This window comes from Companilactobacillus jidongensis (genome assembly GCF_003946575.1).
GTDB lineage: Bacteria > Bacillota > Bacilli > Lactobacillales > Lactobacillaceae > Companilactobacillus > Companilactobacillus jidongensis.
The window spans coordinates 1-81,158 of sequence record NZ_RHOP01000011.1 but is presented as its reverse complement, the minus strand read 5'-3'; the positions used below and the strand labels follow the sequence as shown (position 1 = coordinate 81,158).

The following is an 81,158-nucleotide window of genomic DNA, read 5'->3' as shown; positions in this document are numbered from 1 at the left end:
TGTGCATAAAAATAGGCATCCTCAACGAGGATGCCCAAGGCTCAAAATCATTCATCAATACTATTTGACAAAGAACCACAAAAATGTATGCTATCTTACCTTGGGTTCCCTAATATTAAACTATAGCTTTCCGTTCAGAAATTGTGCTTCACCGTTGCCAAAGCTCCAATCCGCCTTGGTATTAGTAGTAATATTGATCATGACATCAGATGGCGAAATGCCCACCCCTTCATGCAATGCTTTGACCAAACTGGCATAGAAATGTTCCTTATCGATTTGTTTGCGTGGGCTTGATGTTAAACTGAAAAGTAAAATTTTATCTGTTCTTTCCAATCCCAAGCCAACATCCCAAAAAATCATTTCTTCAGGTTCATGCTGTGTAACTACTTGATAACGATCACGCGGTAATAAATGTAATTCATCGGTAGCAACCTTGTATGAAATATCCAAAATATCCTTGATCTCTTTTTTGTCACGACCTTTGATCATATCAATTCTCATTAATGGCATATTATTTTTCTCCTCAACTCTTTTAATTTTTCCAACAACTTCGAGCCCAAACTTGTTCAGCGTTAATTTATGATTCTTTATTATGTGTATCAAAAAATTTAATCACTATTAGGTGATCAAATTTTTATTTTGTCCAAGGAAATTTTAGACTAATCTTTTTGTTAAAATCATATTGCTGCTTCAACTTATTCATTCGTTCAATCTGTCGTTGTTCATAACCTTCACAGACGAAGCTATATTCATCGGTATCAGGAACCACTTCTGGTAGTTCTATTCCTTGCTCTACAACCACAAATGATGAAAAACAAGTTAAGCCTAAGAAACGTTCACCGGTCTTCAGATGCTCACCAATTATTTTGGTAAAAACTTCAATTGAACGTGTACCAACACCAGACACATAAGATTCTGTACACATAGAATCCTGTAATCTAAATGGTAAAATAAAATTCACTTGATCAACTGACGCCGTGACCGTTTCTATCCTTGCCACACGAGAAGCTGGAATGGACGAATTGTCATCGATCGTGGCCAAAATTTTGCCACCAAAAACTGTATCGTGCTCATTCAGATCTGACGAAAATACACGATGATTACTTACAGATAAAGTCTGGGAAACATTAATAGTCTTCATATATATATAATTTCCTTTTTATAATATTCGTTAATATTATTATACTAGAAAAAATTCTTAATTAATTGTGCGATTACCTTAGCATGTGTTTCCAATGCAAAGTGACCACTGTCAATCAGATCAACTTCAACATTTTCATCATCTTGCTTAAAAGCTTCAGCACCTGGATAAATGAAAGATGGATCATTTTTACCCCAGACTGCTAATAGCTTAGGTTGATTATCACGTAAATATTTTTGAAAATTCGGATAGTCTTTAATATTGTTTTGATAATCAAATATCAAATCCAATTGTCTCTGGTCATAACCTTCACCGTGAGTATACGCAATATCAAGCATATATCCATCTGGAGATACTGAATTAGGACGTGTACCAAACTTGTATTGTCCAATGATTGTTTTTGGTTCAAATGCCGTTCTATATGAATTGCGCTTTTCTTCAGTTGGATCATCCCAAAAGTCCTGACGAGTAGCCCATTTTGAACCTAAGCCTTCTTGATAAACATTACCATTTTGACTAACAATACCTTCAATCCATTCTGGATGTCTGACAGCAATCTTGAATCCAATTGGAGCACCGTAATCAAAAACATACATGTAAAACTTATCTACTGAAAGTGACTTCAAAAAATCTTCCATGATTTCACTCAGGTGATCAAAAGTGTATTCAAATTTTTGATGATCAGGCGATTCTGATTGACCAAATCCAGGATAATCAGGAGCAATTAAATGAAACCTATCCTCAAGCTCTGGTATTAGATCACGAAACATGTGACTGGCTGACGGAAATCCATGAAACAAAATCATTGTTGGCTTAGTAACGTCGCCTGCTTCACGATAAAAAATATTTAATCCATTTATATTTATTGTTTTGTATTTTACCATTTCATTTTTCTCCTAGTTTATTATTATTCTCTGTAAGTAAGTTAGTCATCTTAGATTTATCATCACCCAACAATTCATCTGTGACATGTCCGAACTCGTCCAAACATTGATTAGCAATAACCAAAAATTCACGTCCAGATTTGGTCAATTCAACTTGAGTTGATCTCCCATATGGTATCAAGCTTACCAATTTTTTATTTTCTAATATTTTAACCATTCGTGAAACCGATGAACGATCATATCCTAACTCTCGAGTTATCTCCATAATTGATGAAGGATTATGATCTTCAACATTCATCATGATATATGAATAAGACGGATTCATTTTGGTCGGTGCAAATATTTTGTCAGCAATTTTTTCAATTGAGCGCATATATCTAGCTGCCGTGAAATAAGCACAAGTTCTATAAAAATGATGTTCCATTTAATCACTCCTTCATCTATCGTGCATATACACTATAAGCTTAAAAATTTTATTTTTCAAGACAAAATAAAAAAACTACGTTTCCGTAGTCTTCAAAAGTATTTAAAGTGTATCTTCAAATACCCAAGTTAAAGTTGTGTTATAGGTTCCTGCCTTCATAACGGCATCGTCCAAATACAAAAGTAATCCGTCTTTCTTTCCCCAACCGATCGAATCAAATGACTCACCAGCTTGAGTTTCCTTCAAAAAGGTTTTATTGTTCAAAATACTGACATAACTGTCATTATCGTAATACCTAATACTAGAGGATAACTGGTCACCATTCTCATTTTCAAATTGGCGCTCTTGTTTTACATAAGCTTTCTTTCCTTTTTTATCACGGCGCCTGTCATTAACCTCGACAACATTACCATTAGGAAGATTATGCTTGTCTTCTCGATATTGTAAGCTTTGTGTATTAAAAGAATTTACTGCTCCGTAATGCAAGTCTTGAATTGAAACAATAAATCCATCCAATGTGTAATTGATCTGTTCCGTAATTCCTTTTGACATGTAAACTTCATCATCATTGGAATTTCCATAAATATACGGTGTATACGTTAATGACTCAGTACCTGTTACACCAGCTACGGTTGTACTAACTTCAACCGAATGTACTCTAACATCGACCCCATCAAAATCCAAACCGCTAATAACCAAATCATCAGTATTATCTTCTGAATTGGGAACAATTGAATATTTACTAGAATCTATAACAGCATCATCTAATTTTACACTATTGATTTTCGTTGATTTGTGCATCGGAATGACATAATACCCATCTTTCAATACACCACGGTCACTATTCTCAGTTATGACTGAATGATAAGTAATCACATCATCATTACTAACATCATTTAAGTTATGTTCATCGTCATCATTACCAGAATAAGAATCATTGGTTACGGTGTTTTCAACGGTAATATCTGGCTTATTAATGACCGTCAAATTAGCTTGATTAGTCGTCATTGTCTTTGTTTGAAGATTCAAAGTTCCATATTTAAAGGTGATTTTTGCTTGATATTTCGTACCATCGTCATCCATTGTTGTGGCTGGAGTTGTATAGGAAATATAGTCTTTGTAATTAGAAGTAGTACTTTTGGCAACTGACGTTGATTTACCCTTTTTATCGTATTTAAACCATTCGATCGTTATTTTACCTTTGTTAGTTGATTCATCATCACCAACTGTGTCACCGTACATCGTATAAGTTGCAGTCTCACCAATGTTGACCGTCTGGTCATCTAATCCTCCACCAACTCTGACACTAGTTTGAGCACTGATTTTACTTCCGTTAGGATTTTGCATCGTTCCAGTTATAGTAACAGTTCCAATAGCACCTTTTTTAGCAATCAACTGTGTCGTTTTTCCGCCATTTTCCTTGTCATCTGAGAAATCTGCAATTTCTGGCTTATCAACTGTATATGTCATTTGACCGTTAGCATCGCTAGGAATCGGATGAGCATGAACATAAGTATCATTGTTAGCCAAATCATTATCACCAAGGTTATATAGATAATCATCATCTGTTGTTATAGTCAACTCAGTAGCATTAACTGGTTCCTTCGCATGAACTGCTGTGACTTGCGAATAAATATGTGTTTTCGCTAGCCAACCAGTCAAATAGTTCCAGTACTGTGTATCAAGCTGGTACCAAGTCGTTCCGATTTCCTTGGGTGTAACTGGGAAATTCATGCGATAGCCACCTTCAGATTCCGGAACTGCTGACCAAGTCTCACCAGCATCAGTTGTCTTGTACCATCTATAATGCGGACTGTCGAGAAGTCCCGTTAGGACTGACCAGACTGATCTACCAGCACTCGTTCGAATGATAACAGTCTGCCCAACTTGCGTATAATAATCACTTTCAGGCTGAAGTGAATAACCATTAGTCAGCCAAATACCTAATATCTTAACAACATCACGATTGGGTTTTTCCATCGGTTTAACTATAATTTCTTCATCGTCAGCACGTACTTCACTGACGTTATTGTTTTTGACCACAAAAAGCAGCCCAGTAAAAATCAAAATAAGGCAGGACAATCTAAGCAGCATCTTCTTAATTGGATGTTGTTTCATGATAAGTTCTCCTTTATTAAACTATAAATCTTTTCGTAAATATTATCTCAAATAATCATATCCAAAAAATGTCATTAGAGGATATATATATTTATATAAAATGATATTAATAATCTAACATAAAAAAAAGACTATCGTACTCACATTCATGCGATACTGAATAATCTTTTTTAGTTATGTACAATTCGTCTCGAACCACTACACATTCGATTCCGATATACTGATTTTCAGATAAATTTTTATTTGAGTAATGGCTTCGATATAATATCTAACAGGGAGGAAATTATGCATATTTCTATTACTACAAAAGGATTACTCAAGTTTCTAGGATTGATTTTATTTTATGCCACTCTTTCAGCTATCATGGCAATAACCTTGAATTCCAAAGGTATCGTCTGGGGCGGTGATGATGCCCCCTTTCACATTGGTAGATTGATCAGTCTTAATTATTCGTTTCAACATGGAAATTTCATCCCTAGTATTTCCAATTCCAATTTTAGACAAATAGGCTATGGTATCAATCTGTTCTATCCGTGGATTACAATTGCACCAATAGCTCTCTTATTCTCACTTTTTAGTAATCCCATAACCGCTTTTTATACTGGCATCGGGATCTACTTTTTCATCTCATTCCTCATTAGTCACCTCGTAATGACTAAATTTTCCAAATCATTTTGGAATGCAATTATTTTTTCGTTATTTTATAACTTATCAAACTATCTATTGATAGAGGTTTTGCCACGGACTGATATAGCAGAATTCATTGCGACAATTCTTTTACCGATATGTTTCCTGGGATTGTATGAGATTTTCTTCCGTGATTTCCATAAATGGAATCTCTTGGCCATCGGGATGTCAGGGCTGTTACTAACTCATTTATTATCCACAGTTATTGTTTCATTTTTCTTTATAATTATTTTGTTACTATACATTATCAAATCCAACAATTATTGGAATCGAATCAAGGCACTATTCAAAGCAATTTTGGCAACAATTTGTGCCGGTGCTATATTTCTGATTCCATTTTTGAACGAAATAACTTATCAACCATATGAACAACCTTCGCCATATACCCTTAAAGGCAAAGTCCTTGAAAAAATGATTAATGCTAGTTTTGCAAATAGCAGTATCCAAAGTGCCAGTGGCAATACTTATAATATTGGTGTCTTTCTGTTAGTAGCTTTGATTCTTGGCTTGATATTCTTTTATAAGTTCACGCCACTTTATAAAAGTATCTATGTTTTAGCATTTTTATCATTCTTCATGACAACAGATATATTTCCATGGGATTTGTTCCAAAATACTCCAATTCGTGTGATTCAATTTCCTTTTAGATTTTTGATGGTTGCAACCTTGTTAACCGCAGTTATTGCTGCCAAATTACTTATAATGTTGATTGAAAGTTTTCATATGTCCAAACTACAATTACCTATCACAATTTTATTAGCAATAATTCTTTGTGGATTTTGGATCTCATCCGCACAGACTGCTCAGCAACAAAAGATGATTTCTAAAAAAACTCAGATAATTACTAGTAAACAAATAAAAAAGCACAGTGTCTATGAAGATTACTATGAACAATATTCCCCGGCTGCTGCTGGTAAATTCATTAAATCAACTATTTGGCACATTGGTAAAATAAATAACCAAAAAATCACCTTCAACCCACAAGCCAAAGGTGAATCCACTGTCTTTAAATTGGGAGAAATGTCTAAGAATACCGTAATCGAATTACCGATCATCCGTTACAAAAATACTGAACTGACTATTAATGGCAAGCGTGCAAAGATTTCTACAAGTAAAAATGGAACAGTCAAAACCAAATTGAACAAAAAAATAAAGCACCCTAACTTTAAAGTGACTTATAAGACAACTAATTTAGCAATTTTTAGTGCCGCCTTATCGCTAGTCACTTGGATATCATTATTATTAGGACTTAACAACAAGAACAGGTATGACTGGGAAAATATGAAGAAATCACTAAAAAATATCGTAAATAATGATTCTGCGGTATAATTAAAACCTATTAAATATGGGGGATTATTATGCAAGCAAATTTGGTTAATAAAAACACTAACGAAGTTAAAAACGTTAAAGTCGGCTTCTCATGGACAGAATTTTTCTTCGGGTTTTGGCCCGCAGTGTTCCGTGGCGATTGGAAATGGCTTTTGATCATGCTATTGGTTGATGTTGGTCTAGGAGTATTCACTTGGGGTGGTGGATCATTGCTATTCAACTTCATCTTTGCCTTTTTCTATAACAAGTTTTACGTGAAGGATTTGATTGAAAAGGGATTCGAACCTTCTGACGAGGGTGACTACCATACATTAGTTGCTCAAGGTTACATTCAACCAAACATGCGCTTCGGTACGGCCTATAATAATAGTCAAAATACTGCTAATGTTACAACTGACGCATCTCTTGAAGAATTGGATAAACTAAAAAAGCTTCTTGACGATGGAACCATTACTCAAGAAGAATTTGATGCAAAGAAAAAACAATTGTTGGGTTTGTAAAATTTTGATATAAAAAGCGTGAATTCCTATATAAAGGAAATTCACGCTTTTTAGTTACCTATTAGTGATCCCTCCCGGAATCGAACCGGGGACCTACTGCTTAGGAGGCAGTTGCTCTATCCAACTGGGCCAAGGGACCATATGACACTATTAATAATAGTGCCACCAAACTATTTATATTTCAAGCAAATTTAAATTAATGCTCGGCCTTTGGTGCTCGACGCTTACCTTTGTTCTTTTGATCACGTAAACGTTTCTTTTGTTTTGGCTTCGGTTGTGTCTTTTGAGCTTGACGTTTTTCTTTTTGATAAGTTTCTTTATCTGAATAAGTACCATCACGATTCAAGAAGACTTTTTTAACCTCAACATCAGTGAACTCTTGTAAGTTACGGAAGTCATGGCTGTTACCAAACGTTAGAACATCTCCCGCTTTGCCCATTCTACCAGTACGGCCACCACGGTGAACATATTCACTGTCATCACGCGGAATCATATAATTAACGACCGTCGTAATATTATCAATATCCATTCCACGAGCAGCAACATCAGTCGTCAACATTAAGTTAACTTTTTTAGTAGAGAATGAATGCAAGGCTGATTTACGTTGTTGTGAAGACATCTTACTATCCAAAGCAACGTAATTAGTTTTGTTGTAACGAAGATCACTAATAACCTTATGTAATGAACGGGAATTGTTGAAGAAAATAATTCCCTTAAACTTTTTATTGTGCGCTAATTCTCTGATCAAAGCATTCTTAGTTCCATCTGAGGCCGCATTGATAAAGTAATGCTTGATTCCGGCAGTATAAGAACTATCATCACGTTGGTCGATCATCAAGAAGTCTTGACCAAACCACTTGTGCATTTCTTTGAAGATCTCATTACCAGTGGCTGAGAAGAATGTCATTTGAACATCCCCTGGCATTTGGTCAATAGTCTCACGAACAGATTCAAGTTTAGATTCATTCAACATTTCATCCGCTTCATCAACGATAACTGTTTGAATCTTACCAAGTTTAACTTTTCGTGCTTCAGTTAATTCCTTGAGACGTCCTAGTGTTGCAACCAAAACTTCGGGTTTCTCTCTTAACTTCTTCAATTGTCGTTGTGGATTAGCTCCACCAGTTACAGCTTGAACATTGCATCCAATTGCCTGGGCTAATGGTTGAATTACTGTTCTAACTTGAATCGCTAATTCTTGTGATGGTTCCAAGATCAATATTTGTAATCCATCACCCGGCACTAATGTTTCAAGCATTGGCATTGTAAATGCCAATGTTTTACCTGAGCCAGTTGGTGCCATTGCAATCAATCCTTTGCCCTCTTTAAATGGCAAATAGACTGATTCTTGAATCTTAGTCAGTTTTTCGAATTGATTCTCTTTGAAATAATCTTGATATAATTTAGGTATGTCCACTTTATTTTTCCTTATCCGCTTCAAATACAAGTCCAGCGCTGGTTCTGGCTTGCTCTAGCACACGATTAACTCTTCGTGCATAACTGCTCAACTTATCATAAGTCGCAGTGTCATTCTCGTTCATTATTCTAGCAAACTCAACTGCTTCTGAATCCATTGGATTATCACTCTTAGTTGTTGGTATTACTGACATTTTCTTATCAGCATCCGCTTCTGAAATTTTAGTGATATCACCAGCACTATCCATTAACAAAGTCTTCTTGCCGAAGTATATTTCTGAAGGCATATATGAATTCTTAGTCTTGCCGACAATAATATTAACATCGAACTTGTCATATTTAAGAGTCAAACTACCTGATCCATCAATTCCTGTGCTAAGTATTTCTGGTTCATAGTCAACCTTATTAGGTGTTCCAAATAAGACAATTGAATCATAGACTGCATAAACTCCAAGGTCATACAAGGCACCACCTGAAAACTTAGGATTAAAAATATTAGGATTCTTACCTGCCAAGAAGCTATCCATTTTACTTGAATACTTCATGTACGACAAAGTAGCACCAGTTAATTGTTCACGGTTGGCATCAACGTATGATTGAATCTTCTTAAAGATAGGTTCATGTATCTGACGAGCAGCTTCAAAGAAGTATACGCCCTTTTCATGTGCTAAGGTATCTAAAATTGTATATTCGCGAATGATTGAAGCGCTTGGCTTCTCAACAATTACATTTTTACCATTCTCAATTGCCTGACGAGCTTGTGCAAAATGTAGAGCATTTGGTGACGCAATATAAACAGTATCAAAATCGTCACTTGCAAAAAACTTATCCAAATCTGTACTGATTTTTACAGATGAGTTGTCCAACTCCTTACTCAAGCCATCAATAAATGTTTGAGCTTTCTCTTCAGTTCTTGAATAAACTCGAGCCAACTTAAATGACTTGGTTTCATCAGCTGCCTCAATAAATTGTTGCGTGATCCAACTTGTTCCGATTATTGCTAAATTTCTCATAAAATCACCTCATTATTAATTTTACTTATATGAAGAACTAATTGCCACTAAAAACATTACAGTCTCTACTTATATGGTGTATTATGTTATTTTACACTTTCACTTAGGAGTTGAGAATAATGGAAAAACAAACAGATAAGTTCAGTTTAAAACGAGATCTGGGATTCTTCTCCGCGCTCTCTACTGTTATGGGACTAGTAATCGGTGGCGGAGTGTTCTTCAAAATCTCCAGTGTAACCGCCGCTACTGGATCACCTAGTTTAACAATTTTTGTTTGGATACTGGCTGGATTCATTACGATCAACGCGGGCCTAACTATTGCTGAATTGGCCGCAGCACTACCGGTAGCTGGTGGTATCTACAAGTATATCGAATATATTTATGGAAAAGTACCTGCCTTCTTGCTAGCTTGGGCACAATCAGTTATCTACTATCCTGCTGGTATTTCAGCATTATCGATCATCTTTGCGACTCAAGTGATCAATCTCTGTAATCTACAAGCAAGTTGGCAAATCCCCATTGCAATTGCATTAGCTGTCTTCCTATTTGCAGTTAATCTACTCGGCGCTAAAGTTGGTGGTTCGATTCAATCGATTGCTTTGATCGCCAAACTTATTCCAATCGTATTAATAGTCATAGTTGGACTGTTCACCAAGTCGAATAATAACATCTCGTTACTACCGATTACGTCCGGTGCCCATCCTGATTTTTGGTCATCTATGGGTGGTGGCCTACTCGCCACTATGTTTGCCTTTGATGGTTGGATGAATGTTGGAAACTTAGCTGGAGAAATGAAAAAGCCTGAAAAAGACCTTTCACGTTCGATTATTTTAGGATTATTCCTGATAACCTTGATCTATGTTTCAATTAGTTTCGTCTTTATCAAAGAACTACCATTTCACCTAATTCCTGGTAATCAAAATGCTGCTTCAGAGGCCGCCATCAGGATATTTGGTGATATTGGTGGAAAAATTGTTACGATTGGTATCCTTATTTCAGTCTTTGGTGCAGTCAATGGATACACTATGACCGGAGCGCGTGTTAGCTATGTCTTAGGCGTCGATGATGAAATTATCTTCAGCAAATTCTTTGCCAAACTAACCAAAAAAAGTCGTGTACCGATAAATGCCGGTATCGTACAAACACTAATCGCTATCATAATGATATTTATGGGAAGCTTCGATTTCTTGACTGACATGTTAGTTTTTGTCATGTGGATTTTCTCAATGATGATGTTCGTAGGAGTATTCATCTTACGGCGTAGTGAGCCTGATCTCGAACGACCATATAAGATTAATTTTTATCCAATCCCACCGATTATTGCTATGCTGGGAGGCGGATATATTATTATCTCAACTTTACTAAGGCAACCTACTCTAGCCTTCACAGGTATTATAATAACCCTATTAGGTTTACCGCTATATTACATACATCAATTTAACAAAAAAAAGAAGTCGCTATTATAGCAGCTTCTTTTTTTTAACGTTATAATCTAAATGATTTTATAAACTCCTAAATGTCGCAGGTATTGATTATGGATAATCTATTTAAAAATAAGTTTGAACAAAAGTTAGCTCAAATAACTTTGAAATTACAAAAATTATTATTATATCGAATAATCCAACGAACTGTCATGATGATTTTCCCCTTCGTATTATTCGGTAGTTTTGTCAAAATAATTCAAATCACTATTTTGGGTAAGGATAGTTTCTTAACTGATATAATCCCTAAGCTCAATAACGATTTATTCTTTAATCACATTAATGATATTGCGACAGCATTGTACAGTTTAACTCTTGGCTGGGTAGCAGTTATGGCAACCTTTGGTGCAGCAAAATATACTGCCAAACATTTTAATCGTGACGACCAACTAGCTGGTCTTACAAGTATCAGTTCACTTTTGATAATCTCTTTTACTTATTCAAAAGTTCAACCATTATCATTTCATGGTGAAGTTTTAGGAGTTCGTGGACTACTATTCGCTATCTTGCTAGGAATATTTATCGGATGGATCTTCAAAGTCACCAGTCATTCGGCACCAGATCATCTAGCTAAACACTTGTCCAGTAACGTCTTGGAAAGAAGTTTTATTTCATTAAGACCAATATCGATAGTTTTAATATTGTCGGTCATCTTCAGTTTTTTGGTTAATATTACTTACTATTCAGATTTACCTAATAGCATCGTTTATTCTCTGGCAACTAATTACCATAGTAGCAATCCCTTCATTCAATTATTAAGCACTATTGGATTTTCACTTTATACAATAATCGCATCATTCTTTGGTTGGTCAGGTGTTTATTCACCTATTGAAATTGAAAAAGCTGATCCAACTGTTCTAGAAAATCTAAACTATGCGCTGACACATCATACAGCCTGGGGAGCTCCTAATCTCTTTACCAGCAATACCTTGTATCATGCATTCGCAACCTTAGGTGGAACCGGATCAGTTTTGGCATTGATTATTGCAATTTTCTTAGTTTCCAAAGATCCTGACTTCCAGACTGTCGCTCGTTGGACGATGATTCCCAGTATCTTTAATCTTGGCAATAGTGTCATGTCAGGAATCCCTGTACTATTTAATGTCATCTTTATAATTCCGTTCATACTAGCACCATTAGCATGCATGATAATAGCCGCTATTGCTCTTCAGCTGCATTTAATGCCACCGAGTGTATATCCGATACCAATTGGGACTCCCGGCCTCCTGTCTTCGTTCATTGGGACCAATGGTAGCTGGCAAGCTTTGCTTTTCTCATTGATTAGTCTAATTGTTTCGGTTTATATTTACATTCCTTTCGTACGTATTGCTGAAAAACTAAAAACTATCGATAATCTTGCTCTTGACGAAGGAGGTCTGTCTGATGAAGAGAACCTTCAAAAATAGGCAGCAAAAACCTTTTAAGTATCTAATAATTTTAACGATCATCTTAATTATTCTAGGGATACCGTCTTATATATGGACTAAAAAGAACGTATCGACCTTAGCCGGACGTTACAACTCTCCCATGTCTCCGATTATAATGATTCCCGGAAGCAGTGCTTCAGCTGATCGATTCGACGATCTCGTTAAAACAATTAATAAGCAGTATGGAGAGCATCACAGCCTTTTGAAGCTAACTGTTAACACTGATGGCAAAATCACCTATAAGGGCACTATACGTGCCAATGATGACCGTCCATTCATCGTGGTCGGATTTATCAATAACAAAGATGGTTATGACAATATCAAGAAACAAGCCGGATGGTTCAATACCGCTTTTGACCAATTAAAATCACGATATCGATTTAGTAGTTTTGATGCCTTTGGACATTCAAATGGTGGATTGATCTGGACGTATTTCCTTGAACATTACTTCGATAATTCATCGATCAACATTGATTCAATGCTTACTGTTGGAACTCCTTACAACTTCGAAGAGAAGAATAGTTCTAATAGAACCCAGATGTTAAACGACTTTATTAAGCTCAAGGACAAATTGCCAAGTGACTTGACATATTACTCAATTGCTGGCACACAGCTCTATACTGATGATGGAATAGTCCCTATTGGAAGTGTCGATGCTGGTAAGTACATCTACGAAGGTAACGTCAAACGTTATACGCTTATAACTCTTACAGGCAGTAAGGCTCAACATTCAGATATGATTGCTAACAATCAATTTATTTCCATTTTCCATCAATATATCATCGGTAACAGACTAAGTAATCCTGGTGGTGGCACAAATAAAAAGAGCACCGAACCGATAAAATAATTCAATCATTACATCAAAAATCGCTATTTTTTAAAATATATAGCGATTTTTTTATTTTATTTAAATTACCACAACTTGTTTTTACATCTACGCTTCAATACAATTATCTTATTCCATACAGGAGGTGCCGGTATGCTACCAATCTATTTATTGGAAGATGATGATGTCCAGCGCAAAAATTATTCAAAGTTTATCAATAATAGCATCATGATAAATGATGCCAATATGGAGCTCAAACTGGCTACTGCAAAAACTGAAGCTCTCTTCGACTCTTGTGTTGCACCCGAAAAGGCTATTTTCTTCTTAGATATGGAAATAGATAATAATAATATTGCCGGATTGGAAGCAGCTGAACGAATCAAAAAAGAGGTTCCATTAGCACAAATTATTTTTATCACGACTCATGATGAGCTGTCATTAGTGACATTAGAACGACGAATCGCTCCAATGGATTATATTCTTAAGAGCAAGGGTAACGATTCAATCAAAAAAAGTATCAACAACGATATTGCACTGGCTCAAAATTATTTTGATAGATTTGCCCGTCACTCTCAAAATATCTTTAATTATCGAATTGGTAGCCGATTCTTCAATATCTTAATGGATGATGTAATAATGATATTCACCGAAAAAATAGCTCCAGGACAAGTAACATTAATATCTAAGCATCAGCGTAGTTCCTTCTCAGGGTCACTTAATTCAATTGAGAATATCTATCCAGATCTGTTTAGATGTGATCGAAGTTACTTAGTTAACTTGGATAATGCAAAATCATATGATGGCAAAGAACGAATTTTAACTTTCACTGATGGATCGACTTGCAAAGTTTCTTTTCGCAAAGGACGAGAGTTATTAGGTATACTAGAGGATAGAGATAACTAAAAAGCAGGACCCGTTAAATCCGAGTCCTGCTTTAATATTTCCAATTAGGTTCTCAATCGACCTATGCTTCAGATTGACTCTGTTCATATTCTTTTTCTTCTCTGCCTACTAGTTTATCAAGACTTACGTCATAGACATCCGCGAACTTAATCATTGTATATATATCAGGTGTTCTAGTATTATGTTCATACTTCGAAATCGTTGTGATATCTACGTGAAGTAAGTTTGAAACTTCACGCTCCGAAAGATTACGTTCCTTACGAAGAATCCTCAAGTTGTCTCCCAATTGAAGGTTTTCACCGAAATGAATATTTTTATCCATGATAAAATACCTCAATTCTTATTACTCTAATTTTGCCACGCAATAGTAACATTATTTCATAATTAAATTTTTTCGACAAAAAAAATTATAAACGTAAAAAAAGAGCATATAAACGTAAAAAGATATCAAGTAATTACTAATATCTTGTTTTAATTGTAAAATATCCCTACAATTATTTAGTCAACATTGCTTACAAAAACATAAGCAAGAAAGGAAAAATGTCTTTGGCACATTTCTAATGATATATATACAAACTAATTTAAGTCCTTTAGGTAACATTTTTATACTATTTGCCACACTACAGCTAGTGCATTTTTTTATGCACGATTTTAGATATTATTACTGGATCAACGATTTAATACTCTCAACAATTTTTGGTATCCTCGGACTATATACTAATAATTCATTCATTCTATTTTTTGTTCTGGCACTATTGGCCATTCATGTTTTTCGAAACCATCCACATACGATCAACTATAATAATGGAATTTCTATAACTTTAGCAGCTAATATTCAATTGACATTATTCAGTTTAAGCACCTACTTAGCCAGTTTTATAATTTATTTTCAAACTGGCATTTGGAACACAGAAAATTTAAAACTACACCAGAATACCTTTGCTTCAGTGACTATATTGATAAATGCCATTCTACTTCTTATCGTCATCGCAGTAGTTAACAAATACGAGCGTCAAATTAAACACGTTAGATATAACATCGTGCGATACCAATTAGGTAAAAAGATTTTTATAATGTTATTTACCCTACTTCTGGCATTCATGGTTATTTTAGTAATTAGTGACATCGAAAATATCAACCCATTAATTCAAATGGGAATCCTTCTGACATTTACAGTCATAACTATTTCCACATATTGGCAAACTATTGTCTTCATTCAATCATTCACCATGCGTAAAGAAGCTAGTGAAGAAACTGAACGCATCAAAGAATTAGATGATTATCTGATCAGTTTTCAGCAACAAAATGAAGATTTAAGAAAGTTCAAACATGACTTTCAAAATATTATTCTGTCATTAGGACAAGTCGTTGACGATCAAAGTTCAGATGAAATCAAACGATACTACCATGAACTTATGAGCCAACAAAATAGTTTTCAAAACGTTCAAACTCACAGTTTACTTGAACTACAAACCATCAGAAGTAAGCCAATTCAAAGTTTGTTGACTCAAAAATACTTCATGGCAAAATCTAAAGGTATCAAGTTAAACTTTGAATTATCTAGTGATGATTATGAAATAAAAAAGAATGACCTTTCGATCATTCGAATTATTGGTATTTTGTTAGATAATGCAATTGAATATGTTCAAGGTACCGAAAATAAAGTTATCACCTGTGCCTTTCTCAAATCATCAGAAACGCTGGAAATAACTATCGCTAACCCTATTCAAAGTGATGTCGATATTAATAAAATATTTCAAAGTGGCTATTCAACTAAACATGAACATCACGGATATGGTTTAGCAAATATCAAAAACATCACCGACTCATCAGATACTCTATTCACTGACACTCAAATAGTCAAAAACAATCTAATGATGACATTGATCATTCTTCAAAAATAAAGGAATTCAAGTTCCTTTATTTTTTTGTTTTTTAGTGAAGCGCTTACATAAAATGGTAAGTTAAAAGGCATCCATAAGTATATAAATAGCCCCCACAAACATTGATCCACCAACAAGGCCAAACCAAGATGCTAGCCAGTCAAATATAACTATTTTTTTGGATACGCTATCATTAGGTACAGTAAAGTATCCAATAGAAGCGAATAATTGCCAAAATGCAATAACTAACATTCCGATTGCTACAACAGTACGTCCCAAAATAATCCCCCTCAGAATTAGTTCTTAACTATATTTTGAAGTAAAAAAATAGTGAGGTCAAGGCCTTTTAGCCTTAATCTCACTATTGATCATTTTCTAGTTAATTTTGTTACGGATTCTATATGATTTGTCATTGGGAACATATCAACCGGTGTTGCATCACCAATTTCGTAAGTATCACTCAATAATTTCAAATCTCTTGCTAAAGTGGCAGGATTACAACTGATATAGACAATACTCTTAGGCTTGATGTTATTGATTGATTCGATCAATGAATTATCCAATCCCTTACGAGGAGGATCAACCATCAACACATCAACCTTTTTATTATCTTTTGCCCATTGGTTCAAGACTGTTTCAGTCTTACCAACGATGAAATCAGCATTTTCAATTCCATTGATTTCAGCATTTTGTTTAGCATCATTCACAGCATCAGCGACCATTTCAATGCCAGTAACGTGCTTAGCTTTGTCAGCTAATGACAAACCAATTGTACCAATACCTGAATAAGCATCGACAACTGTTTCTTTACCAGTTAGCTCAGCCTTATCAACTGCTAACTTGTACAAACGTTGTGTTTGTGTGGGATTAACTTGGTAGAAAGAACGTGGTGAAATTCTATATGTGTGTCCAAGAAGCTCATCATCAATATAAGGACTACCGGCTAACAACATCATGTCTCGACCCAAAATTACGTTAGTAGTTTTAGAATTGATGTTTAAGTACAATGACTTAACTTCTGTGTTAGTCATAATATCTGCAGCAATTTCCTTGTAATGTGAAATATCACGAACACGTGACACCAAGACAACCATCATTTGACCAGTGTAGTATGCACGGCGAACCATGATTGTACGAATTTGTCCCTTGTTCTGAGATTCTTCGAAACCACGGACGTTGTAATTACGCAAAATATCACGAACACGTTTGATCTCAGCGTCGATCTTAGGATCTTGAATCAAATAGTCTTCCATTGGAACAAGATCATGTGAATGTCTGCGATAAAATCCTGACGTCAATTTACCATCGATTTGGCGAACTGGTACTTGTGCTTTATTACGATAGTGGAATGGATCTTCCATTCCAAGTGTTTCGTTGACATCAATATCCAATCTAGCTTTTTGGAAGTCGATTTGAAGTTGCTTTTGTTTGAACTTCAATTGTTCTGAATACTTCAAATGGCTCAATGGAGCAATTCCTGTTCTAACATAGACATTATCAATGTCTTCAACGCGATCGGGTGACTTCTTGATGATGTCCAAAGCCTTAGCGAATCCATAACTCTTACCTACTTTTAGGATAACAGCATTGACCACTTCACCAGGTAGGGCATTGTCAACGAATAATGTGAAATCATCAACTTTGGCTACACCTTTGCCTTCGTATGATAGATCCTGGATCGTTAATTCTAATTTGTCATTCTTTTTTATGTTTGGTTTTTCCATATTTCATCCTTTGCATAGAAAAAGGGTAGCTGGTACTAATGTCTCAGCTTCCCTTTTATTCATAGTTCTATATTCTAATCTAATTTCTTCTCTTCTTCAATGATCTTTTCTCCGGCATCTTTTTCATCCATCGATGAAGTGTCGATTGCCTTAAGTGGAATTGAGTCAACATTAGCATAAATATTCAAATGTGCATGCATGTTAGTAAACTCCATCGGAGCATCCCCACCATACTCGCCATCAAGATTGACCATGATACGGTTGGTATCATTTGCCTTAACAGATAGCTTCTTAGTCTTGGTGTAAATAATCTTAGGATTATACACATGACGACCGCCATTCAATACCAATGCAATCAAATGAACTAAGTCACGAAGATTTGTTTCTTTGACAATAATCAGTGAAAATGTTCCGTCGCCGATAACTGAGTTAGGGGCAATCTGTTCCATGCCACCAATTGAATTAGTCAATCCAATTAAGAACATCGTGGCTTTGCCATCGAAGACACCATCGTCATATTCGATGTGCATATCAATAGGATTGATTCGAGGTAACATTTCTGCACCCTTAACCAAGTACGCTAGATAACCGAGAATTGATTTATAAGCTGAAGGAACTTCATAGGTCAACTCAGTCATCGAGCCACCACCAGCAATGTTGATGAAATAATTATCGCCAGCTTTTCCAATATCAACTGGTAATTTTTGCTTCTTCAAAATAACTTTGGCTGCTTCAACAACGTCATCACGAGGTATCTTCAACGCACGAGCATAATCATTGGTCGTTCCAGCAGGAATAATGGCTAATTCCGGACGTTTGTCCAAACCAGCAATACCATTAACTACTTCGTTGATTGTTCCATCACCACCGGCGGCAATGATTAGATCAAATCCTTCTTTGGCGACACGATTAGCTTCATCTTGAGCTGAATTCTTAGTTGGAGTCGTACGAAAGGCGCTGGCTTCATAGCCGGCTTCTTCAAGTATATTTAAAATATCCCCTACATTATTTCTCAGTGTCTCGTGGCCTGAGGTAGGATTGTAAATCAACCTTGCTCGCATATACTTCTCCTCACTAACGACTATTAAGCTCAGCCATTAGGATCTTATTAACAACCTTAGGGTTAGCTTGTCCGTGTGTTTGTTTCATAATTTGTCCAACTAAGAAACCAACGGCACGATCCTTACCATTCTTGAAGTCATCGATTGATTGTTGGTTATTATCCAAAATATCCATGATCATTGGCTTCAATACAGCTGGATCTGATTCTTGAACAAGTCCCTTTTCTTTGACCCATCCTTCTGGCTCTGTTCCATTACTGATTGTTTCTTGGAAGACCTTTTTGGCGATCTTAGAAGAAATAGTTCCGTCAGAAATCAACTTAATCATCGTTGATAAATGTTCTGGTGTCAACTTAGTATCTAATAAGCCAACCTTCTTTTCATTTAAGAACGCATTAACTTCACCCATCAACCAGTTAGAAATAAGTTTTGGATTTGCACCAAAACGAACAGCTTCATCGAAGAAATCTGACATTTCCTTAGTATCAGTTAAAACACCAGCATCGTATTCAGGAATACCTAATTCATTAATATAACGTGCACGACGCTCGTCAGCTGGTTCTGGCAATTGTGACTTGATCTCTTCGATCCATTCTGGCTTGATTTCAAAGTCAGGAAGATCTGGTTCTGGGAAATAACGATAATCATCTGCACCAGATTTAACACGCATCAATGCAGTTTCACCTGTTTTCTCATCAAAACGTCTTGTTTCTTGTTCGATCTTACCGCCATTCTTTAGGACAGCAGCCTGACGCTTTTCTTCATATGCCAAACCAAGTTTGACATAGTTAAATGAGTTAAGGTTCTTTAGTTCGACTTTAGTACCATAAGTATCTGATCCGGCTGGTGTGATAGAGATATTAGTATCAACACGCATTGAACCTTCTTCCATCTTAACGTCAGATGCTCCGGTAAATTGAACGATTTGACGTAGCTTTTCAAGGTATTGGTAAGCTTCTTCAGGAGAATGCATATCAGCCTTTGAAACGATTTCGATAAGTGGTGTACCTTGACGGTTCAAATCGACGTATGAATAACCATTGTTACCGTGGGTATTCTTACCAGCATCTTCTTCGACATGAAGTTCAGCAATACCGATTTTCTTCTTCTTGCCATCAACTTCAATTTCAATATAACCATCATGACCAAGTGGTTTTTCACTTTGTGTTAATTGATAGGCCTTAGGATTATCTGGATAGAAATAGTTTTTACGATCAAAGTGTGTATGATTTTCTATTTTGGCATTCAATGCAAGAGCAACCATAACACCTAAACGATATCCTTCTTTATTAACAGTTGGTAATGTTCCTGGAAAACCAAAATCAATAACATTGGTATTAATATTTGATTCAGCACCATAAGCAACTGGTGAAGGACTAAACATTTTTGATTTAGTCTTTAATTCAACGTGGACTTCTAGACCAATAGTTGTTTCAAAGTTCATTAGTCTTCCCCCTTTAATGCAGTTGGTATTTGTTCGTAAAATTTATTTTGTTCTTGTAATGCATAAGCAGCATTAAAGATTGCTTGTTCGTTAAACGGTTTAGCAATAATCTGTAACCCAACTGGCATACCATCAGCCAATCCTGTTGGAACAGAAGCAGCTGGAAGTCCAGCTAAGTTAGCAGGAATAGTTAGAATATCATTCATGTACATTGCTAGAGGGTCATCGATCTTATCACCGATCTTGAAAGCAGTACTTGTTGTTGAAGGTCCCATGATCAAATCGTGATCTTCTAGAACTTTGCCCATTTCTTCAATGAACAATGTTCTTACTTGAGCGGCCTTCTTGAAGTATGCATCGTAGGCACCAGCAGACAAGGCAAATGTACCTAACATGATACGACGTTTGATTTCGTCACCAAAACCTTCTGATCTTGAGTTAACGAATAGGTCTTTGATGTTCTTAACATCCTTAGCACGGAATCCATAACGAACACCATCGTATCTTTGCAAGTTAGATGAGGCTTCACTAGATGCAAGTACGTAGTAAACTTCAACCGCATGCTTCAAAGCTGGGAGACTTACTTCATCAACAGTTGCGCCCATTTCTTTGTATGTATCGATAGCAGCATTGATTTGTTTGATGATCTCAGGGTTAGTACCTTCATGCCAGAATTCCTTAGGAACTGCAATTCTTACACCTGTCATATCTTTGTTCAAATTAGCACGATAGTCAGGAACTTCCTTCTCGGAACTAGTACTGTCATGTTCATCATGTCCGGCAATAATCGAAAGAACAGTGGCTGAATCTTCAACACGTTTTGACATAACACCGACTTGGTCAAGACTTGATGCAAAGGCGATAACACCCCAACGAGATACACGACCATAAGTTGGTTTGATACCAAAAATACCATTGAAAGCAGCTGGTTGACGAATTGAACCACCTGTATCTGTACCCAATGCAGCAACTACTTCGCCAGAAGCAACGGCAGCTGCAGAACCACCTGAAGAACCACCGGGAACTTTTTCGAAGTCCCAAGGATTGTGTGTATCACCAAAGAATGATGTTTCAGTTGATGAACCCATAGCGAATTCATCCATGTTTGTCTTACCAATATTGATAGCACCGGCAGCTTCAAGCTTCTCTAGAACAGTTGCACTATAAACAGGCATGAAGTTATAAAGAATCTTACTTGCGGCTGTTGTCTTGATACCATTACTTACAATATTATCTTTGATAGCAATAGGAATACCAGATAGTGGACCATTGATACCTGCTTGGTCAACTTTTTCAGCGTCTTTAACCGCATTATCATTGACGGTGATAAAAGCAGAAATATCTTTTTCTTTATCTTTCATATCGTTCAATGTTTGATCAGTTAGTTCTTTTGAAGTTATTTCTTTAGCAGCTAACTTCTTGTGCAATGAATCGATACTTTCGTTTAAGTAATTCACTATTCGTCGTCCTCCTTGTCAACAATTGTTGGAACCTTGATCAAGTTATCTTCAGATTCAGGAACATTTTCAAACATTTGCTCTCTAGTTTGAGTGCGAATACCTTTATCTTCACGGAAAGTAGTATTTGTATCTCCCATATTGTATGTAGGTTCAACACCATCAGTATTAACACTAGCCAAATTACTTTCCATATCAACGATTCTACCTAGTTGACTTACAAAGTCATCGACTTCATCATTTTTTAATTTTAGGTTTGCTAATTCAGCAACATGTAAAATTTCATCTTTTGAAATCATTAAATTTCTCCTTTAAACTATCTTTTAATCTGCGTTATAAACATGTGACAAGAACTTACCATCAGTACGTGTAACAACTGATTGCTGACTATCAACAGTTTGAATATTAATATCCAAATTTGCATCAGATGGTAGATACTTCGAGGCGCTTTGTTGAACAAATTGTGTAAAACTTGTAATTTGAGCCAAACCATCAAACTGAGTATTAACTGTAATATCCATTGACTTCAAACTTGTACCATCATAGTGAGCTTCTGCTGTTACACCGGATATATTAGGGAAATAACCTTGAATATTATCCTTAAAGTTAGCAAAGGCATCCGAGTCGCCACTATTAATTGCTGTTTCATTATTAACTGTTGGTAGAACTTGATTCTTGTAATTCAATGTCTTCCAACTACCAACATCTGCACTTTTACTTACTGAGTATTGGAAGTAAGTACCACCAACCAATGTATCTTCAGGAGCAACTGAATATAGACCAACAACAATAGGAATATTTCCAACATTGCTCATTTTGCGAAGTCGTTTAACAACTTCTTTGGCAACACGCTCACCTTCGGACTTTTGTTCCTCTTGGCTGATTGTAGTGCTGTATGTCGCACCATACTGCTTCTTTTGATAATAATCGATTTTGTTCATTGCAATACCGATTGAAATACCAGCTAATTTATATTTACCATTTTGCTTTTGAAGATAATCTTCTTCAAGCATTTGTTGGAAATACATTGGTGCTCTCTTAGTTGGACTTGTGGACCCATTAGATGCTGGATTCAAACCAGTCGAGTTTTTACTCGACTTACGTCCAAGCCAATTAGTAACAGTTGATGACGATAAGACTTGACCTTCTTGGAAAACATATGAATTCGTTGAGAATTGATTCTTAGACAAATTCAATAAGCCACTTTCAAAACTACGGCTATTGAACTGATTACTATTATCAGCTGCCGTAATTCCTGAGATTGAACTTGTTTTATATTTTCCATTGCTCATCAAAACATCATAAGAACTAGAATCAGATGAACTAGCCGTTTGAACTGTACTCTTACTGCTGTCACTACTACCTGATGACAAACTTGAATCTTGTAAATTACCACAGGCAGTCAAAAGAAGTGAGCACATCAATACCAGTGCTGTAGCTTTTACGAATTTTTTCAAAACTTTTTCTCCTACTCCTCCGCATCATCCAGATAATCGGATAATGTTGCTTCATCAATAATCTGCGTTCCTAATTGCTGAGCTTTGGTCAACTTGCTACCAGCTTTTTCACCAGCAATCAAGATATCAGTTTTCTTAGTAACTGACCCCGTGACCTTAGCGCCATAATTCTCTAGCATTTCTGCTAATTCCGAACGCTTATAATTCGTTAATGTTCCGGTTATAACCACTATTTTATCAGTAAAATGCGAATTTGTTTCATTGGAATTAGAACTACCAACAAAATTCATATTAACATTAGCAGATTTCAACTCATTAATTAGATTCTGAACATCTTCATTAGCAAAATACATAATTATACTATCGGCGATAATATCACCCATAGTATTAACTTCGAGTATTTCATCCTTAGTTGCCATCATCAAATTATCAAGATCACCAAAGCTCTCAGCTAAAATTCTTCCAGCCTTAGCGCCAACATGACGAATTCCAAGTCCGAATATTAAACGTTCAACGGAATTATTCTTAGAATTGTTAATTGCTGTTAACAAATTATTAATTGATTTCTCTTTAAATCCATCAAGTGTTGCCAAGTTTTCAGCTGTTAGCTTATACAAATCGGCAACATCTTTGATCAAGTTCTTAGTATACAACTGTTCGATAATTTTTGGACCTAAACCATCGATATTCATCGCATTTCTTGACGCAAAATGTGTCAGTTGTTCCTTAACTTGAGCTGGACACTTAGGATTGATACAGCGCAATGCCACTTCATCTTCTAAATGAATCAGTTCTGAGTCACAATAAGGGCAGTGTGTTGGTATCTCTGCTGGAACAGAATCTTCTGGACGTTTGCTCAAGACAACTTGAGAAACCTCAGGAATAATATCTCCTGCCTTGTGCAGCAAAACTGTATCACCAACCCGAATATCTTTTTGTTTGATCATATCTTCATTGTGCAAAGTTGCGCGGGCAACTGTAGTACCTGCAAGTTGAACTGGATCCATGACTGCTGTCGGCGTCAAGACACCAGTCCGACCAATTGTCCAAGTTATTTCACGAACAATCGACTCCGCTTGTTCTGGTGGGAACTTATAAGCAATTTCCCAGCGTGGAACTTTGACTGTATTACCTAATGAACGCTGAGTTGCCAAGTCGTTGACTTTCAAAACAACCCCGTCAATTCCGTAATCTAAGTCATCACGCACTTTTCCATAACGTTCGATATATTCCTTAACACCGCTTAATCCCTTAGTCACTTCAGCTGATGGATTAACATTGAAGCCCAATTCTTCAAGTGTCTGTAATGCTTCACTTTGAGTAGTAACATTCAAATCATCAAAGGTTACGATCGTATACATAAACGTATCTAGTTTTCTAGAAGCCGTAACTTTAGGATTCAATTGACGAAGACTTCCGGCAGCTGCATTTCTAGGATTTGCAAATACTTGTAATCCTTCTTTCTCACGTTCTTCATTCAAGCGTAAGAATTCCTTCTTAGACATAAAGCATTCACCACGAACTTCAAAACTCAACGGACGACTTAACTTCTGGGGAATAGTATGGATTGTTTTCAAGTTTTCAGTAACATTTTCACCAATTGTTCCATTACCACGAGTTGATCCTTGGACTAACACACCGTTTTCATAAACCAATGATATAGCTAACCCATCGATTTTTAATTCGACATTATAATCAACCTCTTCACCGACATTTTTTTCGATTCGGTCATTGTATTCAGCTAATTCTTCCTCAGAGAATACATCCCCCATTGAAAGCATTGGAATATCATGAGTTACCTTGTTGAAATCTGGCAAAGTAACATCACCAACTAATTGTGAAGGAGAATCTGGTGTTACTAAATTGGGAAATTGTCCTTCTAATTCCAACAAACGATTGTATTGTTGGTCATAGACATTATCCTCAACCTCCGGGGCATCCTTAGTATAATAAGCTTCACGATATCCATTTAGCTTTGTTCGTAACACGGCTAATTCTTCATTAGCCTGTTCTTTAGTGATCTCTGCCATATTTTTTCACCTCTTAAATTATTAGGCTTTTTTTATAGGAGCAAATTCGGCTAATAAACGTTTGATTCCTTCATTATTAAAAGCAACATCAAGTTCAGCATTCTTACCAGAGCCATTTACTTTAACGACTGTACCTTGACCCCACTTCTTATGCTCAACCTTATCGCCAATATTCCAACTGATATTTTCAGCACCTTGAGCACCATTGGCTTTTTGAGCCTCATCGACTTTGTAGCTAGAATGAAAGGCTGATTGACGACGACGCTTAACAAATGGTGACTCTTCCGAAACCTTGTTTGTCTTCGAAGTGGTAACTCCACCGGCATTCTTGTTGACCCAATTAATATGTTCATCACCAATTTCTTCAACAAAGCGAGAAACCTGATTACTTTGTAAACGTCCATATAACATACGGCTATATGCATTAGTTAAATAAAGCTTCTTTTCGGCACGAGTGATACCAACGTATGCTAGACGACGTTCTTCTTCTAGTTCTTCTTGCTTCATCAGTGCTCGTCCAAGTGGGAAGATACCTTCTTCCATACCAACTAAGAAGACCACTGGGAACTCTAGTCCCTTGGCAGCATGCAATGTCATCAAAGTAACTTCTTGCTGATTTTCTTCCAGTTCATCTTGATCACTGACTAGAGACAATTCCGTTAAGAATGCTTCAAGTCTAGATTCATCTAATTCTGGATCTGGTTCATAAGCTGAATCAAATTGTGTTGTAACAGTTAAAAGTTCCTCAATATTTTCAATTCGTGACTGTGATTCAAGATTATTCTGAGTTCTTAATTCTTCCACATAACCTGATTTATCAAGCAAGTGGTCCATCAAATCAGTCATCGAAATAGTTTTTGCTTCATTTGATAGGTCATCGATAACTTTAGCAAATTCTGCAAAGGTTTTTCTTGGTTTGGCGGCTAAAGATGACAACTCAATATTTTGAGCTGCCTCTAGTAGTGACCAACTGTGTTCATCTGCATATGCTTGTAATTTTTCGATTGTTCCTGGTCCAATACCACGCTTAGGACTGTTAATAATTCGTTGAAAACTCATTGAATCATCTGGGTTCGCAACTAACCTTAGATAAGCCATGATATCTTTAATTTCCTTACGATCATAGAACTTATGTCCACCAATTATCTTATAAGGAATATTTGCTTGAAGAAGCTTCTCTTCAAATGTACGTGACTGAGCATTAGTACGATACAGAATAGCAAAATCACCATAGTTATAATTCTTCAATACTAAATCTCTGATTTGAGAAATAACATACAATGCTTCATCTGACTCGTTTTGGCCACGATAAAAATTAATATCATCACCACTAGCATTATCAGTCCAGAGTTTCTTAGGTTTTCTTTCAGTATTATTATTGATAACCTCATTCGCAGCATCCAAAATCGTCTTGGTTGAACGATAGTTTTGTTCCAATTTAATAGTTGTTGCTTCAGGATAATCTTTTTCAAAATTCATGATATTTTTTATGTTAGCGCCACGCCAGCCATAGATACTCTGATCGGCATCACCAACAACACAAACATTACGATACTTCGCACCCAATTGTTGAACCAATTTATATTGAGCCTCATTAGTATCCTGATATTCATCCACATGAATATATTGGAATTTTTGTTGATAATATTCCAATACATCTGGACATTGTTCAAATAATATATTTGTTTGCATAATCAAGTCATCAAAATCCATGGCTTGATTTTTTTCCATTTCTTTCATGTAAGCATCGTAACAATTAGCTACGATTTGTTCGAATGGAGATTTAGTATTCTGAGCAAACACTTCCGGAGTTTGTAAATCATTTTTAGCATTACTGATTGCTCCCAAAATAGCACGTGGATCATATTGTTTAGGATCCAAATTCATTCTTTTAAGAATTTGCTTCATCAAAGTACGTTGCTCTGAGGGATCAGAAATTGTAAACGATCTGGACTTACCCATTTTGTCGATGTCACGTCTTAAGATGCGAACACAGAGTGAATGGAAAGTCGAAACCCAAACGTCTTCAGCTGCTTCATCGAGCAGTTTTCCAATTCTTTCTTTCATTTCTTTGGCAGCCTTATTAGTAAAAGTGATAGCGAGGACATGCCAAGGCATGACATTTTTATCTTCAATCAAATAAGCGACTCGATGAGTCAGTACTCGAGTCTTACCACTTCCGGCACCAGCCATGATCAACAAAGGACCTTCGGTAGTTCGGACAGCCTCTTGTTGCTCTGTATTTAAACCTTTTAACATTGCTTCTTCCAATTTCTAACTCCTTCAAATCCTTAATATATCAACATTTAACAAAAAACATCTATTTTACATTGTAGCAAATTTTTAATGACAATAATACTATTAGGGCGCGTTGAGGTGCTGGTAACTCCTGAGCATTATCTAGGATTCTAGGGGTACAACGTACTGGTACATTTACAATTCGTAGCCAGCAAAAAAAGACATCTGCCTAAGCAAATATCTTTCAACAATATTTATTCTAATCCAACACGTTTAAAAATTTCATCAACGTGTTTCAAGTGCCAATGATAATCAAAAGCATCATCAATATCAGCCTTTGATAACTTATCAGTCACACGACTATCAGCTTCCAATAATGTACGGAAGTCTTTCTTTTCATCCCAAACTTCAGCAGTCTTAGGTTGAACAATGTCATATGCTTGCTCACGGCTAAGGCCAGATTCAACCAACTTCAGCATGACACGTTGTGAATAGATCAATCCGTGTGTTAAGTTCATATCTTCCATCATCTTGTCTGGAAATACTGTTAAATCCTTAGTGATTTTTGTAAAACGAGTCAAAATATAATCCAATAGTTCTGTTGTATCGGGAATAATGATACGTTCGGCTGAACTATGCGAGATATCACGTTCATGCCACAGAGGAACGTCCTCCAGAGCTGTAAATGCGTGACCTCTGATGACACGTGCAAGTCCTGTAACGTTCTCTGAACCGATAGGATTACGCTTGTGAGGCATTGCAGAAGAACCCTTTTGTCCTGCAGCAAAGTATTCCTCGGCTTCACGGACTTCAGTTCTCTGTAGATGTCTTACTTCGAGCGCAAAACGTTCAATCGATGTAGCAATCAATGCCATCGTTTGAATGTATTCGGCATGAAGATCACGTGGAAGAACTTGTGTTGAAATTTCTTGAGCACGAATGCCAAGTTTTTTACATACTAATTCTTCAACCTGTGGCGGTACGTTAGCAAAACTACCCACAGCCCCACTGATCTTACCAGCTTCAACACCCTTAGCCGCGTGATCAAAGCGCTCAATATCACGTTTGATTTCTGAATACCAGTTAGCCAATACCAACCCAAAAGTTGTTGGCTCAGCATGAACACCATGCGTACGGCCGATCATAACTGTATCTTTGTATTTCAAAGCTTTTTCTTTTACTACTTCTAAAAATGTATCTAAATCTTCACGAATAATGTCATTTGCTTGTTTCATTAAGTATCCATAAGCTGTATCAACAACATCAGTTGAAGTGAGTCCGAAATGAACCCACTTTCTTTCTGGTCCTAAATAACGTGAAACATCACGTGTGAAAGCAACAACATCATGTTTAGTTTCTTTTTCGATTTCTCTAATTTCATCAACATTGAACTTAGCATTTTCAGCAATCAACTTTGCATCTTCGGCAGGAACTTCACCTAATTCACTCCATGCTTCAGTTGCAGCAATTTCGACTTCTAGCCATGCTTGAAATCTATTTTGGTCTGTCCAAATGGGGCTCATCTTTTTAGTTACATATCTGTCAATCATAAGTTATTCTACTCTCCAAATATTAGTTGATAGGATATCTTCCTTTAGTTCATCAGCATCGTCTGAAACAATCGAGATATATCCAACATCCCGATTAGCTTCATTCTTAGCTTTAAATCCTGTGTAATAATTGAATTTCCATTGTGCCTTTTCTTGCAATAGATCCAAACTCTGAGGTAAATTACCTTCAACAATTTTTAAAGTTGCTGCATTCACCATTGGATATATTTCAGGAATTGGCCAATCACAAATAGCTCTAATGTGCAGTTCAAATTGTGATACTCCAGTAGCTTCTTGATAAACATTTGCTGAATAATTGATACCTGGAAAAATTCTCTTCACATATAGAACATCTGCTTGTGACACCAAGAATCCAATTCCAAAAATGCCCACATAATCTAATTTGTCAGCAATTTTTAAAGCTACCCTCTGCATCTCCGCTTCAACATCTGGATTGTTCTTCTTAAACAAATAAGAACTCATCAAATGTGAACCATCATAAATCTCTCTGATCATAGGGAAAGTATGAACCTTACCGTCTTTACTTTTGCTTACCATAATGGAATATTCTGCCTTGGTATCGATCCAAGCCTCCAAGATATAAGTTCCATCTTCCAATAAGCTAGTAACTTGGTCAACGTCATTGTAGTTATACAACACGTGACGTCTAAGAGCAGTCTGATTCTTTTGAATCGGCTTCATAATACAAGGGAAGCCGATCTCCTCTATCGCCTTTTTAATATCGTCAGTCGTTACGATTGAAAAAAACGGTGGCACATTAATATTCAGATCATTTAGCAACGTACGCTCAATGTACCTGTCTTGTACTATGGACAATAATCCTGAACCTTGGGCAACATTGAATTCTGCTTCAAGTTGCGCCAAAAGACTACTACTGAAATTTTCATCCATATACAAAAGAAGGTCACTTCTATGGCCCAATTCACTTAGATTTTCGATGTTTTCTAATTCACCAACTAAATAATTGTCGGCTGCTTGTGTAGCAATGTCATCTTCTTCGGTCGTCAAAAGCATCGTTCTAAATCCCATTCGCTTAGCTTCCAATTCGAACAAATAAGTTTCACTGCCGCCACCAATTATTCCCAGGGTTTTACCAGGCGCAATAAAAGTCATAAATCCACCTTCCTAATTAGTCATTTTCAGGTTCAAAAACAACTTGTCCATTCTCGAAGGCCTTGATGCGTGCCAACGAATAAATCGGAGTTCCTGCTTTATCAATCATTTGTCTTCCCTTTTGGAATGACTTTTCAATAACGATTCCGATACCTGCCAACGTTGCGCCAGCATCTTCTATAATGGTATTCAAACCGTTGACAGCTTGACCATTTGCTAAGAAATCATCGATGATCAAAACAGTATCATCGCTTGATAAGTACTTCTTAGCAATACTGATATGGTTAGTTGTCTTCTTAGTAAAAGAATAAACCTCAGATGTATATAGATCATCGCTCAAAGTAACTGATCTGTGTTTTCTAGCAAATACCACCGGTACACCAAACTTCAAACCAGTCATTACTGCTGGGGCAATTCCTGAAGATTCGACAGTCAAAATCTTATTGATCCCTGCATCTTTAAAACGGTTATAAAATTCCTCACCCATTTTTTCCATCAACATTGGATCAACTTGATGGTTTAGAAAACTATCTACTTTCAGTACATCTTTGCCCAAGACACGACCATCTTTTTTTATTCTTTCTTCTAGTTCTTTCACTACGTTATCCCCCATTTATAGAATAATTAGAGTCTATCATATTTTGATTTTTACTTGATACCCTCATCATACTTTTTTAGATTATATTTTTGTATAATCCGAATAATTTTACTTGTATATCCGGGATCAGTCGCATAACCATCTGTTTGAAGTGCCACAGCGGCGTCAATATAATCCTTTGATTGTATAACCTGTTTGTATTGTTCGGAATTCCAGGTTGTACCATTAACTAGTAACTCGGCATGATCCTTCATTGATTCTTTAAAGTTAGAATAGACTCTAAATCGACCATTAATTGTTACCCATTGACCATTTGTATACTCTTTTGTTTGTAATAATTTGGTGTTATCTGGATTATCACCCTTAACACCATAATAATTATTATAATCCTTTGCCAGCGTACTATTGCCCCAATCACTTTCCAATATGGCCTGTGCAATCGTAATACTTGGTAAAACACCATATTCCTTGCCTAAAGTAACGGCGTAAGGAGCCAATTTGCTAACAAAAGTGTTACGTTCTTGTTGAACCTCTACCGTCCTTGTCTCTGCTCGATATTCTGTATAACGGCGATATCCAAAGAATCCGACAAAAATAATTGCAAAGACTATTACTAAAGTGATCACAGATATATTACTATTATTTTTTCTGCGTCGAGAAGTCCGACGACTGGTATATCTCTTCTTTTGCGGCAATTGTTTAATATCCTTTTTTGTCATTAATCTCTATTATAGCCGATATAACGCAAAAAAATATGACAATAACATAACAAAGTAGGCTTAACATGATTATTGATCTTTCAAACCTCGATAATAAAATAACCAACATAACAAGGCCATTATCTCCAAGAAACCTGTAAAAACAAAAATACTTCGATAACTACTAACATTAGCGATTCCGGCAGCCATCATTGGACCAATTACGCTACCAAGTGATTGAGCAGATTGATTATAACTAAATACTCGACCAAATATTGACTGTGGAACCATCTGAACCGTCAAAATCTGTATCGCAGGTAACAGAGCAGCATCAGCAATTCCCAATACAAATCTTAAAGAAGCAAATTGCCAGACATTTTGAATCAAACTTGTCAAAAATAACGTTACTATTGCTAGACTCAAAAACACCATCAAATTCTTCTTAGCACCAAATTCATCGATCATTCTACCAGCCAATCCGGACATCATAATCGTCGCAAATCCCGGTGCTGCAGAAACAAATCCGGTAATCAAGTTTAAGTGTTCTGTATTTGGAAGTAGTTGTTTAACAAACAAACTTACCATCGGCGTAATGGCGTTGGTAGTAGCTTGAATTGCTAGTAATGAAACGAACAATGCTACGAAGAATCCTGTACCAATTTGTTTCATTGCCGGAATCAATGGTTGAAGCTTTTCTTTTGTAATAGGAACAAAATTTTCTTTGACTCCTAATAATGTCGTTATAAAAACCGTTGCCATCAAAATACTTGTAATAAAAAAGGCTCCTCGGTATCCAACAAAAGTGGCTAACATAACACCCAGCAACGGACCCATCAATGTTCCGGTTATACTTCCAGTTACTAACTTGCTCATCACTCGTCCCCTCATATCTACCGGTGCTTCGACAGACATAAGAGCATTAGCGTTATTGATATATCCTGAGAACGCCCCCTGCAAGACTCTAAAAAATAGTAAGAACCATACATTAGGTGACATCCCCACGAGAAATATCGTAATGGTCATGACACCAGAAGCTCTTAGACACATTAGCTTTCTTCCCTTTTGATCAGCCAATCGTCCCCACAATGGTGAAACAATAGCTTTGGACAAATATGTTAGTGAAAAAGCAAGCGCACCTAATGTATTTAATTCGGAACTTGAAAAATTTCCCAATGTATTAATATAGAGAACAATAAATGGTAATGTCATTGCATTGCCTAATTCAGTTACCATGCTGCCAAACCATAAAATCCGAAAATTCTTCTGCCACTTCAATTCTGAGTTACCCAGCAATAAAAACACTCCTTACATTTAAACCTTGATTATATTCTTCGAATGTAAAGTTTATGTTTAGTTATTGTAAATTCTGTGTAAAAAAGGACACTAAAAAAGCCAACTCTTTTGAGTTGGCTTTTGACTTTAAATGTTATTATGCTTTAACAACGTTTGAAGCTTGAGGTCCACGATCGCTATCTTCGATATCGAATGTTACGGCTTGACCTTCTTCAAGTGTCTTATAACCGTCACCTTGGATGGCTGAGAAATGTACGAATACATCACTACCATCTTGACGAGTAATAAAACCATAACCCTTTTCTGCATTAAACCATTTCACTGTTCCATGTTCCATCAGACTGTTCCTCCTGATAACTAATATTTGTGCATTATCTCGTGGTACTTTATGGAAGAAAGTCTTTATTATATAAAACCATTCGAACCATTAACCATTCAAAAATACAACTCTTATACTAACATGTATCCGTCATCATTTCAAACCGTTCAGAAAAATCTGTTTAAATAAATTACTATATTTTTTTACAAATTTACTTGTATTTTATGAGGTATAGAATTTTGTGCTCCCTGTTCTTGAACTGTTATCGAAGATGCTTTACTAGCAATGATCATGGTACTTTCCAAGTTGGACAAATCACTCTTCAGATTAGCGGCCAAATAACCAATAAACGTATCTCCAGCAGCAGTAGTGTCAACGGTTTTTACCTTGAACGCCTTGACAAATCCATTTTCATGTGACGCGCATGAATAGAACGAACCTTTCGATCCCACAGTGATCAAGACCGTTCGTACACCAAGTTCATGCATCTTGGCAGCAGCACGTTGCATTGACTCTTCATCAACCACCTTTATACCAGTTATTGCTTCTGCCTCTGTTTCATTTGGAGCAATAATATCCGTTAATTTCAATAATTCATTAGGTATCTCAAATTTTGCCGGAGCTGGATTCAGAATAGTTATCACGCCATTTGCTTTGGCAATTTTGAACATCTCAATAGTTGCTGAAATAGGCGTCTCAAAATCAGAAATAACACAATCTGCTGCCTTGATTGTCTTCTCTGCTTTACGGACATCTTCAATCGTAATAGTCTGATTAGCACCACCATAAATCAAAATACTATTTTGACCATTATCATCCAAGAGTATATAAGCTTTACCAGTTCCTGCTTTTTCGTTCATCGTCACGTGCTGAATATCTAAATTGTCTTTTTTGAAAGTATTTAGCATAAAATCGGCTGCGTGATCTTGCCCAATTTTAGCAATGAATGAAGTTTCTGCTCCAGCTCTAACAGCAGCAATTGCTTGATTAGCTCCCTTGCCACCTCCAGCTGTTGAGCGGTCATGCATTGCCATTGTTTCACCTGGTAACGGTAAGCGAGTAATATTCAAAATAGTATCAATATTGATGGATCCCAATACAACAATTTTCTTCATGGTATTTTCACCCTTCTGTGTAATAATCAGTAATAATATTTTAGTATACTAAAAATAATCATTGCCTGAAACGCTATTTGAGATTATTCTTATTACTAATAAATTCCAAAGGACAACCCATGAGAAGAACAGCAAAACTCAGCTTTTACGTTATTATATTTTTAATATTCGCAATGATAGGATATTGGATGCCCATGGTCGGTGATGATCTTAACTGGTGGAGTAATTGGGGCAAACAATATTTTCAAAGTGGTACCTTCACTTATTACGATGGACGTTATTTAGGCGACCTACTGATTATTTCGATGATGAAATTCAAATTTATTGCCTTTTTAGCCTATGGAACTTTTCCAACACTAATTGTTTTCTTAATACAAAAAATCCGTGAGGAAATTTCCCCTACTAAAACTTTAGGCCTTGTTTCAGCAGGAATTTCAGCTTTCTTCCTACTGATGGCTCCAAAGCTTATTTTTAAGCAAATTTGGGGTTGGCACTCTGGTTTCGCTAATTACGTACCTTCAGTAGTTTTCCCACTGTTCCTGCTGTACTTAGTCATTAAGAACCTGGACAACCAAAAAATTCATTATTACCGCACATCAACCATGTTAATATTTTTTGCAGCATTTTTCGCACAGTTTTTCGCTGAACATATTACTTTATTAAACTGCTTCAATATTGTTTTAGTTTGGTTATTATTCCGAAAACGATTCGGTAATTCATTCAACAAAGTTATCTATTCAATTATGGGCGGTAATTTTCTCGGAGCTATTTTGATGTTTATCAACGGTGCTTACATCAAAATTTTAGCTGGCACTGATGCTTATCGTCACGTCAACGGATCACATCAAGATACATTATTTAATTATTTCCAGAATTACTATTCTTTAAAAGTAATTTTAACAATTGTAGCAATTTTATTCATTGCGGCAATTGTCACAATTGTGATTTCAATTAAATTGCAAAATAAAAAACAGGCAATAACAAATATTTCATTAATTCTATCCGGTATTGTTGCAATTATTCCATTTATAATTATTTCACCATTTGGTTCACGTTGTATTTTTGCCAGTTTCACATTTGGAGTAACGTTGGTAGCAATCAATCTTGATATTGTTCTTGAAAAATATCATAAATTTGTATTACCGATCGTAACTTTAGCGCTCATCGGCGCTGGAATTCGTGATGATTATATGGCAAAAGACTACGGAGAAACATTAGAAATAGCAATCGACTATGCTGCATTTCAAACTAACGCAAATAGTTCTGTTTACTATATTCCGTCGTACAAAAATACCGATTACATCTGGTCTTCAGATACTCACAATGATGCAATGTTTAAAAGCTACTATATCGAAAACAAAAACATCCCAATTGTTGCAATCAGTTATGCCGATTGGAGAGATGCCCTTAATACCGTTAACAAAAAGAGTTACCAAGCCCCATACTTTAGAATGGAAGCCTTCGACAAGCAAATAAAAGAAAAGGTCAAATTAATTAACGCTAAGGTTTCTAACTAAGTTATTATCTTATCTATTGGTACAATATCATGGCACATAGGCGATAAATTTTATACTTTTCAGGCATATAAGTTGTGTTATACTTTTGTCGTAGCAAGTTGCTACCCCAATCAAGCAGCTTGCTGTATTCCGTATTTAGATATCTGCCTCTAGCAAAAAGGACCAATTCCACCGCCGGAATTGGTCCTTTTTTTGCATTCTAACTATCTATATCAAATACATAATCAGAAGAATAGAATGGAACTCGATAAGCACGATAAGCATATGCCTTAGATGACGCGTTTTTCATAGTTACATTGAATACTTGTTTACCTTCAGAATCTACTTCAATGATATTACTCTCTTTACCATTTGCTTTGAATCCAAAGTCGATCAAAGTATTACCATTAGATTCACGTTCAGCAAAACCAATGATACTTGTGAAATTCGTTTTACCAAGACTCTTACCATATGCCCACGTTTGATTTATGGTCATGTTTTTTGTATTGATATTATACTCAACTGCTTGAGAATACTTACCTGAAGTTTTCTTATTACCGTTGGTAACATCAATATTATTATCGTATAGAATTATATCTTCACTATCACCATCGTGCTTTAACAAATACAGACCATGTTGACCACCTGTAATAGTTGTTCCTAGGGTCGGTGTCAAAATCTTATCACGATATTTTTTGGGCCAAGTTACTTTTTTCTTCCCACTATAAATCCAAATAATTTTATTCGTCTTATAATCCAATTTCATAATCATATCTTGATTACGTCCAGAAATCATAATACTATTATCGGACTTATCATAATCTACAGCATTTTGATGGAACCAATCGACTTTATCATCTGATCCTGCCTTGTAACTCTTGTACATAGAACTAGGCAAGATTTTCTTCAAGTCGATAACTTTTACTACTTTACCAGTCTTATGAGAAATTTGAACCATGACATCTTCTTTGTATTTAGATCCGTCACTTACGGTTGCCAAAATATCATGGTTAGGTAATTCTAATAGATCGTGATGAATCACAGTTGTTTCATCCTTAGCATTACCTGAATCATTTGACTTGGTTTTTGAATCAAAGCTGTATTCCTTATATACTCTGCCTAATACATCTGTCTCTATCAAATCATTATAAACCTGTAAATCCTCATTCCTCTTAGTCAATACCAACATATGACCATTAGAAATCTGTTCAATCGTGTGTTGAGAATACTCAGTCAAATACCATCTAACGTTTCCATCGGCATCGATGGCAAATGGTTCCTTAGTCGTTCTATTAATAATAGTTAACTTATTATCACCAATATCCATTTTTGCCTTATCGGTATTTTTAACTGTGATAGTTGCATTCTTAATATACTTAGGAAGTGCACCTGTTTTAATCTTAACCGTTTTTGTTTCTGTTGTTCCATCTTTATAGGTCACATTGATCGTCACAGCGTTCGTCTTGTTAGCATACAATCCTACTATCGGAATCTGATGAGTTGTGGAATAACCGCCGTTTACTTTATTCGTGATACTTGTGCTATCACTTTCTCCCACAACAGTGTAGGACACTTCAGCCTCTTGATCTGTTTGAAAAACAACTAACGCTGTCAATGGTGACGTCTTATAAGGATTAACCTTTATATATGGATCATCCAATGTATTGGACTTTTTCTCGACCTCCTTTTGATATTGCTTCGTTAAAGCTGACTGAGATTTCTGTCGTGTTTTAACCAACTTAGAACCAATATTTTCTTTTATCTGTGCGGTACTTAATACTTTTCCGTCATTACTACTGGAACTAGTTTTTGAACACGCCACTGCTATTAAAGAAAAAAATACTAGAACAGCAGCTGCGAAAGCTAGTTTCTTCCTCAATTGCCATACTCCCTCTCATTGAAATATAGGACTTTCCCGTTCCTCTTCAAGGATAATATATGAACTTAATTAAGTACTGACAATCATTTATGAGTTTTCTAAGAAATTCTTATATTCAGCTCTTAATCCAGTAATTTCAATTTTGATTCACATTTGGAAAAACTCTCTTACAAAATGTGAATCAAATTAGCGACCAATTGATAGTATTATATAAATTGTATTAAAGATAGATACCTCGTATAGATAAACACACAAATTAAAAAATTGCAGAAAGTTCTACTGGCATAGAGCTAAAGCGAAAGAACTAAAAAGAATCTTCACAGCTGGCACTGAGAAGATTCAAACACACACAATATAAAAGTCTTAATTAGTTAATAGATGAAGTAAATGATTGTTGAATTACATCAACCATTGAAACATACATATCTGGTGCCACACGTACAAATGGGATACCTGCATGAGTATAAATAGCAGTATCTGAATACCATTTGCTACCTGCTGCTAACTTGATTTTACTATTTTCCTGGAAATTATGATTGTAGACGGAGACCTCGTGATCTTCGGCTACTTTTATTGTTTCTGGGCGTTTTTTGTATAGAAAACTATCTTGAGAACTTACGTAATCATTGGCTGCTACTTGATAATAATCTTTACCATCAATAGTTCTGATATTACTTACTGACCATGTACTGTTGTTAGGCAATGTTGAATCTGTGGCATCCCCTGAAGCATTGTACAAATTAGCTGAATCTGAGTCGACTTGAACCTTGTAACTTGAACTAACACTTTGTGCTTGAGCGGTAGTTGCTGGCACAACAGCTGCTCCAGTACTCAATAAGGCCATAGCTAATAAAGCAATCGCATTTTTTTTCATAATATTTTCCTCGTATAAATAGATTTTTGTTTTTTAGATAAAAATATACACAAATTAAAGTACACAAAAAGTCCTACTGGCATAGAACTAAAATCACAACACACACAACAACTTGATCGAATTGGCAGTTCGTCCAATATTATTGCTAACCTTATATTACAAAATTTAGTAAACAATATCAATACATATGGTCTATTTATTGTTATAATTATTTTGATATTTTGCGTTAAAAACAAAAAGGAACATAAAATCGAGTTATCTAGCTCGGTTTTATGTTCCTTTTTGTTCATTGCATGTTTAAACCATTTTATCTAATAATTTTGTATCATTAGTAAACTTAGCAAAGTAATAAGCTGCATCCCTTAATTCACGGTATTCCTGGCTCTTACTCTCATCATTTTCGATTGATTCTGAAGCATAGTAATTTAGTGAGTCCACAAAATAGGTCGTATGTTTTCCCTTTGCTAACTCAATTCCCTTAATACAATATTCCCATGCTTTATCAAAAATTTTTAACTCAATGTAAGCTCCTGCTAGTGATTTGCAGATATAGATCAATTCAATTTCATTTGCATTCGCAATTTGAAGATTTTCTTTGGTAGCACTTTCTATCATTTCAAAATAATATTGTGCACGATCCTTATGTCCTTGTTTCATATAATTCATACCCTTATATAAATAAGTTAATAGAGTATAAATATCATAAACATCTGACTTAGTTAATTGGAGTACTTTATCCAATGTGAACAACGAATTATCATAATCTGCGTTGTTATATTCAAGTGCACCTTTGATCAAGTTCACTTGTTTTAAATCAACGTCACTTAATTTACTATGCAACATAGACAATTTTTCAGAAATATCGTCTGTATTATCTAGTAAGAGATCCTTCTCCAATGCATCAAGAATACTTTCCTCTTCTGACGTAGAATTACTTGAAAAGTCACTGAATACATCATTTAAGCTCAATTCTAGCTTCAAACATAACTTAGTAAGAATATTTACTGTTGGAGAAATATTGTGTTTTTCAATCTTACTTATCGTATTTTGAGTACAAACATCTGCTGCTAATTCTGTCTGAGTTAGATGCATACTTCTTCTCTTGTCATAAATAACTGATCCTAGAAACATTCTTCTCACTCCTATTATTGAGATGATATTACTATTAATAATACCACACAGGATATTAAATAGTCCTTTTATGCTTATCAAGTTTTTTACTACCTATATTATGTTAATATTCAAGTACATGAAATGATTTACAACGGGGGTAATTTTAGATTTTATTAATCATAATTTTAGATTTTTTTTACAACCCATTTACATATAAATAAGCAGAGAATATCATATAATGATTTATTTAAACACAACATCGTATCAAATAATGGATTTTATAAATAATATGCTTTTTTTCTTATTAGTATTCATTATAATCCCACAAATAAGATTAAAGTCAAATGTGATACTGGCCATTGTGGCTAGTATCACATTTAGCTTTATTGACATATATCATGATGGTATGGGGATTCCCTTGCTTATCATTTCTTATTTTTTATTATTTCGACATTATAAGCCCAATTGGACTAATCGAATTCTTTGGTTACTAATCGGGCTGTTTACCAATGCTTTTTCGCAAAGCCTTGCTTGGATAATTTCCGTAAATTTATTCAATTATCACAATCAATTCATTGAGTCATTAGCTTGCAACATAATTCTTAATTACGTATTTGCACTATTTATTACATACATGGGCATTTATCTGGTTCGCAGACTTAGCCAATACATCAATTTTAACGATCCAATCATCATTACTATCATTACTTCATCAATGCTTATTCTATTAGTTGGCTTCACAGCCTTTACAACGATATCTCGAATATTAAACGTTCAATTAGAGTATATGCGAACTAATATTGTTTTAACTGTAATCATATTTATTTTCATTTTTCTCGGAACTTTGTACTATATTGCTGGATACATCAAACAGCAACAAGCCATCCGAGAATTAGAAAAGATTAAAGAGAGTAACCTCTACATTAAAGAACTCGAAGATAATTATGATGAGATGCGAAAATTTAAACATGATTACAAGAATCTGCTTTTGTCACTGTCTGTTTTGTTAGAGAACGATGACGACAAATACGCTGGAGAAAAGGTCAAAGATCTACTAAAGGACTCAAGCATGGATATAAACGACGTTCCTAAGTTGAATAACCCCAATCTATTTAAAATACAAGATGAATTGGTTCGAGGCATCATTATCAGTAAAATGATAACGGCAAAAAATCTGGGAATCAAAGTAACTACTGAAGTCGATCCTAATATAAGAATTGCTCGCAGCTATTCTGTTTCTATCACGAGAATATTAGGAATTCTATTCGACAATGCCATTGAAGCTTGTCGTAAAGGTGCCGAACCTACTCTAAATTTTGCTCTGATAGATGACAAATATGCAACTGAATTTATTGTTAATAACAATACTGCCCCCAATACAAAAGTTGACATAAATAAAATTTTTACAAACGGTTTTTCCACCAAAGAAAATCACAATGGTATTGGCCTGGCCAATGTGCAAGAACTAGTAAATAAAAAGCCAAATTTCTTTTTAAATACCAAGTTTGAAAATGATGAATTTACCGTCATTTTAACGATTGAAAAGGAGAATTAGATTTTGTTAAACGTTGCTATATGTGAAGATAACCTTGAATTGATCGATGTGTACAGATTGATTTTTAAAAATTACATGAAAGATCACCCTGAACACGATATGCGGATTGTTATCTCCACCGGAAATCCCACCGAATTCGAAAACTATATTAAATATCGTAGTGATAACAATGATATGTTTTATTTAATAGACATTGAGTTTGCAGATTCACAAACAAAAGGTATTGATCTAGCCGAAGAAATTCGTAAGAATGATGCTACAGCAAAAATTGTTTTTATTACTACCCATGAAGAGTTAGCTTATTTAACGTTTAAAAGAAAAATTGAACCTCTTGACTATATTCGCAAAGAAGACGGGATCAAATCCATGAACGAATCACTATATAAAGATTTGGATCTGACCTTTCAAAGGCTTCATGAATTAAAATCTCAGCGTAAAAAAATGTTCCATTACAGTTTAGGCTCTAGAGATTATACAATCGACGTCTCAAATATTAATTATCTTGAAACTTCATCTAGTTCTCACAAAGTATTCCTTCACAGTCTTACTGAAATAACTGAATTTCGTGGCAATTTAAACTCGATTGAAGAAGAGTTCACTAATTTATATCGTGCCCATAAGAGTATCCTAGTAAACTTAGACAATATACACTCGATAGACTCTCTTAACAAAATGATTTACTTTAACGATGGCTCAAGCTGTGAGGTATCTAGAAGAAAATTACCAGGTCTCAAACGAAAAATGGCACAGTAGAAAACTACTGTGTCTTTTTTGTCGCTAGAATACTTGTGTGAAACTCTCCGAAGTTACTTCATAAAATGGCACATATTCATCTGAAGCAACTCTGGCAAATGGCATACCTGATGAAGTATAAATAACCGTATCTGAATACCAATATGTATTGGACTTAAGAGCCACTTCGGAGCTCTCTACAAAATTGTGATTATAAACCGGTACTTGTCCACTTGCATCAGAAACACCAATTACTTCAGGGCGTTTTTGATACAAAAAACTTTGTTGTGAACTTAAGTATTCGTCAGAACCTACACGATATAATTGTGTATTGTTTGATTCACTAATAATATGACCGATTTTCCAAGTACTCTTGTATGGTAAAGTCTCATGTAAATTACTACCAGTTGAACTATATAACTCTCCGGGATCAGCACTGATTTCTGCATAATACCCAGCACTAGTGACCGATTCTGCTTTAACGCTACTGTAATTCATTGTAGAAAATCCAAGGAGAAGCAAAGATACTATCACTGCGATAATAGTTTTCTTTTTCATTTTTCTGTCTTCCTTTATCTTAGATTACAGCCGAGTTTATTCGAATTAATATCAAAATACAAAAGATTTGCATACAAAAAATTAAATTTTAGTTTTAAAATTATAATTATTGTACATTTTGTAGACTATTTTTGAACATAAATCAACTTATTATTGAGTTTTTAAAGAACCAATTTTAGTGGTCAAAGTAAATAATTTTACTTTTTAGAGAACAAAAAAATAGAAATGCAATTAAGCATTTCTATTTTTGATATTTATGCGGGTAAGAAGATTCGAACTTCCACGGAGATAATTCTCCACAAGATCCTTAGTCTTGCGCGTCTGCCAATTCCGCCATACCCGCATTGCTGACGTACAAGTAATATTCTACATTTCATTAAATTCAATTACAAGTAGTTGTTTAATAAATATTACTCAGACACTATATTTTTTATAAATTTTAGTTTGCCATGACATTTGCCACAGACATATCTTCTAGTATTTATCTTACGAACCCTTTGATAAATGGTATGGCAATTGTTACATTCATAGACATGCAATATCTTATGCTGATTAGAATTATTCATTGCTGGAGCAAATCTTAAACCACCTACTTGTGCCAGTAACACTTTGAATTCACGATTCTTATGTTGTGAAGGCATTCCTGAATTGTATAAATGATAGTGGCATAATTCATGTTTGATTACACCTATCAATGTGTCTATTCCATACGCTTGATAAATTTTGGGATTAATATCAATATGCCGATCCTTCAGATGAAATCTTCCACCGGTCGTTCGTAAACGATTATTAAAGAAGGCTTGATGAACAAAAGGTTTCCCAAAATTTTCTTGGGAAACCTTTTTGATCAGAATTGTTAATTCTTCATCAGTCATTAGATTTGTGTCATCTTCTGAATATACTTAGAGAACTTATCCATATTTTCATCTTGGATCTGTTCTGCTTCATTGAACTTTTTACGATCAATTGTTTGATCTTCATTAATACTATCTGTCATTTCTTGACAAGCTTCAACGTATTTTTTAAATGAACTTACTAATGACATGTGTGTTCCCATGAATCTTGCAGGTGCTTTAGCCTTTTCAAATTTACTTAAAATATCAGCGTATGCATCTGTTCCATGTTTGAAATCATGCATGATTTTTGTGTATTCAACAGCATCAATTTTTTCTACTTGGTCACGGTCTAGTGCATTACGCAGCTTGTCAAATTCAGGATTCAATTTATCTTGTTCATCTTGAATGGTTTGAACAGAGTTATTGATCAAATTACCATAAAGCATGGCTTTCTTTTGTGTTTGATTCATAATTATTTTTCCTCTTCTTTTAAAGTCTTTTCGGTATAAACATCACGTTCAATGGTAAATCTTGGACGATGCTTTACTTCGTTGAATATTTTACCAACATATTCCCCAATGACACTGATACAGATCAGTTGAACGCCACCTAGTGCCCAAATCGATATCATCATTGATGACCATCCGGATACAACATGTCCATTTATCTTCTGTATCAATGTATAGATCAACAAAAAAATACTGATCAAAACAATGCAGAATCCTAATCCCATAATCATTTTTATTGGCACGATTGAGAACGATGTAATTCCATCCAAAGCAAACCTGATCATCTTCCGCAATGGGTACTTTGATTCACCGGCAAAACGTTCTTTTCTAGCATAATACACTTTGTCAGATTTGAAACCAACTAATGGCACGATTCCACGTAAAAACAAATTAGTCTCTTTGTAACTCAGTAACACCTCACAAGCACGTTTACTCATTAAGCGGAAATCTGCGGAGTCAGGCACTAACTTAACACCTAACCATCCCATAAACTTGTAAAACATCTCAGCCGTATTACGTTTAAAAGCACTATCGGTATCACGATTGTTACGAACACCATAGACAACTTCTGAACCGGCGATGAATGAATCGACCATCTTTGGAATAGCATTCACATCATCTTGTAAATCAGAATCAATTGTAACAACTGCATCCGAATCCTTTGAAGCAGCTGTAACACCAGCCAATAACGCTCCTTGATGGCCAAAATTACGGCTCAATTTGACACCACTAACAATCTCATTTTCTTTGGAAAACTCATCAATTAAATTCCAAGTATGATCCTTACTACCATCATCCACAAAAACAATTTTACTGTTCGAAGAAATCTTCTCTGACTTGATCAAGTTAGTAACTATTCTGGTTAATTCTTTGGTCGTCTCATGGAGTACCTCTTCTTCATTGTAACAAGGCACAACAATACTCAATTTAAACATTGTGCGTTTGATTCCCCCTCCATCTTTGACTTATCAACTTCACAACTGTGTATAATCCAACACTACCCAAGATAGCAATTACCGGTATAAATTCAAGTCGATATCTTCCTTGTACTTCGATAAATAATTGCACGACAGCATAAGCCATTAATGTTAGTAATAATAAATAAATATTATTACTAAATTTTATTTTAAATAATTGTAATGAACCAATCCATGAGAAGATTATTAAAATAACAGTTCCCATGTATGCCATCTTCCTCATCAACCCCGTAGCCTTAGCAGAATGTATTTTATCAAATCCAGTGAAATCTGTCGCCGTTGAATTCTGTGCCCACAGGGTGCTATTCTTACTCCACAACAAGCTTATCCACTTGTGGTTACTATTTAAATAATTAATATTCTCATGAATTACACTATACTCTTTTTTGCTCATAGTATCCCTAGTGTCCTTCAAGTTAAAACGGTCAACCATCGCCTGGTCATACACGCCTCGAGAATTGTAGTCCAAACCGATTACAAACTTCCATTCTGAATCTCGGTTAGATAATCCATATTCATTCAGACCTGATGACTTGATAGCCATACTAGCACCACTGAAGATGACAAAATAAATCGCTAAAGTGAATAGTAGTTTCCAAACGCCATCTATATGAAACTTATTATTATTCAGTAAGAAATAAACAATAGCGAATACTACAATACCTGCAATAACAACTGGTCCAATTGGACGAATAATACTACCAAATCCCAGAGTTAGCCCCGCTAATCCAAATGACCAGTACTTATTCAACATAATCAAATAGAACGTTACTAAGAACAACAACATACCAAGATATTGATTATTAGTTTGACTATTCAAAGCAAACCAATCCAAGTCGATCATCAACAGTAAGACTGACAAACGTGCCATTTTAACATTGTTGAATATTTTAACAACTAGTTGATACATTACTAATAAGATCAACGCTTGATACAAAACGTTTAATAATTGAATAGCAATAATATGATGACCAAATATTTTCACAACTGCCATAACATAGACTAAGAAACCTGTCTGATATGCCCATTTAGCAAAATAATCATTATCCATGTGGTAAATAGATTTACCATTCAAGGCTCCAGGAGTATTACTCCAAAAAGCACTAAAATCACTAACTTGAGTTTGCGGTACTAATTTGATCCAGATGATTGCCACAATTGCGAAGACAGAAATCAAACTGAATAAGATCAATCGATTCTTGATTGGATCAGCGTCCGAGATTCGAATCAGCACTAATGCTGCTAATAGAACTAATATAATTGCACAAATAAGAACCAGTATGTTCAATACTGGTTCATAAGTTAATTCACTCTTACCAAAATAAATTGCCATCTGTACAAAAACTACAGACGTGAATATCGCAACACAAACTAAAACAATCTTACTGATAACACTTTGAAATTTGTTAAGCATAGTTCCCTCTCGTTCCTCTAACTACAATTACATTGCAGTTTCGTCGGTGTGGATATGTGTTGCCACGTATTCACCCAACTTTTTGATACATCCCTCAATATTCTCCATACTTGAAGCATAACTGAAGCGGATATAGCCTTCCCCACCAATTCCGAAGTAACTACCAGGTAGAATAGCTAAATGTTCCTGTTCCAAAATATCGAAACATAATTTGACATCATCCTGTTCGAGTCCTTCAGGAATCTTACCAAATAGATAGAAGGCGCCATCTGGATTAGGACACTCAAAGCCTAATTTGGTTAATCCAGAGGCAAGGACATCACGTCTTTGACAATACTCTTCACGCATCTTAATTGGATCATCCAATCCGTTCTTATAAGCCTCTAGTGCGGCGGCCTGTGTAATCGAAGTGATCGACGTTGTAGCTAATTCATGAATCTTATTTATCTGCGAAATAATTTCAGCTGGTCCACAAACCACTCCGAACCTCCAGCCAGTCATAGCGTGAGATTTTGACAATCCATTCAGTAATAACGTTTGTTCAGGTAAGAACTTGGCGAATGCCTCATGTTTAAAATTATAAGTCAATTCACTATAAATTTCGTCACTTAATACAAAGACATCGTATTTTCTTAATACATCTGCTAATCCAGCTAATTCATTGTGAGTATAACTTACCCCGGTTGGATTACTTGGATAATTAAATAAGAAAATTTTTATCTTTGGATGTGTTCGCATGATCTCATCCAAGACGTCTGGCGTAACCTTGAATCCCGTCTTAGAAGTATCAATATAAACTGGTGTTGCCTGGTTAAAATTAGCATCCGGTCCATAAATCGTAAATGATGGTGATGGAATCAATACTTCATCACCAGGTTGCAGAATAGCATTGAAAGCAGAAAACACGCCTTCAGTAACACCTGTAGTCGCAATGATTTCAGACTCTGGATCATAATTCAGATCATATTTAACATGTAAGTAACTTGAAACAGCGTTCAATAACTCATGATCGCCTTCAGGGACGGTGTAATGAGTTTTATTATCTTCAATTGCTTTGATTGCAGCTAATTTAATGTGATCCGGCGTATTAAAACTTGGTTCACCGATAGTCATGTTGATAACACCCGGTATAGCCTTGGCACGGGCATTAAACTTAAAGATATCTTGTTGCTTGATTGCTACAACTTCTGGTTTCATTAAGGATAAAATATTTTTCTTCATGTTTAAACACCTCTTTGTGCACATTTTATCATATCTTGTCTAATTACAAAAATAGACATTCAAAAAAATGAATGTCCAAATATGAAATCCGTTATGTTTGACTATTTGTCAAAAACAGTGTACGGAGTTCTACGCTTATGCGCAGTTTTTTTGTACCAGTTTTCGATAATCTCAGCACTCTTTTCAGGAATATCTTTTCCCTCAAGATAGTTATCAATCTCTGTATAAGATACACCAAGAGCTTTTTCATCTGGAAGGCTTGGACGATCTTCCTCAAGGTCAGCCGTTGGTGTCTTCTCATAAAGGTTCTTTGGAGCATTTAACCTTTCTAGCATAGCACGGCCTTGGCGTTTGTCCAGTCTGAACAATGGTGTAACATCGGCCGCACCGTCACCGAACTTGGTGTAGAAACCAGTGATATTCTCAGCCGCATGATCAGTCCCAACAACAACACCTTTGTTGTCACCAGCAATCGCGTATTGAGCAATCATACGGGTACGAGCCTTGATGTTACCTTTGTTGAAATCAGTTATATTGAATCCATTGGCTTCAACTGCGCTGACCATAGCATCCACACTATCCTTAATATTAACACGTGAGACAACGTCAGCATCCATCCATTCAATGGCTTGCATAGCATCTGATTCATCAGCTTGTTCACCATAAGGAAGACGGACAGCAATGAACTTGTAATCTGAATCACCAGTTTCAGAACGTAATTCAGTCATTGCCATTTGTGATAATTTACCAGCTAAGGTAGAATCTTGTCCACCAGAAATCCCTAATACGAGTGTTTTTAAAAAATCATGATTTAATAAGTAATTCTTCAAGAAATCAACTGAACGACGAATTTCTGTTTCGACGTCTATTTCTGGCTTTGTACCTTCATATTTAATGATTTCTTTTTGGAGTGGTCTCATTTGTTAGTCACCTATTCTAATGTTATTTACATCGTTACGAATCTTTTCGATATATTTCATCTTATGACTGTAAAGTTTCGATGACAAGTCAACTGGATAGATTTGTGGATTCAAGATACGCTTGTACTCATCCCACAAGGAATCAAGATTCTTAGCACAGTAAGCTCTAATATCTTGAACGCTTGGACTTTGATATACTTGCTTACCATCTTCAAATACATCGTGTAACAGTGGTTCAGCTTGGAAATCTTCTACTGTTTTATTAATGTAAGTATATTGTGGATGGAACATATATAGTGATGAATGCTTGCGTGGATCTTCATTCCAAAGTGTAACGTAGTCACCTTCAGATTTATTATTCTTTTGGTTATTAGTTATTCTCCACACTTGTTTTTTACCAGGGGTAGAAATCTTAACTGCATTACTTGATAACTTCAGAGTATCCATCATGTTCCCGCGGTTATCTTCAATACTTACTAACTTGTATACTGCGCCAAGAGCTGGTTGATCGAAGGCTGTGATGTTCTTAGTACCGATACCCCAGACATCGATTTTGGCATCTTGCATCTTCAAGTTAAGAATAGTCTTCTCATCCAAATCATTTGATGCATAGATTTTGGCATCAGTGAAGCCAGCTTCATCCAACTGTTCACGAACACGCTTCGAGATATAAGCCATATCACCAGAATCAATTCTGACACCTTGGAAGTTGATCTTGTCACCCATTTCCTTGGCAACCTTGATAGCACTAGGAACACCGCTCTTAAGAGTGTCATATGTATCAACTAAAAAGACACAATTCTTGTGTGTTTCAGCATATGCCTTAAAAGCCTCATATTCGTTACGATACGTCTGAACTAATGCATGGGCATGTGTACCTGAAATAGGAATGCCGAACAGCTTGCCGGCTAATACATTGCTTGTAGCGTCAAATCCACCAATATAAGAAGCCCGACTACCCCAAATTGCAGCGTCAACTTCTTGCGCGCGACGTGAACCGAACTCTAGAACAGGGTCATCGCCACAGACCGTCTTGATCCTAGCAGCTTTAGTTGCTACTAAAGTTTGATAATTAATAATATTTAATATAGCGGTTTCGATCAATTGGCATTGCGCTAATGGACCTTCCACTTGAAAAATTGGTTCCTCATTGAAGACCAAGTCTCCTTCTTTGGCCGAACGGATTGTACAGTTAAAAGTCATATCCTTTAGCCAGCGCAAGAAGTCCTCATCGAATTCTCCGTATTCACGTAGGTATTCAATATCTGAATCTGAAAACTTAAGATTGTTTAGATAATCAATTACATGTTCCAAACCAGCAAAAATGGCATATCCATTATCGAAAGGCAGATTTCTAAAATAACATTCAAAAACCGCCTGACGATTGTGAAGCCCCTTCTTCCAGTATGTATACATCATATTCAATTCATAGTAATCAGTATGTAGAGTTAAACCTTCGTCTTGGTATTGGGTCATCATGTCTCCTTGATTTTTTATGTTAACAAAATTTACAGTATTTATTTTAACATGAATACTTAAAGTAAATTGTACCCTTTGTCGACTAATTCGGCTAATTTTTCAATTGAGTAATTCTCGCGACTCTCTTGATACAGTGCCAACCCCTTCTTATTCAAAGTATCACTTCTCCAGTCATTATACGCATCCTCTAAAGCCGCAATAAGCTCATCTTCGTTCTCTGATTCAACTAACCAGCCAGTATTATTATTGATGATCTTGTCAGTCGCACCAACATTTGTCGCAACTACGGGACGTCCATAATAAGCCGATTCTAAGTAAACCGTCGGCAAGCTTTCGGACTTAGATGTCAATATAGAGATATCGCAGTCTTCATAATAGTCGCCGGTGTTCTCCTTGAAACCAACAAATTCAACTTTCTCATCAATCCCCAGTTCTTTGACCATCTTTTGTAATTCTGACATCAAAGGACCATCACCAACCAGTGTCAAACGATAACTGAATTTAACCTTGCTCAAGGCATTCAATAATAGCTTGTGATTCTTAACCTCAACCAACCGAGCTACTTCCAAAATATTAAACGTATTATGCCTGATAGGAAGTGGATTAGACTTCGAAAAATCAATAGCATTGAAAACTTCAAATAACTTATCATCTGGAATTTTTAACTTCTCAAAGTAAGACTTCAAACTTGGATTCATGTAAAAAAGAAAATCCGCCTGCTTCAATGCATGAAGATTAAGCTTGAGCATCACCTTACCCTTTAATCCCGAAAAATCAATTCTTGGATCCGAATGAACAGTGATTGCCCACTTAGCATTGATTTTCTTATGGATCAACAAAACGATATAGTTGGCTCGAGGACCGTGGGTGTGAACAATGTCAATATTATTATTATCAATATATGCAATCAATGGCTTCAATATTGATAAATCAAAACGTTGCTTCTGAGGCATTACGGCAACTTGTAAGTTGTTTTCACGTGCCATCTTGGCAACCGGACCATCTTCAAAAGTTAGCAAACTAGACTCAGTATGAGTTAGTTTTTGTCCCTTCATCAAGTTAACAATATAAGTTCTTGCTCCGCCGTCTTCGTTACCAGCATTAATATGTAAAACCCGCATAGCACACCTCTCAAATTAATCTTTCTCGTGTATAATAATACAGTAAAGGAGAACGGTATGCACAAGAATAGAGTAAATATTTTGGGTACAGAATTTGACAATTATACTGAGAAACAATTTCATAAGTATTTGAGTGATGACATGGACGGTAGATCTAATCGCTTCATCGTTACACCTAATCCGGAAATTGTTCTTTCGGCCCGTGAGAATCGAGAATTTTCGAATATAATCAACAGTGCCGATTATGTTATTCCTGACGGTATAGGAATTATCAAAGGCGCTAAAACATTGGGCACTCCAATGCACGAACGTATTACTGGTTTTGATACTTTGATGTTTTTAATAAAAACTGCTAACAGAAAACAACTCAAAGTTTATCTTCTTGGTGCTAAACCAGAAGTTATTGAAGCTAGTGCTAAGCGTATCGAACGTGACTTCCCGCAAATTGACTTAGTTGGTTATCACGATGGATATTTCAAAAACGATCAAGAAATAGTTGATGACATTGTTGCTAAAAAACCAAATGTTATTTTAGTTGCACTTGGATCACCCAAGCAAGAATTCTTCATCGACAAGTATCGTTATCAAAATGACGCTATTTGGATCGGTGTCGGTGGTAGCTTCGATGTATTCTCTGGAACTAAGAAGCGCGCACCTAAAATATTCCAAAAGTTAAGTTTGGAATGGTTATATCGTCTACTGAAAGAACCAACTAGATTCGGACGTATGCTAGCTATTCCTAAATATATGAGATTAATAAAAGCAGAAAAAAAGAACTCGGAAAAATAATTTCCAAGTTCTTTTTATTTTTATTCATTTACACCGATCGTATAAGGATCATCATTCGTTCTTAAAAATATTCTTGCATTGAACATTGCATATGCCAATATCGAAACAAAGTAAATACTTACTGACGGTGCTTCAATTACATGTCCTGTCAGAAGTGCCATACCAAATCCTAATGCAACACTAGCAACCAATAAGGACCATTTGAATGACCACATGTACTTGAACTTCCTAAAGAACGCTCCTATCAAGTAGATCAAGCAATATATCAATGGCGCCATATAGACGATCGTACCTAAATATCCGAATTGGAAGAAGATATCAATGTAATCCATCTCAACCAACTTAGCATTCTTAACTTTCTTGAAGTTTGTTGCATAACCCATTCCAAAAATCTTTTGGGCAGGTGTTGCTTTCGAGAAATTGTGTGACGCATTTTCAAAGTAAACTGTACGGCCACTTAATAAATATGAAACAGTCTTATTAGTCTTAACATATTTCTCTTGGTCTTTAGTCAGACCTTTTTTGGTTTTAGCTTTCTTCTTCTTATACTTGATCATCTCACTGTGCAATTCTGCGGTCCTGGAGACCGCCATTGCTGGGTAAGCTAAGAAGATACCACCAAGCGTTATAACCAATATACCAGCTAAGAAAGCCATCAGCTTCTTATTAGCACCGTGTCTAAAGAATTGTATTACTGTAGACAAGATACCCATGCAAATTCCGAAGATCACAGCAATTAGTGAACCCTTAGTCCCGATTAACAAGGCGGAATATACTGCCAAGATAATTGTTATCCAATAATATACTCGTCTCCAAGTGCCAATTTTTTCTAGTGCATACCAAATCATAATTGGAAATGCGATTGAAACAATGGCACTCAATTCGTTAGCGGCATAGAACCAGCCACTCTCACCTAGTTTGTAGTATGAATACGAACTAAATGAACTACCAGTAAAGTGTGCAACTATCATAATGACACTGACAATATTGATCGCATAAAAAATTGCTTTGGGGAAGAATCTATTAATGATTCTATCTTCAGCTAATTCTTCAAATGCATAGAAATATCCCAATAACATTACAGGATAGTACAGACTCTTTGCTAGCGTTGTTAATTCTAGCGATGGAACAAAAAGTGTTTTTGCCTTAAAGTTAACGACTAAACTGATTGCCGACATTAATGCCAATATGACAAAGTAGCCGATTATCATGAAGCCTTTTTTATTATCACGATTTAATATTAAGTAGATCAGTAGATAAAGGACCGTTACAGCCATGACAATCATACGAATGAAAACACCAAATGTAACATTCATGTTCATTCGCATCATCAAACCCGTAATTGAATCCAATATCGGTTGAAATACGATATATAGCATCAAGAAGATACTATATTTTTTTACAAAGCTCTGCATAAGTGACTCCCAGCTAAATATTTTAAAACGGCTTGTTACTATATTACCTTAAATTACGTTGAAAAAAAATATTTGATCTTATCTTTCTAGATAAAATTCAAAACGATCTCCAGCGTATTGTGAACGAACATATTCAAACGGACGTCCGTCGTCTAGCGTTGTTACTTGACGTAAGCGTAGGATTGCTGAACCACGCTTTACTTTCAATAGTGTAGCAATTTTTTCTGAAGATAGCATAGCTGATACAGTCTGTGTAGCATTGCCTAAGCGCAAGCCGGCTTTATTCTCTAAGGCTTTGTACAATGAAGACGTTATGTCTTCCTTATCCAAATCGCTAACTATAGTAGTAGGAATTGTTGTCACTTCGAAACAAATCGGTTGATCATCAGCGTAACGAATTCTCTCCATTCGTAAAACTTGATCACCTTCAGCGAGCTTAAGTTTTTCCATTTCACTCATTGAAGGATCAGCGATGTGATATGAAACAGTCTTACTAGAAGGCCTCTTACCTTGTCCTTCAGTAATCTCGGTAAAACTAGTTGTACCGGACATTTTTTCTTGGACTTTACTGCTGGATACATAAGTACCTGAACCAACCTGTCGCTGTAAGATTCCTTCATCTACCAAAGTTTGAATTGCTTGTCTGAGAGTCATGCGGCTTACATCAAAGTCTTCAGCCAATTTGCGCTCTGAAGGTATTCTCTCCCCCACTGCCCATTTGCCTGATTCAATTTCTTTTTTGATTCGATTATGTATTTGAATGTAAACTGGAACTCTCATGTTTGAAATTCTCCTTTTGAGCCGTTAAGTGCTTTTATGCACTAATAGAATGATTATACCGTAGTTCTACTAAATAATAAAAAAAAGGACCGATAAAATCGGCCCTTTTTTGTAGGTATTGGGTTAGCTGGATTCGAACCAGCGCATGACAGGATCAAAACCTGTTGCCTTACCGCTTGGCTATAACCCAATTAATGGAGGGGAGTGGATTCGAACCACCGAACCCGAAGGAGCGGATTTACAGTCCGCCGCGTTTAGCCAGACTTCGCTACCCCTCCATGTCTTTGTCATTACTCGACTTAATAATATTACCGAAAATATTTAGACATTTCAAGTCTTTTTAAAACTTTTTTTAGATATTAATAATTAGTAGTGATATTCTCCTACGGACGGCAGGGATTCCACCTGCTGTGGGGTCACAGTACGGGCTTCCGACTCGACTTGAAGCCGCGAAGTTCACACGTCTACAAGTTCGACCCATGGCCTAAGCTGACAAAAAACGTCAGCTAACGCCATTTTCACAGCTAGTTACATTCCTGCCCTCCTCCGGATAAATTTGATTGTTATACCACAAACCAACGAACCGAACTCATAATAATATCAATTATAGATATACACTCAGGTTCTCATAATCTATATAAAAAAAGAACAGACCATGACGGTCTGTTCCTAAATTAAAATTCTAGTTAACACCTTGCATCAATGGCTTGATCTTAGGCACAAGTAATGCCAAGGCAACACCAACAACAAGAGTTACAACACCTGTAACACCAAAGAACATCATTTCATTACTTGGGTTACCGGGTTCGAATAATTTAACAAGTTGCGCATTGGCAGCTTGTCCAGCTGAATCGGCTAAGAACCACATACTCATCATTTGTGATGAGAAGGCCTTAGGAGCCAATTTAGTTGTGGCTGACAAACCAACTGGTGAAATCAACATTTCACCAATTTCAATGATTCCCCAACTTAGAACTAGCCATAGTGGACTAACTTTACCATTTGAACTTAGACCTACCAAAGGAATCATAAGAACAAAGTATGAAATGGCAGTTGCCACTAGACCCATCCAGAACTTAGAAGGTGAAGATGGTTGTCTCTTACCTAACTTAAGCCATAACCATGCAAATATTGGTGAATAAATGATGATAAAGAATGGGTTAAGCATCTGGAATTGTGGAGCTGAGATACTGAAACTAGAGAAGTGCAATTGTGTTTGTTCCGCAGCAAATAATGCTAGAACAACTGATCCTTGTTCCTCAATTGCCCAGAAAATAGCGGCAGCAATGAACAATGGAATATAAGCAACAACACGTGAACGTTCCACTTTGGTAACTTTTTTACTTGTAAGCATCATTACAAAATAACCTACAGGCAATGCAATACCAAGAACACTAAGAATAATAATGAAGTTATCAACTGTTAATGCACTGGCAAAGGCCATGATAGCAACAATAACGATCAAAGCGATAATACCATAAGTAACACGTTTGTAGAATTTCTTCAATTCTGGACCTGAGATTGGATCTGGAGCTTTCAAACTTGTATCTGGAAGATGTTTGCCATCCCACCAGTAAACAATAAGTCCGATAAACATACCAATAGCAGCTAATGAGAATCCAGCGTGGAAACTGAAGTTATGCCACATTGAGTTAACAGCTTGAGGCGCAATAAGTGAACCCAAGTTGATACCCATAACATAAATACTGAAACCAGAATCACGACGAGGATCGTCGTCTGTATACAATCCACCAACCATTTCAGAAACATTTGGCTTCAATAGACCAGTACCGATAGTGATCAATCCGATCGAAAGGAATAATCCAGCTTCCCCCAATGGGAATGACAAGGCGATATGACCAAGCATGATCAAGACACCACCCCAGAAAACAGTCTTTCTGGCTCCTAGGATTCTATCACTGATGTATCCACCGATAACACTAGACATATAAACCAGTGAACCGTAGATAGACATAACTGATGCGGCCGTGACTTGGTTCATTCCAAGTCCACCCTTATCTATTGCATAGTACATATAGAAAAGTAAGATGGCACGCATACCATAATAACTGAATCTTTCCCAGAATTCAGTTAAGAACAAAGTTCGCAGACCGACGGGTTGTCCGAAGAAACCTCGGTCTTTCTTCTTTTCATCCATTAAAAAATCTCTCCTCACATTACACAACGATAGGTTTATATTAAACTCTCAGAACACTTCTGTCAAAAGTTTTTTAATATTTAGTTCAAAAATGTTGTTATATCAACAAATAAAAATAAGAGCCCTTTAATGTGAACTCTTATTTATGGAAGTATAACTATGATTATTTTATTTAAAAAACAAGTTCTAAACAGCACTACCTACTTACGATGTTTGAATGCCATCGTAGCTGCAACAGCTTCACGCCATCCGTCATAGAGATCTTTACGAACAGTTTCGTCCATCTTTGGTTCATAAATTGTGCCAGTTTGATGGTTCTTTTTAATATCTTCCAAATCCTTCCAATAACCGCTTCCTAATCCTGCTAAGAACGCGGCACCTAAAGAAGTTGTTTCCAATTCAGAAGATACTTGCAATGGAATACCTAAAAGATCTGATTGAAATTGCATCAAATAATCATTAGCCGTCGCGGCACCATCGACCTTTAAAACTTCAATCGGAATTTCCGAATCAGAGCTCATCGTATCAATGATATCTTTAGTTTGATACGCAATAGCTTGAAGAGTAGCTTTAATGAAATCATCATCAGTTGTTCCACGAGTGATACCGAAGACTGTACCATGAGCCTTGTCATCCCAATATGGAGCACCCAATCCAGAAAAGGCCGGCACAACATAAACCTCGTTATGATTAATGGATCTTTTAGCGGCCGCATTAGTATCTGGAGTATGTTTGACGATCCTCATCCCATCGCGTAACCACTGTAACGCAGCTCCGGCAACAAAAATACTACCTTCCAAAGCATAAGTGATCTCACCATTGAGTCCATAAGCAATTGTCGTCAATAGATTATTATCAGACAATGCCGGTTTATTGCCAGTATTCATCACAGCGAAGGCCCCTGTACCATAAGTATTCTTAACCATCCCTGGTTCAAAAGCCATTTGTCCAAATAACGACGCTTGCTGTGATCCTGTCATCCCTGTAATAGGAACTTCAGAACCATAGAAGTGATAATTCTTGGTTACACCGAACAACTCAGAATTAGATTTAACATCAGGCAACATTGCTCTAGGAATATTAAACAATTCTAGTAATTCATCATCCCATTTGAGGTCGTTGATATTGTAAAGCATCGTCCGACTGGCGTTAGCATAATCTGTCAAGAAACTCTCACCGTCAGTCAATTGCCATAACAACCACGTGTTGATCGTACCAAACAACAACTCACCCTTTTCAGCACGTCCTTGTGCGCCATCAACGTGATCCAGAATCCAACGAATTTTTGTGGCTGAGAAATATGGGCTAACAATTAATCCCGTTTTCTTGTGAATCTCTTCTTCATAACCATTTTTGATCAAATCATTAGCGAGGTCTGAAGTTTGTCGACTTTGCCAGACAATAGCATTATGAATTGGCAATCCTGTTTTTTTGTCCCAAATCACAGTCGTTTCACGTTGACTAGCAATACCGATTGAATCGATTTGATCTGGTTTGATACCTGATTCGATCAAAGTAGTCGCAATTGTCGTCTGTACAGCATTCCAAATCTCTGTAGCATTATGTTCAACCCAACCAGGATTTGGCAATATTTGACGAATTGGATGACGAGAAGATGCAACCTTTCTACCACTATGATCAAAGATAATTGCTCTAGCAGTAGTTGTACCTTCATCGATTGCAAGTATATATTCTTTTTTAACCATTTTTATCCTCACAGCATCTAATAACACCAAAAAGGTTTAATCACTTACATAATTAAACCTTTCGTAATTATTAATTTATTAATTATCTCTATTTAATAGCTTTATGCTTAAACTGTCTAGTGGCACTAACTGCTTGTTGCCAACCTTCATACAAATAATCTGAGCGTTTCTTGTCCATTTCTGGTTTAAAAGTAGCCCCAGTAGCATAATCTTTTTTGATTTCATCTAAGCCTTTCCAGTAGCCAACAGCTAATCCAGCAAGGAATGCAGCTCCAAGAGCTGTGGTTTCCAAATCCTTAGCGCGTTGAACTGGTGTTTGTAAAATATCAGCTTGGAATTGCATTAAAAATTTGTTATTAGCAGCTCCACCATCGACCTTTAATGTCGGAATATCAATGCCGGTATCCTTTTTCATCGTATCAATAACATCACGTGACTGATATGCAAGTGATTGTAACGTTGCCTTAATGAAGTCTTCTCTAGTTGTGCCTCGTGTTAATCCGAAGACCGCACCACGAGCATCTGAATCCCAGTAAGGAGCTCCCAAGCCAGTAAAGGCAGGAACTACATAGACTTCATCATCATCGTGAGAACTAATAGCAGCTTCTTCTGATTCCGGAGCTGAATCAACTAACTTCATCGCATCACGTAGCCATTGAATGGCTGATCCAGCAACGAAGATACTACCTTCAAGTGCATAATAAACTTTGCCATTGATTCCATAACCAATCGTCGTCAACAAATTATTATCTGATAACTGTGGTGTCTCGCCAGTGTTCATCACAACGAAGGCACCAGTTCCATATGTATTCTTAACCATTCCTGGTTCGAAGGCCATTTGACCGAACAAGGCAGCTTGTTGGTCACCCGCCATACCAGATATTGGAACCTCTGATCCGTAGAAATGATAATCCTTAGTCTTACCGTAAACTTCTGAATTAGGACGCACTTCTGGAAGCATTACTTCAGGAATATTTAGAGCCTTTAAAATCTCCTGATCCCACTTCAGTTCATGAATATTGAATAGCATTGTACGACTTGCATTTGAGTAATCCGTAACGTGAGTGGCACCACCTGTCAGCTTCCATAGCAACCAACTGTCAATTGTTCCAAATAATAATTCACCTTTTTCAGCACGCTCTTGAGCACCTTCCACATGATCTAGAATCCAGCGGATCTTTGTTGCTGAAAAGTATGAATCAATCAATAATCCCGTCTTTTCGTGGATCATATCATCATAGCCGTCTTCTTTGAGCTTATTAGCAATATCTGTTGTCTGACGACTTTGCCAAACAATGGCGTTATAAATTGGTAATCCAGTTTTCTTATCCCAAATCACAGTCGTTTCACGTTGGTTGGTGATACCGATACCTTTGATTTGGTTTGGTTTGATTCCAGATTCAATAAAAACATTAGCAATCGTTGATTGAACAGCATTCCAAATTTCATTGGCATCATGCTCTACCCAACCCGGTTCAGGGAAATGCTGTGTAAACTCACGCTGAGCATCTGCGACCTTACTTCCTTGTTTATCAAAAATAATCGCACGTGTACTCGTAGTCCCTTCATCAATTGCCATAATGTATTCATTTGACATTTCTGCACCTCATCTCTTTATGTAAGCGTTTCATAGTAAAATCTTATAACATTTAGCTAAATATTGAAAATCAAAAGACTTATTTTATAATATTTAGCTATTTCATAAATATTTTACTATATTTTTTATTCAAATACTTATTAAATCGCAAGTAAATTGCAAAAATCAGCATTGACATAACTGAAATAATCCAGCCTAACTTCAAACCAGGAACTTGATATTTTAATTCTACCTTATGGTAGCCCTTATCTAAGTCTATCGCCATCAAATCATCAACAACTTTATGAATCTTAACTTTTTTCCCATTATCATAAGCACTCCAACCATTGTCATATGGAACACTCAACAATAGTGGTGAACTTTGTTTAACATTAATAGTTCCTTTAACGACATCGTGATTAAGATTTGAACTGACCTTCAATGAGTTATTCTTGAACTTATCAATCGTAGATTCGTATTCATCATAATCTAGTGAACGGAAGTAACTTGGATTTATTTCTAGCGGTTTGCTAGTCAATATTTTAACTTCAATAGATTCATTTTTCTTAAAATTACCGAGATCCATAACGGCTGCCTTTTGAACTTGAACTTGTGGAGTATTGAGACGTCGGCCATTAACATAGATTCTTGATGCATGATAATTGAATGGTGATACATAGAAGTATAACGGTCCAGTTGTTTCAGTTTTCAACTGATAAGTGTACATTGTTCGCTTTTTTACGTCATTTTGTGACATTGTCATAATAGATGCATTCTTTAAATATTGAGTTTTTGTACCATTCAATGATTGCCAAAGACGATTCTGATTGTCCAAAGCACGCTTTGAAATCATTTGGAAATCATAGACGTCTTTGTTAACAAGAAAGCCTAAAGTCGGTGCATCGTAATGCTCGTTAACAATATATTTATTATCCAATTGACTGATATTGTAATGAACTCCAAATAATGTATTAGTAATATTAGTTCCACCAAAGTAACTTATTCTTCTTACGTTGTAACTAAAATAGCCTAGATTGTTCATCATCGTCATTGTATCTTGATTTAGTGTTGAACTATAAAGACTCATTCCATTAATGTTAAACAGAACTGGATCGTTGTAATTATTGTATTGTTCAGGAAAGGCCTTGTTTAACCCTGACTTAGAAACAATAATCCGATGACCTGGAGCACTATTTTTTTTAACTTCCTTCAAAATATTATTCTCACGCTTATATTGGCGACTGTATACTTTTTGATTACCCAAATATGCAGTATCAAGTACAGAATTGAAATTTGCAAAAGATTCAAAAGAAATCATCAATAAAATAAGAATTCCAAAGTATTTATTTTTATTAAATAAGATTATTAATATTCCTGATACAATTATGCAAATCAAACTGAGCCAGAAATAATAACCATTGTAGGCATTATCAGGTGTTTCGTAATGCATTCTTTCAATGAGCTTAGGAATCAGCCATTCTGTCGTATAACCAATGCAAATCAATATTCCAGCCGTACAAGTGGCCTTAATAATTGCGACCTTATCCTTGAATACCCCTGCAGAGAATGCCTTGTGAGCAACAAAAATACAGACAAATGAAAAAATAAAACTATTTCTAAATGGAAATCCTGCCGGATTTTGGAACATGTGCCAGATAGTATTGAAAGTAGTCACAAACATACTTGCCAATAAAATCCCAATCAAGAACAGTGAATGGCTCTTGTCAGACTTTGATACACGGTTACTGAAAAAGTAACTAAGCAATAATATCAAAACAGTTGAAGTCATAAAGACTGACGGGCCATGATGCAGACGTTGAATAAATGTATTACCGCCAATCCCTAATTGTGTAAAAGCTTCCAGACCAAATCTCGCAGAAGGCAAATAGTTAAAACCATTAAACGAAGTCTTCGCAGTCTTCAGCATTCCTGCTAATGTAGGAACTAATACCACCGCCGAACTCAATCCTGCCAAAATTGATGTCGCCAAATAATTGGCGATAGTGACAAAACGAGTACGTTGACTCATTAAATTGTTTTCTAATGACAAGTAGATAAAGAAACAAACAGAGAAAATACAGAGCATATAGCCAAGATAGTAATTGAATATAATCGAAAATAATATCGAAAAATAATATAGAACATATTTATTCTGTTGAATAACACGCATGACACCAACTGCTACAATGGGCAACATGATCAATGCATCCAGCCACATCAAATCATAAAAATACGATGCTACGAAGCCACAAAAACTATAAGCTATCGTAAAGATATAGTTTGAAGGACGTGATTGCTTAAAATATTGTGTCAAAAAATATGCCATCGACACTCCCATGGCCGATATCTTTAGCATAATAATGACATCAGCTGCTACTGGTACCGCCTGAGCCTTGAATAATACTAATAACAGATTGAACGGTGATAGTAAATAATAGCTAATGATCGGAAAGAAATTATCACCCAGCGACTGACTGAATAAATACAAGTGCAAGTTTCCATTGACCAGTTGTCGACGTAACTCAGTCAAAAAAGCAATATACTGTGTTCCCAAGTCACTAGTTAAAAAATTATTATTTCCCAATGGAACTAAGCCATTTGACCAAAATATTAACGAAATAATAACTAAATTGATTCCAAAAGCACCTAAATAATATACGATACGATTCTTTTTCATTTTAAACTCCCCTGAAATCTTACCTAATTACTAGTATACAGTTAAATTGATTACATCAAAAAAGGCTTGCTTATGCAAGCCTTTAATTGTATATTCTGTCATATTTGAATACCTCTTTAATAGTTTTTAATTTGATCGTTTTTGTTTTTTTATTTTAGTTAAATAGTTTCTTTGCATTGTGGTTCTTAACCATCTTACCGCAAACAGTAGCGATTACTGATACACCGGCGATAGCTAGAAATGGATGTTTCTTCATGTGGTTCACCTCGTTTTAGATAAAACTATGTATCATCTCTTCGATGACCATGTACATATAGTACCGAGATAATATGAATTTAATCAGCTTAAAATTAGAAAAAAGTATGAAAAAAAGAATGTGAGACTATCTCACATTCTTCATATTTGTATGACTTCAGAAAATTAAGTTCTTAGATAACCATTCTCTTGATCAACCGCCATTTGACCAGCCAAATTCAAATAATCAAACGGATTGTTAAAATTAGGCGAGAATAACATATCCAAAAATGCTAATTGATCGATCGTTGCACCATTTTGAATCAAAGCCGATACTGTATTGGCTGATTGTGACACATCATGTTTACTCATCAATTGAGCACCCAGAATCTTACGATTATTGCGATCATAAATCAATACAACTGTAACTGAATGAGCATTTGGCATAAATTCAGGACGATACGGTCCCTTATAAACTACACTTGCAACATTCAACAAAGCTAGCTTTGCATCTTCAAGTGTCAAACCCGTACATGCGACGGTTTGATCAAATACTTGGATACCTGTTGTTGACTGCGTTCCAATCGATCTCACATGACGTTCAAAGACATTGATACCTGCCAACATTCCCTGTCTAACAGCATGTGATGCTAAAGGTGAATATGTATTGGATCCAGTTGGATTGTAATGAACAATTGCCGCATCCCCCGCTGCCAAAATATCAGGATCAGATGTCTGCATATAAGCATCCGTAATAATAGCACCGTTTTCTTCCATCTCAACTTTACCTTGCAACAAGTCAGTCTGCGGGATGATGCCAGCACTGATAACCGCCATATCAACTCGATAACTATCATTATTAGTTGTGGTAACTAACAAACCACCATCAGCATCTGCAAAAGAAGTAACTTGGTCATTAGTTATCACGTGAACGCCGTGATACGTCAATTCTTTTTCAACTGATTTGGAAATAACAGGTTCAACATATTTGTTCAACAAATAAGCTGCCTGTTGAATAAGCCAGACCTCGTGGCCAGACTTGGCATATCCTTCAGCGAGTTCGACTCCGACATATCCACCGCCAATAACAGCAATTTTTGGTTTATCCTCAGTATTATCACATAGGTCACGTGCTTGGTCATAAGTTTTGCACAATAAGACTTTGGGGTTCTCAATGCCACTGATAGTTGGGATTGCCGTTGACGAGCCAGTCGCCATTATCAACTTATCGTATGTCGATTTCTCCATCTTTTTGGTTTTCAAATCCTGAACTAGCAAAGAATGATCATGAGTATCAACTCGAATAACATCATGATTCATTTCCATATCAACACCTTGTTCAGCAAAATCCTTGGGCTCAGCATAAAGTGCGTCTGAAAGTGTCTTGACCGTACCCTCTATATGAAGATATGTTGCACAAGACAAATACGAAATACTATCCTGACGTTCATAAACCGTGATTTCGGTTTCAGGATAATATTTTAAAATTTGCTTAATTGCTGCAATGCCAGCATGAGTACAACCAATGACGACCACTTTCATAACATACACCCTTTCTTTTTGTCAACTGTTGTCATAGTATAGTATAATGCACTTTAAATTTTTGTGTAGTCCACTTTAGGAGGATTCGTTATTGCAACCATTTTATCGTTATTTTGTTCAACCCCAAATTGATACCAAAACAAACTCAGTCATCGGTTACGAACTGTTAATGAAGGAACTTACATCAGAAGGATGGAGCTTGCCTGAATCATTTTCAGCTATCGATCCACAAGTAACAGCCGACTTACTGATTCAAACAACCAAAGTTTTATCACTAAAAGTCCGCCGTTTATCTGTTAATATCAGTCGCGAGCAGCTGATGACAACATCAATCGCTAAGGCTATCATTCAAAGTCAGCAACAATTATATCCAACTAAGTTGGTCGTTGAATTAACGGAAGATGACAGTCCACAATGCTATTCTTTCGAAGAAATACTGACTCAACTTAAAGGATTTTTGGATAATGGAATCCAAATTTCACTTGATGATGTTGGTACAGGTGTTAATCACTTCAATAATATTAAACAACTATTGCCGTTTGCTTCAGAGCTAAAATTTGCTCTACAAAACTTTACCGACCAATTTGTTGATCCTCTTATTCAAAGCAAACTCCATTTTTGGCATGCTATGAGCAAAGAATATGGGTTAAGATTAGTCCTAGAAGGCATCGAAGACAAGGCCGACAGTCAACTTAGCGAAAAATTAGGTATCCATATCAAGCAAGGCTATTACTACAGCAAACCTTTACTTCTTAAATTACCTGAAGATTATATGCAAGCTTAAACAAAGACAAATTAAAGAGCCACGATAATTTTTACGTTATCGTGGCTCTATTTATATCCAAATTATTCTGATACTTTACTGTTAGCTTTTTCCACAGCGGCAATTGCCAATGCACTTACATAGTTGACTGGCTTGTCGAAGTTTGGTTGGAAGAAGAAGTCAACCATTGATAATTCATCGATAGTTACTTTTTTCTGGATAGCTAATGAAAGAAGGTTAGCTGATTGAGAAACATCATACTTACTTGTCAATGCTCCACCAAGAATTTCACGTGTCTCAGGGTCCCATACTAAGTTCATCAATACTGGAGTTGTTGATAACATAAATTCAGGACGATAATTGTCTTCAAGTGAAACTGACTCAACATTCTTGCCTAAGATTTCAGCGTGTCCAGCAGTCAAACCACTAGCTGCATATGTTCTGCCGAATAGCTCTACAGCTGATGATGATTGTGTACCAATATATGGAGCAGTATCCTTTTCAATATTAGCACCAACTAGAATACCTTGACGAACAGCGTTTGTTGCCAAAGGAATATATTGGTTGTCATTTGTTGGATTGTAATAAACTGATGCAGCATCCCCAGCTGAGAAGACATCTGGTTTGCTTGTGTGCATATATTTATCTACGATCAAAGCACCATTTGGCAGTGTTTCGAATTCATCCTTGAACATGTCAGTATTAGGACGGAAACCAACACTCATAACAGCAATGTCAGCCTTGTATTCATTCTTGTCAGTTTTAACAATAACACCGTCGGCAGTTTCTTCGAATGAAACAACTTTTTCGTTCAATCCAAGTGTTACGCCATTATCAAGGTAGTCTTGTTCAGCAATCTTTGACATATTCTTATCAAAGTTCTTGGCTAGAACATCTGGCAAAGCATCGATCAGCGTTGTCTTCTTGCCTAGGGTTGAATATCCCTCAGCTAATTCAGCCCCGATATAACCTGCACCAATAACGATTGCGCTATTGATATCCTTAGCATTTTCTTTCAATTCTGTAGCGTTAGTCCAGTTTTTACATAGAAATACTTTGTCTGAATCAATTCCAGGAATATTGGGAACAATTGGAGCTGAACCTGTTGTGATAACAAGTTTGTCGTAATCTTGTTCTGAAATATTGCCAGTTTCCAAATCTTTAACTGTTAATTTTTTATTATCAAAGTCAATATTAGTTACATCATGTTTCATCTGCATGTTTGCACCTAACTTGGCCAAGTCGTCGGGACTTGAGTAGAACATCTTATTAGGATCTGAAACACGGTCACTTACCCATAGAGCAATTCCGCATGATAAAAATGATAAATTATCATTGCGTTCATAGACTGTAACTTCCCAGTCTGGATGTGCCTTCAAAATATTCATTGCTGAAAATGTACCTGCGTGTGTACAACCAATAATACTAACCTTCATAGTATCTACCATCCTTCTATTGTGACAATTTAAACTATTACTATAGACAGAACGTCAATCTGACGTAAGCGTTTACCCAAGAATTATAAAAAAATATGCCTAAATTAATAAAGCACATAAATCCATCTATAGCAACGGTTTCCTTCCTTCTTATTAATCAAATTTATGTTTTTGATTACAAAACAAGAAGTACTTTTATTATCATACAAAAATATTAGTTTGTGATGTTAAAAACAAATAAAATTTTTTGTCTAAATTGAATAGAAATGTTTAAACAGATGTTGTATACTTTGAATTGTGAAAGGGATCAGATATGGTTGCCAATGCAATTCCTTCCTTTTATTAAATAAACAAATGCGTTACGGTACACATCCTCATATCGTAACAAGTTCTATTGACTCAACGTAAATACAAATTGCCCCCCTCAATCAATTTATATTTATCGAGTTAAGTTTCATCAGTTTCCATTTTCCCATTCCGATGATCACTGATTGAATGTTTTCGTTAATTAATAAAATCCCTCTCTATTTTTGACAAATTTGGAAACCTCACAAATCATATCTGACCACTTACACTACTGGTAACCCGTTGCACAGTGTGTGCAACATAAATGAGCCCGTCCCCCCAAGAGGCGAGCTTATTTTTTTTACTCTTTTTTGTGGATTCCGTCTCCGGATAATTCATATCGAATAATATTATTCATCAATATAGAGTTTAATTAAAATAATAATCAAAAACATGCATCCTCATTCTTGAGTAACCAACACCAATGACATACCATGAAGTAGTATGAACAATTAGGAGGTCAATAAAATGTATTCTGCATCAGATAATCGTTATAATAACAATTCTGTGCGCCACGCTGGCGAAACTGGCTTAATGTTACCACCAATTTCATTAGGATTATGGCGCCATTTCGGTAGTGCCGACCCATTGAGTGAACGTCGAGATGTTATTCTACATGCTTTTGATAAGGGACTCTTTCACTTCGACGTCGCCAATCATTATGGTGACGGGCAAACTGGCTTTGGTACTTCTGAAGAACTTCTAGGTCAAATCTTGAAAAATGACTTGAAAGCATATCGTGATGAATTAGTTATTTCAACTAAAGTTGGCTATGAGATCCACGATGGTCCCTACGGTATCGGAACTTCTCGCAAGTCACTGATTCAAGGTATCAATGATTCACTTCAAAGATTGAATCTGGATTATGTTGATATTTATTATGCCCACCGTTATGATGACAAGACACCTATTGAAGAAACAGTTCGTGCGTTAGACGATATTGTTCGCTCTGGTAAAGCTCTTTACGTTGGTGTTTCCAATTATGAAGTACCTGAAATGAAACAAGCTATTGCTCTATTCAAAAAACTTGGTATTCCATTCGTACTCGATCAAATGAGCATGAACTTATTGAACGACCACGTTGAAACTAGTGGACTGTCACAGTTGCTTAAAGATAATGGTGCTGGAGTTATTGCCTACGGTCCATTGTGTGAAGGCTTATTATCTGACCGCTATCTTAATGGAATTACAGATGAATTCAAGATTCATCATACTAATAATGGATTATTGGACAATGGTTCAGATGCCTTGGTAGCTAAATTAAATATGTTAAACGATGTTGCCAAAAATCGTCACCAGACCCTTAGTCAAATGTCACTTGCTTGGTTGTTGAGAGATCCTGTCGTTGCCAGTGTTATTATTGGTACGACTAACAACGATCACTTGGACGAGAACCTACAGGCTTTGGATAATCTTGATTTCTCCAATGACGAGATTGAACAGATCAATAAATTAATTAAATAGAATGTTAAATGAAGAGCGCTGACTTTTGGCGTTCTTTTTTCGTCTCCGGACAAAGGCAACGCGTCGCTGTGAGGCACGACCCCAGCCAAAGTGCGGTCTGGGGTCTCAATTTTTAGCTTTGCAATAAACCGCAAATCTAAAAATCGTCCTGTGCTGACACATTGCCTTTTTCCCCCCGACTTATTTCTAATAGGATAAATATACATTACTATACAAAAATATAATGGTGACAAATCAGCCGGAAGTGGAAAAATATTTTCCAGCCGTGAAAGTGGCGGCACGCCACAGGACGAGCTTGGAGATTTGCGGTTTGTGCAAAGCTTCAACTCGAGGTTCGAGACCTTGGCTCGAACCGGTCCAACGGTAGGAATAATATTTTCCCACTGGAGGCGGAATCAAAAACAAGCTACAAAAAAAAGAGCACTGATCAAAATCAGTACTCCATTCATTCTGCCATCTGCAGGATTTGAACCTGTGACCGCCGGTTTACGATACCGATGCTCTACCAACTGAGCTAAGATGGCATAAAACACGCCTATAAAAAAATACATCTAATTCAAATGAACTAGATGTATTACAAGCGCACCTAGGTTTTCCTAAGTATATAACTCCGGATGTCAGACTCGAACTGACGACACCCTGATTAACAGTCAGATGCTCTACCAACTGAGCTAATCCGGAATAATTCAATAGTCGCTTTTCAACAACTATTAAATTTTATCAATCTACTAATAAAACGTCAATATCTATTTGGCATTTTCCTTAGTAATTTTTGTTACTCCGCCCATGTATGGTACCAAAACATCAGGAATTGTAACTGAACCATCTTCATTTTGATAATTTTCAAGAATTGAAGCCACACATCTACCAACAGCCAAGCCTGAACCATTAAGTGTGTGAGCTAGTTGAGTCTTACCATTTTCGTCACGGTAGCGAATTTGGGCACGACGTGCTTGGAAGTCGAGACAGTTAGAACAACTTGAGATTTCACGGTACTTACCTTGTCCTGGCAACCATGTTTCAAGATCATAAGTCTTAGTTGAACTGAAGCTGGCATCCCCACTTGATAGCACAATAACATGATAAGGAATATTCAACTTCTTCAAGATGTTTTCAGCATCAGCTGTCATCTTTTCCAATTCAGCAAATGATTGTTCTGGTCTAGCAATCTTAACCATTTCAACTTTGTTAAATTGGTGCATACGGATCAAGCCACGAGTATCACGTCCAGCACTACCTGCTTCTGAACGGAAACTTGGTGATAGAGCTGTAACTTTCTTAGGAAGCTCGGCGCCATCAAGAATCTTACCAGCAAAGTAGTTAGTCAATGGAACTTCAGCTGTAGGGATCAATGTCAATGGATTTTCGTCAACCATGACAGTATAAACATCTTCAGTAAACTTAGGGAATTGAGATGTACCAAACATTGCTTGATTGTTAACCAAGTAAGGTGTGATCATTTCTGTATAGCCTTCTTGTTGATGTTGATCCAACATAAAGTTGTAAACAGCACGTTCAAGTCTTGCACCCATACCAATGTAGTATACGAAACGACTACCAGAAACCTTAGCAGCTTGGTCGAAATCTAAGATGCCAAGTGCTTCACCGATTTCCCAGTGATGCTTTGGTGTGAAGTTGTATTCAGGAATATCGCCCCACTTACGAACTTCTTTGTTGTAGCTTTCATCAGGTCCAACAGGAACTGAGTCATCAGGAATATTAGGTAGACGAACCAAGATATAATTCATCTTATCTTCTGTATCTTCAAGTTTTGTATCGATTTCTTTAATATCACTACCAACTTGTTTCATGTCAGCAATTTCTTGATCGGCATTTTCCTTGTTACGCTTCTTAGTAGCGATACCTTGAGAAACTTTGTTTCTCTTTTCTTTCAAAGTCTCAGTTTGAACTAAGAATTCACGGCGATCTTTATCAAGGTCCAACAAATGGTCGATTTCTTCAGCAGTAACACCACGTGAAGCTAATTTGTTCTTTGTCCATTCTGGATCTTTTCTGATCATCTTAATGTCTAGCATTGATCTTCCTCCTGTTATTAACCAATAAAAAAAGTAGTCAATTATCCCATAAAGGGACGAATTGACTACTTTCGCGGTACCACCCAGTTTCAATGTATCTCAAATACATTGCACTCACAGACTTTATCGGATCAATCCGAACGGCATTACCCGTTAGCCAGTGTACTGGAATAAGAATCTCAGCAATTCACACCAACCATTGCTTCTCTGATAGATTCTAAATAGGTACCCTATTAGCTTTGTTATTTACCTATATAATAATTTAAAACTAACAAAAATTCAAATTAATAATGATAGTGTCTCTTAGTATGCTCAACATCGATATCGTCAAGCTTCAAGAACTTCGTGTGATGACGCAACTTGTAGTAGATCCAGCAGACGAACAAGACAATCAGTCCACTATAACTAATCAAGAGACGCATGACGTTGAAATCAACTAATGAACGAATATCCTGACCAATTATGATAATTATTCCCAGAATGATAGCAAGGATCGGACCAAATGGGAACCACTTAGCCTTGTATTTCAGATCATCCAAACTGTACCCTTTATTGATGTAGGCTTTTCTGAAACGATAATGTGAAAATGCAATACCGATCCAAGCGATAAATCCAGTCAATCCACTAGCTGCGACTAGTAATTCATAGAATGAATCACCATACAAACTAGTGAATAAGGCAGCACCACCGACTAAGGCAGTAAGTAATAGTGAGAACACTGGAACACCACGGCCATTAGTTCTCTCGAAGGCCTTAGGTGCCATGTCATTTTTACTCATGGACCAGAGCATACGACTGGCCGCATACAAGCCGGAGTTAGCGGCGGAAATAACTGATGTCAAAATAACGGCATTCATAATTCCAGCAGCTAGTGGTATACCAACTTGCTTGAAGACAATAGTAAAGGGACTGATAGCAATATCGCCAGCCTCTGAACCTAGAAGATTAGGACTTGTGTAGGGAATGATTGCTCCAATAACTGCAATCGACAAAATATAGAATAATAAAATTCTCCAGAAAACTTGTTTGATAGCCTTGGGAATACTCTTCTCAGGCGTAGCCGATTCACCAGCAGTAATACCGATCAACTCAGTACCCTGGAACGAGAATCCAGCAACAACGAACACACTCAGTACCGCTGGAACCCCGCCAACGAAAGGTGCCTTCTTATATGTGTAATTGCTCAAACCAAGCGCATGACCGTCACCGCCTAGAATACCCATGATCGTCAAAGCACCAACGATCAAGAAGACGATAACTGCAGTAACCTTAATTGATGATAACCAATACTCCGTCTCACCAAATGAACCAACTGAAACTAAATTAATAATTAATAGAATAATCATAAAAGTCAAACTGATCTTCCATGATGACCAACTTGGGAACCAATACTTAACAACGATCGAGATGGTTGAAAGATCGACGGCCAACGTAATTGCCCAGTTAAACCAATAATTCCACCCTAAGGCGAATCCAAAGGCCGGGTCAATAAACTTAGTAGCATATGTAGCAAACGACCCTGAGACCGGCATATATGTAGCCATCTCTCCTAAACTTGTCATTAAAAAGTAAACCATGATACCAATAGCAACGTACGCTATCAAAGCTCCTCCGGGACCGGCAGTTGAAATTGAAGAACCACTAGCAACAAAGAGTCCAGTACCGATTGACCCACCAAGAGCAATCATGGACAGATGTCTAGTTTTCAACGACCGATTCACATCAGTATTTTCCATTTTTTTCGTTTCCCCTATCTTGGATTTTACAAAAAAATCCTTATTACCAGAAGAAACTACTGACAATAAGGATTTGATTTTCATCCAAATGATCAATAGCCCAACGCACCTATGTGCGACAGTCCGTTATTTATTAAACAACGACCCAACCAAATTACCAATAGGGGTAAAATAATTTCGGCATTGTCACCTTTTACACTAAATCGCTGTACCCTATCGTACTCAAAAGTGCTAATTATTGACAATGCGCCTCTATCTGATTACAAAATATTATAAATAAATGTTACCATAGTAGCAAGTAGTGTCACGAATTAATTAAATTTTTTTTAATATGCCAGATTCGGGGGAATTGAACATGTTGGAGCAAGTGTTCCTAGTCAAACAAGATGTTGAGAAATATCGAATGCTCACGGTAATCAAATCATTACCGCCACAAGAGCTCAATCTTAGTAATATCAGTAATCGGATGCAATTTACATACCAAAAGACTTATAATATCTTCCAAGCTCTATTAGAGGACATTCTGGAAGTTGCACCTGATATGGATCCAAAAGTCACTAAAATCGAATCGATCGACTTCACAAAAATCGCAATAGATACTTACAGATTATATTTAGTACAAAACTCCATCGTCTTCCAAGCCTTCAATTATGGACTGACTAACGCAAATCCGTCATTCGAAGCCTTCAGTAATGAACATTTTACTAGTAAGTCGACACTTAACAGAAGAATGTCTGCTTTCAGAACATTTTTGAAAAACTTCGGTTTGAAGATTTCAAACTCAACACTTGAAATCAAAGGTGACGAAAAAAGTATTCGATGGATGGCATACTTTGTTTACTGGTATATATATCATGGACAAGATTGGCCCTTTGCACTGATTAAGCAAGACGATATAGACGACATTATCGACCGCTCTGGCAAAACGTTCAGTAACCCTATAACTTATATTCAACTAGAATATTTCCTCGCCATATCGCGTATTAGACTGACTAAACGTAATTATATCAACAACATGGATACATATAACGATGTTTTCGGTAACCAAAAACTTGGTGAAGACGTTCTTCGCCGCGAAGATTACACAATTGTTCCCATAAACGCACTTGATAATGAAAACAAATTATTAAATTTATTTCACAAGATGGTCTTCCAACCTAGCGCCGAGATCTACGCACAACCAATGAACTTTGATGTCAGAATCAATTCCAAATTTTATGCGTTGGTTTATCACTTTATAGATTTCTTAAAAGAACATTATCGTGATGATATGACCGTTTACCATAATCAAAAAGTCTTAAAAGATATCATGACCTACGTATCACGTGATATTATCTTCTATTACATCATGGCAAATGATGGCGTCGTTAAAGGTAGTTATTATGATAAGAATCCTGAAGATACCAAATCACTGTCATCCCTCTATCAAAACGTTCATGAATTCTTCACTAACGTTAACGACAAAGAATATCACGGTGTTAAAAACGCTGCTGAAGCTATCGCACATGACTTGTATCAGATACTTCCTAGCTATATCAATACAATTCAAAAAGAAGATTATATTCATGTCAAAGTATTAGTCGATCCTGGTAACGCCGCCGAAGAAGTTGTCTTGAGAAATGTCAGGACACTGGAATTCGTTCACGTGGTACCGAGTGATCAATATGAAGATGTCGATGTCTTGATCTCAACTCTAGATATTTTACCTAGAGATTACGAATTAGAGATGTACCCCAAGAATATGGAAGTCATTCCTTGGAATATAACCAACACACGTACCGATTATATTTGGTTGTTAGTTCGTTTGAACCAGGTATATGTTGATAAATTGAAGCTGCGTGATGCTGACAAAAAGAAAGCCAAAAAAAAGAGTTGAATTTAAAAATTCAACTCTTTTTTTGTCTCTAAAACTCTTTAACATTTGATACGTCGACAGCTCTGACCCATTCGTTAGTAGCTACACGATGCATCGTTAGACCATTGATTACAGCAGTCTTATCAGACTTCCAACTGCTATTGGCAGCTAGTTGTCTGTTGGTTACAGCATTGCCGCGTTCATCATAAACAGTCGTATTAGAATCATTAGTTTGAACAACTGCACTGATAGGCGTGTACTCAAAAGCATCATTTGCACTAACAAATTCATTGCTGGCAACACGATAATACTTAATTCCATTCATGTAAGTATAGACATCTGTTATCCAGTTACTGTTTGGACGAAGTTGTCTGCCTACTTCCTTTTGGTGTGCATTAAGTAAAGTCTTGCTTGAATCGTTGTATGTTTCAATATACTCGTTATCTGGAGTATAAACATAGACATCATCCATCTTGACCCATTCACCTGAAGCTACCCGGTAGTACGAAATACCATTTCTACTTAACTTCTTGTCAGCATACCAACCAGTATTTGGCTTTAATGCTCTATTAGTAACTTGGTTACCATTGGCATCATATAACTTTGCGGCAGGTTGATCAGCGAAAGTTGCGACATCGATATCTACATCTGTGATCGATTCAGTTGGTGTAGTGGTTGATGAGCCACCACCATTACTTGTTGACTTCTTAGTGTAAGTTACGTAGCCGGCTCCGCCTTCATCTGGATCATTAACTGTGATTCCATCTGCAGTTACTGTAGCTGCTACCTGTTTCTTATCTGCCGTATAACCGGTTATTGTTGGAACATCTATTTTCTTTGTTTCTCCAACAGTTCCGGTAACATCTTTAACCACTTGGTCTCCTTGGTTAGATTTGATTGTTACATCTGCTTTGACTGTAGCTGGTGCATCCTTCGTGTAAGTGACATAACCAGTTTTATCTGGATCGTTAACTGTAATTGTTCCATTCGAATTAATTGTAACTTCGACCTGATTCTTGTCTGCCGTGTAACCAGCTATTGTCGGAACATCTATTTTCTTTGTTTCTCCAACAGTTCCGGTAACATCTTTAGCCACTTGGTCTCCCTGGTTAGATTTGATTGTTACGTCTGCTGTGACTGTAGCTAGTGCATTCTTCGTGTAATTAACAATTCCAGTTGTAGTCATATTACCTTGACTGTCAATCGAAATTGGAATTGTATTATCAGTTGTGGAATAACCATCTTGTGATGTATACGCTGAAATATCATAGTCAGATATTGTAGAACCATAACTTCCTGTGACATTTGGAATCGTGATTTCTCCATTTGGAGTTCCATCATCATAAGTAGTTTTTACGGTTAAGTTATTTTTAGCTTGTAATCTTGTGTAGTTGATTATGTTAGCTGTTGAAATATGACCGTCTGCATCAACGGAGAAAGTTACAGATTTCGTGTCAGTTGTGTAGTTGGAAGGTATTGGATAACTAGAAATATCTACAGGATTATTAGTTGATCCATATACACCTGATACTTCTGGTATTTCCAAAAATCCATTAAGTGAACTATTGTCATTGTAAACAGTTGGGATCTTCAATGTACCAGTTGCCACTTGCGGATTTTCTTTATACAGAATGGAATCAGATGTAGTGAAATCATTTGCTCCGTTTACCATACCTGATATTGAAGCCGTGTAATTACCATCTGCATCAGCAACTAACTTTTCAGTACCATTCTTATAAGGTGTGTAACCTGCCACTGCAGGCACTGTAATAACTTTATCAAACGTATTACCGGATACTCCGGTTATGCTAGCTGTAATATTGCCGGTATCCGCCTTGTCACTGTACGATGTTGGTACTGTCAGAGTCCCATTTACTGTACGGACGTATGTTTCAGCTACTGCTGGCATCGCGGAATATATTGCTTCGATGCCAGTAGCTGACATCTTTTGTCCGTTAGGATTGTTTTCTGTTCCGGTTCCAACTGCCTGCCAACTTCCCGTCGGAACAGATGAGGCATCACTCAAACCCGTATTTTCACCCAATTTAATTTTATATAAATTAGTACCGTAAAACATACTATTCGTGTTAGTCGTATTACCAGCAAGTGAATGAGTATCGAAGCTGGACAAATCTAGACTTTTTAATGATATATCACTATTAAACATATACGCTACATTAGTGACCTTGCTTGTATTAAATTTAGATACATCTATACTCTTAAGTTCGGGTAAATTATAAAACATAGATATCATATTTGTGACATTAGAAGTATTAAATTTATCAGGGTCAATTATTATTTCTTCCATACTCATAGAATGAACATTACCTGGATCAGGTCCTGAAAACATACCAGACATAGTTGTGACATTTTTCGTATTAAATGACGATAAATCCAATTTCTTCAAGGCATATGTAACAATAAACATACTTCCCATATCTGTAACTTTACTAGTATCGAATGATGATAAGTTAACATTTTCCAAAGAAGACATACCACCAAACATGTAGTTCATATCTGTAACATTACTTGTATCCCAATTTGACAAATCCAATGATTTTAAATTCAAAGTGTTTTGAAACATTCCAGACATACTTGTAACTTTACTTGTATCTAAATTATTTAATCCATCAATTGACGTTACGCCCTTTAAACCACTGAACAAGGAACTTGAATTGGCATTTGCTACTGCACCATCATCAATTTGAACTGAAGTTATGTCAGCAAAATGTGGACTCGTTTTCCAGTGTGGATCACTTGCTGATCCTAATTCACCGGCACCTATATGTAGCACACCACCATTGTCGATATACCAACTGGAATCGCCAAACTTACCACCATCATCAAGGTTATCCGTAGCGGTTGTTGTTTCTGGAACAGGCACAGCCTGACTCGCCATTCGAGCGCTGACTGGAGCTGGAGTATCAACAGCTGGACTAGCTTCTGCTACATCCTTGTTGGTGCTTGCAGGGACAGACGTTAGTCCATTATTTTCAGTACCACTCTGAACATCAGGTGCTTCTGTAGAAGTATAATCAATAGTCTCATCAGTAGTGATAGTACCATCAGCATTTACATTTGCGACTATCATACTTTTATCAGCTTTATAACCTGCTTTAGCAGGCACAGTAATTGTTACAGTCTGTCCTACTGTACCAGTAACATTAGTTACTGTCACATCTCCTAAGTTAGAAGATACCGTTACATTGGCTGTAACAGATTTAGCTTCATTCCTTGTACTATCAGAATTATTAGTTGCAGTTTGATCCGCATTAGCTGTATCTGATGTTCCTACAACATCGGCATGCACATCTAATCCAGTAACTGCACCCCCTAATAACATTCCAGCAAATGATAGTGTTGATACTACGACCCATTTTTTGCCAGCTTTAACTAATTTCTTCTTAACGACCGCATTTGGGTCGTGTTTTAATTGCATAAATCTCATAAAAAGTCTCCCTCCAGTTTATGAAAAAAGCACATCATAAATATATTTATTACACGCTTTCATTATGACAGATTTAAACATTTTTTAAAGCAATAATTTAACATTTGAATACATATATAATCAAAAAAAATAAACCTCTCGGTTTATTTTTTATTATTTACGACTTCTAGTTTTTTTACCATGTGATCCGGTCTTCTTATTACGTTGTGAATAGTACAAGAACATCCATAAAGCTACTAGAATCAAAGCAATAATTCCTACAATGATTATTATCCATTGATTGCTCTTCCTACCTGTCTTCGCCTCAGCTTGTTCAGCTATATAGTCAACATCACTCTTACTTACAGAAATAGTTCTGGTAAAGGTTTTCTCGTATCCAGCCTTACTTTTAACGGTTATCACGGCCTTATACTTACCCGCACTCAAATCCTTGACAGGAATAAAATAGCTAAACTTAGAATTCGGAGCTATTTGTAAATTCTTAGCACTGTAATTCGTATTATCACTATTGTGAGAAATTTTAGCCTTTAACGTAACTTCATTGATATTAATTGGTGCAGTATTGTCCAAAGTATATGCAATGCCAGAATTCCCAGCTACTGACTTAGGATTGGCATTAGTCAGATGCATATCAGGAACTACCCCATCATCTTTGGATCGAAGTACTACTCCTTTAACATATCTAACTTGATTTTTAATATTAATATTTTTAGATTTAGTAGGACTAACATTAGCAGTTGTTGTTACACCGCCCAAGATAATCCCCGTATATTCTGTTGAAGGTGATTTAACTTTGAAACTCACTGTCTTAGCTTGACCAACTTTTAAATTAACAGTAGTTTTACGTTTGCCATCAACTAATGATGTTAATGACGGATTCTGATTTTTGTACAATTTAACATTGTACTTATCATATCCAATAACACCAGAATCGGCAGTATAAGCATCATTAACCTCAGCTTGGACTTTGATAGATTTACTACCAGTGTTGATTATCATAACCTTCAAATCTTGTTCCTTATTAGGTTCCACTTTCAAATCAAAATATGATTCATTCTGATCAATCTGATTATCTGGAAGAACTGCTTGAACTGAGTATGATTTATCCGCAGCAGCATTTACCTTGGTAGTTGGATATACAAGGCTTACAAAAAATAACAATATAGCAAATATAAATATACTTTTTCTTTTCATATTAACTCCTATTCTGATGCCAAATTCCCCAAAAGATTAATACGATTAGAGATACCAAAACCAATACAATCAGGATATACGTAATCGTCTTATCGTAAACTAAGTTCTTACAACGTGAATTGATGTCATTTGCTTGCTTCTCAGTTATAGTATAGGTTTTTTTAAAGTTCCAAACAGCCTTACCACTTCGTGCAACACCTTCAACCTTATATTTGCCAGGGGCAATAGGCGTTTGATTTTGATTGAAATCAATTGGTATTTTTGAATTAGGTGCAACCTTTGGATATGTGAGGTCTGCGGTCATTTTCTTTGGTCCTAAATCAAAACGATCTAACCAGCTTTCACGCTTAACAGTTGCGTGAACTATAACTTTTTTCATCATACCCGGTTGATTGTTTTGAAGGTTAACATAGACATGCGGTTGATCGTTTTCAACTGCTAATGACAAACTGTGTAAACTCAATATGCCACCAACGGCTTTATTATCTTCAGTTATCCAGACAGGCACACTTGAACGTCCTTGTGCAACACGATTAATATCATATATATTAAAACCACCCATTATAAGTCCTTTGAGTTTTTTATCAGGAATTTTTACTTTAAAAGTAAGGTCCTTAGTCTGATTTGGTCTTAAAGTTATCGTTTGAGATTTGGTCATATCTGCAAAGGCATACTGAAGACCATAATCACCCGTCTTGATATTCTCAGTATAAGCAATTTTACCGTCAGAAGATGTAGTAGCATTAGTTGGTACTACTTTAAGTTTTAATTTTCTAATACCAAAGTTGCTAATTGATATCTTAAGTTTTCTTTCTCCACCCTTTTTACTAACAATTTGAAATCTATCAGTAATATTTGAATCACCAATCAAAGGGGTAACTGTTACACCATTAATATCTGCGTAAATAGTTTTTGGTGTCATAAATAAAAATAACACACAAAAACTAACAACAGACAATAAATAAATCATTCTTTTCTTCATGTTTTCTTACCCCATAAACCTAGATATGTGTACATATCAATAATACTAAAAAAGCTGTTCCAAGTCTTGGAACAGCTCAATTTAATTTTTTATTTATTAATATTAACGACGACGTCTTCTAGGTTGATTGTTTGATCCACCATTATTACCGTTGTTCTTATTATTCTTTTTACCTAGATAAATACCTAGTCCTAGAATAATGGCTAAAGCTAGAATGGCTAACAGAATATACAGCCACATATAATTTGGTTTTATTCCCGCCAATTTATTGTACTTAGCAGCATCCGAATTAGTAATAGTAAAATCCTTATTAATGACCCAACTCTTTAAGCCACCGGCTGTTTTGTAGGTCAATTTCAAATGATAATCACCTGCTTGAAGCGACTTCTTACCCCAAGAAATGGAATAATTGTAGTTTGATGTTGGTGCGATTTGTTGATTACCTACTGAAGACTTGATTTTGAAACTTTTGTCACCTTTTTTCGTGACTATTGCTTCTGAGTTTAGAGCACCATCATAAGAATTTGTTGAATTATGGACATTAGCAAGAACTCCAGGTTTTTGTCCATCGGTGGATGTCACAGTATTAGGCTTAACAGTTCTAACAGAATATTTAGATTCAACCTTATCCTTACCTGACTGGCGTGTTTGAATAGGGATTGAGTAACTAAACTTATTCTTTAATAGCGTACCATTTGATGATACGGTTCCCTTAGCCTTTTCCTTATATGGGCTAACATTAAAACCACCCATCAAATAACCATCAAAACTCTTCTTTGGAATTGTCATTGTAGCAGTTATTGTGGCTTGAGATTTACCAGGAATTGATATTGTTCCCTTGTTAGGAGAAATCATATTTCTAGTTTGGAATTTTAAAGATGGATCAGTAACTTTAGTTTTATTGTAACCCAATGCTCCGCTATCGGTTGTATAGGCAGTATTAGCATTGTATAAGAATGTTCGTTTACTACTCTCCTGATTTATAATAGCTAATTTAAGTTCAACTTTTTGTCCAGGATCACCTGTAACAACGTAACTCTCATTATCCAAATTAACATTGTCATTAGAATCACCAATGACTTTTAACGCATATCCACCATTAACAGCAGCACTTACACTTATACTTCTAAATCCAAATGTGGTTAATCCCAGAACAAATATTAACGCAAGAACAAATTTCTTGACTATTTTTTTCATTGTAAAACCCTCCGTGGTTCTAACTAAATACAAACAACTATATTATAAAGTAAAAACCACTACAGTTGTAGTGGTTTTATACTAAATTATAAATATATGAATCTAACATAAGTTTAACTATTATGCTGCTGGTGTTGCAGGTGTTGAATTCAATGTCCAAGTAATAGTTCCTTTATATGCATTAACTCCATCAGTAGCAGTTGTAGTTGATGGCAAATGTAATGTAGCGGCATCTAATCCTTTGAATTCAGCATTAATTGTACCTAGATTATATGTACTTGCTGCAAGACTAACGACTGTAGCGTCAGTTCCTTGATCCAATGTTGTTGCAATTGTTGACAATGGACTTGTTGGATCTTGTGGTTTTGCATTTGAAATAGGATCACCCTTTGAGTCCTCTAATTGTTGTGAAGCTAAGTCAATTGACCAAGGTCCAGCTGCTGCCTTACCACTTCCATCAATAAAGTTACCTAAATTAGCACTAACTTGGAATCCCTTTGCTGACTTACGTGAATCAATGACTGATAGTAATCCTGAATCATTACCATCCTTTGCGGCACCACTAGTTGAACCACCGGTAAGATTTGCTACAGTTTCACCTGCTGCAACTGTACCAAAACCGAAGTTAGGAACAGCCTTAAGTACTAATGCACCGTCAACAACGTTAACGTTAACATTTGAATTTGCTGTTGCTGTACCTTCAGCATCATTTGTACCAGCAATTGCTACATAACTTGTATCAGTTAAATCTCCTGTAGTTTGACCTGCTGTTAAATCTTTTTGATTGAATGAACCTGTAGCAGCAAATGCTGTTGTTGCTGGTGCAACTAGTCCTAAGATCATTCCTGCTGAAGCTAAGCTACCTACTAATACGTTTTTTGATAATTTCATGTTTATATCCTCCCTGATATAGAAACCCAACCTATTCATGAATAAAAAATCACAATATTTTTGGTGGATTTTTACCAAAGATATTGTGATTTTCTTGTTT

The 81,158-nt window shown here is 36.2% G+C and carries 65 protein-coding genes, 6 tRNA genes and 1 riboswitch; of the genes, 14 read left to right on the top strand and 57 right to left on the bottom strand.

The genetic code is table 11. The features are described 5' to 3' along the window. Positions 1 to 120: 120 nt before the first annotated feature. The 5 genes from EKM68_RS08275 to EKM68_RS08255 form a co-directional block, all read right to left on the bottom strand. Positions 121 to 510, bottom strand: coding sequence for a tautomerase family protein (locus tag EKM68_RS08275; protein WP_125589697.1), 390 nt, complete (start codon positions 508 to 510; stop codon positions 121 to 123). A gap of 124 nt (positions 511 to 634) precedes the next feature. Continuing rightward, the gene (locus EKM68_RS08270; RefSeq protein ID WP_125589694.1) at positions 635 to 1,141 is read right to left on the bottom strand and encodes an acyl-CoA thioesterase; all 507 of its coding nucleotides are present in this window, start codon (positions 1,139 to 1,141) and stop codon (positions 635 to 637) included. Between the two features lie 44 nt (positions 1,142 to 1,185). Beyond that, positions 1,186 to 2,025 carry an alpha/beta fold hydrolase gene (locus EKM68_RS08265; RefSeq protein WP_125589692.1) on the bottom strand — a complete coding sequence of 280 codons (840 nt, stop codon included), beginning with the start codon at positions 2,023 to 2,025 and terminating at the stop codon, positions 1,186 to 1,188. A gap of 1 nt (position 2,026) precedes the next feature. Beyond that, on the bottom strand, positions 2,027 to 2,449 hold the full coding sequence (locus EKM68_RS08260) for a MarR family winged helix-turn-helix transcriptional regulator (protein ID WP_125589690.1): 423 nt from the start codon (positions 2,447 to 2,449) through the stop codon (positions 2,027 to 2,029). Positions 2,450 to 2,551: 102 nt separating this feature from the next. Beyond that, positions 2,552 to 4,567: a hypothetical protein gene (locus EKM68_RS08255; protein WP_125589688.1), complete on the bottom strand. Its 2,016-nt coding sequence runs from the start codon at positions 4,565 to 4,567 to the stop codon at positions 2,552 to 2,554. Positions 4,568 to 4,852: 285 nt separating this feature from the next. Here EKM68_RS08255 and EKM68_RS08250 point away from each other — a divergent pair, with 285 nt between their 5' ends. After that, the gene (locus tag EKM68_RS08250) at positions 4,853 to 6,583 is read left to right on the top strand and encodes a hypothetical protein (RefSeq protein ID WP_125589686.1); all 1,731 of its coding nucleotides are present in this window, start codon (positions 4,853 to 4,855) and stop codon (positions 6,581 to 6,583) included. A 29-nt stretch (positions 6,584 to 6,612) separates the two neighbouring features. Further along, entirely contained in the window at positions 6,613 to 7,083 is a 471-nt protein-coding gene (locus EKM68_RS13855) for an SHOCT domain-containing protein (RefSeq protein ID WP_125589683.1), read from the top strand. 65 nt (positions 7,084 to 7,148) lie between these two features. On the opposite strand, the gene EKM68_RS08240 is transcribed toward EKM68_RS13855, so the two are convergent. From EKM68_RS08240 to EKM68_RS08230, 3 genes are all read right to left on the bottom strand, one after another. After that, positions 7,149 to 7,222, bottom strand: a tRNA-Arg gene (locus EKM68_RS08240). A gap of 57 nt (positions 7,223 to 7,279) precedes the next feature. Then, complete coding sequence (locus tag EKM68_RS08235) at positions 7,280 to 8,500, bottom strand: DEAD/DEAH box helicase (protein WP_125589680.1); 1,221 nt, start codon at positions 8,498 to 8,500, stop codon at positions 7,280 to 7,282. Position 8,501: 1 nt separating this feature from the next. Continuing rightward, positions 8,502 to 9,512, bottom strand: coding sequence for a Gfo/Idh/MocA family protein (locus EKM68_RS08230; protein WP_125589677.1), 1,011 nt, complete (start codon positions 9,510 to 9,512; stop codon positions 8,502 to 8,504). 119 nt (positions 9,513 to 9,631) lie between these two features. Between EKM68_RS08230 and EKM68_RS08225 the strand changes: the two genes are divergently transcribed. The 4 genes from EKM68_RS08225 to EKM68_RS08210 all read left to right on the top strand — a co-directional run bounded on the left by EKM68_RS08225 (position 9,632) and on the right by EKM68_RS08210 (position 14,149). Then, positions 9,632 to 10,978, top strand: a complete 1,347-nt coding sequence (locus EKM68_RS08225; RefSeq protein WP_125589675.1) for an APC family permease — start codon at positions 9,632 to 9,634, stop codon at positions 10,976 to 10,978. A 68-nt stretch (positions 10,979 to 11,046) separates the two neighbouring features. Next, on the top strand, positions 11,047 to 12,399 hold the full coding sequence (locus EKM68_RS08220) for a PTS transporter subunit EIIC (protein WP_125589673.1): 1,353 nt from the start codon (positions 11,047 to 11,049) through the stop codon (positions 12,397 to 12,399). After that, on the top strand, positions 12,377 to 13,267 hold the full coding sequence (locus EKM68_RS08215; RefSeq protein WP_125589670.1) for an alpha/beta hydrolase: 891 nt from the start codon (positions 12,377 to 12,379) through the stop codon (positions 13,265 to 13,267). Before EKM68_RS08220 ends, EKM68_RS08215 begins: the two co-directional genes overlap by 23 nt. Before the next feature lie 132 nt (positions 13,268 to 13,399). Then, positions 13,400 to 14,149: a response regulator transcription factor gene (locus tag EKM68_RS08210; protein WP_125589668.1), complete on the top strand. Its 750-nt coding sequence runs from the start codon at positions 13,400 to 13,402 to the stop codon at positions 14,147 to 14,149. A gap of 61 nt (positions 14,150 to 14,210) precedes the next feature. Here EKM68_RS08210 and EKM68_RS08205 read toward each other — a convergent pair whose 3' ends face one another. Beyond that, positions 14,211 to 14,471, bottom strand: a complete 261-nt coding sequence (locus tag EKM68_RS08205; protein WP_125589664.1) for a helix-turn-helix domain-containing protein — start codon at positions 14,469 to 14,471, stop codon at positions 14,211 to 14,213. 319 nt (positions 14,472 to 14,790) lie between these two features. Here EKM68_RS08205 and EKM68_RS08200 point away from each other — a divergent pair, with 319 nt between their 5' ends. Continuing rightward, complete coding sequence (locus EKM68_RS08200; RefSeq protein ID WP_164509394.1) at positions 14,791 to 16,053, top strand: sensor histidine kinase; 1,263 nt, start codon at positions 14,791 to 14,793, stop codon at positions 16,051 to 16,053. Positions 16,054 to 16,113: 60 nt separating this feature from the next. Here the strand turns inward: EKM68_RS08200 and EKM68_RS08195 are convergent, their stop codons facing one another. From EKM68_RS08195 to rbsK, 16 genes are all read right to left on the bottom strand, one after another. After that, a complete protein-coding gene (locus EKM68_RS08195) occupies positions 16,114 to 16,311 on the bottom strand; it encodes a hypothetical protein (RefSeq protein ID WP_125589659.1) in 198 nt (65 codons plus the stop codon). A gap of 89 nt (positions 16,312 to 16,400) precedes the next feature. Next, positions 16,401 to 17,756, bottom strand: coding sequence for a 23S rRNA (uracil(1939)-C(5))-methyltransferase RlmD (gene rlmD / locus EKM68_RS08190; protein ID WP_125589656.1), 1,356 nt, complete (start codon positions 17,754 to 17,756; stop codon positions 16,401 to 16,403). Between the two features lie 74 nt (positions 17,757 to 17,830). Beyond that, a complete protein-coding gene (locus tag EKM68_RS08185) occupies positions 17,831 to 18,817 on the bottom strand; it encodes a diacylglycerol kinase (RefSeq protein ID WP_125589654.1) in 987 nt (328 codons plus the stop codon). Between the two features lie 13 nt (positions 18,818 to 18,830). Then, complete coding sequence (gene gatB / locus EKM68_RS08180) at positions 18,831 to 20,261, bottom strand: Asp-tRNA(Asn)/Glu-tRNA(Gln) amidotransferase subunit GatB (RefSeq protein WP_125589652.1); 1,431 nt, start codon at positions 20,259 to 20,261, stop codon at positions 18,831 to 18,833. Then, a complete protein-coding gene (gene gatA / locus EKM68_RS08175; protein WP_125589649.1) occupies positions 20,261 to 21,718 on the bottom strand; it encodes an Asp-tRNA(Asn)/Glu-tRNA(Gln) amidotransferase subunit GatA in 1,458 nt (485 codons plus the stop codon). The genes gatB and gatA overlap by 1 nt, the downstream gene beginning before the upstream one ends. Beyond that, complete coding sequence (gatC, locus tag EKM68_RS08170; RefSeq protein WP_125589647.1) at positions 21,718 to 22,017, bottom strand: Asp-tRNA(Asn)/Glu-tRNA(Gln) amidotransferase subunit GatC; 300 nt, start codon at positions 22,015 to 22,017, stop codon at positions 21,718 to 21,720. The genes gatA and gatC overlap by 1 nt, the downstream gene beginning before the upstream one ends. Positions 22,018 to 22,041: 24 nt before the next feature. Beyond that, positions 22,042 to 23,175 carry a CamS family sex pheromone protein gene (locus EKM68_RS08165; protein WP_125589644.1) on the bottom strand — a complete coding sequence of 378 codons (1,134 nt, stop codon included), beginning with the start codon at positions 23,173 to 23,175 and terminating at the stop codon, positions 22,042 to 22,044. Positions 23,176 to 23,186: 11 nt separating this feature from the next. Beyond that, positions 23,187 to 25,205 (bottom strand): NAD-dependent DNA ligase LigA, encoded by a 2,019-nt coding sequence (gene ligA / locus EKM68_RS08160; RefSeq protein WP_125589637.1) that lies wholly within the window; start codon positions 25,203 to 25,205, stop codon positions 23,187 to 23,189. Between the two features lie 21 nt (positions 25,206 to 25,226). Further along, on the bottom strand, positions 25,227 to 27,464 hold the full coding sequence (pcrA, locus tag EKM68_RS08155; protein ID WP_125589708.1) for a DNA helicase PcrA: 2,238 nt from the start codon (positions 27,462 to 27,464) through the stop codon (positions 25,227 to 25,229). A gap of 233 nt (positions 27,465 to 27,697) precedes the next feature. Then, positions 27,698 to 28,993, bottom strand: a complete 1,296-nt coding sequence (gene purB, locus EKM68_RS08150) for an adenylosuccinate lyase (protein ID WP_125589635.1) — start codon at positions 28,991 to 28,993, stop codon at positions 27,698 to 27,700. 3 nt (positions 28,994 to 28,996) lie between these two features. Beyond that, positions 28,997 to 30,127 (bottom strand): ATP-grasp domain-containing protein, encoded by a 1,131-nt coding sequence (locus tag EKM68_RS08145; RefSeq protein ID WP_125589633.1) that lies wholly within the window; start codon positions 30,125 to 30,127, stop codon positions 28,997 to 28,999. A 16-nt stretch (positions 30,128 to 30,143) separates the two neighbouring features. Beyond that, on the bottom strand, positions 30,144 to 30,725 hold the full coding sequence (locus EKM68_RS08140; RefSeq protein ID WP_125589631.1) for a xanthine phosphoribosyltransferase: 582 nt from the start codon (positions 30,723 to 30,725) through the stop codon (positions 30,144 to 30,146). Between the two features lie 50 nt (positions 30,726 to 30,775). Next, on the bottom strand, positions 30,776 to 31,444 hold the full coding sequence (locus EKM68_RS08135; RefSeq protein ID WP_225422985.1) for a glycoside hydrolase family 73 protein: 669 nt from the start codon (positions 31,442 to 31,444) through the stop codon (positions 30,776 to 30,778). 69 nt (positions 31,445 to 31,513) lie between these two features. Further along, positions 31,514 to 32,716, bottom strand: coding sequence for an MFS transporter (locus EKM68_RS08130; RefSeq protein WP_225422984.1), 1,203 nt, complete (start codon positions 32,714 to 32,716; stop codon positions 31,514 to 31,516). Between the two features lie 136 nt (positions 32,717 to 32,852). Next, entirely contained in the window at positions 32,853 to 33,053 is a 201-nt protein-coding gene (locus tag EKM68_RS08125; RefSeq protein ID WP_125589628.1) for a cold-shock protein, read from the bottom strand. Between the two features lie 185 nt (positions 33,054 to 33,238). Further along, positions 33,239 to 34,150, bottom strand: a complete 912-nt coding sequence (gene rbsK, locus EKM68_RS08120) for a ribokinase (RefSeq protein WP_125589625.1) — start codon at positions 34,148 to 34,150, stop codon at positions 33,239 to 33,241. 119 nt (positions 34,151 to 34,269) lie between these two features. On the opposite strand from rbsK, the gene EKM68_RS08115 reads away from it, so the two are divergent. Then, complete coding sequence (locus EKM68_RS08115; protein WP_164509393.1) at positions 34,270 to 35,667, top strand: DUF6056 family protein; 1,398 nt, start codon at positions 34,270 to 34,272, stop codon at positions 35,665 to 35,667. Between the two features lie 199 nt (positions 35,668 to 35,866). On the opposite strand, the gene EKM68_RS08110 is transcribed toward EKM68_RS08115, so the two are convergent. The 3 genes from EKM68_RS08110 to EKM68_RS08100 form a co-directional block, all read right to left on the bottom strand. Then, the gene (locus EKM68_RS08110; protein ID WP_164509392.1) at positions 35,867 to 37,525 is read right to left on the bottom strand and encodes an aryl-sulfate sulfotransferase; all 1,659 of its coding nucleotides are present in this window, start codon (positions 37,523 to 37,525) and stop codon (positions 35,867 to 35,869) included. Between the two features lie 367 nt (positions 37,526 to 37,892). Next, on the bottom strand, positions 37,893 to 38,399 hold the full coding sequence (locus tag EKM68_RS08105; RefSeq protein ID WP_125589620.1) for an SLAP domain-containing protein: 507 nt from the start codon (positions 38,397 to 38,399) through the stop codon (positions 37,893 to 37,895). 297 nt (positions 38,400 to 38,696) lie between these two features. Continuing rightward, a complete protein-coding gene (locus EKM68_RS08100) occupies positions 38,697 to 39,530 on the bottom strand; it encodes a helix-turn-helix domain-containing protein (protein ID WP_125589618.1) in 834 nt (277 codons plus the stop codon). A 400-nt stretch (positions 39,531 to 39,930) separates the two neighbouring features. On the opposite strand from EKM68_RS08100, the gene EKM68_RS08095 reads away from it, so the two are divergent. After that, positions 39,931 to 41,067 (top strand): sensor histidine kinase, encoded by a 1,137-nt coding sequence (locus EKM68_RS08095; RefSeq protein WP_164509391.1) that lies wholly within the window; start codon positions 39,931 to 39,933, stop codon positions 41,065 to 41,067. A gap of 3 nt (positions 41,068 to 41,070) precedes the next feature. Then, positions 41,071 to 41,820, top strand: coding sequence for a LytR/AlgR family response regulator transcription factor (locus EKM68_RS08090; protein ID WP_125589613.1), 750 nt, complete (start codon positions 41,071 to 41,073; stop codon positions 41,818 to 41,820). Positions 41,821 to 41,844: 24 nt separating this feature from the next. Here EKM68_RS08090 and EKM68_RS08085 read toward each other — a convergent pair whose 3' ends face one another. From EKM68_RS08085 to EKM68_RS08040, 10 genes are all read right to left on the bottom strand, one after another. After that, the gene (locus tag EKM68_RS08085; RefSeq protein WP_125589610.1) at positions 41,845 to 42,357 is read right to left on the bottom strand and encodes a hypothetical protein; all 513 of its coding nucleotides are present in this window, start codon (positions 42,355 to 42,357) and stop codon (positions 41,845 to 41,847) included. Between the two features lie 257 nt (positions 42,358 to 42,614). Further along, positions 42,615 to 42,700: transfer RNA gene (locus EKM68_RS08080), tRNA-Leu, on the bottom strand. Positions 42,701 to 42,767: 67 nt separating this feature from the next. After that, positions 42,768 to 43,232 (bottom strand): SprT family protein, encoded by a 465-nt coding sequence (locus tag EKM68_RS08075; RefSeq protein WP_125589608.1) that lies wholly within the window; start codon positions 43,230 to 43,232, stop codon positions 42,768 to 42,770. Continuing rightward, the gene (locus tag EKM68_RS08070) at positions 43,232 to 43,663 is read right to left on the bottom strand and encodes a hypothetical protein (protein WP_125589606.1); all 432 of its coding nucleotides are present in this window, start codon (positions 43,661 to 43,663) and stop codon (positions 43,232 to 43,234) included. Before EKM68_RS08070 ends, EKM68_RS08075 begins: the two co-directional genes overlap by 1 nt. 2 nt (positions 43,664 to 43,665) lie before the next feature. Beyond that, positions 43,666 to 44,637: a glycosyltransferase family 2 protein gene (locus EKM68_RS08065; RefSeq protein WP_125589604.1), complete on the bottom strand. Its 972-nt coding sequence runs from the start codon at positions 44,635 to 44,637 to the stop codon at positions 43,666 to 43,668. Then, positions 44,630 to 46,093 carry a glycosyltransferase family protein gene (locus tag EKM68_RS08060; protein WP_125589601.1) on the bottom strand — a complete coding sequence of 488 codons (1,464 nt, stop codon included), beginning with the start codon at positions 46,091 to 46,093 and terminating at the stop codon, positions 44,630 to 44,632. Before EKM68_RS08060 ends, EKM68_RS08065 begins: the two co-directional genes overlap by 8 nt. Positions 46,094 to 46,120: 27 nt before the next feature. After that, entirely contained in the window at positions 46,121 to 47,314 is a 1,194-nt protein-coding gene (locus EKM68_RS08055) for an aminotransferase class I/II-fold pyridoxal phosphate-dependent enzyme (RefSeq protein WP_125589600.1), read from the bottom strand. A 101-nt stretch (positions 47,315 to 47,415) separates the two neighbouring features. Then, positions 47,416 to 48,234, bottom strand: coding sequence for an ammonia-dependent NAD(+) synthetase (nadE, locus tag EKM68_RS08050; protein WP_125589598.1), 819 nt, complete (start codon positions 48,232 to 48,234; stop codon positions 47,416 to 47,418). Positions 48,235 to 48,237: 3 nt separating this feature from the next. Continuing rightward, complete coding sequence (locus tag EKM68_RS08045) at positions 48,238 to 49,713, bottom strand: nicotinate phosphoribosyltransferase (RefSeq protein WP_125589595.1); 1,476 nt, start codon at positions 49,711 to 49,713, stop codon at positions 48,238 to 48,240. A gap of 56 nt (positions 49,714 to 49,769) precedes the next feature. Continuing rightward, positions 49,770 to 50,834, bottom strand: a complete 1,065-nt coding sequence (locus EKM68_RS08040) for a glycosyltransferase family 4 protein (protein ID WP_125589593.1) — start codon at positions 50,832 to 50,834, stop codon at positions 49,770 to 49,772. 57 nt (positions 50,835 to 50,891) lie between these two features. Between EKM68_RS08040 and EKM68_RS08035 the strand changes: the two genes are divergently transcribed. Continuing rightward, positions 50,892 to 51,623 carry a WecB/TagA/CpsF family glycosyltransferase gene (locus tag EKM68_RS08035; RefSeq protein ID WP_125589592.1) on the top strand — a complete coding sequence of 244 codons (732 nt, stop codon included), beginning with the start codon at positions 50,892 to 50,894 and terminating at the stop codon, positions 51,621 to 51,623. Positions 51,624 to 51,643: 20 nt separating this feature from the next. Here the strand turns inward: EKM68_RS08035 and EKM68_RS08030 are convergent, their stop codons facing one another. From EKM68_RS08030 to EKM68_RS07990, 9 genes are all read right to left on the bottom strand, one after another. Further along, entirely contained in the window at positions 51,644 to 53,038 is a 1,395-nt protein-coding gene (locus tag EKM68_RS08030) for an O-antigen ligase family protein (RefSeq protein ID WP_125589590.1), read from the bottom strand. A gap of 78 nt (positions 53,039 to 53,116) precedes the next feature. After that, positions 53,117 to 53,818, bottom strand: coding sequence for a GntR family transcriptional regulator (locus EKM68_RS08025; protein ID WP_125589587.1), 702 nt, complete (start codon positions 53,816 to 53,818; stop codon positions 53,117 to 53,119). 118 nt (positions 53,819 to 53,936) lie between these two features. Continuing rightward, positions 53,937 to 54,008: transfer RNA gene (locus EKM68_RS08020), tRNA-Gln, on the bottom strand. Positions 54,009 to 54,013: 5 nt separating this feature from the next. Next, a tRNA-Tyr gene (locus EKM68_RS08015) sits at positions 54,014 to 54,096 on the bottom strand. Between the two features lie 404 nt (positions 54,097 to 54,500). Further along, positions 54,501 to 55,976 (bottom strand): peptide MFS transporter, encoded by a 1,476-nt coding sequence (locus EKM68_RS08010; protein ID WP_125589584.1) that lies wholly within the window; start codon positions 55,974 to 55,976, stop codon positions 54,501 to 54,503. A 200-nt stretch (positions 55,977 to 56,176) separates the two neighbouring features. Further along, complete coding sequence (gene glpK / locus EKM68_RS08005) at positions 56,177 to 57,682, bottom strand: glycerol kinase GlpK (RefSeq protein ID WP_125589582.1); 1,506 nt, start codon at positions 57,680 to 57,682, stop codon at positions 56,177 to 56,179. A gap of 88 nt (positions 57,683 to 57,770) precedes the next feature. After that, a complete protein-coding gene (gene glpK, locus EKM68_RS08000; RefSeq protein WP_125589580.1) occupies positions 57,771 to 59,279 on the bottom strand; it encodes a glycerol kinase GlpK in 1,509 nt (502 codons plus the stop codon). A gap of 97 nt (positions 59,280 to 59,376) precedes the next feature. Continuing rightward, a complete protein-coding gene (locus tag EKM68_RS07995) occupies positions 59,377 to 61,935 on the bottom strand; it encodes a YfhO family protein (RefSeq protein ID WP_125589578.1) in 2,559 nt (852 codons plus the stop codon). Positions 61,936 to 62,355: 420 nt separating this feature from the next. After that, a complete protein-coding gene (locus EKM68_RS07990; protein ID WP_125589576.1) occupies positions 62,356 to 63,711 on the bottom strand; it encodes an FAD-dependent oxidoreductase in 1,356 nt (451 codons plus the stop codon). A gap of 91 nt (positions 63,712 to 63,802) precedes the next feature. Between EKM68_RS07990 and EKM68_RS07985 the strand changes: the two genes are divergently transcribed. Then, positions 63,803 to 64,495, top strand: a complete 693-nt coding sequence (locus EKM68_RS07985; RefSeq protein WP_125589573.1) for an EAL domain-containing protein — start codon at positions 63,803 to 63,805, stop codon at positions 64,493 to 64,495. Positions 64,496 to 64,557: 62 nt separating this feature from the next. On the opposite strand, the gene EKM68_RS07980 is transcribed toward EKM68_RS07985, so the two are convergent. Beyond that, positions 64,558 to 65,910, bottom strand: coding sequence for an FAD-dependent oxidoreductase (locus tag EKM68_RS07980; RefSeq protein WP_125589571.1), 1,353 nt, complete (start codon positions 65,908 to 65,910; stop codon positions 64,558 to 64,560). An 813-nt stretch (positions 65,911 to 66,723) separates the two neighbouring features. Here EKM68_RS07980 and EKM68_RS07975 point away from each other — a divergent pair. Next, entirely contained in the window at positions 66,724 to 67,719 is a 996-nt protein-coding gene (locus tag EKM68_RS07975; protein ID WP_125589569.1) for an aldo/keto reductase, read from the top strand. 451 nt (positions 67,720 to 68,170) lie between these two features. On the opposite strand, the gene EKM68_RS07970 is transcribed toward EKM68_RS07975, so the two are convergent. From EKM68_RS07970 to EKM68_RS07955, 4 genes are all read right to left on the bottom strand, one after another. Then, positions 68,171 to 68,243, bottom strand: a tRNA-Thr gene (locus tag EKM68_RS07970). Positions 68,244 to 68,327: 84 nt separating this feature from the next. After that, positions 68,328 to 68,400, bottom strand: a tRNA-Asn gene (locus tag EKM68_RS07965). A 65-nt stretch (positions 68,401 to 68,465) separates the two neighbouring features. Next, on the bottom strand, positions 68,466 to 69,755 hold the full coding sequence (serS, locus tag EKM68_RS07960) for a serine--tRNA ligase (RefSeq protein ID WP_125589567.1): 1,290 nt from the start codon (positions 69,753 to 69,755) through the stop codon (positions 68,466 to 68,468). 284 nt (positions 69,756 to 70,039) lie between these two features. Then, positions 70,040 to 71,491, bottom strand: coding sequence for an amino acid permease (locus EKM68_RS07955; RefSeq protein ID WP_125589565.1), 1,452 nt, complete (start codon positions 71,489 to 71,491; stop codon positions 70,040 to 70,042). Between the two features lie 88 nt (positions 71,492 to 71,579). Further along, positions 71,580 to 71,754, bottom strand: a riboswitch (Lysine riboswitch). A 92-nt stretch (positions 71,755 to 71,846) separates the two neighbouring features. Between EKM68_RS07955 and EKM68_RS07950 the strand changes: the two genes are divergently transcribed. After that, positions 71,847 to 73,367, top strand: a complete 1,521-nt coding sequence (locus tag EKM68_RS07950; protein ID WP_125589564.1) for a helix-turn-helix domain-containing protein — start codon at positions 71,847 to 71,849, stop codon at positions 73,365 to 73,367. A gap of 28 nt (positions 73,368 to 73,395) precedes the next feature. Here the strand turns inward: EKM68_RS07950 and EKM68_RS07945 are convergent, their stop codons facing one another. The 5 genes from EKM68_RS07945 to EKM68_RS07925 form a co-directional block, all read right to left on the bottom strand. Next, entirely contained in the window at positions 73,396 to 76,794 is a 3,399-nt protein-coding gene (locus EKM68_RS07945) for a BspA family leucine-rich repeat surface protein (protein WP_125589562.1), read from the bottom strand. A 153-nt stretch (positions 76,795 to 76,947) separates the two neighbouring features. Further along, positions 76,948 to 77,988, bottom strand: a complete 1,041-nt coding sequence (locus EKM68_RS07940) for a DUF916 domain-containing protein (protein ID WP_125589561.1) — start codon at positions 77,986 to 77,988, stop codon at positions 76,948 to 76,950. Between the two features lies 1 nt (position 77,989). Further along, positions 77,990 to 78,970 carry a WxL protein peptidoglycan domain-containing protein gene (locus tag EKM68_RS07935; RefSeq protein WP_125589559.1) on the bottom strand — a complete coding sequence of 327 codons (981 nt, stop codon included), beginning with the start codon at positions 78,968 to 78,970 and terminating at the stop codon, positions 77,990 to 77,992. Between the two features lie 102 nt (positions 78,971 to 79,072). Next, positions 79,073 to 80,167, bottom strand: coding sequence for a DUF3324 domain-containing protein (locus EKM68_RS07930; RefSeq protein WP_125589557.1), 1,095 nt, complete (start codon positions 80,165 to 80,167; stop codon positions 79,073 to 79,075). A 120-nt stretch (positions 80,168 to 80,287) separates the two neighbouring features. Beyond that, positions 80,288 to 81,058, bottom strand: a complete 771-nt coding sequence (locus EKM68_RS07925) for a WxL domain-containing protein (RefSeq protein WP_164509390.1) — start codon at positions 81,056 to 81,058, stop codon at positions 80,288 to 80,290. Between the last annotated feature and the right edge of the window lie 100 nt (positions 81,059 to 81,158).

Excerpts from the sequence above, each read along its gene's own strand:
- EKM68_RS08065 (WP_125589604.1), bottom strand. The coding sequence starts at position 44,637 with ATGTTTAAATTGAGTATTGTTGTGCCTTGTTACAATGAAGAAGAGGTA.
- EKM68_RS08250 (WP_125589686.1), top strand. The coding sequence starts at position 4,853 with ATGCATATTTCTATTACTACAAAAGGATTACTCAAGTTTCTAGGATTG.
- EKM68_RS07955 (WP_125589565.1), bottom strand. The coding sequence starts at position 71,491 with ATGGAAAATACTGATGTGAATCGGTCGTTGAAAACTAGACATCTGTCC.
- EKM68_RS08185 (WP_125589654.1), bottom strand. The coding sequence starts at position 18,817 with ATGCGAGCAAGGTTGATTTACAATCCTACCTCAGGCCACGAGACACTG.
- EKM68_RS07990 (WP_125589576.1), bottom strand. The coding sequence starts at position 63,711 with ATGAAAGTGGTCGTCATTGGTTGTACTCATGCTGGCATTGCAGCAATT.
- glpK (WP_125589580.1), bottom strand. The coding sequence starts at position 59,279 with ATGTCAAATGAATACATTATGGCAATTGATGAAGGGACTACGAGTACA.
- EKM68_RS08270 (WP_125589694.1), bottom strand. The coding sequence starts at position 1,141 with ATGAAGACTATTAATGTTTCCCAGACTTTATCTGTAAGTAATCATCGT.
- EKM68_RS13855 (WP_125589683.1), top strand. The coding sequence starts at position 6,613 with ATGCAAGCAAATTTGGTTAATAAAAACACTAACGAAGTTAAAAACGTT.
- EKM68_RS08220 (WP_125589673.1), top strand. The coding sequence starts at position 11,047 with ATGGATAATCTATTTAAAAATAAGTTTGAACAAAAGTTAGCTCAAATA.
- EKM68_RS07995 (WP_125589578.1), bottom strand. The coding sequence starts at position 61,935 with ATGAAAAAGAATCGTATCGTATATTATTTAGGTGCTTTTGGAATCAAT.
- EKM68_RS08045 (WP_125589595.1), bottom strand. The coding sequence starts at position 49,713 with ATGATGACCCAATACCAAGACGAAGGTTTAACTCTACATACTGATTAC.
- rlmD (WP_125589656.1), bottom strand. The coding sequence starts at position 17,756 with ATGGAAAAACCAAACATAAAAAAGAATGACAAATTAGAATTAACGATC.
- EKM68_RS08135 (WP_225422985.1), bottom strand. The coding sequence starts at position 31,444 with ATGACAAAAAAGGATATTAAACAATTGCCGCAAAAGAAGAGATATACC.
- EKM68_RS08145 (WP_125589633.1), bottom strand. The coding sequence starts at position 30,127 with ATGACTTTTATTGCGCCTGGTAAAACCCTGGGAATAATTGGTGGCGGC.
- EKM68_RS07975 (WP_125589569.1), top strand. The coding sequence starts at position 66,724 with ATGTATTCTGCATCAGATAATCGTTATAATAACAATTCTGTGCGCCAC.
- EKM68_RS08060 (WP_125589601.1), bottom strand. The coding sequence starts at position 46,093 with ATGCTTAACAAATTTCAAAGTGTTATCAGTAAGATTGTTTTAGTTTGT.
- EKM68_RS08210 (WP_125589668.1), top strand. The coding sequence starts at position 13,400 with ATGCTACCAATCTATTTATTGGAAGATGATGATGTCCAGCGCAAAAAT.
- gatB (WP_125589652.1), bottom strand. The coding sequence starts at position 20,261 with ATGAACTTTGAAACAACTATTGGTCTAGAAGTCCACGTTGAATTAAAG.
- EKM68_RS08265 (WP_125589692.1), bottom strand. The coding sequence starts at position 2,025 with ATGGTAAAATACAAAACAATAAATATAAATGGATTAAATATTTTTTAT.
- EKM68_RS08255 (WP_125589688.1), bottom strand. The coding sequence starts at position 4,567 with ATGAAACAACATCCAATTAAGAAGATGCTGCTTAGATTGTCCTGCCTT.
- pcrA (WP_125589708.1), bottom strand. The coding sequence starts at position 27,464 with ATGTTAAAAGGTTTAAATACAGAGCAACAAGAGGCTGTCCGAACTACC.
- EKM68_RS07940 (WP_125589561.1), bottom strand. The coding sequence starts at position 77,988 with ATGAAAAGAAAAAGTATATTTATATTTGCTATATTGTTATTTTTTGTA.
- EKM68_RS08070 (WP_125589606.1), bottom strand. The coding sequence starts at position 43,663 with ATGAATCAAACACAAAAGAAAGCCATGCTTTATGGTAATTTGATCAAT.
- gatC (WP_125589647.1), bottom strand. The coding sequence starts at position 22,017 with ATGATTTCAAAAGATGAAATTTTACATGTTGCTGAATTAGCAAACCTA.
- EKM68_RS07930 (WP_125589557.1), bottom strand. The coding sequence starts at position 80,167 with ATGAAAAAAATAGTCAAGAAATTTGTTCTTGCGTTAATATTTGTTCTG.
- purB (WP_125589635.1), bottom strand. The coding sequence starts at position 28,993 with ATGATTGACAGATATGTAACTAAAAAGATGAGCCCCATTTGGACAGAC.
- EKM68_RS08115 (WP_164509393.1), top strand. The coding sequence starts at position 34,270 with ATGAGAAGAACAGCAAAACTCAGCTTTTACGTTATTATATTTTTAATA.
- ligA (WP_125589637.1), bottom strand. The coding sequence starts at position 25,205 with ATGGCAGAGATCACTAAAGAACAGGCTAATGAAGAATTAGCCGTGTTA.
- EKM68_RS08040 (WP_125589593.1), bottom strand. The coding sequence starts at position 50,834 with ATGCGGGTTTTACATATTAATGCTGGTAACGAAGACGGCGGAGCAAGA.
- EKM68_RS08275 (WP_125589697.1), bottom strand. The coding sequence starts at position 510 with ATGCCATTAATGAGAATTGATATGATCAAAGGTCGTGACAAAAAAGAG.
- EKM68_RS07925 (WP_164509390.1), bottom strand. The coding sequence starts at position 81,058 with ATGAAATTATCAAAAAACGTATTAGTAGGTAGCTTAGCTTCAGCAGGA.
- EKM68_RS07945 (WP_125589562.1), bottom strand. The coding sequence starts at position 76,794 with ATGAGATTTATGCAATTAAAACACGACCCAAATGCGGTCGTTAAGAAG.
- EKM68_RS08100 (WP_125589618.1), bottom strand. The coding sequence starts at position 39,530 with ATGTTTCTAGGATCAGTTATTTATGACAAGAGAAGAAGTATGCATCTA.
- EKM68_RS08010 (WP_125589584.1), bottom strand. The coding sequence starts at position 55,976 with ATGGATGAAAAGAAGAAAGACCGAGGTTTCTTCGGACAACCCGTCGGT.
- EKM68_RS08025 (WP_125589587.1), bottom strand. The coding sequence starts at position 53,818 with ATGAGAGTTCCAGTTTACATTCAAATACATAATCGAATCAAAAAAGAA.
- EKM68_RS07935 (WP_125589559.1), bottom strand. The coding sequence starts at position 78,970 with ATGAAGAAAAGAATGATTTATTTATTGTCTGTTGTTAGTTTTTGTGTG.
- EKM68_RS07980 (WP_125589571.1), bottom strand. The coding sequence starts at position 65,910 with ATGAAGGTTAGTATTATTGGTTGTACACACGCAGGTACATTTTCAGCA.
- EKM68_RS08215 (WP_125589670.1), top strand. The coding sequence starts at position 12,377 with ATGAAGAGAACCTTCAAAAATAGGCAGCAAAAACCTTTTAAGTATCTA.
- rbsK (WP_125589625.1), bottom strand. The coding sequence starts at position 34,150 with ATGAAGAAAATTGTTGTATTGGGATCCATCAATATTGATACTATTTTG.
- EKM68_RS08200 (WP_164509394.1), top strand. The coding sequence starts at position 14,791 with ATGCACGATTTTAGATATTATTACTGGATCAACGATTTAATACTCTCA.
- glpK (WP_125589582.1), bottom strand. The coding sequence starts at position 57,682 with ATGGTTAAAAAAGAATATATACTTGCAATCGATGAAGGTACAACTACT.
- EKM68_RS08225 (WP_125589675.1), top strand. The coding sequence starts at position 9,632 with ATGGAAAAACAAACAGATAAGTTCAGTTTAAAACGAGATCTGGGATTC.
- EKM68_RS07950 (WP_125589564.1), top strand. The coding sequence starts at position 71,847 with ATGTTGGAGCAAGTGTTCCTAGTCAAACAAGATGTTGAGAAATATCGA.
- EKM68_RS08075 (WP_125589608.1), bottom strand. The coding sequence starts at position 43,232 with ATGACTGATGAAGAATTAACAATTCTGATCAAAAAGGTTTCCCAAGAA.
- EKM68_RS08030 (WP_125589590.1), bottom strand. The coding sequence starts at position 53,038 with ATGCAGAGCTTTGTAAAAAAATATAGTATCTTCTTGATGCTATATATC.
- EKM68_RS08125 (WP_125589628.1), bottom strand. The coding sequence starts at position 33,053 with ATGGAACATGGAACAGTGAAATGGTTTAATGCAGAAAAGGGTTATGGT.
- EKM68_RS08035 (WP_125589592.1), top strand. The coding sequence starts at position 50,892 with ATGCACAAGAATAGAGTAAATATTTTGGGTACAGAATTTGACAATTAT.
- nadE (WP_125589598.1), bottom strand. The coding sequence starts at position 48,234 with ATGAGACCACTCCAAAAAGAAATCATTAAATATGAAGGTACAAAGCCA.
- EKM68_RS08205 (WP_125589664.1), bottom strand. The coding sequence starts at position 14,471 with ATGGATAAAAATATTCATTTCGGTGAAAACCTTCAATTGGGAGACAAC.
- serS (WP_125589567.1), bottom strand. The coding sequence starts at position 69,755 with ATGCTAGACATTAAGATGATCAGAAAAGATCCAGAATGGACAAAGAAC.
- EKM68_RS08085 (WP_125589610.1), bottom strand. The coding sequence starts at position 42,357 with ATGAAAAAGAAAACTATTATCGCAGTGATAGTATCTTTGCTTCTCCTT.
- EKM68_RS08055 (WP_125589600.1), bottom strand. The coding sequence starts at position 47,314 with ATGAAGAAAAATATTTTATCCTTAATGAAACCAGAAGTTGTAGCAATC.
- EKM68_RS08230 (WP_125589677.1), bottom strand. The coding sequence starts at position 9,512 with ATGAGAAATTTAGCAATAATCGGAACAAGTTGGATCACGCAACAATTT.
- EKM68_RS08260 (WP_125589690.1), bottom strand. The coding sequence starts at position 2,449 with ATGGAACATCATTTTTATAGAACTTGTGCTTATTTCACGGCAGCTAGA.
- EKM68_RS08105 (WP_125589620.1), bottom strand. The coding sequence starts at position 38,399 with ATGAAAAAAAATGCGATTGCTTTATTAGCTATGGCCTTATTGAGTACT.